Genomic DNA, 111630 nt, shown 5'->3' on the forward strand with positions numbered 1-111630 from the left:
CTCGTTATGACCTTCGAACTTCTTGCTGCTGCCGGTGAAGCGGCTCCGCAGAACTCCTTCGGCTTTGTTGAAGCCATGGAACAGGGCGGCATCATTGCCTGGTCGATTCTGGCCGTGCTGGTGATCATGTCGGTCGGCTCTTTCTACATCCTGTTCACCAAGCTGTTCGAACAGCGCAAGGTGCTCGCCCAGTACAAGGCCGTTCGCACCCAGTTCTGGAAGACCGGTTCGCTCCGTGACGGTGCTTCCAAGCTCGAAAAGAACAGCGCCTGGCGCCAGCTCGTCGACGACGCGATCCTCGCCGAAGACCAGCACGCCAAGATGACCGACAAGCTCGAAGCACATGACTGGATGCATGGTTCGCTGCAGCGTTCGGAAGACACCATCAACTCGAAGCTTGCGGGCGGCCTGCCGTTCCTCGCGACGGTCGGTGCAACCGCACCCTTCGTCGGCCTGCTCGGTACGGTTATCGGTATCTACCGCGCGCTGATCAACATCGGCATCGCCGGTTCGGCTTCGATCGACAAGGTCGCGGGCCCGGTTGGTGAAGCACTGATCATGACCGCCATCGGCCTGCTGGTCGCGGTTCCGGCCGTGTTCGCCTACAACTGGCTCCAGGGCCGCAACAAGCGGATCGCCGAGCTGCTCCACGCATTCTCGACCGACCTGCTGGCGAACATCAACTCGAACGGCGTCGTCAAGCCGACCTACATGACCGCGACGACCGCCTCGACGGCTCGCACCGCAACGGCTGCCAAGCCTGCTGCGGCGACCACCACGGTCAAGAAGTAATCGATCGGATACGGGGGCGGCACACAGCCGTCCCCGCACCCTCCGCATCGAACCCAAGAATTTCGAACGTTAGGAACTGAACCATGGCGATTTCGACAGGAGGTGGCGGCGATACGCCCATGTCGGACATCAACACCACGCCGCTCGTGGACGTGATGCTGGTGCTTCTGATCATCTTCCTCATCGCGGTTCCGGTCGCGATCCAGACCATCGAGAAGCTGGAAATCCCGGTCTTTGAATCGGTCGAATCCAAGGACAAGGTCGAAAACCTTCTCCTGACCGTCAGCACCACCGACGATAACGGTGTGAGCGCCGGCGAGCCGGGCTTTGCAGGTGCATCGCGCAGCGGTGAATGCCGCGTCTATTTCGGCAATGTAGCGCCGGTGAGTTCGGAAGAACTGTACGACCAGGCTTTCGAACGCCTCGATGCCATCGTGCAGCGTGCGGGCGGACCGGACGCGATCATGGAGGATCCGGAGAAGATCCCGCAGGTTCACATCCGCGGCGACGTCAATGCTCCGTGGTCGTGTGTGGCCGGTGCGATCTACAACGTCCAGGCGGCGGGCTATCCCACCGTTGGCTTCATCTCGAACCCGGTCGACCCCAACGGTTGATCGCGCGGTTCGGCAAAGCAGATTAGGGAGTAACCCACTATGGCAATGTCAGGCGGCTCAGATGATGGCGCGCCGATGATGGAAATGAACATGACGCCGTTGATCGACGTCCTGCTCGTTCTCCTCATCATGTTCATCATCACCATTCCGGTCGCGACCCACTCGGTCGATATCGACCTGCCGGCACCCAGCGACGTTCCACAAGACATCACCGTCGAGCCGGAGAAGAACAAGCTGGTCCTCACGGCCAACAACGAGATCCTGTGGAACGGCAATGCGATCGACGAGGGCCAGCTGCGCACGCTGCTCGAGGAATCGAAGGCGATCAATCCGGAACCCGAACTCCAGTTCGAACCGGAAGCACAGGCCAGCTACGATCTCGCAGCGAAGGTCCTGCAGCTGATCAAGGCTAGCGGCGTGACCAAGTTCGGCTTCGTCGGCAACGAACGGTACCGGACTTTCGGCAAGGCCGGTTGATCGCGGCAACGCAGATACATGAACACGGGAAAGGGGCGGAGCGATCCGCCCCTTTCTTTTTGTCTGCTGCGAATGTGGCGGGCAGCAGCTGGGCCGCCCTCCCTGCCGCCTAATCGTCCTCGCCTGCGGGCAGGTCCACGCGCATCGCCGCACCCGCCAGGCTCTCCGCCTCGAGCAGCAATTCGTCATCGACCGAGCCCTGCGGGGTGGCCTCGCGCCCTATCATCACCATGACCGGGACCGCGAGCGGGCTGACCCGGTCGAGTTCGACATGGACCAATTGCTCGGCCGAACGATCGAGCAGATCGCCCAGCCGCCCGACATCAGTCAGCCGCGTGCGCGCATCGGCCCAGGCCGCTTCGAGCAGGACATGGTCGGGTTCGTATTTCCGCAGCACGTCATAGATCAGGTCGGTCGAGAAGGTGACCTGCTTGCCGGTCTTGCGCTTGCCCGGATGCTGCCGCTCGACCAGGCCGCCGATCACGGCGACCTCGCGAAAGGCGCGCCGCAGCAGATGCGAATTCTGCACCCATTCGATGAATTCATCCTGCAGGATGTCGGGCGACAATAGCGGTGCAGGATCCTCGACCGGCTTGAGCCCCCAGACCGCCAGCGAATAGTCATTGGCGACGAAACCGCCCGGCATCAGCCCGCGGTCTTCCATGCGCCGGGTAATCAGCATCCCGAGGCTCTGGTTCGCGTTCCAGCCTTCGAAGGTATAATAGACGCTGTAATGGCGCTTGGCGTGCGGGAAGCTTTCGACCAGCAATTGTCCCGGCCCCGGCATCCGGCTGCGCCAGTCCTGCACCTCGAGCCATTCGCGCACATCATCGGGGAAGCGTGCCCAGCCCGCGCGGTCGACCAGCATTTCGCGCACCCGATCGGCCAGGTGCGTGGTCAGCGGTAGCCGCGCCCCGCCATAGCTCGGGATCATGGCGGAAGCCTTGGCGGCCTTCACCAGCACTTCCATGTCCTGCAGCTTGACGACTTCGAGGCTCATCCCCGCGAAGGCGAAAGTATCGCCGGGGCTGAGCGACGCCGCAAAGCGCTCCTCGACCTTGCCGAGGCTGCGGCCACCGCGCCCGCGCCCCGCACTGATCCGGACGTCGAGCATTTCGGAATCGATGATGATCCCGGCGTTCATCCGGTGGCGCTGCGCCTGTTCGGGATGCGACAGCCGCCACACGCCCTCGGCATCGCGCACGATGCGCTTGAACTTGTCATAGGCCTTGAGCGCATAGCCGCCGGTTTCGACGAAGGAGAGCACGCGCTGCCACACCGCGTCATCGACCCAGGCATAGGACAGGCTCGCACGCAATTCGGCGAGCAGTTCACCCTCCTGGAACGGCGCGGCGCAGGCACAGGCCATGACATGCTGCGCGAGCACGTCGAGCCCGCCGGGGCGAAACTCCTCGCCGTCACGCTTGCCCTCGTCGACCGCTTCCTTCGCCGCGGTGGCTTCGAGGAATTCGAAGCGATTGCCGGGAACCAGCAGCGCCCGGCTGGGCTGGTCGAGCCGGTGGTTGGCGCGCCCGATGCGTTGCAGTAGCCGCGACGAGCCCTTGGGCGCCCCCATCTGGACCACCAGGTCGATATCCCCCCAGTCGACGCCAAGGTCGAGGCTGGCTGTCGCCACGAGCGCACGCAATTCGCCCCGCGCCATCGCCCCTTCGACCTTGCGCCGCGCCTCCTTGCTCAGCGACCCGTGGTGGACGCCGATGGGGAGCGTATCCTCGTTCACATCCCACAGGTTCTGGAAGATATACTCGGCGAGGAAGCGCGTGTTGGTGAAGATCAGCGTGGTGCGGTTCTGGCGGATCTGCGCGTAGAGCTGTGGTATCGCCCAGGTCGCCGCATGGCCGCCCCAGGGTACGCGCTCGGCATCGGGCAGCAGGATTTCGACCTCGGCGGGCGCGCCCGCCTCGCCGGTGACCAGTTCGACCGTATCGATCTCGCCCCATGGCGCGAGCCATTCGCGAAAGCCCTCCGGATTGGCGAGCGTCGCGGAGAGGGCCACACGCTGCATCGCCGGAGCGATCGCCTGCAGTCGGGTCAGCGCCAGTGCCAGCAGGTCGCCGCGCTTGCCGGTGGCGAAGGCGTGCACCTCGTCGATCACGATCCGTTTCAGCCCCCGAAACAGCTCGAAACTGTCGGGATAGGACAGCAGCAGCGACAGGCTTTCCGGCGTGGTCAGCAGCACATGCGGCGGGCGCGTACGCTGGCGCTTCTTACGGTCCGACGGGGTGTCCCCGCTGCGTGTCTCGACCCGGACCGGCAGGCCAATCTCGTCGATCGGTGTCAGCAGATTGCGCTGCACGTCATGCGCCAGTGCCTTCAGCGGCGAGACGTAGAGCGTGTGTAGGCCCTCGGGCGGGGGCGCACCGGCCAGCCGCGAGGGGGTAAAGTCAGCAAGCGTCGGCAGGAAGCCCGCCAGCGTCTTGCCCGCGCCAGTATCGGCCACCAGCAGCGCGTGGCGCCCGGCGTCACTCGCCGCCAGCATTTCCGACTGGTGTCGCCGGACACGCCAGCCGCGCCCGGTGAACCAATCGTCCAGTTCGGGCGGAATGGCGGTCTGCATCAGTTCAACAGCGAAGCAGCCATGCCTTCGGTTCCGCAGCGCCGCATCCCGCCGGTCCGAGCTACATCGCGTCGGCGCTGGCCGGGCCGTCCATCGTCTCCGGCGGCTTGACCAGATCGGGCAGGCTCTCGGCTTGCACGTCCAGCAATTCGGCCAGGCGTGCGCGCTCCGCTGCGCTCAGATCGTCATAGCCGCGTTGCGCGGGCAGCGCCGCCATCGCTTCGATCATCGCCGCATTCAGATCGCCGAGCCCGCTCATCATGGCGGGCATCGCCTGCATCATGGCCTGCATCACCTGCGGATCGGCGAACAGCGCCATCGATTCCTCCGCATAAACGGTCCCGGTGGGCGTCGCGAAGAAAGCGGCGATGTCGGCCAATTGCGTGGCTTCGAAGCGAACGGCATAGGCTCTGGAAAGGCCATCGCGCATGGGGCCTTCCATGGCGGTGAAAACTCCGCTCATCCGCGAGGTAAGCACATTGACCACGGCATTGGCGCGGCGGTCGTGGGCGGGATCGAGCATGGCCATGATTTCCGCCTGCTGCGCCTCCCCAAGCGTACCGACATCGTCTTCTGCGATCTCCAGCCGCGACATGAGCACGAATTCCGGCGCCGAGAACATCGTCATCATGGGACGCATGATCTGATCCATCATGTCGCCCATCATGCGGCCGTAGAAACCTTCGGGCATCATCTTCCCGACGACCTGCTGGGCAGCGGGCAGCCGCGCCTGTTGCTCTTCGGTCAGCGGTTCGGTCTGGAACATCCCCGCGATCATGCCGGCAATCTCGTCGACCTGCTCGCGCGACATATCGGCGGCAGGATCTTCCGCCGCGTCCTGTGCCATGACCGGGCTGGTCATGGTCAGCGCCATGGCCGCCAGCGACGCACTCAACAGCTTACGCATATTCTTCCTCCCGCTTGTCCCAGACCCTCAGTGCCCGGCCTGCGGGCCGCGCTCCAGCCCCGAAGCAGCCAGTTGCTCGTCGATCTGCGCGACCAGGCGGTCGAGGCCGGCCTGGTCTTCGCTTTCCGCGCGCGCGACGAGCACATCCTGCGTGTTCGAGGCGCGCAGCAGCCACCAGCCGTCGGCGGTGGTCACGCGAACCCCGTCGGTGGTGTCGGCGACGGCATCGCTCGCGGCAATGCGTTCGGCGATCTCGCCAATCGCGGCAAACTTGCGGCTTTCATCGACCTGGAAGCGCATTTCGGGCGTATTGACCATCGGCCGCATTGCACCGCGCAATTCGGTCACCGAACGGCCCAGCCGCGCCGATGCGGCAATCAGCCGGATCCCGGCATAGAGCGCATCGTCATAGCCGTAATATTCGTCGGCGAAGAACACGTGGCCGCTCATCTCGCCCGCCAGCGGCGAGCCGGTTTCCTTCATCTTGGATTTGATCAGCGAATGGCCGGTCTTCCACATCAGCGGCTTTCCGCCGTGATCCGCCACATGGTCGAACAGCGCGCGGCTGGCCTTCACATCGGCGATGATGGTCACGCCCTTGGTCCGCGCCAGCAGGTCCTCGGCATAGATCATCAGCAACTGGTCGCCCCAGATTACCCGGCCTTCGCCGTCGATCGCCCCGATGCGGTCGCCATCGCCATCGAAAGCTATTCCGAAATCGAGCGATTTCTCCGCAACGAGCGCGCGCAAATCCTCGAGATTTGCCTCGACAGTGGGATCGGGGTGGTGGTTGGGGAAATTGCCGTCCACTTCGGTGTAAAGCAGGTGATGTTCGCCCGGCAGGCGCGCGGCGAGTTTCTCGAGCGCGGGCCCGGCGGCGCCATTGCCCGCGTCCCAGCCGACCTTCAGCTCGGCGAGCGCGGCAGGATCGAGCCCGTCGAGCGCTTCGAGCATCCGGTCGATATAGGCATCGATCACGTCGCGCTCCTCGACCGCGCCCGCACCGTCGACCCATTCGCCCGCCGCCCCGCGCCGGCCAAGCTCCTGAATGTCAGCGCCAAAGAACGGACGGCCCTGGAACACCATCTTGAAGCCGTTGTAATTGGCCGGATTGTGGCTGCCGGTTATCTGGATGCCGCCATCGACATCTGCCGCCGATGCTTCGGCATAATAGAGCATCGGAGTAGCGCTCATGCCGATCCGCACCACATCCATGCCCGAAGCGGTCAGACCTTCGACGAGGGCGTGTTCGAGCATGGGCGAGCTGACCCGGCCATCGTATCCAACCGCCACTTTCGTGCCCCCGGCTTCGGCCAGCATCGACCCGAAACCGCGCCCGATTGCGCGCGCATCTTCTGCCCCCAGCGTTTCGCCGATAATCCCGCGGATGTCGTATTCGCGCAGCACGGTGGGATGGAAATCGTGGGTCATTGCGGGGGCTCCGTTGGGGTCCGGGAAATGTGATTGAGCAAGAGGTCGCGCGCGGCATTGGCCTCCTGCAAGGTGGCTGCGCTACCCCCTTTGTCCGGGTGATTTATTGTAGCAATGCGACGGTGAGCGAGACGGATTTCATCTTCGCTGGCATGCCGCGGCACGTCGAGTGTGGCCCGCGCCTGGGCCAGCGCCCGGTCCGTCGCGCTCTGCGCGGTCAGATATTCCCACGGCCATTTGCCGAATATCCAGCGACACGCCACCGCGAGCAGCAGCGCAAGCGCGAGGAAGCGGATCACTGGACCGCCTCCGCGAGAGTTTCCGTGTCGTTCGCGGGAAGACGCAGATTGGCGACGAGGCCGCGCAATTCCTGCCGGGCGACAAGATGGCTGGTGCCGAGATCGCCCAACTGCCCCTTGTCGAGCAGCGTCAGGCCCGAGGGGAAGAGTTCGCGATAGACCACGCGTTCGGACAGGCCCTTGGCAACGCGGAAGCCGACGCGCTTCGACATTTCGGTCAGCGCCTGTTCGATACGCGCCATATTGCGTGCTTCGGTATAGCCGGTGCGGTTGCGCACCACGACCCAGTCCATCTGCCCGCGGTTCTGCTCGATCTGCGTCCGGCTGCGCTTGATCCGCGCTTCCCAGATCAGCTCGGCATAGAAGGACAGCTTGCGGACCTTGAAGCTCTCGCCCTCGACCTGGCCGATGAGGTCGAAGTCGACAAAGCTGTCGTTCATCGGCGTGACCAGCGTATCGGCGGTGGTGGCGGCGTGGCGCGCAAGCGGGTCGTCACGGCCGGGCGTATCGATGACCACGAAGTCCGCGCCTGCGGACCGGGTTTCGATAAATTCCTCCATCGCCGCCTCATCCATGCCCTCGACGACATGGCAGATGGCGGTGGGCAAATCGACGCCGCGCCGCTGGCTGGTCTCGGCACGGTTCTCGAAATAGCGGCACATCGTACGCTGGCGATGGTCGAGATCGAAGGCGACAACCCGCGCGCCGCGAAACGCGAGCGCGACCGCAATGTGCACGGCGGTGGTCGATTTGCCGGTGCCGCCCTTCTCATTGGCGAAGACGATGCGGTGGGGATGCGACGTCATCAGGGGTGGGCCGTAAAGTTCATGCTGGCGACGTCCCTATCCAACCCGCCGTCCGGCGGCAACGCACCGTGCTGATGGCGAGCATGGTTTTTCCCACAATGGGAACCGGGTTTGTCCGGTGGGGCGCGCGCGAAAAGGTCCCGGCGCGCGCGATCTTGCCACATGCCGCGCGGGGCGGCACAGGTGCCCCCTTCAGTTTACGGGAGTTGGACCGCTGCAAACCGCCACCACCCTCGCCGCGCTTCGCACGGCCAGTTCGGCCCTGCGATCGAGCGGGAGCCTGGCGCTGGTGCCGACCATGGGCGCCTTGCACGAAGGCCATCTGACGCTGGTGCGCGAGGCGCGGGCGGCGGCCGAGCATGTCGCCGTGTCGATATTCGTCAACCCGCGCCAGTTCGGGGAGAATGAGGATCTCGATGCCTATCCGCGGCAGATGGAGCGCGATTCGGCACTGCTCGAAGCCGAGGGAGTCGCGCTGCTCTGGGCTCCGGCGCCGGAGGAGGTCTACCCCCCGGGCTATGCGACGAACATCTCGGTTTCGGGGATCAGCGATGGCCTGTGCGGTGCCGACCGACCGGGCCATTTCGATGGCGTCGCAACGGTCGTGTGCAAGCTGTTCAACCAGGTGCAGCCCGACCTGGCCTTCTTCGGCGAGAAGGACTGGCAGCAGCTGGCGGTCATCCGCCGCATGGCACGCGATCTCGACCTCACGCTGCCGCATGTCGATGCAATCCGCGGCGTGCCGATCGTGCGTGAAGCTGATGGCCTCGCGCGGTCGAGCCGCAATGCCTATTTGACGTCAAGTCAGCGCGCCGCCGCAGCGGCACTGCCCCGGCAGATGGAAACCGCAATCGCGCGCCTGGTCGCAGGCGAACACGCGGATGCCGTGCTGTCGGACCTCGCGGGTGGGTTGCTCGAGGCCGGGTTCGATTCGGTCGACTATGCCGATCTGCGCCGCGGCAGCGATCTGGTACCCGCCAGCGACGCGGCACCGGGCAACCGGCTGTTCGTGGCGGCGCGGATCGGGGGCACCCGCCTGATCGACAATATGCCGGTCGGCTAAAGGCGTATCCGTTCGAAGGATGGCGGGAAGTCTGGAGCGGGTAAGGGGAATCGAACCCCTCTAGCCAGCTTGGAAGGCTGGAGCATTACCACTATGCTATACCCGCTCAGGTGACGCGCCAATGCCACCGAAGCCGCGCTGGCGTCAACACGCTATTGCGCGCGGTCGCTGCTTTCGGTCCGGGCTTCCTCGGCTGACGAAGCGAGGCTTTCGGCGAGGGTCGGTTCCTTTGTCGCAGTCGGCTGCGCCGTGACGCTGACTTCGATTTCGACGCGGCGATTGGTGGCCCGTCCCGCCTCGTTCGGCGTCCCGTCGGGCAGCGCATTGGGCGCAACCGGGTTCTGCTCGCCGAACGCGATGATGACGATCCGTTCCTGTGCGACACCGTTTTCGATCAACCATTCGGCCACCGCATCTGCGCGCGCCTGCGACGCGCGCAGATTGGCTTCGTCGTCGCCGCCGCTGTCGCTGTGACCGCGCAGGGTCACCGTCCCTCCCTCGCCCATCTGCGGCGAGGCGAGGACGGTGGCAAGGTCGGCGCGCGCCTCTTCGGTCAATTCCGCGCCTTCGGGGAAAGCGATCCGCGTTTCCAGCGCACCGCGCGGTTCGAGCGCCTCGATCGGCTCGACCTGGAATTCGGGCCGGAAGATCGAGCGCTTGTCGCCGCCCTCCTCTTCCTCGGGCGGCGGCGCGCCGCGCTGGTCGCCGCATGCGGCCAGCATGAGCGTGGCCGCAGCGGCAATGAGGGAAAATTGGCGCGTGTGCTTCATGTCATGCCCCCTGTTCGGTGGTCTTGTTGCGCTTGCGGTCGCGCTTGGCTGCGGCGTCCTGCGCGGTGCGTTCCTGCGGCGGCGCGAAGCTGACGATGACGTCACCGGCGCGCGGTTCGGGCCGCGCCGCATGGGTGAAGAAGCGGAGCGTTCCGCTGTCGCGCACGAGCAGCAGCATCGAGGCCGCATCGGGCAGCCGCTGCTGCGCCGCCTCGAAGTCGAATTCTTCCGACAGCTTGGTCTTGCGGAACACCCAGCCCCGCGCGAGCCGTTCGTTGACGTCCTCGACGCCAAAGCCGGTTTCGAACAATGCGCGTCCGCGGATGCCGCTGGGCAGCGCGTGGCGATCGTCGTCGTCGACGGCATCGCCCAGCTGGAAGACCGTGTCGCGCCCGATTTCATAGGCGAATTCATTGCAGACGAGCGCGTTATAGGCCTCGTTCTCGGTCGCCGCGACCAGCACCGCATAGGGAGCGAGGTCGAGATTGTGCTCGGTCGCCTCGTTGAGGATTTCGCCGTGGTAGAAGGGCAGCCCCTTTTGGCGCGCCAGCGCGAGGCGCTGCCAGCTGGAATCGACCACCATCACCGGCGATTTGAGCTCCTGCATCATCAGCGCGAGGGAAATGGTCCATGGCGTGCTGCCGACGATCAGGATTCCCGGCCGGTTGCTGCCTTTGAGATTGAGCAGCCGCGCAACGAGATCGATGGTGAAGCCATGTGCGATGATCGTCACCACGACCACCGCGAAGCTCAGCCCGATCAGCGCGGTGCCATCATAGCCGATATCCTCGAGCCGCAGCGCGAACAGGCCGGAAATGGCCACCAGCACGATCCCGCGCGGAGCGATCCAGGCGAGGAACAGCCGCTCGTCCCACGGCACCGAGCTGCCCAGCAGGCTGAGCAGGATTGTGGCCGGTCGGACGAGGAACAGCAGTGCCAGCAGGAACAGCCCGAAATTCCAGTTGAGATAGGCCAACTCTTCGAACTCGAGACTGGCGGAGAGCAGGATGAAGATGCCCGCGATGAGAATGACCGCGACGTTCTGTTTGAAGGGATGGATGCTCCTCAGCGAGGAAACGTTCATATTGGCCAGCGCGATACCCATCACCGTCACGGCAACCAGACCCGCCTCGTGCTCGATCTGGTTCGAGAGCACGAAGACCACGATCACCGAGGTGAGCAGGACCGGCACCTTGAGGAATTCGGGCACCGCGCCGCGCGGGAACGCCCAGGCGATCGCGGCCGCCGCCACATAGCCGATCAGGCCGGCGATGATCGCGGCGATAACCAGCGGCGGGACAACTTCGATCAGCCCCGAACCCGGCGATTCGGCCACCTTGCGGAAATATTCATAGGCAACGACCGCACACAATGCGCCGATCGGATCGTTGACGATCGCTTCCCATTTGAGGATCGCCGCGGGTCTGGGCTTGACCGAAGATTGGCGTAGCAGCGGCATGACCACCGTTGGTCCGGTGACCACGAGGATACCCGCGAACAGGATCGCGACGGGCCATTCCAGGCCGCCGATCGAATGGGCCGAGACCGCGCCCAGCACCCAGGCGATGGGCACGCCGAAGATCACCAGGCGCCAGACCCCGTCGCCGGCATGGCGCAATTCGCGGAAGTCGAGGCTCAGCCCGCCTTCGAACAGGATCAGCGCGACGCCGATGGCGATCATCGGGTCGAGCAAGTCGCCAAAGGCGTGTTCGGGGTCGAACAGGCCGAGGATCGGGCCCGCAAGGAAACCTGCAGCCAGCATCAGCACGATGGCCGGCCAACCCGTGCGCCAGGCCAGCCACTGGGCACCGATGCCCAGCATACCAACCATCGCGATGACTAAAGACTGTTCCATGCCCCTCCCTGACTACGCGAGAATTCGCGAGCAGCGCGCCAGCACGGCGCGAGTCTTATGAATGTCCGAAGCGGCGAATATATCCTGCATCGCCGCGCGCTCAATCGCCCTCGAAGCCCATCAGCGTCCGCACGTCCACTGCCTGGCTAGCAAGTTTGGCGCTGCCGCCCAAATCAGGCAGGTCGATGACAAAGGCCGCACGGCGCACTTCGGCCCCCGCCAGCCGCAGCAGTTCGGTCGCCGCCAGCGCGGTCCCGCCGGTGGCGAGCAGATCGTCGACGATCGCCACCTGCTGCCCGGGCGCCACCGCGCTGGGATCCATTTCGAGCCGGTCGAGCCCATATTCGAGCTCGTAATCCACCCCGATCACGGCGCACGGCAGCTTGCCCGCCTTGCGGATCGGCAGGAACGGACGGCGCAGCCGCGCCGCGACCGCGGCCCCGAAGATGAACCCGCGCGCTTCCATTCCGGCAATCGCCTCGGCGCCTTCGACCGCCTCCGCCAGCCATTCGACCGAGGCGGCGAAGCCCGGCCCATGACCGAGCAGCGTGGTGATGTCGCGAAACTGGATCCCCGTCTTGGGAAAGTCCGGGATCGTACGGACCAGGGCCTTGAGTTCATCGGGCGTCATCATCTTTTCCCCGGAAAGCAAAACGCCCCTCGCATCGCGCGGATGCAAGGGGCGTCATACGTTGGTCTGGAAATGCCGATCAGTCGGCTTTGCGCTTTGCCGCAGCCCAGATCTGGTTCTTCGACAGAAAGGCAAGGATCGTCGCGAAGAGCAGGAAGACCAGCACCGGCCAGCCCGTCTGCTTGCGCTCGACCAGCGTCGGTTCCGCGGTCCAGGTCAGGAAGGCGGCAACGTCTTCCGACATCTGCTGCACCGTCGCCTCGGTCCCGTCGTCATAGGTCACCTGACCGGTCGTGGTCAGCGGCGGCGCCATGGCGAGGTTGAGGTTCGGGAAATAGGGGTTGTGATACAGGCCCGGTCCGGGTGCCGCTTCGGGATGATGCTCGAGCAGCTCTTCGGTCGGTTCGGCATAGCCCGCGAGCAGCGAAGCGACATAATTCGTGCCGTCACCGCGTGCCTTGGTCATCAGCGACAAATCGGGCGGAATGGCGTTGTTGTTCGCTGCCGCCGCGGCAACATTGTTCGGATAGGGCGACGGGAAATAGTCGGTCGGCAGGCCCGGACGCGAGGTCGCTTCGCCGGTGTTCGGATCGATGCCCGGCACCTGCTTGGAGGCGGCGAACGCCTTCACCTGGCCTTCGTCATAGCCCAGCTGTTCGAGATCGCGGAAAGCGACGAACTTGAGGCTGTGGCAGGCCGAGCAGACTTCGTCATAGACCTTGAAGCCGCGCTGCAGCTGCTGGATATCCCATTTGCCGAAAGCGCCGTCGAAGGAATAGGCGATATCGCGCGGTTCCTCGTAGGGAAGATGCCCGGCGGGCTCTTCGGTCATCCAGGCATAGGCACCGATGACGAAGGAATAGAGCGCGATAAGCGCGAAGCCGAGGCCGACGAGAATGGCGACGAGGCGGATGCTGAGAAGCTTGGTCATGTCTTTTCTCGTAACTCGCTTAGACGCCCGGCGTCGTGTTTTCGCCCAGCACTGCCTTCTTGTCCGAGCCGAGAACGGCTTCGGTGATCGAATAGGGCAGCGGGGCGGGCTTCTCGATCTGGCTGACGATCGGCAGGATCACCAGGAAGTGCAGGAAGTAGTAAGCCGTCGCCACCTGGCTGAGCATCACATAGGGCTCTTCCGCCGGGGCGCCGCCACAGACGAACAGCACGCCCATCGTGGGGATCAGACCGAACCAGAAGAACTTGCGGAACAGCGGACGGTAATGGCCGCTGCGCACCGGCGACTTGTCGAGCCAGGGCAGGAAGAACCAGATCAGGATCGACCCGAACATCGCGATCACACCCAGCAGCTTGGCCGGCAGGATGAAGTCGACGGTGAAGGCACGCAGGATCGCGTAGAACGGCCAGAAATACCATTCGGGCACGATATGCGCCGGCGTCGAAAGCGGGTTGGCTTCGATATAGTTGTCGGGGTGTCCCAGCGCGTTGGGCAGGAAGAACACCATCGTGAAGAACAGCAGCAGCGCGACGCCCAGGCCGAACCCGTCCTTGGCCGTGTAATACGGGTGGAACGGCAGCGTATCGCTTTCGCTTTTCACTTCGACCCCGGTCGGGTTGGACGAACCCGGGATATGCAGCGCCCAGATGTGCAGGATGACGACACCCGCAATCACGAAGGGCAGCAGGAAGTGCAGCGAGAAGAAGCGGTTGAGCGCGGCATTGTCGGGCGCGAAACCGCCAAGCAGCCAGATCTGGATCGGCTCGCCGACCAGCGGGATGGCGCCGAACAGGCCGGTAATGACCTTGGCACCCCAGAAGCTCATCTGGCCCCAGGGCAGGACGTAACCCATGAACGCGGTCGCCATCATGAGCAGGAAGATCACCACGCCGAGCAGCCAGATCATCTCGCGCGGGGCCTTGTAGGACGAATAGAACAGGCCGCGAAAGATGTGCAGGTAGACGACGATGAAGAAGAAGCTGGCGCCGTTGGCGTGCGCATAGCGCATCAGCCAGCCCCAGTTGACGTCGCGCATGATGTGTTCGGTGGTCGCGAAGGCGACCTGCGCATTCGCCGCATAATGCATTGCCAGCACCACGCCGGTAACGATCTGCACGACGAGGAAGAAGCCCGCGAGGACACCGAAGTTCCAGAAATACGACAGGTTGCGCGGCACCGGATAGCCCGCGCCCACAGCATTATAGACGAGGCGCGGCAGCGGCAGTTTCTCGTCGAGGAACTTGGTGACCCCATTGGTCGGGGTATATTCCTTGGCCCAGGGAAAGCTCATGGTTTCGTCTCTTCTCTCTAAGCTCAGCCGACCTGGATGACGGTGTCCGAGGTGAACTCGTATTCCGGCACTTCGAGATTGGTCGGCGCCGGGCCTTTGCGGATACGGCCGGCGGTGTCGTAGTGCGAACCGTGGCAAGGGCAGAAATAGCCGCCGAACTCACCCTTCACTTCGCCTTCGGCAGCGCCCAGCGGGACGCAGCCGAGGTGGGTGCAAACGCCCATGGTGACGAGCATGTCGCCGTGCCCTTCCTTGGTCCGTTCGGCCAGCGACTGCGGGTCGCGCAGCGAATCCGTGGGCGTGGCATTGGCAGCCGCGACCTCGTCGGGCGTCAGCCGGCGGATAAACAGCGGCTGCTTGCGGAACACCGCCTTGATCGCCTGGCCCGGTTCGATCGCCGAGACATCGACTTCGGTCGAGCTCGCGGCGAGCACGTCCTTCGACGGGGCCATCTGGCTCACCAGCGGATAGACCACCGCGAGGCCACCGATACCGGCGGCGCTGACGGCCGCGATGTCGAGGAAATCGCGGCGCCGAATACCGTCGCCGGTTTCGCCTGCCGTTGCGGGAGTTGCGGTTGCAGCGGTCTCTGCCATCAGCGCTTGCCTTGCCTGCCTTGTACCTGCGCCTGGCCCGGGGGCATTGCGGCGCGATGTGCGAATCCAATGACCGGACGTTCAGGAAAGCCGGTGCGCCCGATCGACGATGCGTGCGCGAAAGCCCCCGGTATGCCCGGTTTGGTCGCGCCTCTAGCCGCTATGCGACAGGTTGCCAACCGCCATTTTGGCAAGCTTTGTGCACTCCCGCGCAATGGCACACAAAGGTGCGCGCAATCGTATGCGATTGGATTCCGTTAGGTCGCGCGGTTCAGGCAGGCAGCCCGATAATGCTGATCTGGCGTCCGTTTGTCGGCTGCGAACGGTGGGTCGCGCGGCGATAGGAGAAGAAGCCACCTGGCTGCGCGTAGGTGTCTTCGCCCAGATCCTCGACCAGCCCCACACCTGCGGCTTGCAAGCGGTGTGCGACATAGGCTGGGAGATCGAACTGGCAGTGCCCGGGGCGGCCGGACACAAAGAACCGCGCATCTTCCTCTTCGAAGGCATTTCGGAATCCTTCGTCGACCTCGTAGCTTGCCTGCGCAATGGTCGGGCCGATCGCGGCAACGATATTCGCAGGCTCCGCGCCGAGCGATACCATCGCCGCGACAGTGTTCTCCAGCACCCCGCCCAGTGCTCCGCGCCACCCGGCATGCGCCGCGCCGATTACCCCCGCAGCCGGATCGGCAAGCAACACCGGGGCGCAATCGGCAGTGACGATGCCCAATGCCAGGGCGGGTCGGTCGGTCACCAATGCATCGCCCTCGGGCAAGGGCTTGTCCGCATGGGTTACCGCGAAGACTGCGCTCGAATGCACCTGCTTGAGACGAACCAGCGGCGCGCCAGGAAGGATCTCGACAACATCGAGCCCCGCCGAGGTCGAGAACCCGTGCGGGATGCTGCCCAGCGACGCCGCCTTGAGAGAGGTGCTCACGAAGTGCCTAGCCCAGCGAGCGGGTCACTTGCTCGTACGTATCACGCGACAGCTTGGGCGCCTTGGCGATCCGTTCGAGCGCCTCGCGCATCAGTTTCGCACGGCCTTCCTCGATCCGCTGCCAGCGGCCCAGCGGCGGGACGAAGCGCGCAGCGGTCTGCGCATTGATCGGATCGAGTTCGAGAATGAGATCGGAAAGCATGCGGTACCCTTCGCCATCGGCAGTATGGAAGGCCTGCGGATTGGCGGCGAAGGCCATATAGAGCGAGCGTACGCGATTGGGATTCTTGAGCGTGAAATCGGGATGTTCGCGCAGCGCCTTCACATGTTCGATGGCGCTCGGATGAAGCGAGCTGGCCTGTAGCGCGAACCATTTGTCGATCACCAGCGCATTGCCTGCATAGCGGTTGTAGAAGTCGAGCAGCTTGCCCGTACGCGCCGCGCTGTCGAGCCCCGCCAGCACCATCAACGCGCCCTGCCGGTCGGTCATGTTGTCGGCGCCGTCATATTGATGCGCCGCGAGTTCGGCAGCCTTGGCCGGATCGCTGGCGGCGGCATAGGCAAGCACCAGTGTCTTGACCTTGCGCGCGCCCTTGCCCTGCGCATCGAGCGAGAACGGCACCTTTGCGGTGCGCTTGTAAAGCGCATCGAACTGCGCCGCGAGACGCGTCCCGAGATCGGCTTTCAGCGCCTCGCGTTCGGCATGGATGCGGCCCGGATCGGCGACCAGCAGCTGCTCGGCGATATAGGTCTGGCCGGGCATCACCATGAGTTCGCCACGCATGAGATCGTCGAGCTGGTCGTCCTCGATCACCGCGCGCATCGCCTGGGCGATATCGGTCCGCGCCGCCTCGCGTTCGCCATCATCCATCTCGCCCGACACGGCGGCGACGAGATGGCCGGTCATCAGTTCCTGCATCGCTTCGTAGCGGGCGAAGGGATCGTCATCTTTCGCGGCGAGGAAGACGAGGTCTTCGCGCGACACGTCCCGATCGATCGAGACGGGGGCGGAGAAGGTGCGGTTGATCGACAGGATCGGTCGCTGGGCAAATCCCGCGAAGGTGAACTCGGCGCTGTCCTTGTCCAGCACCACCAATTGCTCGCCCGAATGCGTCCCGCTGGCGCGATCGAACAGCGCCAGCTTGAGCGGGATCGGCATCGGCTGCTTGTCGCCCTGGCCGGGGGTCGCGGGCACCGTCTGCGTCAGCTTGACCCGCGCAGTGTCGCCTTCATGTGCAAGTGTGACCGCTACCTTGGGCGTGCCGGCCTGCGCATACCACAGGCGGAACTGCGTCAGGTCGAGACCCGTCCCCGCCTCGATCGCGGCGACAAAATCCTCGCAGGTCGCGGCCTCGCCGTCGTGGCGGTCGAAATAGAGATCGGTGCCGCGGCGGAACCGCTCCGCGCCCGCCATGGTGCGCATCATGCGGATCACCTCGGCCCCCTTGTTATAGACTGTCGAGGTGTAGAAATTGCTGATTTCGCGATAGGAATCGGGCCGGATCGGATGCGCGAGCGGGCCCGAATCCTCGGGAAACTGGACCCCGCGCAACACGCGGACATCCTCGATCCGTTTAACCGGCTCGCTGCCCATATCGGCGCTGAACAACTGGTCGCGCAGGACGGTGAAACCTTCCTTCAGGCTCAGCTGGAACCAGTCGCGGCAGGTCACGCGGTTGCCCGACCAATTGTGGAAATATTCGTGGCCGATCACCCCCTCGACCCCGTCGTAATCGCCATCGGTTGCGGTCTCGGGGTCGGCGAGGACGTATTTGGTGTTGAAGACGTTGAGGCCCTTGTTCTCCATCGCGCCCATGTTGAAGTCGCTGACCGCGACGATGTTGAACAGGTCGAGGTCGTATTCGCGCCCGAACACCTCCTCGTCCCACTGCATCGAGCGCTTGAGGCTCTCCATCGCGTGTTCGGTGCGGTCGAGATCGCCTTCGCGCACATAGACGTTCAGCTCGACCTCGCGCCCGCCCATGGTCGTGAAGTGATCGGTCCGCGCGACCAGATCGCCTGCGACCAGCGCGAAGAGGTAGGACGGCTTGGGCCAAGGATCGTGCCATTCGGCCCAATGTGTGTCGCCGTCGGTGCCCTCACCCGTGCGGTTGCCATTGCACAGCAGTACGGGGAACTGCGCCCGCGGCCCGCTCATCCGCACGGTATAGGTGCTCAGCACATCGGGCCGGTCGGGGAAGAAGGTGATCCGGCGAAACCCTTCGGCTTCGCATTGCGTGCAGAGCATGCCGTTCGAGGCATAGAGCCCCATCAGCTGCGAATTGTCCGAGGGGGCGAGCTCGGTAACGATGGTCAGCACATGGCGATCGCCCGGCAGCGTAACGACCAGATCGTCGCCGTCGATCATGTGCCCGTCGCACGACCCGCCGTCGCATGCGAGCGAGACCAGCGCGAGCCCGTCGCCATTCAGGCGAATGGTCGGCGAAGCGGCAGCGTCGGGATTGCGCTCGACATTCAGCGTGGTGGTGATCCGCGTCTTCTCCAGGCCCAGCTCGAATTCCATCCGGGTCGTCGGGATCAGCCACGGGAAGGGCGTGTAATCCTCGCGCCGGATGACCGGTGGTGCCTTGGGTTCGATGGCGGCATCGGCCATTACGGGATTGCCGTCGGGCGTGGCGGGAGTGCGCGCAATATCCATGGAATTCCTGTCGAATGCGGGGTCGAAAACGTAGTGTCATTCCTTGCAACGCCCGTCGAGACTTTGCGTTCACTGGTCGGCTCGCGCGGGTCGGGTGATTGACAGCACTGCACCCGTGCCGCAGCGAAGCGCAACGGAGGGAATGACATGCTGGACCTGCTTGCCGCCACATCGGACGGCTTCGATGTCGCAAGTGCGACACGCGCCTATCTCGACACGCTTCAGGGCCCTGCGCGTGCGCAGTCGGATGCCTATTTCGAAGGCGGCTACTGGTTGCCGCTTTGGGGCACCGCGATCGGCGTGCTGGTCGACTGGCTGTTCCTGCGCTTCCGCATCGCGCATGCCCTGCGCGCCTTCGGCGAGCGGGTGAGCAAACGGGCCTGGATCGTCACCGCGATCACCGCCTTTTTCTACACGCTGATCGGGACGCTGGTGACGCTCCCGTGGACGATCTACACCGGCTACACCCGCGAAAAGCGCTACGATTTGCTCGACCAGACATTCGGCGCCTGGGCGGGCGAGCAGGCGATCGGTATCGCCATGGCGCTGGTCCTCATGCCGCTGGCGGTGGTCGCGATCTATGCGCTGATCCGCCGCGCGCCGCACAGCTGGTGGCTCTGGAGCACCGGCGTGATCGGCCTGTTCATGCTCTTCGCCATGGTGCTGGGTCCGGTATTCATCGCGCCGCTGTTCAACGAGTATACCGAGCTCGAAGACGGCCCGCTGCGCGACCGGATCGAGGCGGTGGCGGCGCAATACGAAATTCCGGCCGAGCACATCTACGTGTTCGACCAGTCGAAGCAGCACAAGCGTATCTCGGCCAATGTCTCGGGCCTCGGCCCGACGATCCGTATCTCGCTCAACGACAATTTGCTCGAGCGGACCAGCGAAGAGGAAATCCTCGCGGTGATGGGGCACGAGATGGGCCACTATAAATTGCACCACACGTGGTGGATCGTGGGGATCCTGCTGTCGCTCTTCGCGCTGGGGCTGTTCGTCACCAGCCGCGTCGCCCCCGCGCTGATCCGCCGCTATGGCGAGCGGTGGGGGGTGCGCGACATGGGCGACCCCGCTTCGCTCCCCGTGCTGGCGATCTGCCTGGGCATCTGGATGTTCCTGATGACCCCGGCGACCAATTCGCTGATCCGCTGGGCGGAAAGCAAGGCCGATGCGTTCGGACTCGATGCCGCGCGGGAACCCGACGGCTTTGCCAAGGTCGCGATGCGCCTGTCCGAATATCGCAAGATCGAACCCGGCCCGCTCGAGGAATTCGTGTTCTTCGACCATCCCAGCGGCGCGACCCGCGTGCGCATGGCGATGCGGTGGAAGGCGGATAACGTCGAGAACCCGCAGGTGGTCGTCCCCGAAGAAGGCTATCTCGACGCCAAATGAGCCGCCTGCTGATCTTCGGCCTCGGCTATACCGCCACGCGAATCGCCGACGCCCTGCGCGGCCGCGGCTGGCAGGTCGATGCCACGGGCAGCGCGGGCAATCTCGCATTCGGCGATGACGAGGCCGTGCGCGGGGCCTTGGCGCGCGCAACCCATGTGCTGAGTTCGGTCCCGCCAGCGGAGGACAGCGATCCGGTGCTCGAACGGTACGGCAGCGCGCTGTCGGGAAAATGGCTCGGCTATCTCTCGTCAACGGGCGTCTATGGTGACGCAGCGGGTGCCTGGGTCGATGAAGCATCGCCAACCGGTAGCGGGCGGCGGCAGGCCCGCGCCGAATGCGATGCGCGCTGGCTCGAAGCGGGTGCGCGGGTATTCCGGCTTCCCGGGATCTACGGCCCGGGTCGCAGCGCGTTCGACCGTGTGGAAGCGGGCAAGGCGCATCGCATCGACGTGCCGGGCCAGGTGTTCAGCCGTGTGCATGTCGCGGATATCGTTGCTGGCGTGGTCGCTGCAATGGCAACCGATGCACCGGCGGGGGCCTACAATCTCTCCGACGATTTGCCGACCAGCCAGAATGCCGTGATCGAGGAAGCCTGCCGCCTGCTGGGCCGCGAGGCGCCCCCGCTGCAATCGATCGACGCAGCCGGATTGTCGCCCATGGCCCGCGGTTTCTATGCCGAAAACCGCCGGGTCGCGAACGGCAAGGCGAAGCGTGTGTTCGGCTGGCAGCCGCGCTTTGCCACCTATCGCGAAGGTCTGGCGGCGATCAGGGCTCGGGCGTAGCGCGCCGCGGCGGGGCATTGGCGCGCCCGCGCATCGCGACCACCATCCCGACCAGCGTGATCACCGCCCCGGTGGCCGGCAAGAGGCCCCATTCGAAGCCCTCGAACAGCGTCGACAGCACCATCGCCACGATCGGCACGATAACCGAGCTGTAGGCCGCGCGCCCCGCCCCGACCTTGCGCACCAGCCCGTAATAGAGCGGGAAGGTGACCACCGATCCGGCAAGCCCAAGATAAAGGATCCCGAGCGTATAGGAGGCGCGCGGATCGAATTGCGGCGGGCCATCTGCAACCAGCGCATAGATGGTGTTGATGACCGCGCCAGCCGTCATCGACCAGGCAAGCAGCGCGAGGAAGGGTTGCCGCTTCGCCCCCTCCATCGCCTGGGTGATGTTCGCCGCGCTCGCCGAAAGGATACCGCCCACGGTCAGCGCCGCGCCCAGCAAAACATCGCTCAGCGTTGCCGGGGAGGACCGCCACTCATGCGCGAACAGTAGCGAGACGCCGAGCGCGGCGATCGCCGAGCCGAGCACGAAGGCTCCGGTGATCGGCTGGCCGAGGAAGATGCGCCCGAAGATGGCATTGGGCACCACCAGCAGCGCGAACATGACCGCCACGAGGCCCGAGGTGATGTAGCTTTCGGCATTGTAGACGAAGCCGAAATTGAGCGTGAACTGGAACAGACCCAACAGCAGCGCCCAGCGCAATCCTCCCGCCACCAGCCGGAGCGGTTCGCGGCGCATGGCGGCGAGCGCGAACATGGCGGAAGCGGCAATCATGAAGCGGTAGGAGATCGACCAGCTGGCGGGGACGCTGGCGATCTGGTCGCGGATGACCAGCCAGGTCCCGCCCCAGATCAGGCTGACCAGCAGGAATGCAGCGAAATTGCGCGGGGTGAGGAGGCTTTCCGCCTCGGGTGCCGCGCTCATAGACTAGCCACGGCCTTGGCCAGCGCTGTCGCGTCTTGTTCGCGGGTATTCCATGCGGTGACTAAGCGCGCCGCATCATCGCCCCAATCGTAGAACCCGAAACCCTGGTCACGCAGCGCTGCGCGCTCCGCCGGGGTGCAGCGCACGAACAGCTCATTGGCTTCGACGGGGTGCATCAGGCGGCCGGCGCAGGCCGTGCCGATTTCCGCCGCGGCGGCATTGGCATGACGCGCATTGGCGAGCCAGATATCGCCTTCGAGCATGGCCTGGAGCTGCGTGGCAAGGAAGCGGCCCTTCGACTGGAGATGGCCCGCACGTTTGCGGCGGTAACGCGCGACATCGGCCAGCGCCAGATCAAAGAACACGATTGCTTCCGCGCTCATGCCGCCGTTCTTGATGAAGCCGAAGCTTAGCGCATCGACCGGGCCAGCCGCCGCGGAGGGTGCACAGTCCAGGAAAGCCACCGCATTGGCAAAACGCGCGCCATCCATGTGAAGACCGAGCTCTCGCTCGCGCGCGAGTTCGGCAATCGCGGCAATTTCCTCGGGGCGATAGCTGCGACCATATTCGCTCGCCTGCGTGATGGAGATCGCATGCGGCTGGACCTGATGCACATCGTCGCGGATCGGATCGAGAACCGCAGCGATGGTTTGCGGCGTGAGTTTCGCACCCTCGCCCTGAGCCAGCATGAGCTTGGCGCCGTGGAGATAGAAACCGGGGGCCCCGCCCTCGTCCATCTCGATATGCGCTTCCTCGTGGCACACGAGGCCGCCGTGCGGCGGCACCATCGTTGCCAGTGCGAGGCAGTTTGCCGCGGTGCCCGTGGCGACCCACAGCACGGTGCAGGGCCGCTGGAATACTTGCGCGAAACTGTCGTCCAGAGCGGCGCTCAGTGCATCGCCATCATAAGGCGTATCGGGGGTATCTGCGGCCTTGAGAGCATCCCATACGGCAGGGTGGACCGAGGCGGCATTATCGGAGAGAAACTGCATCGGAACGCCATAGCCATGTGTGCGTTGGTTGCCCAGAAAGGAAACTTTCGACAATGAAAACGGACGAAATTGTAATCGAACGTCGTAACCGGGTAACTCACGGAGAATATTTGGTTAGTATCGGCGACAATCCGGCTTCTGGCCGGCTGACATGGACCTTGCGCAACGATGCGCGCGATGCCGAGCATACGGTGGTCCCCGCCGCGCTGCGCGGCCAGGGCATTGCCGCTCGTCTGGTCGAGGCGCTGATCGAGGATGCGCGTAGCGAAGGCTTCAAGATCATCCCGACCTGTTCCTATGTCGCGGCGCAATTCGATCGCCATCCCGAATGGGCAGATCTGCGCGCCTAGGCTTCGCGCGGCGCCCCGTCGACGATTTCGGAGAAGTCCTGCTCGGCCATGCTGTCGAGCACACTATCGCGGATGCGCCGGGCATCTGCCAGCGCCAGTCCGCGCATGCACAAGCGACCACCCGCCAGTCCGAAGTGAAGATCCGCATAGCCGCGCAGGCGCGCTAGCGGGTGGCGAACGATATCGGCCGATTGCAGCTTGCGCCGTGAGCCGATCGCGAGGTTTGGCGCAAACCAGCCGCGCCGCGAGTACAGCTGGCGTGCGTCGAGCGCGTGGCGGCTCCAGCGCCAGGACAGATATTCGTGCAACCCGATCCAGACGCCCCCGATGATCGGCGGAAGCAGCGCCAGTTCCCAGCGGCCCAGCGCCGCCGCGACACCCGCGATCACGAGGAGGATTGCAAAACCCAGGAGGAAGTTGTCGATCCGGTAAGCCGGTGCCGCGCGGGTCCATGCGATATCGGTGCCCGGCAGCGCGAACCCGGTTTCGGCGACAACCGGCGCAATCTCGTCCATCTGCGCAAAGGGCACCGCTTCGTGATTGGCGGAGCCGCTGTCGCTTGCGAGGCTGACGACCTTGAGCGTGTGCCAGCCGAACAGGCGGCGCAGGAAACCGGTCTTGATCCGTAGCGCCTGAACCCGGTGCACGGGCATGACGAGGTCGGTCCGCGTAAGCAGCCCGCGCCGGCGCCGAAGGCCCTTGTCGGTACGTTCGAGCCGGAAATTCCATTCGCGCAGCACGGTCCGGATCACACCGGTCAGAACACCGATCAGCGCCAGCGACCCGACCGCGATGATGGCCCCGACAAATTGGGCGAGGAAACCCAGTCCCGCCAGCCATTGCCCCGGTCCGGCCAGTTGTTCGCGCCAGGCGCGCCAGTCCCAGACTTCGAACGGCAGGATGAAATCGAACTGCTGCGCGAGGCCGGCGGCCACCGCCACGACCGCGAGCGAAAACTCGAACAGACCGAAGGTGACCACACGCCTGGGCGACATGGCGAAGAGCAATCGGGCGCTCTCATCGGGCGGAAGTGTGGCCGCGCCATTGACGGGTGCGGCACCAATTCCTTCGCGGCGGCTCCGCGCCAGCTCGCGCAGCCGCTCGCCCTCGCTCTCGGGCACATAGGCCAGCTTGAGGTCGTCACCGCCGCCCGCACCGGTTTCGAACTTGACCTCGACCAGCCCGAACAATCGCGGCAAGAGCTTCTGCTCGAGGCTCACGTCCTGGATCCGCTCATAGGGCACCGAGCGCGCGGAACGCGAGAGCACGCCGCTATCGACGCGGATATCCGCGGCTCCGACAGTATAGGTCAGGCGGCTCCAGCGCAGATAGGCGAACAGCAGGTTGAGTCCGATCGCAACAATCACCAGCGGGAGGAAGTAGACGATGACATCGTCGAAATCGCCCCTGTCGAGAATCGCGAACCCGCCGACGATGATCGGGAAGACCAGCTGCCCGACCAGCGAGGCCGCACGCACTGCGAATGTGCGCGGGTCGGTCCGGAGCGGGGCTGCGACGGGTTCCTCGCTCACCGCGTATCGCGCCTGATGGCGGTACGAATATCCTCACGCATGGCGGTGGCATCCGCATGCTTCAGCCCGGGCAGCGATACCGAGGCGTTATGCGTGCCTGCGGTATGCACGGTGAGCGTGGCGAGACCGAAGGCGCGCTCGAGCGGTCCCTGACCGACATCGATATGCTGCACCCGGCCAAAGGGGACCACCGTATCGGCACGAAAGAACACTCCGCGCACCACCCGCAACCGTTCCCCGGCCAGCGAATAACCGCGCGCATTGTAACGCCGCAGCGGCACACGGATCAGCGCATAGGCGACCACTGCCAGCGCCGGGATCCACACGGCTCCGGTCCAGCCCGGGATCGCGATCTCGGCAATCGTCGCCGCAACCAGCAAGACCAGCGCCGCGATCGCCAGCTGGACACGCAGAAGCGATTTATAGGCCGGGTCGAGCGGGGTCAGGTCGTCGGATTGGTCCATACCGTTATAGCTAGGCAATACAGCGCCGCGATTCAATCTAGTTTCGCCGCCGACCTGCGCTATGCCTCACGCCAACAGGGGAGAGGGTGATGGATATTTCGCAATTGATGTTTCGCGACGGGCTGATGGAGGGCGAGCGCATTCTCGTCACCGGGGGCGGGACCGGGCTGGGCCGCGTCATGGCCGAGGCCTTCCTCAAGCTGGGCGCCGAGGTGCACATCTGCGGACGCCGCCAGGGCAAGCTCGATGAAACCGCGGCGGAGCTGACCGGGCGCCACGGCGGCACGCTGGTCGGCCATGCCTGCGATATCCGCGATCCCGACGCGATCCATGCCATGGTCGATGCGATCTGGGAGCACGGACCGCTGACCGGCGTGGTCAACAATGCCGCGGGCAATTTCATCAGCCGGACCGAAGACCTCTCGGTGAACGGTTTCAATGCGATCAGCGATATCGTCTTTCGCGGCAGCTTCTATGTCACGCTCGATATCGGCAAGCGGCTGATCGAGGAGGGACGCCGGGCGAACTTCCTCTCCATCCTCACCACCTGGGTATGGAATGGCGGCCCGTTCGTGGTGCCGAGCGCGATGAGCAAGGCGGGGCTCAATGTGATGACGCAGAGCCTCGCGGTCGAATGGGGCCGCCATGGCCTGCGCTTCAATGCCATCGCGCCGGGGCTGTTCCCCACCGATGGGATGAGCGCGCGGCTGTCGCCCGGTGGTCGCGGCGGTAATTCGCAGGACGATATGAACCCGATGGGCCGCCATGGCGAAATGCACGAACTGGCCAATCTCGCGGTGTTCCTGATGGGGCCCGGTGCGGAATGGATCAATGGCGAGACGATTGCCATCGACGGTGCCGGCTACAAGGCGCACGGCGGCAGTTTCTACGGCGCGCTCAAGGACATGGGCGACGAGCAATGGAGCGCGATGCGCGAGATGATCAAGGGGACCAATGCGCAGGACAAGTCCGAACGCACGACCTAGCGCGCTCCGCTTTCCAAGCGGGGCGAACAGCCCGCAACCGGGAAACCATTTCTCTGTGAAAAATGGTGCTGCTGGGGAGGATTGAACTCCCGGCCTCACCCTTACCAAGGGTGCGCTCTACCACTGAGCTACAGCAGCACATGGTGCCCGCGAACGGCGTCGCGGAGTGGAGGCGCGCGCTATTGGCAGAGACGCGGGAGAAGTCAACCTTAGGTTGCTTATCGCGCGCGTTTTGCCGAAGAGTTGCGCCATGGCCGCTGAAAAAGACGAAATGACCCGCGAGGAGCGCCTTGCCGCGAAACTTCGCGAGAACCTGCGCCGCCGCAAAGCGCAGGGCCGCGAAATGCGCGAATCGGACGCGCACCCCCTTTCCAAGGACGATGCGGGCAGCTAACGCGCCTTGCTCCTAGGGGAATTACGGGAGCCTCCCAGTGTCCAAGCTGATCCTCGTCCGTCACGGGCAAAGCGAGTGGAACCTCGCCAACCGTTTCACCGGCTGGTGGGATGTCGATCTGACCGAAAAGGGCGAGGTCGAGGCGCGCGAAGCGGGTGAACTGATGAAGGCTAGAGGCGTCCTGCCCACACTTGCCTTCACCAGCGTCCAGAAGCGCGCGATCAAGACGCTCAATATCGCGCTCGAAGCCTGCGACCGACTGTGGATCCCGGTGACGCGCGACTGGCATCTTAACGAGCGCCATTATGGCGGGCTGACCGGCCTCAACAAGCAGGAAACCCGCGAGCGTCATGGCGACGAGCAGGTGCATATCTGGCGCCGCAGCTTCGACGTGCCGCCGCCCGAGCTCGAGCCGGGGAGCACCTTCGACCTGGCGGACGACCCGCGCTACGCCGGGATCGACGTGCCGCGCACCGAGAGCCTCAAGCTCACCATCGAACGCGTCCTGCCCTATTGGGAAGAAGCGATCCTGCCGCAGCTCGGCAAGGGCGAGACGGTGATCATTTCCGCACATGGCAATTCGCTGCGCGCGCTGGTCAAGCACCTGTCGAACATCTCGGATGACGAGATTACCGGGCTCGAGATTCCTACCGGCCAGCCGATCATCTACGAATTCGACGGCACGCAGGTGACGGGCGAACGCTATTATCTGAAGGATAGCTGAGATGACGGCTGCGGGAAACGCCAAGGTCGCGGTCGTGATGGGCAGCCAGTCGGATTGGGAGACCATGACCTGCGCCGCCGAAGTGCTCGACGAGCTGGGGGTCGCCGCCGATGTGCGTATCGTCTCCGCGCATCGCACGCCCGACCGGATGTATGATTTCGCCAAGGGCGCGGCTGCGGCAGGCTTCGAAGTGATTATCGCGGGGGCCGGCGGTGCGGCGCACCTTCCCGGCATGATCGCGGCACTCACGCATGTGCCCGTGCTCGGCGTACCGGTGAAGTCTAAGGCGCTGTCGGGCGAGGACAGCCTGCTGTCGATCGTCCAGATGCCCGCCGGGGTTCCGGTCGGCACGCTCGCCATCGGTAAGGCGGGGGCGACCAATGCCGGCCTGCTCGCCGCGGCGATCCTTGCCACGCACGATACCGCGCTGGCGCAGCGGCTGCAGGACTGGCGCGCTGCACGCAGCGCCGCCGTGACCGAACGTCCCGTCGATTGATGCTGGGGCGCGGCGGTACGATCGGGATCCTCGGGGGCGGCCAGCTTGGCCGGATGATGGCCATGAGCGCGGCGCAGCTAGGCTATCGCTGCATTGCTTACGCTCCCGAAGGCGACAATGTGGTCAGCCAGGTGTGCGACGATGTGTTTCACAACAAGTGGGACGACACCGCGGCGCTCGCCGCCTTTGCCGCACAATGCGATGTGGTGACCTGGGAATTCGAGAACGTCCCCGTGGCGACCGCACAGGCCATGCCCGCCGGCCGCATCTTCCCCCATCCCCGCGCGCTCGAGACCGCGCAGGACCGGCTCGCGGAAAAGCGCTTCGTCGAGGACCTCGGCGGACGGCCCGCGGCGTATGCGCGGGTCGATTCGCGCGCCGACCTCGAAGCCGCGGTCGACCGGCTGGGCGTGCCCGGCATCCTCAAGACGCGGCGTGACGGCTATGACGGCAAGGGCCAGTGGCGGATCGGTTCGGACCGCGATGTCGCCGGGCTGAGCCTGCCCGAGACGCCGCTGGTGTACGAAGCCTTCGTCGAGTTCGAAGCCGAGTTCTCGGTGATCCTCGTGCGCGCGCAGGATGGCGCGATCCGCTTCTGGGATTCGCCGCGCAACAGCCACGAAAACGGGGTGCTCGCCACCTCGACGCTGCCCGCGGGCGAACCGATCGAGGCGCAGGTCGAAGCGGCGCGCGACCTCGCCCGGCAGGTCGCCGATGCGCTTGACTATGTCGGCGTGCTGACGCTCGAATTCTTCGCCACGCGCGATGGACCGGTGTTCAACGAAATGGCCCCGCGGGTCCACAATTCGGGGCACTGGACGATCGAGGGCGCGGTCACCAGCCAGTTCGAGAACCATGTCCGCGTGGTCGCGGGCCTCCCGCTGGGCGACACTGCGACGGCCGCGAAATCGGTCACCATGACCAATGTCGTGGGCAAGGACATAAAGGGGGCACACGGCCACCTGGACACCCCCGACACGCACCTGCACGATTATGGCAAGGCCCAGGTGCGCGCCGGGCGCAAGATGGGCCATGTGACCCGGCTCGAACGGTGAGCCTGTTCCTGATCTATGCCCGCGCCGCCAATGGCTGCATCGGCCGCGACGGCGCGCTGCCGTGGCACCTGCCCGCCGACCTCAAGCGCTTCAAGGCGCTGACCATGGGCAAGCCGATGATCATGGGCCGCAAGACCTTCGAAAGCCTGCCCGGCCTGCTGCCGGGCCGCCGCCATATCGTGCTGACCCGGCGCGAGCGCTGGGATTCGACCGGCGCCGAGGTCGTGCGTTCGGTCGAGGAGGCGCTGGCGCTGGCGGACAGCGACGACGTCGCGGTGATCGGCGGGGCAGCGATCTTCGATGTGTTCGCCGCGCATGCCGACCGGATCGAATTGACCGAAATCCACGCCGATTTCGCAGGTGACACTTTCATGCCTGAGCCCGGCCCGGGATGGGAAGTGGTTGGCCGCGAGGACTTCGCGGGCACGGACGAACATCCCGCCTACAGCTTCGTTACGCTGGAACGCGCGGCATGAAGCGCAAGCTGTTCCTCGGCCTGGCCGGCGTGGTTGCCCTCGCACTGGCAGCCTTCTTCACCTTCGCCCCCGGCGTGGTCGAGCGGGGGATGAACCAGGTCGACGGCGAGCCGCTGATCGAAGTGTCGGAGGAGGCCAAGGCTCTCCACGCGACGCTCGATATCGTCGATCTGCATTCGGATACGCTCCTGTGGAAGCGCGACCTGCTCGAACGCGCGGGCCGCGGGCATGTCGACGTGCCTCGTTTACGCGAAGGCAATGTCGCGCTGCAGGTCTTCTCGAGCGTGACCAAGACCCCCAAGGACCAGAATTACGACGCCAATAGTGCCGATAGCGACAACATCACCCTGCTCGCCATCGCGCAGCTCCAGCCGGTGCGCACATGGGGAAGCCTGCTCGAACGCTCGCTTTGGCATGCGCAGAAGCTGGAGACGGCGATCGAGACCGGCCGCGACGAACTCTACCAGATATGGACGCCCGGCGATGTCCGGCGGTTGACGGTCGCCCGCGAAGGCAAGGGAGGACCCAGGCCGGTCGGCGCGCTGTTCAGCGCCGAAGGGCTGCAAAGCCTCGAGGGCGATCCCGACAATCTCGATACGCTCTACGCCGCGGGGATGCGCATGGCGGGGCTCACCCATTTCTTCGACAACGAACTCGCCGGATCGATGCACGGGCTCGACAAGGGCGGCCTCACGCCGATGGGCCGCGAGGTGATCGACCGGATGGAGCGCATGGGGATGATCGTCGACATCGCGCATTGCAGCCACGAATGCGTTGCCGAGGTCCTGGCGATGGCAAAGCGCCCGGTCGTGTCGAGCCATGGCGGGGTGCAGGCAACCTGCCGGGTCAACCGCAATTTGACCGATGCGGAGCTCCGCGGCGTCGCGAAGACCGGCGGCGTGGTGGGGATCGGCTATTGGGACGGGGCGGTCTGCGACACCAGCCCGCGCTCGGCGGCGCAAGCGATGAAACATGTCCGTGACCTCGTCGGGATCGAGCATGTCGCGCTGGGAAGCGATTACGACGGGGCCACGACAGTGCGTTTCGACACCGCGCACTTGCTTCAGGTGACGCAGGCGCTGCTTGACGAAGGTTTTAGCGAAGACGAAATCCGCGCCGCAATGGGCGGCAATGCACTGCGGGTCATCCGCGCCGGGCTGGTCCCACTGGAGAGTGCGGGATGAGGTTTCTCGACCATCGGGAACAGCTGCCCGAAAGCCTGCGCGGCGCGATCGTCGCGCTGGGCAATTTCGACGGTTTCCACCTCGGCCACCAGGCGGTGGCGGGCGAGGCGATTCGCTGGGCGCGCGAAGAAGGCCGCCCCTCGATCATCGCCACCTTCGACCCGCATCCGGTGCGCCATTTCAAGCCCGATGCCGAACCCTTCCGCCTGACCACGCTCGAACAGCGGCAGGAACTTTATCTCGCCGCCGGCGCCACCGCGATGCTGGTGTTCCATTTCGACGGCGAACTGGCGGGCACGACTGCGGAGGATTTCGTCCATAAGCTGCTTGGCGAGCATCTCGGCGTTGCGGGCGTGGTGACCGGCGAGGATTTCACTTTCGGCAAGGCGCGCGGCGGCAATTTCGACAGGCTCGTCAGCCTCGGCAAGGACAGCGGGATCGAAGCGCGCGCAGTGCCCCCGGTGGTGGATGAAGGTGCGCCTGTATCCTCAAGCCGCGTACGCGATGCCCTGCGCAATGGCGACCCGCAGGAAGCCGCGCGGCTGCTGACCCGCCCCTTCGCGATCCGCGGCGTGGTGCAGCATGGCGACAAGCGCGGGCGCGAGATCGGCTATCCCACCGCCAACCTGCCGGTCGAACACTATCTGCGCCCCCGGTACGGCATCTATGCGGTGACAGGCCGCGTGCTCGCCACCGGGCAGGAGCTGAAGGGCGCGGCCAATATCGGCGTGCGCCCGCAATTCGATCCGCCCAAGGAATTGCTCGAGCCCTATTTCTTCGACTTCTCCGGCGATCTCTACGGGCAGGAGATCGAGGTGGCCTTCCACCATTTCCTGCGCGGCGAGGGCAAGTTCGACAGCCTTGATGCGCTGATCGCGCAGATGGAGAAGGATTGCGAAGAGGCTAGGCGCCTCCTCTCCTGAACCGTCACCCCTGCGCAGGCAGGAGTCCAGCCGATGTCACCCTTACACACTCCGCAAGCTTATCTGGGCCCCTGCCTGCGCAGGGGCGACGAAAGTCTTTATTGCGGAGCGGGTTTGGCCTAACGGCTCGCCTCTATGTCCGAAAAGCGCGATTACAGAGACACGGTCTTCCTGCCCAAGACCGATTTTCCCATGAAGGCCGGCCTCCCCGCAAAGGAGCCGAAGATTGCCGCGCGCTGGGAGGAAGAGGGACTCTACCAGCAGCTGCGCGAGGCGCGCGCCGGGCGCGAGACCTTCGTGCTGCACGACGGCCCGCCTTACGCCAATGGCGACATGCATATCGGCCACGCGCTCAACCACACGCTCAAGGACATGGTCTGCCGCACGCAGAACCTGCTGGGCAAGGACGCGCCCTACGTGCCCGGCTGGGATTGCCACGGTCTGCCGATCGAATGGAAGGTCGAGGAACAGTACCGCAAGAAGAAGCTCGACAAGAAGGCGGTCCCGCCAGCCGAGTTCCGCGCCGAATGTCGTGCCTATGCCCAGAAATGGGTCGATGTGCAGCGCGAGCAATTGAAGCGGCTCGGTATCATGGGCGACTGGGACAATCCCTATCTGACCATGCAGTTCGACAGCGAGGCGACCATTGTCGCCGAACTGATGAAATTCGCCGAGGCGGGCAATCTCTATCGCGGCTCGAAGCCGGTGATGTGGAGCCCGGTCGAGGAAACCGCGCTGGCCGAGGCCGAGGTCGAGTACGAGGACATCACCTCGACCCAGATCGACGTGGCGTTCAAGATCACCGAAAGCCCGAACGAAGATCTGGTCGGCGCACATGCGGTGATCTGGACCACCACGCCGTGGACGATCCCGGTGAACCAGGCTTTGGCCTATGGGCCGGAGATTGAATATGCGCTTATCACTTGGCCGAACGCCAAATACCTTTTGGCTCGCGATCTTGCGGCCGAATTCATCAAGCGCGTTACAACGGTTCCGAGTGGTCAACCCATAGAGCCGTGGCCTGAGGCCGACCAATGGGATGAGCGAGTAACGCTCGTCCAAAGCTCCGACCTCGCCGGGACGAAGGCTCGCCACCCGATGCACCACCTCGGCGGGTTCTACGCCAAGCCGCGCCCATTTCTGCCGGGCGATTTCGTCACCACCGACAGCGGTACGGGCCTCGTCCACATGTCGCCCGACCATGGCGAAGACGATTTCCTGCTGTGCCGCGCCAACGGGCTCGAGCCGGTCTTCGCGGTCATGGCCGACGGGCGCTATCGCGACGATTGGGAATGGCTCGGCGCCGGCGATCTGGACGAGAACGGCAAGGAACGCCGCCGCAGCGTCATCAACAAGCCGTTCAATTCGCCCGAAGGTCCGATCTGCAGCGATTTGCGCGAAGCGGGCGCGCTGCTGTCCGCCAGCGACGACTACCAGCATTCCTACCCGCATTCGTGGCGTTCGAAAGCCAAGGTCATCTATCGCTGCACCCCGCAATGGTTCGTGCCGATGGACAAGGAACTGGGCGGCGGCACGCTGCGCGAACGTGCCATGTCCGAAATCGAACGCGTCCGCTTTATCCCCGAAAAGGGCCGCCGCCGGATCGGTTCGATGGTCGAAGGCCGTCCCGACTGGGTGCTGTCGCGCCAGCGCGCCTGGGGCGTGCCGATCACGCTGTTCGTAAAGAACGGCACGGGCGAATATCTGCAGGACTCCGAAGTGAACGCGCGCGTCATCGCCGCAGTGCGCGAAGACGGCGTCGATGCCTGGGACGAAAGCCGCAAGGCCGAATTCCTCGGCGAGGCCTACAATCCCGACGATTACGAAATGGTCGCCGACATTCTCGATGTCTGGTTCGATTCGGGCTGTACGCATGCCTTCACGCTCGAAAGCGGGCGCTGGCCGGCGCTCAAATGGCCCGCCGACCTTTATCTGGAGGGCAGCGACCAGCATCGCGGGTGGTTCCAGTCCTCGCTGCTCGAAAGCTGCGCCACGCGCGGCCGCGCGCCCTATGACCAGGTGCTGACACATGGCTTCACCATGGCCAGCGACGGGCGCAAGATGTCCAAGAGCCTCGGCAATACGATCGATCCGCTCAAGGTCATGGAACAATACGGCGCGGACATCATCCGGCTGTGGGCGCTCAGCGTCGATTCGACCGAGGACCACCGCATCGGTGACGAAATCCTCAAGGGCGCGGGCGACCAGTACCGCAAACTGCGCAACACCTTCCGCTATCTGCTCGGCGCGCTCGACGGGTTCGTCGGCGATATGGGCGATGTCGGCGAAGTGCCCGAACTCGAGGTCTATATCCTCGCGCTGCTGGCCGATCTTGATGGCAAGCTGCGCCACGCGGCGGAGAATTACGACTTCAACGCCTACACCCGCCTGCTGGTTGATTTCTGCAACGAGGACCTGTCGGCCTTCTACTTCGATATCCGCAAGGACGTGCTCTATTGCGACGGGCCGGGCAGCGTGAAGCGCAACGCCTATCGCACTGTGCTCGACCTGCTGTTCCACGCGCTGGTCCGCTATGCCGCGCCGGTGCTGGTGTTCACTTCCGAGGAGGTCTGGTCGACCCGCTACCCCGACGGCGGCAGCGTCCACCTCCTCGAATGGCCGCAGGTGCCGGGTGTGACCGCCGAAGGCGCACGCTGGGAGAAGCTGCGCGAACTGCGCGAGAACGTGATGGAGGCGATCGAGCCGCTGCGGCGCGACAAGGTCATCCGCTCGGGCCTCGAAGCCGATGTGGTGGTTCCCGCCGCGGCGGTGCCCGAAGGCTTCAGCGATGCCGACCTCGCCGAATTGTTCATCACCGCGTCAGTCACGCGCGGCGATAGCGACGGCGTGACGGTCACGCGGACAGATGAAAACAAGTGCGGGCGCTGCTGGCGCCTGCTGCCCAGCGTCGGGGAAGACGGCGATTTGTGCGACCGCTGCGAAAGCGCGGTCGCCGAGCTGGATGCCGTGCAATGACCCCGGTGCTGAAGAACCGCCTGATCGGCTGTGTGATCGCGCTGCTGATCTTCGCTTCCGACCAGTGGAGCAAGAATTTCGTCACCAAAACGCTCGGCATCGACCGGGTCGGCGAGGCGATGGAACTGCTGCCCATTTTCGACCTGCGCTTCACGCGCAATTTCGGTGTCTCGCTCGGCATGTTCGAGGCGACCTCGCCCGAAATGCGCTGGGGGCTGGTGCTGGTGACCGCAGTGATCGCGCTGGTGGTGACCGTGTGGATGCTGCGCGAGAAACTGCTCGGCGATATCTTCGCGCTGTCACTGATCCTCGGCGGCGCGCTGGGCAACATCAAGGACCGCTACGAACTGGGCTATGTCGTCGATTTCGCCGATCTGCATTTCGGCGATTTCCGCCCCTTCCTGATTTTCAATGTCGCCGATGCGGCTATCACCATCGGCGTGGTCATCGTCCTTGCACGCGCCTTCCTCATGCGCGACAAGGACGACCAAGAGGTCGATGGCCTCATGAACACCAAGGCGGCCGACGCCGCGGAGAGCAAGTGATGAGTAAATTCGCCCGTATCGCCCTGATCGCCGGCCTCGGTGCCATGACCGCAGCGTGCGGTGGTGGCGGCCTGCTCAACCGCGACCGGCCCGACGAGTTTGCCGTGCAGCGCCAGGCACCGCTGGTGGTGCCGCCCGATTTCAACCTTGTGCCGCCGCAGCCCGGCGCCCCGCGCCCGTCCGAAGGCAGCGCCGCATCGCAGACGCTCGAAGCGCTGTTCGGTGGCCCGCAGGCACGCAGCAGCGTCGAAACCAGCATGCTCGAACGCGCCGGAGCGGCGGCTCCGGGCATCCGCAGTGCGGTGGGCGATCCCGGCACGGCAACGGTCGCCAAGGGCAGCGTGACCCGCGACATCATCGCCGCGCCCGAAGGCGACGGCGCCAGCGCCGCGGCGGTTATCCCGGGTTAGGTTTGATTATATTGGTTTAGCCTCAAGCGCCGGCGGCCGCGTCCGCGGCCTTAGGCTGTCCTCGCTCATGCGACCTGAAGGTCGCGTCGCTGCGGGCGGCCGGTCGGCCTTGCCGTCCGCTCGTCGCGGACGGGACTTGAGCTGCTTCAGCATGGTAGTGCTTTTGTCCAAGCCGAAGGCGAAGCAAGGGCGGAAGCGAAGTCGAAGACGCAGCTGGCCAAAGGCCACCTGCAAGCCCGCCCGCAGGGGGCCGTCGCGAAGCGGAGGAACAGCCCCGGGGACGCACCGAGAGATGTCGGTGCGAACAGCAAAAACTAAACTTCGCTCGCTTCGCTGCTCACCAGCAATTTGTCGATCCGCCGGCCATCCATGTCGATCACTTCGAAACGCCAGCTCTGGTCGGTGAAATAGTCGCCTTCGCCCGGCAACCGCTTAAGCACGTGCAGCGCATAGCCTGCCGCAGTGCCGAATTCGCGATCGTCGCCATATTCGATGCCTAGCCGGTCGGCGAGCACATCGGCCGAGAGCGAGCCCGATACCAGCAGGCTTCCATCGGAGCGTTCGGTAATGCCCGGCGAATCGCCAGGGTCCTGGTCGCTGGCGAAATCGCCCACCAGCGCAGTGAGCAGATCGACCGGCGTTATGATCCCGTCGAGATGGCCGTATTCGTCATGCACCATCGCCAGCGCGACTTCGGCCTGCTGCAACACGCGCAAGGCATCGACCGCATCGAGCTGGTCGGGCACGACCTCGGCCTTGATCATCAGATCGGCAATTTTGACTGGCTGGTTGGCGATGAGCCGCGACAGGATATCGCGCACCTTGACCACGCCCAGCACCCGGTCGGGCGACCCTTCGGCCACGGGCAGCAGCGAGTGCGGGCTGGCCTCGAGCACCGCGCGCACTGCCGCCTCGTCCGCAGCGATATCGATCCAGTCGACCTCGGTGCGCGGCGTCATCAGTTCACGTACCGGGCGCTGGGCCAGCCGGACTACGCCCTGCAGCATCTGGTGCTGTTCATGCTCGATCACCCCGCTGCGCGTGGCCTCGGCAAACAGCATGTGCAGTTCTTCGGCGGTAACCGCGCTCTGGCCCGCGGGCCGCACGCCAAGCAGGCGGATAAGCAGGCCCGACGATGCATCGAGCAGCCACACAAGCGGCGCAGCGACCTTGGCCAGCACCGCCATCGGCCGCGCCATATAGATTGCGATGGGCACAGCTGCGCGCAGCGCGACCTGCTTGGGCACCAGCTCGCCGACTACCAGACTGAGATAGGTGGTGAGGGCGATGACGGTCGCGAACCCCGCCTGGGGCGCCCAACTGGCGGGCACGCCGAGCAGCACCAGCCGCTCGCCCACCGGTCCCCCGAGGCTGGCCCCCGAATAGGCACCGGCAATGATCCCGATAAGCGTAATCCCGATCTGTACGGTCGAGAGGAACTTGCCCGGCTCCGCCGCCAGCGTCAGCGCGATCTGCGCCCCGCGTGTGCCCTGATGCGCGGCGGACCGCAGGCGCGCGGTGCGCGCCGAGACGATGGCGAGTTCGCTCATGGCGAAAACGCCATTGAGCACGATCAGCCCCGCGATGATCAGCAGGTCGGTCCAGGGAAAAGGTGTCACCCGCGCGTCGCTAGCACAAAAGCCCCGCGCTGCCAGCCTCGGATGACTTATCTGCCCCGCGGATGGAACTGGCGGGTCGCTGGAAGGTTGGATGAACAGTGACGCGGGTTGGGCGCGTCCGGTATCACTCGCCCGGCAGCGATCCCGGACAGGGCCACCTGCCACCTCAGAGGAGGAGAATTACATGAACAAATCGCGCATTCTTACCGCCAGCCTGGCCGCCGTGTCCCTGATGACCGTGTCGGCCTGTGTCACCGATCCCAATACCGGCGAGCAGAAAATCTCGCGCACCGTGCTCGGCACGGCCGGCGGTGCTGTCGTCGGCGGATTGCTCGGCGGCGTCATCGGCGGCAAGACCGGACGCATTGTCGGCGCAGCAGCGGGCGGTGTCGCCGGCGGCGTGGTCGGCTACAAGATGGACCAGCAGATCAAGGAACTCGAAGAGCAGACGGCCGGTTCGGGCGTCGACGTCAGCGAAACCGATGGCGGCGAAGCGATCCTCGTCAACCTGCCCGACGGCGTGACCTTCGCCACCGGCAGCTACACCATCTCGCCGGGCTTCCGCGATCTGCTCGACCGCGTGGCCAGCAGTCTGACGCAATATCCCAACAGCCTGGTCGACGTTTACGGTCACACCGATACCGTCGGTTCGGCCGAATCGAACCAGCGCCTGTCCGAACAGCGCGCGCAGGCCGTCGCCAATTACCTCACCTCGCGCGGGGTCAGCTCCTCGCGCCTGCGCTGGATGGGCTTTGGCGAAACCCGGCTGAAGGTGGCAACCGCCGACAACGTCAACCAGCCGCTCAACCGCCGCGTTGAAATCAAGATCATCCCCTTCGACCAGCAGGACGTCGAAGCCGCCCAGTCCCAGGGGATGTAAGGCCCCCGGGCCCTTTGGAAGATCGCACGAACTGGGGGCCGGTTTCTGACCGGCCCCTTTTTCATGTCTGCGTATCGAGTCGCTGTGCCAGCCGCGCGACCGCTGCGGTGTGGATGTCGGGCGCGCTGACCAGCACGCCGAAGGCGCGCGGGTCGCGTTTGTTGTAATCGAGCTTGTTGCCATAGGCATCGCTCACCGCCGCGCCCGCTTCGCGCGCGATCATGCCCGCTGCGGCGATATCCCATTCGAATCCCCAGCGCACCGTCGCCACCAGATCGGCCTCGTCGGCAGCGACCATGGCAATGCGCAGCGCGATCGAATTGGGCTGGTCGACGGTGACCAGATCGGTGTCGGTCTTGGGCAAGGCATGCGCCGGAACCCGCGACCCCGCGAATTCGCGCCGCATCGAAGCCGAGAGCGGCTGCCCGTTGCGGAACGCGCCCTGCCCCGCGACTGCCTGCCAGGTTTCGCCGCGTGCAGGGGCGCAGAGCGTCCCGATCAGCGGGCGCCCGCCGCTGATAAGTGCGACCGATACCGCCCAGCCGGGGCGTCCGCGGATGAAGTCGCGCGTCCCGTCGACCGGATCGACCAGCCAGATCAGATCGTGCTCGAGACGCGCAGGATCGTCGGCCGTTTCCTCCGACAGCCAGCCCGCCGACGGCAACAGCGCGCCAAGTTCGCGTTTGAGAAAGGCATCGACCGCAAGATCGGCCTCGCACACCGGATCGCCGGGCTTTTTCTCCCATGCGTCGAGTGCGTTACCCGCACCCGGCCACAGGTCGTAGGCGATCCTCCCGGCTTCGGAGACGATGGATTCGAGGCGTTGGCTGTCGATCATGTGCGTGTGACGCGGCCCTGCACCCGAATGCGGGCCTTTTCAAGCGCGCCCAGACATGCTTATGGCCGCTGCGACTCCCATTACCCCACGCGCATCACGCGAAGGACGACGCACTCCATGAACATTCACGAATACCAGGCCAAGGAACTGCTCGCTAAATACGGGATCGGCATCCCCGCCGGCCATGCCGCGCTGACCGTCGAGGAAGCGGTTGCTGGTGCCAAGCAGCTGCCCGGACCGCTTTATGTCGTGAAGGCGCAGATCCATGCCGGTGGTCGCGGCAAGGGCAAGTTCAAGGAACTCGGCCCCGATGCCAAGGGCGGTGTCCGCCTGTCGACCAGCATCGAGGATGTCGAAGCCAACGCCAGGGACATGCTCGGCAATACGCTGGTGACCGTGCAGACCGGTGATGCGGGCAAGCAGGTCAACCGCCTCTATGTCACCGACGGCGTCGACATTGCCGAAGAGTACTATCTGTCGATGCTGGTCGATCGCGCCACTGGCCGCGTTGCCATGATCGTGTCGACCGAAGGCGGGATGGACATCGAGGAAGTCGCGCATTCGACGCCCGAGAAGATCACCACCATCACCATCGACCCGGCACAGGGCTTCATGCCGCATCACGGCCGCGCAGTGGCCTTCGCGCTCAAGCTGACGGGCGATCTGAACAAGCAGGCGCAGAAGCTGTCCAAGCAGCTTTACACTGCCTTCATGGATCTCGATTGCGAAATGCTCGAGATCAATCCGCTGGTCGAGACCAAGGACGGCAATCTCCTCGTGCTCGACACCAAGATGAGCTTCGACGGCAATGCGCTGTTCCGGCACAAGGACGTCGAAGCGCTGCGCGACGAGACCGAGGAAGACCCGGCCGAAGTCGAAGCGAGCGAATACGATCTCGCCTACATCAAGCTCGACGGCAACATTGGCTGCATGGTTAATGGCGCGGGTCTTGCCATGGCGACGATGGACATCATCAAGCTCAACGGCGCCTTCCCCGCCAACTTCCTCGACGTGGGCGGCGGCGCCACCACCGAGAAGGTCACCGCAGCGTTCAAGATCATCCTCAAGGACCCGGCGGTCGAGGGTATCCTCGTCAACATCTTCGGCGGCATCATGAAGTGCGACGTCATCGCCAATGGCATCGTGCAGGCGGCGAAGGACGTGAACCTCTCGGTTCCGCTGGTCGTGCGTCTCGAAGGCACCAATGTCGCGGAAGGCAAGTCCATCCTCGAGAATTCGGGCCTGCCGATCGTCAGCGCCGACGATCTGGGCGATGCCGCAAAGAAGATCGTGGCCGAGGTCAAGAAGGCGGCCTGATCGCTTCGGCCGCTGCCGCGTAAGGTTTAGAAGGGCGGGCCCGGCAGGGTCCGCCCTTCGCATTTCCGGCGTCAGCGGTTGCGCCGGAAGCGGAACACCAGCTCTTCGACCGCGTCGTCCTCGCTCTTCATGCGGACGGCGACCACCAACCCGTCGTCGCCATCGCAGCGATAGGTCAGCGCGCTGAAAAAGGCGGCGCAATCCTCCACGGCCACCAGGCGGAAGCGCAGCATATCGTCCTTTTCCTCCCATCCGGTGAGGTCGGGATTGAAATGCTTGAGCCTGACGACCAGCGAGCCATCCTCCTCGGCCAGATACATGTGCTCGGTGAACATGATCTCGCCCTCGCCGGTTTCCTGGACGAAGGTCCCGACCATGGTTCCGCCGCTCGGCGGTAGCCAGCTTTCATGCGCGGCGGCGCCGGCGATACCCTCGCCCGACCAGTGACCGATCAGCCAATCGAGCTGTTCGATCGCTGCGGGTGGGGGGACATGGTCCGCCGGGGCCAGCCGGGTTTCCTCGGCGGCGAGGGGTGCTGCGGCCAGCCCCGCCACGGCCGCGAAAATCGTCCAGACGTGCATTGCCTTCCTCCCGTCGAGAGCGGCGAAACTAATCCCGCCGCCACCCATAGTAAAGATGAAGGTCGGCGCCGCTTGACCCACCCCGCGCATAGGGCGAGGGATTACGGTAAGCGTCGCATTCACCGCGTCCAGCTTACTTGACGTTTACGTAAACGCGAGATAGGCGGGCGCCACAGATTCTATCGAGAGGAAGGTATCGCATGAAAATCCTCGTCCCCGTGAAACGGGTGATCGATTACAACGTCAAGCCGCGCGTCAAGGCCGACGGCTCGGGCGTCGACCTCGCCAACGTCAAGATGAGCATGAACCCCTTCGACGAAATCGCCGTCGAGGAAGCCATCCGCATCAAGGAAGCGGGCAAGGCCGAAGAAATCGTCGTCGTCAGCGTCGGTCCTGCCAAGGCGCAGGAAACGCTGCGCACCGCGCTCGCCATGGGCGCCGACCGCGCGATCCTGGTCGAAACCGACGACCAGGTCGAACCGCTCGCCGTCGCCAAGATCCTCCAGGCCATCGCCAAGGAAGAAGAACCCGGCATCGTGATGCTCGGCAAGCAGGCGATCGATGACGATTCGAACCAGACCGGCCAGATGCTCGCCGCGCTGATGGGCCGTCCGCAGGGCACCTTCGCCAATACGGTCGAGGTCGAGGGCGACAGCGTCACGGTAAAGCGTGAAGTCGATGGCGGTCTGCAGACGGTCAAGCTGACCATGCCCGCGATCGTCACCACCGACCTGCGTCTCAACGAGCCGCGCTATGCTTCGCTGCCCAACATCATGAAGGCGAAGAAGAAGCCGCTCGATACCAAGAGCCCGGCGGATTACGGCGTCGATACCGCGCCGCGCCTGACGACGACCAATGTTTCCGAACCGCCGGTCCGCCAGGCGGGCGAAAAGGTCGAGGACGTCGATGCACTCGTCGCCAAGATCAAGGCCCTCGGGATCGCCTGAGCCCGCCCGGACACGAAAGGAATAGACACATGAAAACTCTCGTCTGGGTCGAACACGATAACGCCCATGTCGCAGACGCCACGCTGGCCGCGGTAACCGCCGCGGGCAAGCTCGGCGAAGTCCACCTGCTGGTTGCCGGTGCGGGTTGCCGCGCGGTGGCCGAAGAAGCTGCCAAGATCGCCGGCGTGGGCAAAGTCCACCTGGCGGACGACGCGGCTTACGAACATGCGCTGGCCGAGAACGTGGCCCCGCTGGTCGCCGATCTCATGGGCCATCACGACGCCTTTGTTGCGCCTTCCACCACCACCGGCAAGAATGTCGCTCCGCGCGTCGCCGCGCTGCTCGACGTGATGCAGATTTCGGACATTCTCTCGGTCGAAGGCGACAAGACCTTCACCCGCCCGATCTACGCCGGCAACGCGATTGCGACGGTCGAATCGTCCGACGCCAAGCTGGTCGTCACCGTGCGCGGTACGGCCTTCGAGAAGGCCGCTGCCGAAGGCGGCTCTGCCGAGATCGAAGACGTCTCGGGCCCGACCGATGCGGGCATTTCGACCTTCGTCAGCGAGGAAATCGCCGAAAGCGATCGCCCCGAACTGACCAGCGCCAAAGTGATCGTCTCGGGCGGCCGGGCGCTGAAGGATTCGGAAACCTTCGAACAGGTCATCACCCCGCTCGCCGACAAGCTCGGCGCCGGGATCGGCGCGAGCCGCGCAGCGGTCGATGCGGGCTATGTCCCCAACGACTACCAGGTCGGCCAGACCGGCAAGATCGTCGCCCCGGAAGTCTATATCGCCATCGGCATTTCGGGTGCGATCCAGCACCTTGCGGGCATGAAGGATTCCAAGACCATCATCGCCATCAACAAGGACGAGGATGCCCCGATCTTCCAGGTCGCGGACATCGGCCTCGTCGGTGATCTGTTCAAGATCGTCCCGGAGCTGACCGAAAAGCTCTGATTGCCTGGCTAAGCCCAAGGTTTGACCCTCTCGCCGAGCGTTCGGCGGGAGGGTTTTTCATTTTCCGGTCGCCGTGCTGGCCGCGCGGCATATCCGCCAGCTAGATCACGTAAATGTCGAGCGCGTGGATCGTCAGCCCCACCAATCCGCCCACTAGTGTCCCGTTGATGCGGATGAACTGGAGGTCGCGGCCCACCGCGCTTTCGACGCGGTCGGTAATCGTCTGGGCATCCCAGCGGCGCACGGTTTCCGAAACAAGCTGCACGATCTGATCGCCATAGCGCGTCGCAACACCCACCGCCGTGCGGCGTGCGAAGCGGTTGACCTGGCGTTGCAGCCGCGCGTCGTCGCGTAGCGCGGAGCCGAGTTCGGCAAGCGTTTCACCCAGATAACCAGTGCCGCCGCCGTCGTTGCTGCGGATCGACTGGATGAGGTTCGCGCGCAGCCGTTCCCAGACGCCCTGCCACCAATCGCCAATCGCCGGATTGTCGAGCAGCTCGCGCTTCATCCGCTCGACCCGCTGCTGCATTTCGGGATCCTCGCGCAGGCCGAGGGCAAGCTCCTGCAGCCCCTCTTCGATCTTCGCCCGCAGCGGATGGTCGGGGTCGACCAGCACTTCGGCGAGCAGCTTGTACAGCCCGTCGAGCACCGAATTGGCGAGGCGTTCGTCGAGACCCGTAAAGCGCAGCACCGCATTGGCGCGCTTGTGGACCATGTCGCGCACCATCGCTTCATTGTCTTCGAGGACCAGCCCCGCCCAGCGGATGATCTTGTCGATCAGCGGCTTATGGCGGCTATCGGCAATCATCGCATCGAGCATGCCGCCGAGCAGCGGGGCGATTTCCAGCTTGCCCAGCTGGGTCTTGATCCCGCTGCGCACCTGCGTGCCCAGCCGGTCGGGATCGAGCGATTCGAGCACTTCGATCGCCAGCTCGGCTGCGCCCGCGCGGATCCGCGAATCCTTGGTCACCTTGGGATCGGCTAGATAGCTGCCGACCGCATGCGCGAGGTTCATCGCGCCCATTCGCCGCCCGACCACTGCCGGGGTGAGGAAATTCTCACGCAGGAAGCCCGCCATCGTGTCGGCGATGCGGTCCTTGTTCTCGGGAATGATCGCCGTGTGCGGGATCGGCAGGCCGAGCGGATGGCGGAACAGCGCGGTGACCGCGAACCAATCGGCCAGCCCGCCGACCATCGCCGCCTCGGCGAAGGCATGCAGATAGCCCCAGGCGGGATGAAACTCGAGATAGCGCCCCGACCACAGGAACAGTGCCGCCATCAGCACGATCAACCCGGTCGCCGTCCGCCGCATCATGCGCGCGCGGTCGGGCGGTATCGGGGGACCGGCCTTGCGCAGCCCCGCAGGCACGGCGTCGCTCACTCCGCGGGTTCGACCCCCGGCTCGGGCGAACCGTCGCCGATGATACCGCGCGTGTCGTCGCCTTCATTATAGGTCAGCAGGCGGCGGCGCATCCACGGCCCCACGCGCTTTTCGAAGCCATCGGCCAGGCTGAAGCCGGCGGGCACGATCAGCAGCGTCAGCACGGTCGACAGCAGCAGGCCGCCGATCACCACCGTGCCCATTGGCGCGCGCCAGGCACCATCGCCCGAGCCAAGTACGCCCGACAGCGCGGTCGGGACCATGCCCGCGGTCATCGCGACGGTGGTCATGACAATCGGCTGCGCGCGCTTGTGGCCCGCATCGATGATCGCGTGAAGCTTGCGCGTCCCCTTGTCCATCTCCTCGATCGCGAAGTCGATCAGCAGGATCGAGTTCTTCGAGACGATGCCCAACAGCAGCAGGATGCCGATATAGACGGGCATCGATTGCGGCTGGCCGAACAGCCAGACGAGCAGGATGCCGCCCAGCGGTGCGAGCGCGAGACTGGTCATGTTGACCAGCGGACTCATCAGCCGCTTGTAGAGCAGCACGAGCACCGCGAAGACCAGCAGCACGCCCGAGACGATGGCGATCATCAGGCTGGTAACCAGTTCCTGCTGCCATTCCTCTTCACCCACTACATCGCGGATTACGCCTTGCGGCAGGTCCTGCAGGACCGGGAGCGCGTCGATCTCGACCTGCGCTTCGCCCTTGATCACACCCTGCGCAAGGTCGGCGCCGACGAGTACGCGGCGGTTCTGATTGTAGCGCTGGATAGTCGTCGGACCCGAACCGAAGGAGACATCGGCAACCCGCGACAGCGGCACCGAGCCGCCATTGGCGGTCTGGACCGGAAGACTCTTGATCGTCTCGAGGTCTTCGCGCGAGCGCTCTGGCAGTTTGACCCGGATCGGGATCTGGCGATCCGAGAGCGAGAACTTGGCCGCGTTCTGCTCGATCTCGCCCATCGTCGCGATACGGATGGTCTGGCTGATCGCGACGGTGGTGACACCAAGCTCGGCGGCGAGGTCTTCGCGCGGTTCGATGATCAGCTCGGGCCGGTTGATATCGGCGCTGATGCGCGGGGCGACAAGCATGTCGATCCCCTTCATCTGCTCGACCAGCGTAGCGGCGGTCTGGTTGAGCTGTTCGGGATCCGACCCGGCCAGCATCACGGTCATGTCGCGGCCCGAACCGAAGCCCCCCGATTGCGAGGCGAACCGTACCCGCGCATCGGCAATCTGCGCGAAGGTCGGCGCCAAGGCGCGTTCGAACTCGATCGAGGTGCGTTCGCGATCGGGCTTGAGCGTCACATAAAGCGTCGCCTGCCCTTCGCGGACCCGTTCGAGAGCGAGTTCGACTTCGGGCTGCTCATAGAGAATATCGGCGACCTGATCGGTCACCCGCTCGGTGGTCTCCAGCGTCGTGCCGGGGACCATTTCGATTTCGACACGGCTGTTCTCGTCATCGATGTTCGGCTGGAACTGCGCCGGCACGATACCGAACAGCAGGATCGTCAGCAGCAGTGCGAAATAGCCGACGCCGAGCATCCACACACGGTGGTCGAGGAAGCGCGCATAGAGATACTGCCATGCCTGCGCCAGGTGGCCGCCCAAACGGCGGAGGATGAAACCGGTCACGCGGAAGAAGGCGAGCGCTGCGAACAGGCCGATCGCCAGCGCCAAGGCCAACTGGACGACCCCGACAAGCGTGGCGATGAAGTTTGCAAAGCCGCCCGCGTCGGGATTGCCGCCGGTTATGAGGTCGGTCAGCTCGAGACTCTGGATAAGGTCCGATGCCGTGAACGTGGCCATTGCAGAAATGCCCAGCGCTGCGAGCACGACGACCAGCAGCGACAGGATATAGAGCCAACGCCTGCGCGGCCCCTCGATATTCTCCCGCGCAGCGTACATCTTGCCGCGGTCGAGCGACCAGCGCAGCACATTCATGTAGCGGTCCATCATCGGACCTTCGCCATGCGCGGCCTGACCCTTCGCTTTCAGGAAATAGGCCGCCAGCATCGGCGTGATCATGCGCGCGACCGCAAGCGACATCAGCACTGCGACCACCACGGTGAAACCGAAGTTCTTGAAGAACTGCCCCGAAATTCCGGGCATGGCACCGACCGGGAAGAACACGGCGACGATACAGAAGCTGGTTGCAACCACTGGCAGCCCGATCTCGTCGGCTGCATCGATCGACGCCTGATAGGCGGTCTTGCCCATGCGCATGTGTCTGACGATGTTCTCGATCTCGACGATTGCGTCATCGACCAGCACCCCGGCAACCAGCGCCAGCGCCAGCAGCGAAAGCTGGTTCAAGTTGAAGCCCAGCAGATCCATGAACCAGAAGGTCGGGATCGCCGACAGCGGGATGGCGACCGCGGAAATCGCGGTTGCGCGCCAGTCGCGCAGGAAGAAGAACACCACGACCACCGCGAGGATCGCGCCTTCGATCATCGCGGCCATGGCGCTTTCGTACTGGTCTTCGGTGTATTTGACCGTGTTGAACAGCGGGATGAACTTCACCCCGGGGTTTGCCGCTTCGATCTCGGCGATCTTTTCCAGCGCCTCGTCGAAGACGGTAACGTCGGAAGCACCCTTGGCGCGGCTCATCGCGAAATTGACGACTTCCTTGTCGCGCACCTTGCTGATCGAAGTGCGTTCCGAATAGCCGTCGCGGACCGTGGCGACATCGGCGAGCTTGACCGTACGCCCGCCGCCGAGCTGGATCTGGCGCTGGCTGAGCGCATAGGCATCGTCGCTGTTGCCAAGGACACGGACCGACTGGCGCGTCCCGCCAACCTCCGCCATCCCGCCAGCAGCATCGACATTGCTCTGGCGGAGCAGCCCATTGATCTGACTGGCGGTGACACCCAGCGCCTGCATTCGCGCAAGGTCGAGGATCACTTCGATCTCGCGATCGACACCGCCGAAGCGGTTGACCTCGGCCATGCCCTCGATGCCGAGCAATTGCTTGGCCACCGAATCGTCGATGAACCAGCTGAGCCCTTCGATCGTCATGTCGTCGGCTTCGACCGCGTAAATCGCGAGGAAGCCGCCGGAGATTTCTTCCTTGGTCACACGCGGTTCGAGAATTCCGTCGGGCAGCGATCCGCGGACCGTGTCGACCGCATTCTTGACCTCGGCCACCGCATCGTTGGGATCGGTACCGATCTCGAATTCGATAAAAGTGTTCGAGCTGCCTTCGCGCGCGGTCGAATTGATCGAATTGACGCCATTGATCGAACGCACGGCGGATTCGACGCGTTGGGTAATCTGGTTCTCGATCTCGGTCGGCGCGGCGCCGGGCTGCGAGATCGACACGTTGACCGCGGGGAACTCGATGTCCGGATTGTTGACCACGTCCATCCGGGCGAAGCTGATCAGGCCCGCAAGCAGCAGCGCGGTGAAGGCGACCAGCGGGATGACCGGGTTGCGTATCGACCAGGCGGAGATGTTGCGGAAGTTCATCGAGTTACCCCTGCTTAGTCGGCTTCGGCCATTTGCGTCTTGACCGTCTCACCCTCGGTGAGGAAGCCGCCGGCGCGCAGTACGACGCGCTCCGAACCGGTCAGGCCCTCGGCGATGACGATACCCTGCGAGGTGACCGTGCCCGTGACAACCGGTCGCCGTTCGGCCTTGTCTTCGCCGTTGACGATCAGGACATAGGCGCCTTCACGATCCGACAGCACCGCGCTTTCGGGCAGGATCGGGGCAACGACCGTGCCGCTGGCGATGGTCGCGGTGGCGAAACCGCCCGGACGCAGGCCCTCGGCGTAGGAGAGCGCGATACGCGCCGTGCCCTGACGGTCCTGCTCGTCGATGGTCGGCGAGATTTGCCAGACCTGCCCGGTAAAGAGCTTGTCGGTGCCGACGGGACGAATCTTTGCACTGGTTCCGACCGAAATCGAACTCAGCGAATCCTCATTGAGGCGCGCGAGCAGTTCCATCTCGCCGCCGCGGGCAATGCGGAACAGCGCCGGCGACCCTGCGCTGACCGTCTGGCCGGGCTCGACATTGCGCTCGAGCACATAACCCGATGCCGGGGCGAGGATATTGAGGCGGGCGTTGCGTGCGCGCAATTCGCCAAGCTGGGCCTGCGCCACGCGGACGCGGGCGACGGCGGCATCGCGGGTCGCGGTCAGGCGATCGACATCGGCAGTGGAGACAAAGCCGCGCTCGACTAGCTGCAGCGCGCGATCGAGATTGGCCTGCGCCAGATCGGCATCGGCCTGGGCGACCTGAATCTGCGCGCCGGCGCTCTGGACCTGCTGCGACTGGACCGACTGGTCGATGCTCGCCAGCACCTGGCCCTGGCGCACCCAGTCGCCCGCATCGACCGGAACCGAAACGACGCGGCCGCCTTCGCCGACAACGCCGACGGGCATTTCGCGGCGCGCGGACAACGTGCCGGTGGCGGTGATCTGTCCCTCGACCGTGGTCCGGCCGGGGGTGATGACAGTGACAGTCGGCGCCTGGGCGTTTTCGTCACCCGCGGGCGTGGCCGTGCCATTGCTGCGCATGACGAAGAAAGCGGCGATGGCGAGACCTAGCACGAGAAGGCCGGCGATGATCAGCACCTTGCGGCGGTCCGAGCGGCGCTTGGACTCGTACTCCTCCGCGTCGGGGTCGAAACCGACCGCGATCGGATCGCCCTTTTCGGCCGTCACTCTAGTCTCGTAATTCATGTCGTACCCTGCCCCAGATGCGCTGCGAACAAGCAGTGTGTTACATTGCTATATCACTTAGCGCAAGAATTTCGAACTGAGGCGATAGACCGCGGCCCGCGTTAGGGCAATTGAGGGTTCGACCGGGAGCACCCACCGGTGGACGAATGTCGCCCTGACACCACAGCCCGTATGGTGGCCGGAACCCGGACAAACGAAGGGCGGAGCGTCCTGCGACGCCCCGCCCAACGAAATCAGATGTTCGGTCGCTTAGCGAACGCGGCCGCGCTGGACCATGTTGGCGATACCGAGCAGCACGATGGCGCCAAGCAGCGACATCAGCAGACCCGGGACGCTGAATTCGGTCAGCGTCGAGCCGACGCCGATCAGCGAACCGATGAACTTGCCGATGAACGAGCCGACGATACCGACAATGATATTCCAGAAGATGCCCATCGAGGCATCGCGGTTCATGACCAGGCTGGCGAGCCAGCCGATGATCCCGCCGACGATAATAGCGATAATCCAAGCCATTCTAATTCCTCCTGCTTTACTCTCACATTGCGTCTTCTAACGGACCAGTGCGACGAGCGGTTCCCCGAAATTGCTGTCGAGGATGAACTTGGAGCGTAAGGCTTGTCAAATTGTTGCCCCGCCGCGGCGGGGAGAGGATCAGTATTTGAGCTGGCGTTCGTAGAGGTCGCGATAGTGCTGGATACGCGTGACGCGCAGGCCCTGCATGCCCGAGCGGTCGACCGCGCGCTGCCACGAGGCGAACTCCTCGAGGCTCAGCGAATAGCGCTCGAGCACTTCGTCGATCGTCAGCAGACCGCCATTGACCGCCGCCACGACCTCGGCCTTGCGGCGAACCACCCAGCGCTTCGTTTTGGGCGAAGGCAGGTCGTCAATGGTCAGCGGCTCCCCGAGGGGGCCGATCACCTGTGCAGGGCGGATATCCTGGTTTTCGATCATTCTTTCTCTCTATCGCCATGCACCGCGTCGTTTGCGGCGTCGCCACGACTTAAACGCGCGGCTTTGCCATCGCTTAAAGCAGCATGGTTAACGATCCGTTTACTTTCGTCGCTGTTTTCCCGGCGCGCTTCGCCAAAGGCGTTGAAGCCGCCATCGACCTTGCCGAGTTCGTCTCGCATATCGCGAGTCGCGGCGAGCTTGGCGACCAGATCGGTCCAGCGAAACTGGTGCAGATCCGTGCTTTCACGCTGTTGGTGAACGGGTTTTTCGTTGGTGCGGCCCTCGAACATGAGCTTGTGGATAACGGCCCATAGTAAACGTTCGGTGAAACATCGCCTGCGGCCCCTGCGCCGGGCTACTGGTGGCCAGCCCCCAAGGCGTGTATGGGGCGCGCCATGCTTGCTACCGAAACCCTATCGCCGGAACAGGCTGCCGCATTGTTCGACCTGCCGCGACCGGCAGCCGAATGCCGCATCGTCGTCGCCATGTCGGGCGGCGTCGACAGCTCGGTCGTCGCCGCGCTGGCTGCACGCACGGGCGCCGAAGTGATCGGCATCACGCTGCAGCTCTATGATTATGGCGCCGCCACCGGACGCAAGGGCGCATGCTGCGCCGGCGACGATATCCAGGATGCGCGCGCGGTCGCCGAACGGCTGGGCATCGCGCATTACGTTCACGACCATGAAAGCGCGTTTCGCGAGGAAGTGGTCGAAACCTTTGCCGACGATTACCTCGCCGGGCGCACGCCGGTGCCCTGCATCCGCTGCAACATGGGTCCCAAGTTCACCGATCTGCTGGACATGGCGCGCGAGCTGGGCGCGGATTGCCTTGCCACCGGCCATTATGTCCGCCGCGTCGAAGGGCCTGCGGGCGCGGAACTGCACCGCGCCGCCGACCCCGCGCGCGACCAGTCCTATTTCCTCTACGCCACGACCGAGGACCAACTCGACTTCCTGCGCTTCCCGCTGGGGGGCATGCCCAAGGCCGATGTCCGCGTGCTTGCCGAAGGCGCGGGACTGCGCAATGCCGCCAAGCCCGACAGCCAGGACATCTGCTTCGTGCCCGATGGCGATTACGCAGGCATCGTACGCAAGCTCCGCCCCGAAGGCGCGCGGCCCGGGGCCATCGTCCATGCGGCGACCGGCGAAACGCTCGGCGAGCACAAGGGCGTGATCCACTTCACCGTGGGCCAGCGCCGCGGCCTCGATATCGGCGGGCAGCCCGAACCGCTCTATGTCGTAGGCATCGATGCCGACGGCGCGCGCGTACTGGTGGGGCCCAAGCGGATGCTCGCCGTTTCCGCCGCAACGATCATCGAGACGAACCGTATCGGCCCGCTGCCCGACGTACCGCTTTCGGCCAAGGTCCGCAGCCTTGCGAAGCCGGTGCCGATCACGCTCGAGGGGCCGCTTGGCGAGGGCGCAACGACCACGATCCGCTTCGCTGCGCCAGAGTTCGGCGTCGCGCCAGGACAGGCGGCGGTCATCTATGCCGGCGAACGGGTCGTCGGCGGCGGCTGGATCGAAGCGACCGAGCGGGTAGCCGCCTAGCCTTCCCACTCCTGCAGCACGCAGCCATAGCCTTCGCGAAAGCTGGCGGTGTCAGACGCGACGAAGGGGATCGAGGCGGTTACGCTTTTCGCCGCCACATTCTCGCTGAGCGAAATAAGCTCCATCCCTTCCAGCTTGTCCTTGGCGCAATCGTCGAGGCTACGCCCGGCGACGAAGCGACAGGAACAGCCGACCCGCGCTGCATAGGCGGAGCCGACGCCGCCGGTTTTGCGCAGGCCATCGCCCCAGGCGAACCAGGCGACGCCGAGCAGGATGGCGACCAGCGGGATCAGCCACAACCAGCGGCGCGAAAAGCGGGAGCGTGTTTTGGCCGTTGCCAAGCGGGATTCCTTCGTGCGAGTGACGCCGCATGATCATGCGGCCCGCCTCCCTTATCGCGCTTGCCCTCGCCACCTCAAGCCTTGCGTCCTGCGGCTCCCCCGGTCCGGCGGAGGAGCCTCCGCTGAGCGAGGAAGCGCTCGCCGCGGTAACCGAGGACCCGGGCGCGCCTACCCGGGCACTGGCGCGCGCAGCAGACGAATTGTTCATGCTCGACGGGCTGGGCGAGACCCGCGCGCTAGTGGTCTATCACGGCGGCGCATTGGCGGTGGAACGCTATGCCCCCGGCTATGACAAGGACACGCGCTTCGTCAGCTGGTCGATGGCCAAGACGGTTACTGCGGTGATGATCGGCATGCTGGTCGCCGACGGACAATTGCGGCTCGACGCGCCCGCCCCCGTGCCGCGCTGGGAGCGGACGGGCGATCCGCGCGCCGAGATCACGCTGCGCCACCTGCTACAGATGCGCAGCGGGCTCGAACATTCCGAAGCGAGCGACCCGCCCTATGAAAGCGGCGAGGTCCGCATGCTTTTCCTCGACGGGCGCGACGACATGGCCGATTACGCCACCGCGCAGCCGCTCGAGGCGGAGCCGGGCGCGCAGTTCGAATATTCCTCCAACACCACCGTGATCCTCGCCGATATTGCCGCGCGCGCGCTGACCGACAGCAGGGATCCCGATGTCCGGCGCAAGGCGGTGGCAGATTATCTCGATGCGCGCCTGTTCGCGCCGCTCGGGATGACCTCGGTGGTGCCCGAATTCGACCGCGCAGGCACATTGATCGGCGGGAGCCTGATCCACGCCACCGCGCGCGACTGGGCAAAGCTCGGCGAATTGCTGCGCAACAAGGGCTCCTATCGCGGCGAACAGTTGGTTCCGCGCGCATGGGTCGAAGAGATGGTCGAACCCAGCCCCCAGAGCCCGCATTACGGACTGCAGACCTGGCTCAACCGCCCCACGGGGGAAGACCAGCACCCGCTGTTTCCCGACCGGGCACCCGAGAGCGCGTTCTCGATGATCGGACACATGGGCCAATATGTCTTCGTCTCGCCGACACAGAAGCTGACCGTGGTCCGGCTGGGCCATTCCAATGCCGACGAACGCCGCGCCATGCTCCAGCAACTGGCCGACGTGGTCGAGCTTTACCCCGAAACCTAGGGCAGGAAGAACCGGCCCTCGACCACCGTCACGCAGTGGCCCGACAAGACCGCTCGCTCGCCATCGCGGCGGCAAATCGCCTGCCCGCCGCGCCGCGACGCCTGGCAGGCGGTGAAGCTGCCGCGTCCGAGCCGCTCGGTCCAGAAATGCGTCAGCACGGCATGAGCCGAGCCGGTGAAGCTGTCTTCATCGACGCTCGCGCCGGGCACGAACACGCGGCTGACCACATCGGTATCGCTGCCGGGTGCGGTGCAGATGTACTGGTCGTTCCCTAGCGCCCCCAGCGCGCGCAGATCGGGATCGAGCGCACGCACAGCATCCTCGCTGGCGAACAGATAGACCCCGTAGCCATCGGGATGGAGCCAGACCTCCTGCGGCTGCGCACCGAGCAGTTGGACCGCTTCGACCCACTCGCCCCGCTCGGTCCGGATCAGCGGCAAAGCAAGCTCGTACCCCGCCCCAGCCCGCGCCACTTCGAGCGTGCCTGCCCGCCGCGTGCGAAAACGCACCCGCTCGCCGCCATCGCGCGCCAGCAGCACATGGCCACTGGCGAGCGTTGCGTGGCCGCATAACCTTACTTCCTCGGCCGGCGTGAACCAGCGCAGCTCCCAGTCGGCTTCGCCGCTGGCATCGCGAACGCAGAAGGCGGTTTCGGCGAAATTGTTTTCGGCCGCGATCGCGAGCAGCAGATCGTCTTCGAACCAGTCGTCGAGCGGCATCACCGCGGCCTGGTTGCCGCCGAAAGCGCGGTCGGTGAAGGCATCGACATGCCAATAGGGCAGCGCGCGGCTCATGCGTCCTTGTCGAGCTTGGCGAACTCATTGTCCTCGACCAGCGGATTATCGGGTTCGTCGACATGGCCTTCGGGGTCGATGTGGATGAGCAATTCGGTTCCGGGGAACTGGCGTCTCAGATCGTCCTCGACCCGATCGGTGATCGCATGCGCTTCCTCGATCGTCATCCTTGGCGGCAGATCGACATGGAACTGCACGAAATCGCGATTGCCGCTGGTGCGCGTGCGCAGATCGTGGAGGTTCGAAAGCTCGGGATGGCGCGCGGCCGCCTCGACGAAGGCCAGCCGCCTGTCTTCGGGCCATTCGCGGTCCATCAGGTCATCGACCGCGTCACTTGCCCCGCGCCAGGCTCCCCAGCCGAGCCAGGCCGCAATGCCGAGTCCGAACAGCGGATCGGCCATGCCAATACCCGCATATTGATCGAGCACCAGCGCGAGGATCACTGCCAGGTTGAGCAACAGGTCGGATTTGTAATGCAAGTGATCGGTCTGGATCGCGAGGCTGCGTGTCCGGCGCATCACGTAGCTTTGCCAGCCGAGCAGCGCGAAGGTCAGCACGATGGCGACAAGCGACACCCCGATGCCTTCCGCCGCCGCAGCAGTCTCGCCCCCGCCCGCCAGCTGCGTCACCGCGCGCGCCGCGATGCCGAAGGCCGACAGGACGATGAGCATGATCTGGAAGATCGCCGCCAGCGCCTCTGCCTTGCCGTGCCCGAAGCGGTGGTCCTCGTCGGCGGGCATCGACGCGATCCACACACCGGTCAGCGTGGCGAGGCTGGCGATCAGGTCGAGCGCCGAATCGGCAAGGCTGCCGAGCATGGCGGTCGAACCGGTGCGCCAGCTCGCCCAGCTCTTGAGCGCGACCAGCACCAGCGCGACCGTAATCGACGCCATCGCCGCCGAGCGGGCCAGCCGGGCGCTTCTGTCACTCATGGGTAGAGCAGCGTGTTCGACCACGCATCCTCAGCGCTCTCGCGCGCAAACAGCCGGCGGTCGTGAAGGCGGTATTCGCGGTCGCGCCAGAATTCGATCCGGCGCGGGCTCAGGCGAAACCCCGTCCAATGCGGCGGACGCGGGATGTCGCCTTCGGGATAGCGCTCCTCGAGCGCGGCGACCCGGTCGAGATAGAGCTGGCGGTCGAGCAGTGGACGCGACTGGTCGCTTGCCGCCGAGCCGATCTGCGACACGCGCGGGCGCGAATGGAAATAGGCATCTGCCTCTTCCTCGCCGACTTCTTCGAGCGGGCCTTCGATGCGTATCTGGCGGCGCAGGCTTTTCCAGTGGAACAGCAGCGCCGCACGCATGTTGGCGCGGATCTGCTCGCCCTTGTGGCTTTCGGCATTGGTGTAGAACACGAAGCCATCGGCGCTATGGCCCTTGAGCAGCACCATGCGGACCGACGGGAAGCCATCGGGCGACGCCGTCGCCAGCGCCATCGCATTGGCATCGTTGGGCTCGCTCTCGCGTGCCTCGGCGAACCACACTTCGAACAGCGCGAAAGGATCGCTGGGCGGAATCGCGCTCTGGTCGGTTTCCATCGGGGCTTTCCTACAATCTGGAACACATGGAACAGGGTTCAGGAGCAAAACGCGGCGCGGCCCGTTTTTGCCCGGAAACGACTGCAAGGAGGACCGAATTGCCATTCATCAGCCGTCCCCTATCGCCAATGCGCGCGGTAGGAAACCGCCCGCGCTTGCACCACGCCGCTGTTGTGCCTAGCTAACACGCCATGGCCGATCCCTATTCCATCCTTGGCGTCCCGCGCAATGCGTCCGAAAAGGACATCAAGAGCGCCTATCGCACGCTCGCCAAGGAACTGCATCCCGACCGTAACAAGGACAACCCCAACGCTTCGGAGCGCTTCAGCCAGGCAACCAATGCCTATGACCTGCTGTCCGACAAGGACAAGCGCGCGCAATTCGACCGCGGCGAGATCGATGCCGACGGCAATCCCGCCAATCCCTTTGCAGGCATGGGCGGCGGCGGAGGTTTCCGCCCCAATGGCGGGCAGCGCGGGTTTCGCACCGAGGACATGCAGGGCTTCGGCGGCGAAGAAGTCGATCTGGGTGATATCTTCGAGGGCCTGTTTGGTGGCCGCGGGTCGCAGGCGCGCTCCGGCGGCAGCCCGTTCGGCGGTACGCAGCATCGCCGCCCGCCCCAGAAAGGCGCAGACATCGCCTACAAGCTGCGCGTTCCCTTTATCGATGCGGCCACGCTCAAGGACCAGCGAATCACGCTGTCCGACGGCAAGACGATCGACCTCAAGCTGCCCAAGGGGGTCGAGGACGGGACGCAGATGCGGCTCAAGGGCAAGGGCGAGCGGGGCCCCGGCGGCGCCGGCGACGGGCTCGTCACCATCGCGATCGACCGGCACGCGCTCTACCGCCGCGAAGGCGACGATGTGCGCTTCGACCTGCCGATCACGCTCGACGAGGCCGTGAACGGCGGCAAGGTCCGCGTCCCCACGGTCGACGGACCGGTGATGATGACCATCAAGCCCGGCACGCATGGCGGCACCGTCCTGCGCCTCAAAGGCAAAGGCTTTTCACGCAAGAACGGCACCCGCGGCGACCAATTGGTGACGCTTGAAATCCAGCTGCCCGACGATCTCGACGAGCTTGCCAAGCGGCTCGATGGGTGGAAGGACGAGAGCGATCCGCGGAGCAAGCTCGGGGTTTAGTCCTTGTCGCCACAACCCATGCCGGAAGGCCAGGAACGCGAGATCCACTCGCTCTCCCCCGAACAGCGGCGGAAGGAGGCACGCGATCTGCGCGGCCGTATCCAGCGGCACATGGGCCCCGGCACACGGGGCTGGGAAATCACCAAGCGGACCATTGTCGGCACTTATAACGACGGCTTCATCCACGCAGGCAACCTTGCCTATCTGTCGATGCTGGCGATCTTCCCCTTCTTCATCCTCGGCGCGGCGGTTTTCTCCGCGATTGGCGAAGAGGCCGAACGCGCGGCGACGATCAATGCAGTGCTCTATGCGCTGCCGCCGATGGTCGGCAATGTCATCGAACCCGTCGCGCGCGATGTGATCGAGGCGCGCAGCGGCTGGCTGCTGTGGGTCGGTGCGCTGATCGGGCTATGGACGGTGGGCAGCCTGGTCGAAACCATCCGCGACATCCTGCGCCGCGCCTATGGCACGCATGCCACGCAGGCTTTCTGGAAATACCGCCTGCTGTCGTCGGGGGTGATCCTCGCCGCGGTCTTCCTGCTGTTGCTGAGCCTGATCGCGCAATTCCTGATCGGTACGGCGCAGGAGGTTATCGAGGCCTATTTCCCGCAGCTGATCGACCGGGTATCCGACCTGCGCCTGACACGGATCGTCCCTGCGCTGGGCCTGTTCGGCTCGCTCTACCTGATCTTCTATTCGCTTACCCCGTCGAAATACCGCCGCCAGCGCTATCCCAAATGGCCGGGCGTATTGCTGACGACGCTGTGGTGGATCGCGGTGACCACGATCATGCCGGCGGTGCTGCGCAATTTCTTCTCCTACGATCTTACCTATGGCGGGCTTGCGGGCGTGATGATCGTATTGTTCTTTTTCTGGCTTGTCGGGCTCGGGGTGGTTATCGGCGCAGAGCTGAACGCGGCGCTGGCCGAAACGCCTGAAGAGGAATTGTGCCAGGTGAGCGAGGCCGACGATGCGCGTCGGGCAGCGCTGGCGCGGGAAATGGCAGAAGAGGAGCACGCTGCATGAGCGGGTTGATGGCAGGTAAACGTGGGCTGATCATGGGGCTCGCCAACGACAAGTCGCTGGCCTGGGGAATCGCCAAGCAACTCGGCGCGCATGGGGCCGAACTGGCCTTTTCCTATCAGGGCGAGGCGCTCAAGAAGCGGGTCGGCCCGCTGGCGCAGCAGCTCGGCAGCGATTTCCTCATCGAATGCGATGTGTCGGACATGGACGCGCTCGACCGCGCCTTCGACACGCTCAAATCGCGCTGGGAGACGATCGACTTCGTCGTCCATGCGATCGGCTTCTCGGACAAGAACGAGCTGCGCGGCAAATATGTCGACACCAGCCTCGACAATTTCCTGATGACGATGAACATCTCCGCCTATTCGCTGGTCGCGGTGGCCAGGCGCGCGCGCGCGATGATGCCCGAGGGCGGATCGATCCTGACACTGACCTATTACGGCGCCGAGAAGGTGATCCCGCATTACAACGTGATGGGCGTGGCCAAGGCGGCGTTGGAAACCAGCGTCAAATATCTCGCCAACGACCTCGGCCCCGAGAACATCCGCGTCAACGCGCTCAGCGCGGGTCCGGTCAAGACGCTCGCGGCGAGCGGGATCGGCGATTTCCGCTATATCCTCAAGTGGAACGAGCTCAATTCGCCGCTGCGGCGCAATATCACCATCGACGATGTCGGCGGCTCGGGCCTCTATCTGCTGTCCGACCTGTCATCGGGCGTGACGGGTGAAACGCATCATGTCGACGGCGGTTATCACGTTGTCGGGATGAAGCAGGAAGACGCCCCCGACATCGCGCTCGACAAGGCCTGAGTTAGAGACCGATCTCAGGGGGCCTGATCAGGCAACGTCGGGCCAGATGCCCCGAGTGTCATAGACAGCCTTGCCGGCGCGTTCCTCGGGCGGGATGACCTTGAACACATCGTGATCGACCAGCGTAACCAGCACGCCGCATTCTTCCAGCGCAATGTCGATATCGACCAGTTCGGCGCCCGTGCCCGCGAACTCGGGCGGCAGTTCGCCCGCATAGGGTTCTACCACCTGCACACGCTCGCCGAACTCGCGCGCAAGCGAGGCGGCGACATAGCGCGCCGGGCTTTCGCGGAAATCATCGATATTCGCCTTGAAGGCAAGGCCGAGGCAGGCGATCTTGGCCCCCGGATTGGCCTGCGCCAGCGCCTTCGCGCGGGTAAGCACATGGTGCATCTTGGCATCGTTGGTCTCGCGTGCCTGGCGGATGATCTTCGCCTCGTCGGGCGCGCCATGGACGATGAACCACGGGTCGACCGCGATGCAATGCCCGCCCACGCCGGGGCCGGGGGTGAGGATATTGACGCGCGGGTGACGGTTGGCCAGCCGGATCACTTCCCACACATCGAGCCCCTGCCGGTCGGCGATCATCGAAAGCTCGTTGGCGAAGGCGATATTGACGTCGCGGAAGGCGTTCTCGACCAGCTTGGTCATTTCGGCGCTGCGCACATCGGTGGTGACGCATTCGCCCTTCACGAAGCGCTTGTAGAAGGCGAGCGCCTTGCGCGCGCAGCGCGGGGTGATGCCCCCGATCGAGCGGTCGTTATGCGTGAGTTCCTCGAGAATCTTGCCCGGCAGCACGCGCTCGGGACAATAGGCGATGCTCACATCGGGCTGCCCATCGGTCAGGCCCGGCATGGCAAGATCGGGTCGCTTGGCGGCGATGGCATCGCGCATCGCCTCGGTGGTGCCGACCGGTGAGGTCGATTCGAGAATGACCGTGTCACCCTTCTTGAGCACCTCGGCGACCTGCTCGGCGGCGGCCATGACATAGGATGTATCGGGCGTATGCTGCCCGTCTTTCGCGAAAGGTGTAGGCACCGCAATCACGAAGACATCGGCGGGCGCGACCTGCGTCGAGGCCTTGAGCAGCCCGCGCTGGACCACTGCCTGCACCAACCCGTCGAGATCGACCTCCTCGATATGGATTTCGCCGCGGTTGATCGTGTCGACGACGCTTTGCGCCACATCGACACCATGCACCGGGCAGCCCGCGCGCGCGATAATCGCGGCCGTTGGCAGACCGATATAGCCGAGACCGATGACGCAGACGTCGGGCTTGGTGTCACCACGCATGAATGTGTTTCCCTGAACCTTTGGGCTACGAAGCTAGCGGCGGTCGGTAAATTTTACAGTAACGATAAAGCGCGCGCTGGCAGCGGGACGGATCACGCCTCGGCGAGCAGATCGGCGATCCGCGCCGCCGAATGCCCGTCACCGAAGGGGTTATGCGCGCGCGCCATTGCGGCATAGGCGGCCTCGTCGTCGAGCAGGCGGGTGGCTTCGCGCACGATCGCATCGGCATCGGTGCCGACCAGCTTCGCAGTGCCTGCCGCGATGCCTTCCGGGCGCTCGGTCGTCTCGCGCATGACCAGCACCGGCTTGCCCAGTGCGGGCGCCTCTTCCTGCACTCCGCCGCTGTCAGTGAGCATCAAATGGCTGATATCGAGCAGCCGGGCGAAATGCGGATAGTCGAGCGGCTCGATCAGCGCGACATTGTCCAGCCCGGCCAGCCGCGCGTTCATCACCGCGCGGACGTTGGGGTTGAGGTGGACCGGAAAGATGATCGCGACATCGTCGCGCGCGGCCAGCCGCTGCACGGCGGCGGCGATATTCTCCATCCCCTCGCCGAAGTTCTCGCGCCGGTGGCTGGTCATGCCGATGATGCGCTTGCCTGCAAAGCGCGCTTCGAGCTCGGCCAGACCAGCCGCCAGCGCCGGCTCCTCGCTCACCCGCCGCGTCACCCAGCGCAGGGCATCGATCACGGTGTTGCCGGTGACATGCACGGTTGCGGCTTCGACATTCTCACGCAGCAGCGCATCGCGCGCGGTTTGGGTCGGGGCGCAATGCAGCGCGGCGAAGCTGCCGACGACGCGGCGGTTCACCTCTTCGGGCCAGGGATGATGGATGTCGCCGCTGCGCAGCCCGGCCTCGACATGGCACACGGGTATCTTGCGGTAATAGGCCGCGATCGCCCCCGCCATCACGGTGGTCGTATCGCCCTGCACCACGACCCAGTCGGGCCGTTCCGCATCCAGCACCCTGCCGATTTCGACCAACGCGCGCGCAGTCAGCGCATCGAGCGTCTGGCCGGGAGTCATCAGGTCGAGATCGTGATCGGGCACGATCCCGGCGATGTCGAGCACCTGGTCGAGCATTTCGCGATGCTGCGCCGAGATACACACGCGGCTGTCGAACCGCTCGTCCTCCGCCAGCGCATGCACCAGCGGGAACAGCTTGATCGCTTCGGGACGGGTCCCGAACACGGTGAGGATCTTGCGGCGCGAACTCATACCCGCCTGCCTAGCGACAAATCGCCGACCGGCGCCAGAGCTTAGCGCGGTTCGGCAGCGCTTTCGGGCTGCGGCAGCGCCTCTTCACCCGGGACCTCGGCCGCGCGTTCGCGCTCGAGCCGTTCCATATATTCGCGCTCGATCATCTCGACCCGCTCCTGCTCGGCGGCGGCGTCCTCGTCGATGGTCGCCAGGCGCTTGGCGCGCTCGGCGGCGATGATCTCGCCGAAGCGGATGCCCGCGTCATTGGCCTTGTCGGCATAGGCGGCGTTGATCATTTCCTGCGTACAGCCGGTAAAGCCGCCTGCACCGGTGGGCGAGCAAGACATGGTACCGAAAGCGCCCGCCATCTCGAAGCGTTCGACGCGTTCGGCCCATGACTGGTTCTCAGGGCTGTCGGAAAAGCGCAGGTTCTCGGGAATGCGATAGCGCTCGTTCTCGGCCTTGCGGGCGCAGACGACGATCTGGTCGTCCGTGCTTTCGGGGCATTCGTCGTCGCCATAGATGATCACCATGTTGTAATTGTCTTCGGCCGTATCGACGCTGTCCTGCGCCTGCGCGCCCATGGGGACGGCAAGTGCCAGGCTGGCGATGGCAAGCAACGGTTTCGACATGATGGTCCTCTCGGCGAATGGGTGCGGGGCCACTAGGCGCCCCGTGGGGTGAACTTTTGCTGAAGCGCGTGGGCGGGCCTCCCGGCGCGCGTCACACACGCTCCGAAATACGGATCGCCGCGCGGCAGCCCAGGCGAATGACGCCCGAAAGCAGCGGATAGGCGGGCGCACGCTCGGCCCCGGCGGCCAGCGCGGCGTCGCGGTGCTCCCGCTCGTCCTCGCGGAATTCCTCGATCATCGCGGCGAGCTCGGGATCCTCGCCGCTGTCCTGCAGCTGGTCGAGCTGACGCGAATAGTGATCGTCGATCTCGGTCTCGACCGCGGCGGTGCAGGCCATGGCCGCTTCGGGCCCGATCAGCGCGGTCACCGCGCCAAGCGCGAACCCCGCACGATCCCAGAACGGTTGCAGCGCGGTCGGACGCACGCTGCGGCGCGCCATCAGCGCGTCGAACTTTGCGCGGTGGCCGGCTTCCTGCTCCGCCATGCCCGCGATTTCCGCCGAATGCGGGCCGCGGTCGCCCATGACGGCGAGCTGACCGGCATAGATCCGCGTCGCACCGAATTCGCCTGCCTGGTCGACGCGGATCATCCGCGCAATATGATCGGGTACCTTGGTCATGCCCGGCGATCCTTCACCAACAGCGCGAAGATTGCCAGCCCCGTGGCGGTCGAAATCAGGAAATTGAAGCCTGCCAGGCTGATCCCGAGCAGCGTCCAAGCGGGTTCGTCGCAGCGCACCAGCGGGGTGTTCATGATGTCTTCGAGCGCATTGCCGCTGCTGCCCGAGGTGATCGCGGCGCAGGAGGTGATCCCCTCCCACCAGCCATATTCGACCCCGGCATGAAACAGGCCGATCGCGCCCGAGACCAGGATCGCCAGCGCGGCGGCACCGGTCCACAAGCGCTGCGGCGGGGTCACGTATGCGAGCAGGGCAAGGCCCACGGCAGCGAAATGCGGCCAGCGCTGCCACCAGCACATTTCGCACGGGTAAAGCCCGAAGCCATATTGCGAGACATAGGCCCCGCCCAGCAGCAGGGCCGGCACGGCGAGCGCCAGGACGCGGGCGAGGCGGGCGTGCTGCGTAAGGCTCATGGCGCGGCGCTCTACCCTATTTCGCGCGAGCGGCAATGCTCTTGGGGCTCGTCCGGCGCAGCGTTTCAAGCGCGTAATAGAGCTGGAAATCCTCGATGCCCTTGTCCTTCAGCTCTTCCGCCGTCTGCAGGAAGCGCGGATCGGCGCGCGAATCCTTCTCGACCGCATCGTCATCGAGCCCGATCTCGTTGATCAGATGGCCGCGCAGATCCGATTCGCGCATCTGGAACTTGGCCCGCTTGGCCAGGTCCGGGTCGGAGAGCTGCGGCACCGCGATGTCGGGAGTGATCCCGCCTTCCTGCACCGAATGGCCCGAGGGGGTGTAATAGCGCGCGGTGGTCAGCTTGAGCGCGGCGTCGCGGCCGAGCGGCAGCAGCGACTGGACGCTGCCCTTGCCGAAGCTGCGCTCGCCCATGACCACGCCGCGGCGATGGTCCTGGATTGCCCCGGCCACGATTTCGGAGGCCGAGGCGGAGCCTGCATCGATCAGCACGACGATCGGCAGCCCGGCGGCAATATCCCCGCGGAACACGGTCTCGGCGTCATAGGCGATGTTCTCGCCCCGCGCGCGGCCGCGCTGCGACACGATACGGCCTTCAGTGAGGAACAGGTCGGACAATGCCACCGCCTCGTCGAGCGAGCCGCCGGGGTTCGAGCGCAAGTCGAGCACCAGCCCGCTGAGGCGGCCGGTGGCCTGGCTCTTGAGGTCTTCCCACGCGGCGAAGACATCGCTGCCGACATCGCGCGAGAACTCGTTGATCATGATGTGGCCGACATTGCCGTCGTGCAGTTCCCAGGTGACCGGTTCGAGCTCGATCACGCCGCGAGTCACGCTCACATCGAAGGGTTCGTCGCGGCCGGGGCGGAAGATCGTCAGTTCGATCGCAGTGCCTTCGCGTCCGCGCATCTGCGCCACCGATTCGTCGAGCGTCTGGCCCACGATCAGGCGGCCATCGAGGTGGGTGATGAAGTCGCCCGCCTTGATGCCCATCTTGTCCGCCGGGCTGCCGCGGAAGGGCGAAATGACCTTCACCGCGCCGTCTTCGGCCACGACCGAGAGGCCGAGACCCGAATAATTCCCGTCGATCATCGTCTCGAGCCGCTGCAGGTCGCTGCCGTCGAGATAGCCCGAATGCGGATCGAGCGCGGTCAGCATGCCATCGATCATGCCGCGCATCAGCGTCTCGTCATCGACCGGCTCGACATAGCTCGCCTTGATCCGCTGGTAGACCGCAAGGACCTTGGCGAATTCGGGGCCCGCGCGGCCATCGACCTGCGCCATGGTGGCGGTGGTCGCGGGGATCAGCGCGACAGCGGTCACGAGAGCGGCCGAACGGGCAAGGGCGGCGAATTTCATCGGCAAGAAGACTCCTTTGCGGGCGCATAACCTATGGTGTGCGACCGCTTAATGCTAGCTGAGCATGGTTGGTGCCCGTCAGGAAAGCGGTTTTCGACCGGCGGCCTAGCGCAAGTGGTCGAGCGGGTTCACCGGTTCGCCGCCCTGCCGCAGCTCGAGCGTGACCTCGCCGCGCTGTCCCGGCGCGACCCCGAGCGGCGAGCCCGCGTCAACCGCCTGCCCGACCGCGACATCGAGCGTGCCGAGCCCGGTAACGAGGCTGGTCCAGCCATTGGCATGTTCGACGATCACGATCCGGCCATAGCCGCGATAAGGCCCGGCAAAGGCGATCCGTCCCGCACCGGGAGCGACGACCTGCGCGCGCGGGCGCGCGGCGAGCGCGATTCCCGCCTGCCGCTGGCCGCTGGTGCCCGCTTCGCCGAAACCCGCGGTAATCTCGCCCGCGACCGGCAGTTGGTACTGCCGCGGCGGCTGGGTGGCGCTGGGGATCGGGCTCGGGGTCGCGGCGAGGCTCGCGGAAGCGGGATCGGCCGGGCGCGGCAAGGGGCCGGGCAAGGCCGCCAGCTGCGCGCGCAGCGATCCTGCCGCTTCGAGCCGCCCGACGAGCTGATCGAGATCGATCGCCTGTTCGGCGAGCACCAGCGCGCGTTGCGCCTCGCGATCGGCCCCGCCCGCCGCCTGGCGCGCCTTGAGCCGCTCCTGCTCGGCAAGCGCGACCAATTGCTTGCGCCGTCCGACGAGGACCGTTTCGCTTTCCCGCCGATCGGAGACCGCGGCGCGCGCTTCGGTTTCGAGCGTCCTGGCGCGGTCGAGATCGCCGCGCAGCGCGCTGGTCCGCTCGCGCACCAGCGGGATCGTGCTGGCGAGGACCGCGCGGGTATAGACGAGATCGCGGAGCGACCCGGGTTGCAGCGCCGACAGTGCGAGCGGGCGGCGCGACATCGACTGCAAAGCGCCGGTCAGCCGGACCAGCGGGGTCCGGCGCGCCGCCAATCGGCGGTCGAGCATGCGCCGCTCGCGATTGGCCAGCGCCAGCCGGGCTTCGGCCGCGGCGATACCGGCCTCGGCCTGCTGCACGCGTGCCGCGAGCGCCGCCGCCGCGCTACGCGCCTTTTCCGAAGCTTCGCGCGAGCGCGCGGCCTGCTGCTCGAGCCGTTCCCCGCGGGCCCGCGCATTGCGTTGCTGCACGCGCGCGGCATCGAGCTGGGCACGGGCATCCTCGGCACTTTCGAGCGGGGTCGGCGCCTGCGCGATCGCCGGCAGCCACAGCAGGCCTGCGGAAAGCGTAACGGCAAGGGCGGCGAGACGGCGGCTCATCGCGGCATTTCTGCCCGATCAATTGCTCCGATGATAGGGGTGGCCCGCGATAATCGTCGTCGCGCGATAGAGTTGTTCGGCCAGCATCGCGCGTGCCAGCAGGTGCGGCCAGGTCGCCGAGCCGAACGCAAGCAGCAGATCGGCTTCGGCGCGTTCTTCCGCCGTATGTCCGTCCGCCGCGCCAAGCACGAAGCGGCATTCGCGCATGCCATCGTCGCGCCACCGTCCAAGGATCGCGGCAAGCTTTTCGGAGGAGAGGTCCTTGCCGCGCTCGTCGAGGAGCACGGTTTTGACCGGTGTCAGCGGATCGGGAATGCGCCCGCCGGTTTCGGGCAGTTCGGTGAATTTGACCGGCCAGGTCAGCCGCTTCTCATACCGCGCGACCAGATCCGTCTCCGGCGAGCGGCCGATCTTTCCGCGGGCGATGATGTGGAGGAGCATGGCGTGGTCGTAGCCGGATTGTTTGTGTTTCGCACCCACCTGCATGGGTGCGTCCTCTGGACGGTTCTTCCGCTACGCCACGGGTCCCTGTAGGCGCGCGGTCGCGCTTGCCGTTCGCCACGGCGAACGGGGACTTTGGCTGACCGAATCGAAATGCCGCGCCGTTTTCCGAGCCGCAGGCGAGGCGAGCGCGACTGCGCGCCCGAGGCCCTGCGAGCAAGCCAAGCCGAGCTCAGCTTCGGCGCCCCGCGCCCGAGGCGCTAGAGGGTCACGCCGTGCCGGCGACCGGCGGGGCATCTCCGAACGCCCACATGCGCTCGAGGTTGTAGAAGCTGCGCACTTCGGGGCGGAACAGGTGGACGACGACGTCGCCCGCATCGAGCAGCACCCAATCGGCTGCGGGAAGCCCTTCGAGCTTCACCGGGCCAAAGCCGGCCTGCTTGACCTTCTCGGCCAGTTTCTGCGCCATTGCGGCGACCTGGCGAGTCGAGCGGCCCGAGGCGATCACCATGTGATCGGCAATCGAGCTCTTGCCCTCGAGATCGATGGTCACGACCTCCTGTGCCTGGTCGTCGTCAAGCTGCTGCAGCACCAGCTTGAGCAGTGGATCGGTGGTCGCGTCAGCCAAGTCGATGACCTGTGCCGATGCGGGTCCGGACGAAGCCGGATGGGTTTGCGCCTGAGTCATAGGCGGATGCGTTACTCCTGAATTGAGAGGCTTGGGCCATGGAAGGGACAACGCGCGTCATGGCGCGGTGGTTTCCTCCCCCGACGGTATCAAGCGATGCGTCAACTGGTCCCTCGGAGGCGGTCCGGCGAAGCGTAAGGCCCAGTCGGGATCACCGCGGCGGATTGCCGTGGCCGATCGTTCGTCGGGATCGAAACGCAATGTCACCAGTGCCGGTGCGCTCCATTCGCCCCTGTTCACAAAGCTGGACAATGGCACCGAAAAGCGCCGCAGCCAGGCCATCGCGGGGCTCGCGAGGGCAGCAGCATCATAGCCGGGCCGCGCGATGACTGCAATCGGCATCCTGCGCGCGATGTCGCGCCAGGCTTTCCAGCGGTGGAATTGCGCCAGATTGTCCGCTCCCATCAGCCACACGAAGTCGTGCTTGGAATAGCGTCGGGTAAGCGCGCCGAGCGTATCGACCGTGTAGCGCGTGCCGAGCTCGCGCTCGATCGCGGTTACGCGGATCGGGGCGCGCCGTGCCTGCACCATCGCCGAACGCACACGCGCGGTGAGCGGCGCCATCCCCGCCTGCGGCTTGAGCGGGTTCCCCGGCGACACCATCCACCAGACCTCGTCGAGCTCGAGCGCGCGCCGAACGAACAGCGAAATTCGCCGATGGCCGCCATGCGCCGGGTTGAAGCTGCCGCCGAGCAGACCGATTCGCCGCTTTCCGCGCATCAGATTCGGGCCTCGGGAAATTTGTCGCATTTATACAATGACTTGCTGGGCCCAGCCGAGGGAAATCGTAAGCCATTGGTAAACCACACTTTAATCTCTTACCCCCGGCCCGAGCCAAAATTTAGCGCGCGCTCAAACGACTCGTCCCACCGATGCTTCGACTCGTAGATTCTACGGGAACCGCGATTCGATTTCACAAGCAACCTTTGTTAGCTGTCTCAATGGGACATAAGAGACCATAAGGGACGGGTCGTTTTGAGCAATAACAATGCCAGCATTGGCTTGGGGGATCGCTTACGCAGCTGGTTTCCCGATCGCGAATTTTTCATGCGGTCGGAAGGCCAGGTTCGCTTCATCACCATTTCATCGAAGGTCCAGATGACCGCCGCGGCGGTGTCGCTAACGGCGCTGATCGTCTGGGCGGCATCGATGGCGGGCGCGGGATGGTCGCAATATCGCGCCACCGCCGACCGCCTGTCGCTGCTCGACCGCGAGGCGAAGGTCGCCACCGCGACCGAACGGGTGAACGCCTATCGCAGCGATATCGATGCAGTCGCCACCGATCTGGCCAAGCGCCAGGAGTTCATCGAGGACATGGTCGCTTCGCTGCCCGAAGACGTGAAGACCGCGGCCAGCACGAGCGATTCCGCTGGCGAGGCAAGCGAGACGATCAGCAAGGTCAGCCTATCGATCCCCGAAGCCAGCGCGCTGGCGAAGATCGAAGCACGCCAGCTGGTGTTCGTCGAGGGCCTGACCCGCTATGCCGACGCGCGCGCCCAGCGTGCCACCGTGGCGCTCAAGACGCTCGGCCTCGACCCCGCCAGCATGATGCGCAATGCCGACCACAGCGCGATGGGTGGTCCGCTCGAGAATCTCGTCACCGATGCCGATGGCGGGATCGATCCGCGCTTCGAGCGGCTTGGCCTGTCGATTGCCCGCATGGCCGCGCTCGAACGGGGTCTCGAAGGGGTCCCGCAAGTGGCGCCCGCACGCACCGACATGATTTCGAGCGGCTTCGGCTATCGCCGCGACCCGTTCACCCGCCGCGGCGCGATGCACAAGGGTCTCGATTTCCGGGGTGCCGTCGGCACGCCGATCCAGGCCGCATCGGCCGGCCGCGTCAGCTTCGTCGGCTGGAAGGGTGGTTATGGCAAGACGGTCGAGATCTCGCATGGCAACGGGCTGATGACGCGCTATGCGCATATGTCGCGGTTCGACGCCAAGCCCGGCCAGCGTGTCGCGGCGGGCGAGACAATCGGCGCGATCGGCAATACGGGTCGCTCGACCGGCGCGCACCTCCATTTCGAGGTGCGGATCAACAATCGCGCGGTGAACCCGCGTACCTTCCTGGAGACGGCTCCCAATGTTCTCGAAGAAATCCGGCGAGCTCCCCAGCTCGCCTCAGGCCAGTAATTCGGGACGCGAGCGTATGGCCAGCAAAAGCAATTCCACCTTCTCGGTCCTGGGATCGGACCTCACGATCACCGGCGACATCGAGGCGTCGGCCGATCTTCATATCGACGGGTCGGTCGAAGGTGACATCGCCTGTTCCTCGCTCGTGCAGGGCGAGGAAAGCCGCGTCAAAGGCGCGATCAAGGCCGAAACCGCTCGGCTAGCCGGAACGGTCGACGGCTCGATTACTGCGCGCGAGCTGGTCATTCTCAAGACCGCGCGAATCACCGGTGATGTCTTTTACGACGCGCTGACCATCGAACAGGGCGCGCAGGTCGAAGGCCGCTTCGCGCATCGCGACGCCAAGGCCAAGGCGCCCGGGCTGACGCAGCCGGCGACCAAGCCGGAGCTCGCCGTAGCCGGCTGAGCCAAGCCATTTCGGAGGGGAGGAGGGCCGCTTGCGCATGACGTATGCGGCCTTCTCTTTTGGGCTAGTCGAGCACTTCGGCGCGCAGCGCCTTGCGGTCGAGCTTGCCGATCATCGTCTTGGGCAGATCCTCACGGATGACTACCGCATCGGCACGCTCGTGCTTGCCCACGCGCGTATTGAGCCATTGCTTGAGCTGTTCGCCGCTCGCTTCATGGCCGGCTTTGAGCGTCACATAGGCCACCGGCATTTCGCCGTGATAGGCATCGGGACGGCCGATCACCAGCGCCTCCTTCACCGCCTCATGCTCAAGCAGGACGTCCTCGACTTGGCTCGGGAAGACCTTGAAGCCGCCGACCGCGATCATGTCCTTGATCCGGTCGACGATCTCAAGAAATCCATCGGAATCCACGGTCGCCACATCGCCCGTGCGCAGCCAAGTCTTGCCGAGATGTTCGACGAAAATGTCCTTGGACGCCTCGGGACGGTTCCAATAGCCCCGCATGACCTGCGGACCATGGAGCGCGAGTTCGCCCGGTTCGCCGTCGGGCGCGATGACTGCCGGGTCTTCCTTGTCGAGCAGCAGCACTTCGGTCTGCATGATGACCTGGCCGATGGTGCCGGGCTTGCGCATCCCTTCATAGGGATTGGCCGAGACCACCCCCGCACTCTCGGTCAGGCCATAGCCTTCGACCAGCCGGACGCCGGTGTCCGCCTCGAATTGCTCGCGCAGCGGGCCGGGCAGCGGCGCGCCACCCGAAATGCACACTTTGAGCGTCGATAAATCGGTCTTGGCGAGATCGGGATGGTCGAGCAACGCCTGGAACATCGTCGGCACGCCGGGGAATCCCGTCGCGCCATATCGCGCGATCGTCTGCAGCACCTGTCCTGCCTCGAACCGCGGGACCATGGCGATCGACGCGCCGGTCAGCACCGCGTGGTTGAGCAGCGCGGTATTGGCGAAGACATGGAAGAACGGCAGCGCGCCGAGAAAGACCTCGCCCGCCGGATTGCCGAAGGGGTTGAGCCCTGCAGTCTGCTGCGCATTGATCGACAGATTCGCATGGGTGAGCATCGCCCCCTTGGGCGTGCCGGTCGTCCCCCCGGTATATTGCAGCAGCGCGAGCCCCTGCGGATCGATTTCGGGAAGTTCGCCCGTGTTCCGTTCGCCGCTCTCCAAGAAGGCGCGCCACGGCAGGATCGATGGGCCGTAGGCTACCTGGGCGATCTTGCTGCGCGCGAGCACGCGCATCGCCAGCCCCTTGAGCGTGGGCAGCATCTGTCCCAGCGAGCTGACGACCAGCGTTTCGAGCGCGGAGCCATGCAGCACCTTTTCCGCGGTGGCGTAAAGCTCGGGCACATCGACCGTGACCAGCAGCCGCGTACCCGAATCGGCGACCTGCTGCTCGAGCTCCTCGACCGAATAGAGCGGCGAGAAATTAACCACCACGGCCCCCGCCATCATCGCCCCGTAATAGGCAGCGACATAGCTCGGGACATTGGGCAGGAAGAGCCCGACCCGGTCGCCCTCGGCAATTCCCCGCGCCCGGAGGGCATGGGCAAAGGCCTGCGCATCGCCGAGCAGCTCGCGATAGGGATAGGTGCGACCGAGGAAATGCAGCAGCGGCGCATCGGGCGAGGCCTGCGCCGTCCGCGCGAACATGGCGGGCAGCGCCAGCGCTTCGAAATGCGTATCCCATGGCACCGGGTGGTGGTTCGGCAGCTTGCTTACATCCATGTCAGTAGCATGACCTCTCTCGCTTCAAAGGCAAGCAAAAAGGCGGGAAAAGCCATAGCCTTCCCCGCCTTCCGGAATTTCATGCGCCGACAGGATCAGGCCTGGTCGGGTTCCGCAGTCTCGCCCGCGTCTTCGGCTGCGCGCTTGGCTTCGAGCCAGGCGGCGGCTTCGGCTTCCTGCACGGCTTCTGCAGCAGCCTTTTCATTGGCCTGGCGCTCGGCCCGCAGTTCCTCGATCAGCTTCTCGCGATCGCTGCCACCGGTGGTTTCGACCGGTGCGGCTTCGTCTTCGATGCCGGCCTTCTTCGCTGCCTTGGCGACGACCGCGTCGAGTTCGCGCTGCGAACACAGACCGAGCGTCACCGGGTCCTTGGGCTGGATGTTCTGGATGTTCCAGTGGCTGCGTTCACGGATCGCGGTGATCGTGTTGCGCGTGGTGCCGATCAGCTTGCCGATCTGCGCATCCGAAATCTCCGGATGGTTGCGCAGGATCCAGGCGATGCCATCGGGCTTGTCCTGGCGCTTCGAGACCGGCGTGTAGCGCGGCCCCTTGGTGCGGCTGACCGCCACCGGCGCGCGCTGCATCTTGAGCCGATAATCGTTGTCCGCCTGTCCCTTTTCGATCTCGTCCTGCGTCAACTCGCCCGAGTGGACGGGGTCGCGGCCGGTATATTTGCTGCCCGTGAGATCGTCCGCCATGGCCTGCACTTCGAGGATATGAAGGCCGCAAAACTCGGCGATCTGTTCGAACGACAGGCCGGTGTTGTCGACCAGCCAGGTGGCAGTCGCATGCGGCATCAGCGGTTTGGGTTGGTCGGCCATTGAAATGCCTTTTCTCGTCTTACGAAAATAGAAGGCCGCCCCTCGCGGGACGGCCGTTATCGTGCCGATGTAGGGGAGAGCGCCGGATTCGGCAAGCGAAAGCCTCAGGCCGCGGGAAGCTGCTCCGCCTCGAAAGCCGCGAGCCCGCTGAGGAACTGTCCCGTCGCGGCGGCCCAGCTGAAGCTTGCGCCATACCGGGCACAGGCTGCGCGGTCGCAGAAAAGTGCCGCACCGATCGCACGGGCGAGTTCCTCACCCAATGCGCCGACCGCGCTGGTCACGATATCGCGCGGTCCGGCAACCGGATAGGCGGCGACCGGAGTACCGCAGGCCAGTGCCTCGATCATGACCAGTCCGAAAGTGTCGGTCCTGCTCGGGAAGACGAAGACATCCGCCCCGGCATAGCACCCCGCCAGATCGCGCCCCGAACGCCGCCCCAGAAAGTGCGCTTGGGGATATTTCGCGCGCAGTGATGCCAGCGACGGTCCGTCGCCGACCACGACCTTGCTGCCGGGATAGTCGGCGTCGAGGAATGCCTCGACGTTCTTTTCAACCGCGACCCGACCGACATAGAGCTGGATCGGGCGCGGCAGATCGGCAAATTCGGGCGGCGGCGGCGCATCGGGCGTAAAGCAGGCGAGATCGACCCCGCGGCTCCAGCGGTGCAGCTGGGTCAGCCCATGCGCGCGCAATTCCTCGCTGATGCTCTCGGTCGCCACCAGCACGCGTTTGGCGGGACGGTGGAACCACTGGATATACCGCCAGAACCATGCGGCGGGCAGATGCGTGCGCTTGGCGAGATAGTCCGGAAACTGTGTGTGATAGGCGGTGGTGAAGCGGATATCGTGTTTTGCACAATAGCGGCGTGCCGTCATGCCGAGCGGACCCTCGGTAGCGATATGGATCGCCTCGGGCGAAAAGGCGCGCAGGCGGTTCGCCACCGCGCCCGGGACGGCCAGCGCCAGCCGGATTTCGGGATAGGTCGGACAGGGCACGCTGGCGAATTCGTCGGGCGAGACGACCAGCACATCGTGCCCCTGTTCGCGCAAGTGATCGCAAGTCGTGGTGAGCGTGCGGACGACGCCATTCATCTGTGGCAGCCATGCGTCGGTGACGATCGCAATCCGGTGCGGCGCGCTCGGCTGAACCTCGCGGATCTGGGCGCGCGCGCCGGACATCGAACTCACGCGGCCTCCGGGACCGATGGCGCGACCACCCGCTGCTCGGCTTCGCGCCGGGCAATCTCATCGGGCCAGTGGAGGATTTCCATGGTCCCGTCGAAATGCTCGACCAGCGCGTTGCAACCCTCGACCCAGTCGCCGTCGTTCCAATATTCGATCTGCTTGCCATCATGGTCGAAGGTGCGGAATTCGGCGGTATGGATATGGCCGCAGACCACGCCATCGACACCCCGTTCGGCCGCGGCACGGGCGACGACTTCCTCGTATTTCGAAATGAACTCGACCGCGTTCTTGACCTTGTGCTTGGCGGCCTTCGAGATCGACCAATAGGGCAGGCCCAGCCGCTTGCGCGCGCCGGCCACCCAATTGTTGAGCTTCATCATCACATGGTAGAGCGCGTCGCCGACGAAGGCGAGCCAGCGGTGCGCCAGCATGATGGTGTCGAATTCGTCGCCATGCAGCACCATCAGGCGGCGCCCGTCGGCAGTATCGTGGAATGCCGCGCGCATGATCTCGACTCCGCCCAGGTTCATCCCGCTGAACGGGCGGACCATTTCGTCGTGATTGCCGGGAATATAGACGATCCGCGTACCGCGCTTGGCACGCTTGAGGATGCGCCAGACGATATCGTTGTGTTCCGGGGGCCAGTAGACCTTCTTCTTCAACCGCCAGCCATCGATGATGTCGCCGACGAGATACATCGTCTCGCTATCGGTGTGGTCGAGGAAATCGATCAGCAGTTCGTGATTGCAACCCCTGGTGCCGAGATGGACGTCGCTGATCCAGATCGTGCGAAACTCGCGCCGCTTGCCGATCGTGCGTTCGGGCACGCTCGGTTTGATCGACGGAAAACTGGCGACCTTGTGGACGGCATCGAAGTCGGTGGGCAGATCATTCATGGGCCGGGCTCCCCTGATGAGTATCAGGGCCAGCCATGGCGATGGATTGTTACGAGCGATTCACATTGCCGTTACGGATCGGCGACATTGCGACACTTTGGGTTCACCCCATGGGGATGAAATCGGGAAGCTGCGACACCCGTTCGATCCAGCGTTCGACCGCCGGATAGTCGCCCAGCCCGAAGCCGCCTTCGTCCGCCACATGGGTATAGGCGAACAGCGCGATATCGGCGAGCGAGACGCTATCGCCCACAAACCAGTCGTGCCCGGCAAGATGGCCGTCCATCAGCGACAGCGCCTCGCAACCGGCGATCCGCTTGGCCATCATCTGCGCCTTCTGCTGCGGCGAAAGCTGCGCGCTCCCGATGAAATGCAGCCAGAAACGCATGGTCGCGATGTTGGGTTCGTGGCTGTATTGTTCGAAGAACATCCATCGCAGCATATCCGCCTGGTCGAAGCTGTCCTGCGGGATCAGTGCGCTGCCCGAGGCGAGATACCAGCAGGCGGCATTGCTTTCGGGCAGGAAGCGGTTGCCGATCTGCAGCACGGGGATGCGCCCGTTCGGATTGACCCGCTCGAGGAACTCGGGCGTGCGCGTTTCCCCGGCAATGATATCGTATTGCCGGGTTGCCAGCGGCAGGCCGAGCAGCGCGGCGGTGAGCTTGATCTTGTAGCAATTGCCGCTGCGCGGATCCTCGTGGAGCGTGACCTCAGTCACCGGCTACCTCGAGCACGATCTTGCCGATATGATCGCCCGCCTCCATCCGCGCATGCGCGGCACTCGCATCGGCAAGCGCGAAGGTCTGGTCCATCACCGGTGCGATCGTGCCGTCCTCGAACAGGGGCCAGGCATGGTTGTAGATCTCGTCGGCGAGCAGCGCCTTGAAATCGTCCGAGCGCGGCCGCAGCGTCGAGCCGGTCAGCGCCAGCCGCTTGCGCATGACCGTGGCCATGTTGATCTCGGCCTTGAGCCCGCCAAGCACGGCGATGGTTACATGCCGCCCGTCATCGGCCAGACATTCGATATTGCGCGCGACGTAATCGCCCGAAACCATGTCGAGCACGACGTTGACACCCTGACCGCCGGTGAAGGTCTTTACCTCCTCGACGAAGTCCTGCGTCTTGTAATTGATCGCCAGATCCGCCCCCAGATCGCGGATCGCCTGACATTTCTCTTCGCTTCCCGCGGTCGCGATCACGGTGATGTCGAAGGCCTTGGCCAGCTGGATCGCCATGGTTCCGATTCCGCTGGTGCCGCCATGGACCAGCAGCGTGTCGCCGTTCCCGGCCCAGCCGCGCTCGAACACATTGTGCCACACGGTGAACAGCGTTTCGGGGACTGCCGCGGCGGCTTCCATCGTCATCGCCTTGGGCACGCGCAAGCAATGCGCCGAATGTGCCAAGCAGTATTCCGCGTAGCCCCCGCCCGACACGAGTGCGCAGACGCGCCTGCCCAGCATTTCGGGCGGCGCGCCCTTGCCGATCGCCACGACGGTGCCCGATACTTCGAGGCCCGGGACTGGCGAGGCACCGGGCGGCGGCGGGTAATAGCCCTGCCGCTGGATCACATCGGGCCGGTTGACCCCGGCGTAAGCGACACGGATCAGCACCTGGTTCTCGCCCGGTTGGGGCACGGGCAACTGCTCGGACCGCAATACCTCGGGTCCGCCGGGCTTGTCGAAACCCGTCGCTGACATCGTTTTCGGCAAATCTGCTGCCACTCGCGCCCCCATCGCCATTGTTCCCTGCGTGTCGTCCCTGCCACGCTTGGCCGTGCAATACCGCGCTGCCCCGTTGACAGCAACCACACAGAATTGCGACATTGGTCCCAATGGATGACGATGCCCGTCCGCGCCCCCGAGGCGACGCCGCGAGCCTGCTTATGACCGAGGACCTCGGCCCCTATTCGCAGGACGAACTGGCGGTGCGGATCGCATTGCTCGAAGCCGAGATCGACCGGGTCGAGAACCACCGGAGCTCGGCCGCCGCGCATCGCAATGCCGCAGAGGCATTGTTCGGGCGAAAGGAATAGTTGGTGATGCGGGGGCTGAAAATATTGCCCTGCGCACCCATATCCGGCGAGCATACAGCATTGGCTAACCTTCGGCCCATAGGCTGTCCCGTATTCGCCCCGTGCGAATCCCATGAGAAAGACATCTGATGCCCAGCTTTGCCGCCAATCTCGAAAAGACCCTCCACGCCGCGCTTACCGATGCGGGCGAGCGCCGGCACGAATACGCGACGCTCGAGCACCTGTTGCTCGCGCTGATCGACGACGAGGATGGCGCGCAGGTCATGTCCGCCTGCGGGGTCGACCTTGGTGAGCTGACCGCGGTGGTGAAGCAGTATCTCGAACAGGAATACCAGTCGCTGCAATCGGACGAGACCGCCGACCCGCAGCCGACCGCGGGGTTCCAGCGGGTGATCCAGCGCGCAATCCTGCATGTCCAGTCGAGTGGCAAGGATACGGTGACCGGCGCCAATGTGCTGGTCGCACTGTTTTCCGAACGCGACAGCTATGCGGTCTATTTCCTCCAGCAGCAGGACATGAGCCGGCTCGATGCGGTGAGCTTCATCAGCCACGGCATCGGCAAGGGCGGCAAGCAGGTCGAAAGCCGTCCTTCGCAGGGCGCCGAAGAAGGCGAGGCTCAGAGCGAGGACAAGGCAGCCGAGAAGGGCAAGAAGGAAACCGCGCTCGACCAGTTCACCGTCAATCTCAACAAGAAGGCCGAAGATGGCCGGATCGATCCGCTGATCGGCCGCGGGCCCGAGGTCGACCGGACGGTCCAGATCCTGTGCCGTCGGAGCAAGAACAACCCGCTTTATGTCGGTGACCCCGGCGTCGGTAAAACCGCGATCGCCGAAGGTCTTGCGCGCAAGATCGTCGAAGGCGAAGTGCCCGAAGTGCTGCAGGACGCGGTGATCTATTCGCTCGACATGGGCGCGCTGCTCGCCGGGACACGCTATCGCGGCGATTTCGAGGAGCGACTGAAGCAGGTCGTGAACGAGCTCGAAGGCATGCCCGATGCAATCCTGTTCATCGACGAAATTCACACGGTCATCGGCGCGGGCGCGACCAGTGGCGGGGCAATGGACGCATCGAACCTGCTCAAGCCGGCGCTGAGCTCGGGTGCGATCCGCTGCATCGGCTCGACCACCTACAAGGAATTCCGCAACCACTTCGAAAAGGACCGCGCGCTGCTGCGCCGCTTCCAGAAGATCGATGTGAACGAGCCCACGATCGAGGACACGATCAAAATCCTCAAGGGGTTGAAGACCGCGTTCCAGGACCACCACAAGGTGACCTATACGGTCGACGCGCTCAAGACCGCGGTCGAGCTTTCGGCGCGCTACATCAATGATCGCAAGCTGCCCGACAAGGCGATCGACGTGATCGACGAGGTCGGCGCGATGCAGATGCTGGTCCCGCCCAGCCGGCGCAAGAAGAAGATCACCGCGCGCGAGATCGAGGCGGTAATCGCGACCATGGCGCGTATCCCGCCCAAATCGGTATCGAAGGACGACAAGAGGGCGCTCGAAAATCTCGACCGCGACCTGCGACGGGTCGTCTTCGGGCAGGATGCGGCGGTCAAGAAGCTATCGACCGCGATGAAGCTGTCGCGCGCGGGTCTGCGCGATCCGGACAAGCCGATCGGCTCGTTCCTGTTCAGCGGCCCGACCGGTGTCGGCAAGACCGAGGTCGCGCGCCAGCTCGCCAGCATCATGGGGATCGAGCTCAAGCGCTTCGACATGTCCGAATACATGGAACGCCACAGCGTTTCACGGCTGATCGGCGCGCCTCCGGGCTATGTCGGTTACGACCAGGGCGGCCTGCTGACCGACGCAGTCGACCAGAACCCGCACTGCGTGTTGCTGCTCGATGAGATCGAGAAAGCGCATCCCGACCTGTTCAACATCCTGCTGCAGGTCATGGATAACGGCCGGTTAACCGACCATCACGGCAAGACGGTCGATTTCCGCAACGTGGTGCTGATCATGACCACCAATGCAGGCGCGGCCGACATGGCGAGCCAGGGAATCGGCTTTGGCGACGTGTCGAAGGAAGATGCGAGCGAGGAAGCGGTGAAACGCATGTTCACCCCCGAGTTCCGCAACCGTCTCGATGCGGTGGTGCCCTTCGCCTATCTGGGCCGGGATACCGTTGCGCGCGTGGTCGACAAGTTCATTCTCCAGCTCGAACTGCAGCTGGCCGAACAGAATGTCGACATCCAGTTCGACCAGGACGCCCGCGCATGGCTGGCGGACAAGGGCTACGACCGGCTTTACGGCGCACGTCCGATGGGCCGCCTGATCCAGGAAAAGATCAAGCAGCCGCTCGCCGAGGAACTGTTGTTCGGCAAGCTGGCCGATGGCGGCGAGGTTTCGGTGACGATGAAGGACGGCAAGCCGAGCTTCGAGCTGACCCCTGCTCCGCCCAAGGCCAAGCGCAAGGCGCCGCCGCGCAAGAAAGCCGCGGAAAAGAAGGCACCGGCGAGCAAGAAACCGGCGGCCGATGCCAGCGAAAGCACCGACGAGAGCGAAGGCTGAGCGGCAGAGAAAACCACTTCGAGGGGGCGCCACCGGGAACGGTTGGCGCCCCTTTCGTTTGAATCGGGGATGGCTGCAGCCCCCTTCTCCTGGATCAAACCCGAACCGCACGGTATCCATGTCGTCCCCGCCGACTGCTGGATCGACCCAAGCCGCGCGGTCGACCGCGCCCTGGTCACGCATGGCCATGCCGATCATGCGCGCGGTGGCCATGGCCAGACCGTGGCCACCCCCACCACGCTGGCGATCATGGAGTTGCGCTACGCAACTAGGGAGGGCGCGACGCCGGTCGAATATGGTGAGACGATCAGCCTGCCCGGCGGGGTGGATGCGACCTATATCCCCGCCGGTCATGTGCTCGGCAGCGCGCAGATCCTGCTCGAGCATGCGGGCGAGCGCGTGGTGGTAACCGGCGATTACAAACGCCGATCCGATCCGACCTGCCCCCCGTTCCAGGTCACCCCGTGCGATATCTTCATCACCGAGGCGACCTTCGGGTTGCCGGTGTTTTGCCACCCGCCGATCGAGGAGGAAATGGCCAAGCTGCTCGAACGGCTCGCCGCGCATCCCGATCGCTGCGTGCTGGTTGGCGCCTATGCGCTGGGCAAGGCGCAGCGGGTAATCGCCGAACTACGCCGCGCGGGCCATATGGACCCGATCTACCTGCATGGCGCAATGGACAAGATGTGCCGGCTCTATGAAGAGCACGGGGTGGATCTGGGCGAACTGCGGCTGGTCGCGGATTACACGAAGGACGACATGCGCGGCGCGGTGGTGGTGAGCCCGCCATCGGCGCTCAACGACCGCTGGAGCCGCCGCCTGCCCGACCCGATTACGGCGATGGCGAGCGGCTGGATGCGCGTGCGCCAGCGCGCCCGGCAGCGCAATGTCGAGCTGCCGCTGGTGATTTCGGACCACGCCGACTGGGGCGAACTGACGCGCACGATCAAGGAAGTCGATGCGGCGGAAAACTGGATCACTCACGGGCGCGAAGATGCTCTGCTGCGCTGGTGCCAGCTCAACCAGCGCCGTGCACGGGCACTGGCGATGGTGGGATATGAGGATGAGGACGACTAGCGGTGGAGGAGTTTGCCGCCCTGATCGATGCTCTGGTCTACACCCGCAGCCGCAACGAGAAGCTGCGGCTGATCGCGGAATATCTGCGCGCGACGCCCGATCCGGATCGCGGCTGGGCGCTGGCTGCGCTGGCCGACGGGCTCGATTTTCCTGCAGTCAAAAGCTCCACCATCCGCAATCTGCTCAAGGACCGGGTCGATCCGGTGCTCTGGACGCTGAGCCGCGACTTCGTCGGGGATACGGCCGAAACCGCGAGCCTGCTGTGGCCCGCACCCGACCAGTCACCTTCGCCGCCCACGGTAAGCGAAGCGGTCGAACAGCTCGCCGCAATGAACCGCAAGAGCGTGCTCACCGAATTGCCCCGGCTGCTTGATCGGCTCGATCCATCGGGCCGCTATGCGCTGCTCAAACTGGCGACCGGGGGAATGCGCATCGGAGTGTCCAGCCGCCTCGCCAAGACGGCGTTTGCGCAGGCTTTCGACGTCTCGGTCGACGAGGTGGAGGAATATTGGCACGGGCTCGACGCGCCCTATGACGCTCTGTTCGGATGGGCCGCCCGCGGCGAGGCGCCGCCCGATATCGCCAATTTGCCGACCTTCCGCCCCTTCATGCTCGCACATCCGCTCGAGGAGACCACGGTTGATCTGGCGGACTATGCCGCCGAGTGGAAGTGGGACGGCATTCGCGTGCAACTGGTCCGCGCGGGCGAGGAAACCCGTGTCTACTCGCGTTCGGGCGACGACATCTCCGCGACCTTTCCCGAGCTGCTCGACGCGCTGCCCTTCCCCGCAGTGCTCGACGGCGAACTGCTGGTGCGCGGTTCGGCGCAGGGCGGCGAGGAAGGCGGAGCGGCAAGTTTCAACGCGCTGCAGCAGCGGCTGGGGCGCAAGACCGTCAGCAAGAAGATGCTGCAGGACTATCCGGCGTTCGTGCGACTCTATGACACGCTGCTGATCGAGGGCGAGGATGTGCGCACCCTCGCATGGAGCGAGCGCCGCGACCGACTCGAAGCGCTGATGACGCGGCTGCCCGACAGCCATTTCGATATCAGCAAGGTGGTGCAGGCGAGCGATTTCGAGCACCTCGCGCAGATCCGCGAAGGCAGCCGCGACGATGCGATCGAAGGCCTGATGCTCAAGCGCAAGGACAGCCCCTATATCGCCGGGCGGCGAGTCGGCTATTGGTACAAGTGGAAGCGCGACCCGCTGCTGGTCGATTGCGTGCTGATGTATGCGCAGCGCGGTTCGGGAAAAAGGTCTAGCTTCTTTTCCGATTACACCTTCGGTTGCTGGGATGGCGATCCCGACCAGGGCGCCGATCTGCTGCCCGTGGGCAAGGCCTATTCGGGCTTTACCGACGAGGAGCTGAAAAAGATCGACCGCCACGTGCGGCAGAATACGATCAACCGTTTCGGACCGGTGCGCGAAACCGAGAAGACACTGGTGTTCGAAGTCGCATTCGACAGCGTGCACGAAAGCAAACGGCACAAATCGGGCCTCGCAATGCGGTTTCCGCGCATCCACCGCATCCGTTGGGACAAGCCGCCGCATGAAGCGGATCGTATCGAGGCCCTGCGAGTGCTTATCCGGGATTGAATTCTGCGCAACAGTCCGCATGGTGCTGCGATGCAACGCTACGATCGCAGCCGCCAGAAACTCGCCGTAGGGCTGGCATTCCTCGCCGGCCAGGTCGATGCCATCGGCTTCGTCGTTGCAGGCGGCTATTTCACCTCTTTCATGTCGGGCAACACGACGCGGCTTGGCGTCGAGCTGATCGCCGATCGCGCGCTGGCGTGGATCCCGATCCTCGTCATCGCCTGCTTTATCGGGGGCGTGATCGCCGGTGCGCTGGTCGCGTTTGGCCGACAGGGACAGCACAAGCGCATTCTGCTCGCCATGGTCACCGCGGTGCTTGGAACAGCCACGCTGGCACTGGGGAATGCCCACGACATGGTCTTCCTCGCGCTCGCCGCCGCGGCGATGGGAGTCGCCAACAACGTCTTCTCGCGCGAGGGCGAGGTGACCGTCGGGGTGACTTATATGACGGGGGCGCTGGTGCGCTCAGGCCAGGGGGTGGCAGCGCGCATTCTCGGACGTCCGAGTGAAGCCATGCGCGGCTATCCCACGCTGTGGCTGGCGCTGGCGGTGGGCGCGGTATGCGGTGCCTGCCTCTATGCAGTGCACCCCCTTGTCGCCGCAGCAGCAGCGGCGGGCCTCGCGCTGCTGCTGTTCGCCTTCGCGGTCAGGATCGAGACACGCGCTGCCTAAGGATCGAGCTGGAGCACCTTTTCACGCGAAGTCGCGCCGCGCACAATCCGACAGCGTGACGTCGCGACCCCAAGAGCGCGCGCCACCAGTTTCACGACTGCGGTATTGGCAGCCCCATCGCTGGGCTTGGCGCGTACCTTTACCAGCACCCGGCCCTCTTCCACGCTGATCGCTTCGGTCCGGGCGCCGGGCGTCACACGGAGGCGTAGCTGGTCGCCGGCCACCAGGTCCCATAGCGCTGCGGGGTCGGGCAGGTCAGCCTTGGGCCGCGGCATCGACGACCGCGGCGGCGTGATGTTTGGCATTCTCGGCATAATGCGCGACGCCCATCCGCATACCGGCGATGGCGGCATCGTCGAGATCGCGCATCTTGCGCGCCGGGCGGCCGCCCCACAATTCGCGCGCGGCCATCACCTTGCCTTCGGTCAGCATGGCACCGGCGGCGAGCATTGCATCCGAACCGATCACCGCCTTGTTCATCGCAATGGCGCCCAGGCCGACGAAGCCGCGATCCTCGATGGTGCAGCCATGGACCATCGCCATATGGCCGACCAATACGTCGTCACCGATGATGAGCGGCGAACCGCCCGGGTCGCCAGGGCGCTCGGGGTCGCAATGGCATACGCTACCATCCTGGATGTTCGACCGTTCGCCGATCACGATCCGGCTGACGTCGGCGCGCAGGACGCAATTGTACCACACTGAACTGTCTGCCCCGATCTCGACATTGCCGATGATCGTGCAGCCGGGCGCGATGAAGGCGCTATCGTGGATGCGCGGCGTGTGGCCGTGGATCGGGATGATGGTGACACCAGGGCGGCTCGCGGTCATTGGCTGCTCTCCCATTGCTCTTGCGTGAGCGAATACTGGATTGTCGGATTGCCTTCAGGCGGGAAGCCCGGGTCGGTGAAGTCGAGATCCTCGCGGCGGACCATGCCGAGCTTCTGCATCAGTTTCCAGCTTCCGGCATTGGCCTCGCTGGTCAGCGCGACGACATGCGGCGCATGAATGCGGGTAAAGGCCCAGTCGAGTACCGCGCGCATCGCCTCTTCGGCATAGCCGCGCCGCCAGCGGTCCTCGCGCACCAGCCAGCCGATTTCGTGATCGCCGACATTGGGCGCCAGCGGGTTGTCGACACGCTTGATCCCGCAATGGCCGACCATTTCGCCGCTCGCCTTTTCGATCATGAACAGGAAGCTGAAGCCCTCGCGGGCATACATCGCCATCGCCTTGGCGTGCTTGGCCTCGATCTCGTGCAATTCCTTGACGCCGCCAAGCCGCGCCATCACCGACGGCGTATTGAGCAGACGATCCTGTTCGATAGCGTCGCCTTCCTCGATCGTGCGCAGGATCAACCGGTCGGTTTCGGCGATGATATCAGTCACGATGGGCTGTCCAGGATGCGCGATCGGCCGAATAGACGATGATGACCGGGTCCTCCTTGTCGAACTCCGCATTGTCGAAATCGAGATCGTCGCGGCGGCGCATTCCCAGCCGCTGCATCAACCCCCAGCTGGCCGTGTTGCGCTGAACCGTCATGGCGATCACCTCTTCCGCATCGAACCGGTCGAAGGCAAGATCGAGCGAGGCGGTAGCCGCCTCTTTCGCATAGCCCCTGCCCCAGGCGTCTTCGCGCAGCCGCCAGCCCACTTCCATCATGCCGAGCGGGCCGCCCGCCTGATTGGAACGCTTGAGACCGCAGAAACCGAGGATCGCGCCATCGCTGCGGCGCTCGACGCACCAGAAGGTGTGGCCGAGTTCGCGTTCGTAGGAGAGCAGGCGCTGCTGCGCCGCATCGCGCTTCGCACCATCGCAAACCCCTCCCAGCCAGCGCATTACGCCGGGCGTATTGGTCCCGTCCCAGAAGAGCGGCCAGTCTTCCTCACGCCAGTCGCGCAGGATCAACCGGTCGGTCTCGTGGCGGAAGTCAGCCATTGAGCAATTGGGCGGCGCGCGGCGCGTGATAGGTCAGCACGCCGCTGCATCCGGCGCGCTTGAAGGCAAGCAGCTTCTCCATCAGCAACGCATCACGGTCGCCCACCCCGGCGGCGGCGCCGACCTCGATCAGCGCATATTCCCCGCTGACCTGATAGGCGAACACCGGCACGCCGAATTCCTGCTTGGCGCGCCAGATGATGTCGAGATAGGCGAGGCCCGGCTTGACCATCACGCTGTCGGCGCCCTCGGCGATGTCGAAGGCGATTTCGCGCAGCGCCTCGTCGCCATTGGCGGGGTCCATCTGGTAGCTTTTCTTGTCGCCCTTGAGCAGGCCGCCCGAGCCCACCGCGTCGCGGAACGGACCGTAGAAGGCCGAGGCGTATTTGGCGGCATAGGCCATGATCTGGACGTTGGGATGCTGGTTCATTTCCAGCGCCATGCGGATCGCCTTCACGCGGCCATCCATCATGTCGGACGGGGCGATGATATCGGCCCCCGCAGCGGCCTGGTTGACCGCCTGATCGACCAGCACCGCTACCGTATCGTCATTGACGACATAGCCGGCCTCGTCGAGCAGCCCGTCCTGGCCGTGGCTGGTATAGGGATCGAGCGCGACATCGGTGAGGATGCCGATATCGTTGCCGCAGGCATCGCGGACCGCCTTGATCGCGCGGCACATCAGATTGTCGGGATTGAGCGCCTCGGCCCCGTCATCGCTGCGCCGATCGGGCTGCGTGTTGGGGAACAGCGCGATGCAGGGGATGCCCAGATCGACCGCCTCCTTCGCGCGTTTGGCGATGTGGTCGACCGACCAGCGCGACACGCCCGGCAGGCTGGTAACGGGTTCCTCGACCCCGGAACCATCGGTGACGAACAGCGGCCAGATCAGATCGGCGGGCGTCAGCACGGTTTCGCGGTGCATGGCGCGGCTCCACCCGCTCGAACGGGTACGGCGTAGGCGCGTGGCGGGATAGTGGGCATTGGTCATTGCAGCGCAATGCCGCAAGCGCGCGCGGGGCGCAATCTCAGCTCCGCTTGGGCGGGGCCAGCTTGTCGATTTCGCGGACCGGTTCCGTAGCGGCGACTTCGGCCGCTGTCTGTTCGAGTTCGGACAATGCCGCGCCCGGTTCGACCGTTTTGATCCGCGCCAGCGCGTCCTTGAAGCGCCGCAGTTCGACACCGGCGAGCTGCGCGCGGGTGACATACTGGACCGAGGAGGGATCGATCGCGCGCCCGTTGCGGTACATTTCGTAATGCAGATGCGGGCCGGTGGAGAGGCCGGTCGAACCAACATAGCCGATGACCTGCCCGCGCCGAACGCTCTGACCGCGATTCACCGCGACCCGGCTCATGTGGCAATAGCGCGTGTCGAGCGAGGCATCGTGACGCAGGCGCACGGCGTTACCGCAGCCGCCCATCCGCCCGGCGCCGATCACGCGTCCATCGGTGACCGCCACGATCGGGGTGCCATAGCGCGCCTTGAAATCGAGGCCCGAATGCATCCGGCGATAGCCGAGGATTGGATGGCGCCGCATGCCGAAGCGCGAGGTGGTGCGCCCCGGAACGGGGGCCATCAGCCCGCCGCGCTGTTCGCCGACACCCGAGGCTTCGTAGAATTCGCCGTCGGAGCCCCAGCGCATCAGCTGCACGCGTGGCTGTTCGCCCCGGTCGAGCCCGGCATAGAGCAATTGCCCCGCCTGCCGTTCGCCCGTGGCGGCGCGGCGATGCGCCACGACGAAATCGAACGTGTCGCCCGCGCGTATATCGCGGTCGAGATTCACATATTGGCCGAGCGTCTTGAGATAGGCCTGCACTGCACTCGCCGGGGCGCCTGCAGCGCGTGCCGAGCGATAGAGGCTGTCGCCCACCGTACCGCGAATACGCAAAGGGGTATCGTCGACACGGATGACCTTTTTGGTCAGTGACAGGTCGGCCCCTTCGTCGAACCGGCCAATATCGAGTTCGAGATCGAACCGGGCGCGGAAGGCGATCGATTCGAGCGGACGGGGGGCGCCTGGGGCAGGGCGGCGGCCGAGCACGATGTCGAACGTCGTGCCAGGCTCGAGGTCGCTCAGCGCAGTCGCGCCCGCGACCAGTTCCGCCACGCGCAGGCTGTCGTCGCGGCCCACGCCCGCACGGCGCAACATGCGTTCGAAGCTGTCGCCCTTGGCGAGTGTCGCAACCATGTCGAGCGTCGGCCGCTCGGGCGCGCCAGCGAGCGGTTCGACCAGCGCGGTCGCCCCCATATGGCGGCCGCTGTCCGCACCAAGGGCGAGCGGCAGGATCATCTGGCTGCGATATTCATCACGCACGGCATCGTCGATATGTGCGGGAGCGGCGGCTTCCAGCGGGGCGAAGCTTGGCCAGAAGGCGAGCGCCGCAGCCGTCAGGCCGACGAAGGTGCCCAGCCCGCGCAGCCATCGCTTGCTGCCGATCTCGCTACCGAGGTCGGGCGCGAGATCGAGCTTTGCAATGCGGTGCGACAGGCGTTCGCGTGCATCGGTCCAGGAAAAGGCAGGCACGGAGACGGCGGAAAGGATCTGGTCATGCGCAAGCGCGGCAGCGAGCTGGCCCGGTCCGCCAGTTGTCTGCGGCCGGTCACTCTCTTCCGAATCTGCATGGGACGTATACACGTCGCGTGTCCCTTCTATCTGGCCGCCCCGGCGGGGAAGCGAGCGGCCCGACCCGTGATGGTGGTCGTCTGCCCGCTTTGCCTGCCGAAACAAAGTAAAGAGCCGCTTAATTTGCGGCCATGCGAGTCCGGAACGGGATGAATTGAATCCTCGGCGCGGCGAGTGGTTGCCCTTGCGTTCGCGCGCTGCCACCTAGGGCGCGTGCAGGATAGCGCGATCAAGGCGGTCCTCGGACCCACCAATACCGGCAAGACGCATCTGGCGATCGAGCGCATGGTCGCGCATTCGAGCGGATGCATGGGCTTTCCGCTGCGGTTGCTCGCGCGCGAAGTCTACGACCGGGTACGTGCGATCAAGGGCGATGCGGCAGTCGCGCTGATTACCGGCGAGGAACGCGTCGAGCCCAAGGGCGCACGCTATATGTGCTGCACAGCCGAAGCCATGCCGCGCGACGGTGCGGGGGCCGCGTTCGTGGCCCTCGACGAAGCGCAGATCGGTGCCGACCGCGAGCGCGGCCATATCTTCACCGACCGGCTGCTCAACACGCGCGGCCGCGAGGAAACCATGCTGCTGGGCGCCGCCACGCTTGAGCCGCTGGTGCGGCAACTGATCCCCGAGGCCGAGATCTCCGATCGCCCCCGGTTCTCGACGCTCACGCATATCGGACCGCGCAAGCTGTCGCGGCTGCCGCCGCGCAGCGCCATCGTCGCCTTCAGCGCGGAGCAGGTTTACGCCGTGGCCGAGATGCTGCGGCGATTCCGCGGCGGCGCGGCGGTGGTGATGGGCGCACTGAGCCCCGAAACGCGCAACAAGCAGGTCGCATTGTTCCAGAATGGCGAGGTCGATTACATCGTCGCCACCGACGCCATCGGGATGGGGCTTAATCTCGATGTGAACCATGTCGCCTTCGCCGGGCTGAGCAAGTTCGACGGCGTGCGGATGCGGCGCCTGCTGCCAGCCGAAATGGCGCAGATCGCCGGGCGTGCGGGACGCCACCAGCGTGACGGGACCTTCGGCACATTGGCGGGTACGACCAAGCACGGTGCCGCGCCCGAGTTCACCGAGGAAGAGATCTACGCGATCGAGGAGCATCGTTTCGCGCCGCTCACGCATCTGTACTGGCGCGAGCCCGAGCCGCGCTTTGCCTCGCTCGCCGCACTGATCGCCGATCTCGAGGCCCCGCCCGAAGACCCCGCGCTACGGCTCGCACCGCAGGCGATCGATCTCGCCACGCTCAAGCGCCTGGCCGAAGAACCCGTGGCCGCCAATGTGCGCGGCGCCGGAATGGTGCGGCGGTTCTGGGAAGCCTGCTCGCTGCCCGACTTCCGCCAGCGCGGGCCCGATGTCCATGCGCGCTTCGTCGCGCGGCTGTGGCAGGATCTTGGCGAAGGCTATCTGGGGGCGGATTATGTCGCCGCGCGGATCAGCGAACTCGACAATATGGCCGGGGACATCGATACGCTGCAGGGGCGGATCGCGGCGATTCGCAGCTGGGCCTATATCTGCCAGCGGCCCGACTGGGTGCTGGCGCGTGACGAAATGGCGTCCCGTGCGCGGGGCGTAGAGGCCAAACTGTCGGACGCGCTCCATGCGCGGCTGACCGAGAGATTCGTAAACCGGAGGACAGCAATCCTGATGAAGTCGTTAGGGCAGGATGCAGGCATGTTGCCGATCGAGATGAGTGACGATGGCGCGGTGACGGTCGAGGGCGAGGTGCTCGGCCATGTCGCCGGGCTGCGCTTTACCGTCGATCCTTCCGCGCGGCAGGAAGACCGCCGGATGCTGCTGGCCGCAGCGGAGAAAGCGCTGCCGCGGCTGCTGGGCGAGAAAGCCGTGGCGCTGGCCGAATCGGATTTCGGCGAGGTCGAACTGACGCGCGGGGCAATCCGCTGGCGCGGACAGGAGCTGGCGAAGCTCGAGCACCGCGATGGCAGCGTGACGCCGCTGCTGGTGCCGTCACGCGAAGTGGCCGCGCTGCCCGACGCAGCGCGGGCCACGCTGCTCGCCGCGCTCGAAGGATGGCTCGCGCAGAAGCTAAGCCCGCTCGAGCCGCTCGATAAATTGCATCATGCCGCGAGCAATCCCGACGCCGGATCGCAGGCACGTGCGCTGCTGCTCAATCTCATCGCCGGGCATGGCTATGTCACCCGCGAGCAGGCGGGGATCGAGCACCTGCCCAAGGAGATGCGCCCCTTCCTGCGCAAGATCGGGGTCACTTTCGGCGCGCTCGATATTTTTGCCCCGGCACTGCTCAAGCCCGCGCCGCGCCAATTGCTCCATGCGCTCGGCCTCGACCGCCGCCCGGTGCAGGACGCGATGCTGCCAGTCATTCCCGACACGAAAAAGCTCCCTTCGGGCTACCGCCATGCCGGGAGCCAGGCGATCCGGATCGATCTGGTCGAGAAGATTCTACGCGCCGCTCACGAAACGCGCGCGAAAGCGCAAGCCAAGGATCGCAAGCGCAAATTCGTGCTCGATCTGGCATTGCCGATCTCGATTGGCCTCGAAGAAGGAAATATTTCCCGCTTGCTCGGTACTGCCGGGTTCCGGGTGCAAAAGGCCCGCCCGCTGGCCGAGGGGCAATTCGGCCCGCCGCGGCCCGACCGGTGGGAATGGCGTCCCTCGCGCCGCAAGCAGGAACGGCAGAAACCCGCGCAGCCGCGCGAAGGCAGCGCCTTCGCCGCGCTTGCAGATCTGGTCCGTTAATGGCGCGCTGCGAGTGAGGATCGACCGGCTGCTGTGCTATTTGCGCTTCGTGCGCACACGCAGTGCCGCACATCGACTCGTCGAGGAAGGCCACATCCGGCGCAATGGCGAGCGGGTCACCCGCTGTTCGCGCGACATTGCCGAGGGCGATATTCTCACGCTGCCACTTGGCGACAGGGTCCGCCTGATCGAAATCCGCACGCTGCCCGAGCGGCGTGGCCCCCCGCGTGAAGCCGAAGCCTGTTATCGGGACCTTGACCCGCAAGGATAATCCGCCCTAGCAGCGCGGGAAAGAGTATCACTTCGAGGGAATACGCTACCCATGACCTATGTCGTCACCGATGACTGCATCAAGTGCAAGTACACCGACTGCGTCGAGGTCTGCCCGGTCGACTGCTTCTACGAGGGCGAGAACATGCTCGTCATCAATCCCAGCGAATGCATCGATTGCGGCGTGTGCGAACCCGAATGTCCGGCCGAGGCGATTCTGCCCGATACCGAGGATGGGCTTGAGAAATGGCTCGAACTGAACACCAAGTTCAGCGCCGAATGGCCGAACATCACCCAGTCGAAGGAACCGCCCGCCGAGGCCGACGAGCACAAGGGCGAAGAAGGCAAGTTCGACAAGTACTTCTCGCCCGAGCCCGGCGAAGGCGATTGATCGCGCCGACGCGTGCTCGCTGATTTGAAGGCGGCCTGGCAGGCCGGCGACACCGACAATATCGGCATACTGGCAGCGGGAATCGCGCATTATGCGCTGCTCGCGCTGGTGCCTACGCTAGGCGCCATCGTCCTCGGATATGGCCTGTTCGCCGATCCGAAAACGGTGGCTGCGCATGTCGACTTGCTCGCGGGGAGGCTTCCCGCCGCTGCCGCCGAACTGATCGGCGGTCAGCTGGAAAGCGTTGCCCAAGGCGCGTCCGGAGCCAAGGGCCTCGGCCTGCTCGCTTCACTTGCGATCGCGCTGTTCGGTGCCCGCAATGGCGCGCGCTCCCTAATGACCGGGATCAATATTGCTAACGGCACCGATGGCACGCGCGGCTTCGTGAAGGGAAATCTGGTCGCGCTGGCGCTCACTGCAGCGGGCCTTTGCGGCTTTATCCTGGCGGCTGTCGGTAGCGCGGCGCTGGCTGGGATCGGCGGATTTTTCGGCGGTCTTGTCAGCCTTGCTTTTCTGTTGGCGATCGCAATTCTCGGCGCGGGCCTGTTGTACCGCTTTGCCCCGAACGGCCCCGCCCCGGCATGGTCAGCCATCTGGCCCGGCGCGATGACATTCGCATTCCTCTGGCTAATCGCAACCGCGGCGTTCGGTTTCTATGCGGCGAATTTCGGCAGCTATAACGCCACTTACGGCGCGCTGGGTGCGGTTCTCGCGTTGATCACCTGGTTCTGGGCCACCGGTTTCCTGCTGCTCTTCGGGGCCGAACTGACCGCACTCCGCAACCGCCGCCCCTAGGTGCCGACGGAACCTTTTACCGCAGACTCGCAATATTGCGCCGGCTGTGCTATATAATGCAACAACTGAGCCGGTTTGCTCCCGGCCAGGTGTGCGAATTGAAAGGGCAGGCCACCAGCAACGTCAGCTTCGGTCCCAGACCGCACTCCCTTATGCGGGGCTGCGGCCAAGGGGTTCCTTGACGCTGCTGTTTCCTAACGGCCAAGCCCGACGAAAGGAAAGATTGCATGGCAAGCAAGGCTGATGCCTTCGACGTTGGCGATTACGTTGTTTACCCCAAGCACGGCGTTGGCCGTGTGATCGAACTGCAGAGCGAGGAAATCGCCGGTATGCAGCTCGATCTCTATGTCCTCCGCTTCGAGAAGGAGCGCATGACGCTCCGCGTTCCGGTGAACAAAGTCGAATCGATCGGCATGCGCAAGCTGTCGAGCGACAAGACGCTCAAGGAAGCGATGGAAACGCTCAAGGGCAAGCCCAAGGTCAAGCGGACCATGTGGAGCCGCCGTGCCCAGGAATACGAAGCGAAGATCAATTCGGGCGAGATCGTCCTGATCGCCGAGGTCACGCGTGACCTGTTCCGCCCGGACGACCAGCCCGAGCAGAGCTATTCGGAGCGCCAGATCTTCGAAGCCGCCTCGAGCCGCCTCGCGCGCGAACTCGCCGCGATGGAGAAGACCGACGAGCCGACCGCGCTCGAGAAGATCCTCGACGTGCTGCGCGAGCATGCACCGCAATATTACGAGAACACCGAAGACGCGTAAGCGCGACGCTTCACGAACATGCAAAAGGGGGTGCCGCCGGGCGCCCCCTTTTTCGTTTCAGCGGTAATCCATCAAGCGACTACAACTGTCGACGAACGCGGTCGACATGGCAGGGCGAAGGTGGGAGCGTGGCGTCCAGCAATTCGGAGAACCGCCATGTTTCGTATCATCGCCGCCTGCACGCTCGGCCTCGCGGCCGTCACCGCCCTTCCCGCCAGCCCGGCCATGGCCGATAAGTCGTGGCGCTCCAGCCTGGACGATGCCGAACCGATACCGACCTCATGGGCCGCGACCGGTCGGTTTGCGCAAATCACGCTCGCAGGGAGCGACGAAGTTATCGTCACCCGCGGCGACCGCTGGCAGATTCGCGCAAGTGGGAGCCCGGCCGTGATCGCCGACCTGCGTTTCGAGGTCGAGGATGGCAATCTGCTGATCGGTCGTCGCTGGCGCCGTACGCCGGTCGCAGGTGTGGCCCGGATCGAGGTGGTCGCCCCCGATGTGGAAGCGGTCACACTGGCCGGATCGGGCATGCTGCGGGTCGACGCAATGAAGGGCGATGAGGTCGATGTCACCGTGGCCGGATCGGGTACGCTCGATATCGGACGGGTCGACGCCACCCGCTTGTCCGCGACGATCGCGGGGTCGGGTGATCTCGAAGTGGCGGGCCGCGCCGATCGCGGCCGGATCACCATCGCCGGTAGCGGCGGGATCGATGGCCGCCAGCTACAGGTAGGCGGTGCGAGCGTTTCGATCGCCGGGACGGGCAATGCCCGTTTCCGCGCCAACGGCCGCGTTTCCGCCAGTATCCTCGGCAGCGGTCATGCGCTGGTTACCGGTACCACCGACTGCACCCAGAGCCGCATGGGAACGGGCCATTTGACCTGCACACGCTGATCCCCCCGCGGAGGAGGCGATGGCTGGCGCGCCCGCCGCGCCTCCGCAACCCTTTCCCTTGATGAAGAGGTGTCACTGTATTATATGAGCAATACGGACTGCCACAGGAAAGGACATTACCGTGACGATCCATCGAATTCTCAAGGGCTTCGCCCCGCTTGCCGCGCTCGCCGGAGCAGCCCTTCTCGCCGGCTGCGATGGCATGAATATCAAGATTGGCGACAGCGAGGGCGTGCCGCTCGCCGAACTCGACATGAGTGGCCCCGCGCCGACCGAACTGGTTCTGGCCGGCCCCGATCGGGTCATCGTCACCGAAGGCGATGAGCTCGACATCACCGTCTCGGGCGACGATGGCGCAATCGAAGCGCTGCGGTTCTCGCTCGACGACGATTCGCTCGGTATCAGCCGCGAAAGCGATAGCTGGCGCGACAGGGGCGTCGCCACCGTCCGCGTGACCATGCCCAGCCTTACCGCGATGGTTCTGGCCGGGTCGGGTGATATCGAGGCAGCCTCGATGAGCGATGAGGCCGATGTCACCATCGCCGGTTCGGGCACCGCCAAGGTCGTACGGATGGACGCACGCTCGCTTGATCTTACCATTGCCGGATCGGGTGATTTCGAAGCCGCCGGCAGCGTCGGTGAGCTCGACATGACGATCGCCGGTTCGGGCCGAGCGCGCATGGCGGACCTCCAGGTCGGCAATGCCGAGATTTCGGTCGCCGGTTCGGGCGATGCCGAATTCTCCTCCGACGGGGCGGTCGAGGCCAATATCATGGGCTCGGGCACGATTACCGTGAATGGCCGCGCCGACTGTACCGTCAGTGCGATGGGCTCGGGCAAACTCAATTGCCGCGAAGTCCGCGCCGCGGACAGTGCTCCCGAGGCACCGCGCGCTCCCGACGGACCGGAAGCGCCCGAGGCACCCGAGGCGTAGTTCATCGACGGGTTAGCGATTATGGGCTAGGCGGCGCGGCGAAAGGAATTTCCATGCACCGCCTAGCCCTTCTTATCCTCCTGCCCGCCAGCGTGATGCTACCCGGCTGTCTTGCCAAGGCCGTGGTCGACGTCGCGACGGCGCCGGTAAAGGCGGTGAGCAAGGGCGTCGACCTTGCCACCACCAGCCAGTCCGAAGCCGACGAGAAGCGTGGCCGCGAGATCCGGCGGCGCGAGCAGCGCCTCGCCAAGCTTGAGCGCGACTATGAAAAGCAGCTCGACCAGTGCGAGGACGGCATTCGCCGCGCCTGCGACGAGGCGCGCGACACCTATGCCGAGATGCAGCAGATCATCCCGACGCTCCCCTACGAACCTGAAGACGATTAATCGGGCGGCGTCGCCGCGCGGCGCAGCCGGTCGTTGATCGCGATGCCGATCCCTGTTTGGGGGACCGGGGCAATGGCAATGCGCGGCTTGCCCGAGCGGGCGCCTTCGTGCAGGCAGGCGTAGAGACGCGCTGCCGCCTGCGTGAGATCGGCGCTGTCCGAAAGCGTGCAGTCGCCGCCAATCGCGCCGAAACCAATCCAGAACTCGTCTGGCGCAACTTCTGAGGCCATCAGACGCACCGGCTTTCCCGGTGCGTAATGGCTCGCGAGCTGGCCCGGCGCTTCGATCGAGCCTGCGTTCGCAGCCGCTAGCCCGAGATCGATCGGACCCGGGCGCAGAATTTCCACCGAGCCATCGCTGCGCACCGCTGCGATGGTGGACTCCAGCCCCCTGTCACAGTCCCCCCCGTCGAGGACCGCATCGATCCGGCCTTCGAGCGAGGCCAGGACATGCGTCGGCGAGGTAGGACTGATGAAACCGCTGCGATTCGCAGAAGGAGCCGCGAGCGGAAGACCGACCGCATCGAGCAGGCCGCGCATGACCGGGTGCGAGGGCATCCGCAGCGCCAGCGTATCGAGACCTGCCGTCACCGCATCGGACAGGTCGGCAGCACGGCGGCGCGGCAGCACCAGCGTGAGCGGGCCGGGCCAGTGCTGCTCTGCCATGCGTTCGGCGACGGGCGAGAATTCGGCCAGGGCACGCGCTTGCGCCAGCGATGCCACATGGACGATCAGGGGATTGTAGCTCGGCCGCCCCTTGGCCCCGTAGATCTTGGCGACCGCATCGTCGCTATCGGCGCGGGCAGCGAGACCATAGACCGTCTCGGTCGGCACGGCGACAAGCCCGCCATCACGCAGGATTTTCGCGGCGCGCGCGATGCCACCTTCCTCGACGTGAAGCGTTTCCGTAGCGTATTTGCCGCTCATGCCCACGCGCTATATCTGCCTGCGCACAAAGCCAAGAGGATACCACCGTGACCTATACCCCCGCCACGCAGGACCAGCTGCTTGCCATCCGCGTCAATGCCGGCATCGAGGAGCTTGCCCAGTCCGAAAGGTTTGCTGCCGCCGAGCCCGATATGGTCGAGGCGATCGTCGGCGGAATCGGCGAATTCGCGGCCGGCGAATGGGCCCCGCTCAACCGCGTGGGCGACCTCGAAGGCGCCAAGCTCGAGAACGGCGTGGTGCGCCTGCCCGGGGGCTTCGCCGAGGCCTATGAACATTATGTCGAGCAGGGCTGGAATGCGATCTCGGGGCCGGTCGAGTTTGGGGGTCAGGGTCTGCCCTTCACGCTCTCGTGCAATGTGCTCGAAAACCTCGGCACCGCTAACATGGCCTTCAACCTGCTTCCCATGCTCAGTGTCGGGTCGATCGAATCGCTCGAACATCACGGCTCGAAGGAGTTGCAGGAGAAATATCTGCCCAAGCTGGTCAGCGGCGAATGGTCCGGCACAATGAATCTGACCGAACCGCAGGCGGGCTCGGATGTCGGCGCGCTGCGGACGACGGCCCAGCCGATTACCGAGGGTGAGCATGCGGGCAAATACCGCATCAAGGGCCAGAAGATCTACATCACCTGGGGCGAGCACGAGCTGGCGAAGAACATCATCCACCTGGTCCTTGCGCGGCTGCCCGATGCGCCCGAGGGAACACGCGGCATTTCGCTGTTCATCGTCCCCAAATATCATGTGAAGGACGATGGCACCCCCGGGGAGCGCAACGATCTGCGCTGCGTCAGCATCGAACACAAGCTGGGCATCAATGCCTCGCCCACCTGCGTGATGAGCTATGGTGACAACAGTGAGTGTATCGGCGAACTGGTCGGCGCGGAGAACCGCGGGTTGATGGCGATGTTCACGATGATGAACAATGCCCGCATCAATGTCGGCAACCAGGGCGTCCAGATCGGCGAGAGAGCGACCCAGCAGGCGCTGAACTTTGCCAGGGAGCGCATCCAATCCGCGCGCGCCGGCTCACCCAACAAGGCGCCCGTATCGATCATCGAGCACCCCGATGTGCGGCGTATGTTGCTACGGATGAAGGCGCTGACCGAAGGCGCGCGGGCGCTGCTCTATTATACTGCGGGCCAGGTCGACCGGGGCACGCTGGGCGACGCGGCTGCGGGGGCGCGCGGCGAAGTGCTGACTCCGCTGATCAAGGCCTGGGGCACCGATATCGGGATCGAAGTCGCCAGCCTCGGCGTGCAGGTCCATGGCGGCATGGGCTTCGTCGAGGAAACCGGCGCCGCGCAGCATTGGCGCGATTCGCGCATCGCGCCGATCTATGAAGGCACCAATGGCATCCAGGCCGCCGATCTCGTCACCCGCAAACTCGGGCTCGAAGGGGGCGAAGCGCTTACCGGCGTGATCGCCGATGTGGCGCGCGACGCCGCGGACGAACCCGCGCTTGCCGCGCTCGCGGCCGATTGCGCGGCAGTGGCGCAATGGATGCGCGAGGATGCCAGCCTCGATGATCGTCTGGCGGGTTCGGTGCCGTTCTGCACCATGTTCGCCGTGGCGGTGGCCGGGGCGCAGCTTCTGCGACAGTTGCGCGCGGTCGAAGACGGCGCTGCCCCCGGAATTGCTGCCACCAAGGCGGCCAGCGTGCGCTTTTTCCTCGACCGCATCGTCCCCGAAGCCGCGGGCCTCAAGAGCGCCGCGATGGCCGGCGGAGAGGCGCTCTACGCGCTCTCGGCCGACCAGCTCGTGGGCTGACTTATTCCGCGGTTACCCGCCGCGCATAGTCATCCTCGCCGAAGGTCGCCTGCTGCCCGCGCAATTCGCGCTGCGGGGGCAGGCGGTCGCCGGTCACCCGTTCGATGCCCTGCTGCGCATCGGCACCGGGAGCGAAGACGCGCCAGATAATCCCGGCGGTGTCGTCCGATACGAGCAGCGATCCGTCGCCCGCCCATTCGACCCAGGTCGGGCGTCCGCGCGTCGTGCCGTCGTCCTGCAGGAAGCCCGTGAGCACGGGTACCGGCTTACCAACCGGATTGCCGCGCTCGTCAAAGGCGACATAGACCACGTCGTAGCCCGAGGGCGGCTTGCGGTTCCACGAGCCATGACGGGCGATCAATGCGCCACTGGCGAAGTTCTCACCCAATTTGGCGCCTTCGCGGCTGAAAACGAAGCCCAATGCAGCGACATGCGGTCCAAGCGCATATTCTGGCGTGCGCACATAGCTGATGGCCTGCGGGATCGGGTATTTGACCCGGCGATCGAAATTGTCGCCGTAATAGACCCAGGGCCAGCCATAATGCGCGCCCACGGGGACGTTGGTCAGGTAATCGGGTACCAGATCCGAACCGAGCATGTCGCGTTCGTTGACGGTGGTCCACAATTCCCCCGACCAGGGGCTGAAATCGAGGCCATTGGCGTTGCGCAGGCCCGCAGCGAAGACGCGCTGGCGGCCGGTTTCGAGATTGATTTCCCAGATCAGCGCGCGGCCTTCTTCGATCTCGAGCCCGTCCTCGCCGATATTCGACTTGGAGCCGACCGCCGCATAGAGGCGGTTGCCATCGGGATGGAGCGCGAGGTTGCGCATCCAGTGGCCGGTGCCCTCGGCGAGATCGGCGATCTTGCGGCCTTCGCCGGTCACCTGGGTCGCGCCGAGTTCGTAATCGAATGCCAGCACTTCGTCGTGATTGGCGACATAGAGCGTGTCGTCGCCCCAGGCGAGGCCCGAGGGCGAATCGAGATCGTCGCGCAGGACGAACCGGCCTTCGGCCACCCCGTCGCCGTCGCCATCGCGCAGCAGGACCAGCTGGTTGGCGCTATCGCCGCCCGCGCCCGCCTTGCGGAACAGGAAGCCGGCGATGAGGTCGCGCAGCCAATTGCTCTCGCCGCCGCCGAGTTTGGGCGATTGGGTCAGCGAGACCAGGATATCGCCATTGGGCAGCGCCTGCAGCGTGCGCGGATGGTCGAGACCATCGGCGAACCGCGTGACCGCAAGGCCTTCGGCAGCGGTCGGGACTTCATCCTCGGCCCATCCCACCGGTTCGGCGATGGCAACGGTCGGGAAGCTTTCGGCTTCAGGCTCATCGAGCGTGGGATCGGTGCCCACGGTCTCCTCGAAAGCGACATCGGCGGTATCGCCCCGGGTGAAGAAATAACCGGTGACCAAAACCACCAGCAGGATGACGAGGAGCGCGATGCCCAGCTTCTTGAGAATTCCCATGGCGCGGGGATAAGCGAGCCTTGCTGCGGGAGCAATGGCCCTTGCAGCGCGGCGCGCGCACGCTACATCGCGCGCCATGTTCGATTTCCGCCCCGATCCAGCGACGCCCAAGCCCGAAGCCTATAGCCAGCTGCTCGATGCGGCCGAAGCGCTGACTGCGGGCGAGCCCGATGCAGTCGCCAATATGGCCAATATCGCCGCGCTGCTGTGGGATTTCCTGCCCGATTTGAACTGGTCCGGCTTCTACCGCGTCATCGGCGACGAGCTGGTGCTTGGCCCCTTCATGGGACGCCCCGCCTGCATCCGTATTCCGATGGGCCAAGGGGTCTGCGGGGCAGCGGCGCGCGACGGTAGAACACAGCTCGTCGAAGACGTGCATGCATTCCCCGGCCATATCGCCTGCGATTCGGTCACCAATTCCGAACTGGTGGTCCCGGTGCTGCGGGACGGGGCAACCGTCGCGGTGATCGATCTCGACAGCCCCGCCAAGGCCCGGTTCGACCGCGACGATGCCAATGGTGTCGAGGCGTTGGCCCGCATGCTCGCAGACCGTATCTAAACTCCGCCGCCCCATTGCGGCACAGACGCAGGGGCAGCTTTTGCGCTCCGCAGGAGGGATGCTAAACAGGGCGTTAACGAAAGCGGCGCGGCGTGATCCCGAGTCGCCTGAAGGAGCCCCTGCTATGATCGCCCGCACTGCCCTTGCCCTGACTGCTTCCTGCTTGGCGTTTACGTCAGGTGCAGCCCTGGCGCAGGAAACCATGTCCTATGAGACCGGTCAGTACGAATATGCGCAGGCGCTGCCTGAGCTCGACGACGATGTGGTGACAGAAACCGTCACGAGCGAGCCGACCGGTGCGGCGCGCGTCATTCCTGCGCGGCAGACACCCCCGGTGTTCGTCAGCAAGCCGACGATCCAATCGATCGATCCCTCGGCCCCGGTCTACTACACCTACGAAGCGCCGAGCAGCGAAGCAGTCCCCGCCGCGCGGACGATCGCTGCACGGGGAACCGCCGCTACCGTGTTGCCGGTCCAGCCGACCTATATCTACGTCCAGCAAATGCCGCAGGTGGTCTATAGTTACCCGGCACCGGTCAGCTATGCCCCGCCGATTACGGGCGGCGCAGCGCGGGTGATTTATCCCGCCGGCACTCCGGCCCAGGCTGTTCCCGCCGAGTATGGTTATGGCGCCGCGCCAGCGCAGCTTCCCTTCGGGTCGCAAGTCGTTGCCTTCGATCGCAATGCATGGCTCGAGGAATGCCGTGCCCGGCTCGACACTTATGAGACGGACAGCGACCGCGGTGAAATTATCGGCGCGCTGGTGGGCGGCGCGGCGGGCGGTTTGCTGGGTAACCGGATCGCAGGACCCGGGAATCGCATGGCGGGTACCCTGATCGGTGCGGGCGCCGGCGCACTGGCCGGGATGGCCGCGGGTGACGCGATCGAGGACGGCAGTCGCCGCCGGACGAACAGCCAGGGCCAGTGTCAGGCCTATCTCGACGATTACATGCAGCAGGCGATGGCTAGCGCGGGAACTGTCCAGTACAATCAGGCGGGGCAGTATATGCTGATGCCGGTGACGGTCACCGTGCCGCAACGCGCGGTCTATCCCGACGGCACCCCCGCCAACTAGGCTCTTGCCGGTATCCGTCCGGGCAAGGCTTCATACCATACGGGGCTTACCCCACTAGATGTCGCCGCCCGTAAGCCTCTGACAAATAAGGTCTAATTGGTCGAGTGTGCGGAACCGGATAGTCACGCTTCCGGTATTGGGCGTCGCGTCGGTAGAGATCTTTACCGGCATCCCGAGAAATTCCTCGAGATGGCTCTGGACCGCGGCGATATCGGAATTGCCCCCTGTCTCGGGCCTGTCTCCCGATCCGCTCTCGGCGGTCTGCCGGGCGCGCGGCTTGCGGGTGAGCGCTTCCATCTCGCGAACCGAAAGACCTTCGGAAACCGCTTTCCTCGCCAGTTCGGTCGCCTCTTCGCGGCCGATCAAAGCGCGCGCGTGGCCCATCGACAACGAACCCTCGGCCAAAAATGCCAGGATCGTATCGGGTAGTGCGAGGAGGCGCTGGAAATTGGCCACGTGGCTGCGCGATTTGTCGACCAGCTTGGCGATCTCGGCCTGTGTCATACCCTCGTCATCGGAGAGTTTCTGATAAGCACGCGCTTCCTCGACAGGGTTGAGGTCCTCGCGCTGGAGGTTCTCGATGAGTGCGAGCGCCATCACCTCGCGCTGGTCCAGTTCACGCACCAGCGCCGGAATTTCGTGCAATCGCGCCTTCTGCGCCGCCCGCCAGCGCCGTTCACCCGCGACCAGACGGTAACGTCCCCCGCCCAGCGGAGAAACAATGATGGGCTGGATCACGCCGCGCGACGCGATCGACGACGCGAGCGATTCGAGCGCGTCTTCGTCAAAGCGGCTACGCGGCTGACCCGGCAATGGCTCGATATCGGCCACGGGGATCGAGGCAAGGCCCTCGGTCGGCGCGGTACGCGACTCGGAATGGTCCGCCGGCAAACTGCCGCCGGAGCCGCTATCCTGCCGTACGAGCGGTTCTTCGCGGCGCGTCTCTCCCAGCAAGGCACCAAGTCCCTTGCCGAGCTTCTTCTTGCGGTCGATCGTTTTTGCTCCGGTATTCGATGCGGTTTCGCTCATGCCGCCTTCCTCTTTTCGGGTAGTCGTCCGATCAGCTCGCGCGCGAGACCGATATAGGCGCGGCTGCCCGAGCAGTTGTGGTCATAGACCAGCGCGGGCATGCCGTGACTGGGCGCCTCGGAAAGCCGTACATTGCGCGGAATCACGCTGTCGAAGACGAGCTTGCCCAGGCAATCGCGCACATCGTCTGCGACCTGGTCGGTCAGCCGATTGCGCCGGTCGAACATGGTCAGAACGACGCCTACGATACCCAGATCGGTGTTGAACCCCTGCTGCACGCGCTCAACCGTCTGGAGTAGCTGGCTGAGGCCTTCCAGTGCGAAAAACTCGCATTGCAGCGGTACCAGAAGCGTGTCGGCTGCGCAGAGCGCGTTGAGCGTCAGCAGTCCGAGCGACGGCGGGCAATCGATGAAGCAGACTTCGTATCCGGCGAAACTACCCCGCTCCTGCGCCGACAGCGCTTTGCGGAGGCGTGCAGTGCGATCGACCACCGACACTAGCTCGACTTCGGCGCCTGATAGATCCTGCGTCGCGGGCACGATATCGAGACCCGGAATGTCGGTCGGCTGTGCACATTCAGCCAAAGTGGCCTGATCGAGCAGCAAATCGTAGCTGGTGTTTTCACGGTTGGCAGCCGCGATACCCAAGCCGGTGGATGCGTTTCCCTGCGGATCGAGGTCGATCAGCAGCGTCTTCCAACCCGTGGCAGCCATCGCCGTGGCAATGTTGATCGCGGTGGTGGTCTTGCCCACCCCGCCCTTCTGGTTGGCAATTGCGATCGTGATCATGCTTTGGCGCTCCACTTGCCGCGTCCGACGATGATTCCCGCTTCGGAATCGGTGTGCGATTGTTCCACGTGAAACATCGCGCGGCGATTCTTGGGCAGTTCGCTGACTTCTTGCGCTGCCGAACGCCCTTTGGGCAACACCCAGCAGGTGCTCCTTGTGGAGAAGCGCGCCGATAATGTGAGCAAGCGGTCGAGCGGTGCAAAGGCGCGCGCGGATATCACGCCGGCATCGAATGCTTTGACATTCTCCAGCCTGGTGCCCTCTATCCGGCAGTTTTCAAGGCCCATCAGGCTCACAGCCCGCGAAAGCCAGTCGACCCGGCGCTTGCGGGATTCCACCAGAACCACCAGCATGTCGGGTTTCATCGCGGCGATAACGAGCCCGGGGAAACCCGCCCCGCTCCCGAGATCGAGCCATGGCTGTGAGGCTGAGGGGGTGTCACACAGTCCCAGCAATTGCGCCGAATCGGCAATATGCCGCTGCCAGATCTTCGAAAGCGTGGGTTTGGCGACCAGATTCTGCAGCTGGTTCTCGACCGGAAGCGCCTGTGCGAGGCGGTCGAGGCGATCCATGGCCTCCTCGTCGCACATACCGGCGACAAAAGCGCGCGCATCGCTCTCCGAGGAAATCATGCGGCGCGGTCCAGCTTACGCGCATGCACCAGCAGCGCAGCCAGCGCCGCCGGGGTGATCCCGCGGATGCGCCCCGCCGCTGCCAGCGATTCAGGGCGGGCAAGCGACAGTCGCTCGATCATCTCGTTGGAAAGGCCCGGGACCTCGTCGAAGGGGAAGTCGCGCGGCAGGTGCTGCGCCTCGCTGCTGCGCAGATCGGCGAGCTCGGCGCGCTGACGGGCAAGATAGGGGGCGTAAAACGCATCCTCGGCCATCTCGACCGCGAGCTGATCGGACGGATCGACACCCTCCATCCACGGCGCGAGCGTTTCGAGAGTGGCATGACCGCCTCCCAGCCATTCGGCGGCCGGGCGCGGACCCGCGTCACGTTTCACGTGAAACCCCGCGTCGGACAGGACCTTGGAATGGATCGGCGTCGCAAAGCGCTCGGCGTAACGGTCCCGCCGGTCCTCGCGCCAGGCATACCATTCCCGCCGCTCTTCCCCGACCAGGCCACAAGCAACACCCAGCGGCGTGAGCCTGGTGTCGGCATTGCTTGCGCGCAGGCGCAGGCGGTATTCGGCCCGCGAGGTCAGCATGCGATAGGGCTCGGTGATCCCCTGCAGCGTGAGATCGTCGAGCATGACGGCGATGTAGGAATTGGCCCGATCGAGCGGTGCGGGGGCAACGCCCAGCACTGTTGATGCGGCATGCATTCCCGCCATCAGTCCCTGCGCTGCGGCCTCTTCGTACCCCGTCGTGCCATTGATCTGCCCGGCGCAATACAGGCCCGGGATAGCCCCAAGTTCCAGCCCCGAACTGAGCGCGCGCGGATCGATATGATCGTACTCCACCGCATAGCCGGGTACCGCCATCTCGACCCGGCCCAAGCCGTCCATCTCGCGCAGCATGGCGAGCTGGACATCGACCGGGAGCGAGGTGGAAATCCCGTTGGGATAAACCAGCGCGGTGTCCAGCCCTTCGGGTTCGAGGAAGACCTGATGCCCTTCGCGGTCGCCGAAGCGATGAATCTTGTCTTCGATCGACGGGCAATACCGCGGACCGGCGGCGCCGATTGCGCCGGAGAATAACGGCGACCGGTCGAGATTGGCGCGGATGATATCGTGCGCGCGCTCGTTGGTCCGCGTGATCGCGCAGAACACCTGCGGATTGCTACGCTCGGTAGTGAGCGAACTCATCGTCCAGGCTTCGCCATCGGACGGCTGTTCATCGAGCGAGGCCCAGTCGATGGTGCGCCCGTCGAGACGCGGCGGCGTGCCGGTCTTGAGCCGCCCCATCGGCAAATCCGCCTCGCGCAATTGGGCGGCAAGCCGATGCGCTGCCCCCTCGCCGATCCGGCCACCATCGAAACGCTCTTCGCCCCGGTAGAGAATACCGCCGAGAAATGTCCCGGTGCACAGGACAACAGCCTTCGCACCAAGAGCAGTGCCGTCCGCCAGTTCCAGCCCCGCGACACGATTTCCGTCGAACCGGAGCGCTGCCACCTCGCCTGCAATCAGATCAAGCTGCGGCTGCGATTTTACAATCGACTGGACCGCATCATGGAACAGCCGGCGATCCGCCTGCACACGCGGACCCCAAACGGCGCTCCCCTTCGAGCGGTTGAGCATCCGGTAGTGGATTGCGGCGGCGTCTGCCGCGCGGCCGATGACTCCATCGAGCGCGTCGACCTCACGCACGAGATGGCCCTTACCCAGCCCACCGATCGCGGGGTTGCAGCTCATTGCGCCGATCTTATCGAGGTCGAGGCTGACCATACCCGTGCGCGCGCCCATGCGGGCGGCCGCGCAGGCCGCCTCGACACCGGCGTGACCGCCGCCGACTACAAGGACATCGAGGGTTTGCATTGGAGGCGCGCCTTAGCCTTCGCCCAGACTCGCGTCAAAGTGCATGTTTCACGTGAAACACTACTTGCCGATGCAAAAGCGGCCGAACAGCGCGTCGAGCATCTCTTCGGTCGAATCGCGACCCACCAACCGATCGAGCGCGCGTCTTGCGCTGCGCAGGTTCTCTGCCGCCACGAGTAGGTCACCCGCGACCTCCACTGCTTCCAGATGTTCGGCTGCGGCGAGGGCCCATTGCTTCTGCCGACGATTGAACCCGACCTGGTCGACGGGCGGAAGCGCCTCCTTGCCCAAGGCCACCAGAAGGTCCAGCAACTCGCCAATTCCGGCACCGGTTACGGCCGATACTTTCAGACCCTCCGCGCCGGGGCAGCTCTCAAGGTCGCTTTTCGAATTGATCTGGATCGACCCGGCGGGCGCCTGCCCGGGCTCGCCTAGCCACAGGACGATCTGTCCCTCGCCTACAGCACGGCGTGCGCGGGCGATGCCGATCTCCTCAATCATACCCGCCCCTTCCTCGCGCATACCCGCCGTATCCACGAGGACGAATGGCACCCCGCCGATCGCAATTGGCCGTTCCAGCACATCGCGTGTTGTCCCCGCCTCTGCAGTTACGATAGCAGCTTCGTCAGCAAGCAACGCATTGAAAAGTGATGATTTACCCGCATTCGGTGGTCCGGCGAGGACGACTCGAATGCCGTCGCGCAGGCGTTCAGCCGCGGGCTGCCCGGCGATCCGCCTCATCTCTACTGCGAGATCGCCAATTTCGCCTTCAAAAGATGCCGGCAAACCCGCCACATCATCCTCGTCGGCGAAATCGATCACCGCTTCCACCGAGGCGGCGAGACCAAGTATCTGCTCGCGCCAGCTCTCGATCTGCCGGGATAGCGCGCCGCCCGCCGAAAGCAGCGCCCCCTTGCGCTGCAAGTCGGTTTCAGCTGCAAGCAAATCCGCAAGCCCCTCGGCCTCGGCGAGATCGATCCGGCCGTTGCTGAAAGCCCGGCGGGTAAATTCGCCCGGCTCCGCTTCGCGCAGGCCTTCCATGCGCCCGAGAGCAGCCGCGATCGCGGCTACGACCGCGCGGCCGCCATGGCAGTGAATTTCGGCCAGATCCTCGCCCGTGGCGGTAGCAGGTCCGGGAAACCACAGTACCAGGGCGACATCGAGCGGCTCGCCCGCACAATTGCGCAAGGTCCGCACGCGCGGCGAGCGCGCCGGGGGGAGATCGCCCGCCAGCGCGGCCAGCGCATCGCCCGCCTTCGGTCCGCTTATCCGGATGACACCGATCGCCGCCGGCGGTGCCCCGCTCGACAGGGCGAAAATCGTATCTTCCATCGCGCGCAGGCGCTCCTAGTCGTCGGCGGGAGTCTTGTCCTGCGAAGACGAGCGCGAGGCATTGGTGCCTTCCATGAAACTCTGGAACAGCTTGAACCCAGCCTGCCCCATCGGCGCAAGCTGCTTGGCGTATTCCTGCAGCTGCTCGTTGTTGTTCACGCCCTTCATCGCCTTGGACATCATGTCGACATAGACCGCATTCGCCTTGCCGACATCGGGAAGGCCCATGAAGGTCCGCGCCTCATCGGGCGTGCAATCGATTTCGATATGGACCTTCATCGCGCTTCCTCCGTTATGGCTTGCAAGACCCTATCTGGGTCCGCATCACGCGTCATGCAAGCATAAGACACCAATCGAAGCGAGGGAGCCCCGTCCATGAGCGAAACCGTCACCATCTCCACCCTGTCCGGCAACGAGACGTTCGCCGCCTACGTCGCGCGTCCGGCGAAGACGCCCAAGGCCGCCATTCTCGTGATTCAGGAGATCTTCGGCGTGAATGCGGGCATCCGTCGCAAATGCGACAAGCTGGCCGAGGAAGGCTATCTCGCGGTCGCGCCCGACCTGTTCTGGCGGCTCGAGCCCGGGGTCGAACTCGACCCCGATGTCGAACCCGAATTCCAGCGCGCGCTCGACCTCATGGGCAAGTTCAACCAGGATCAGGGCATCCGCGATATCGAGGCCACGATCCACCATATCCGCCGCGAGGAGGGTGTGCCCAAGGTCGGCTGTGTCGGATACTGCCTCGGCGGCCGCCTCGCCTATATGACCGCCGCGCGCACCGATGTGGACGCCAGCGTAGGCTATTACGGCGTGGGAATCGACGGCCTGCTCGACGAGAAGCACGCCATCGCACATCCGCTGATGCTGCATATCCCGACCGAAGACGGTTTCGTCGGCAAGGATACGCAAAAGGCCATGCATGCCGGGCTGGACGACCATCCAAAGGTCACGCTCCACGATTACGAGGGGCTCGATCACGGCTTCGCCACCGAATTCGGCAAGCGGCGGTCGGACGAGGCCGCACAATTGGCCGATAGCCGCAGTGCGGAGTTCTTCGCCAAGCACCTCGGCTGATGCAGAACAAGGCGCATATCCGCAGTTCCTCCGAACTGTTCATGCGGTTCGGGCCCACGCTGGTGGTGGCGCTGCTGACCGCGCTGTTTATTACGGTCGACTGGCTGCGCTGGGGGCTGGTTTTCACCGTGCCGCTGCTGCTGCTGGCGGTCTATGATTTCTTCCAGCGGCGGCATACGCTGTGGCGCAATTATCCGCTGCTCGCGCATGTCCGCTGGATCATGGAGGATTTGCGCCCCTATGCGCGTGCCTATCTGGTCGAGGGCGATCTGGAAGGGCGCCCCTTCAACCACCAGCAGCGCGCGCTGGTCTATGCCAGGGCCAAGGGCCAGCTCGACTCGCATCCATTCGGGACCGAGCTGGACGTCTATTCGGACGAATATGAGTGGCTGGCCCATTCGATGGCGCCCAATGCCCAGGCACCCTCCGAATGGCGCGTGGATGTCGGCAGCAGGCAATGCACCCGGCCCTATTCCGCATCCCTGCTCAATATCTCGGCGATGAGCTTCGGCTCTCTGTCGGCCAATGCGATCATGGCGCTCAACAAGGGAGCGGCCGCAGGGAATTTCTACCACGATACCGGCGAAGGCGGCATCTCGCGCTATCACCGCTCGCATGGCGGCGACCTCGTCTGGGAAATCGGCAGCGGTTATTTTGGCTGCCGGACCGAGGATGGCGCGTTCGATCCCGAGCGCTTTGCCCAAAGCGCCCGCGGCGAACAGGTCAAGATGGTCGAGATCAAGCTCAGCCAGGGCGCCAAGCCCGGCCATGGCGGGGTCCTGCCCGGCAGCAAGGTGACCGAAGAGATCGCCGCAGCGCGCGGGGTTCCGGTGGGGAGCGATTGCATCTCGCCCCCCGCGCATTCCACCTTCTCGACCCCGATCCAGATGCTCGAATGGGCCGCACAGCTGCGTGAACTGTCGGGCGGCAAGCCGGTGGGGATCAAATTATGCGTCGGCAAGCCGCATGAGGTCTTCGCGCTGATGAAGGCCATGCGCGAGACGGGGATCACGCTTGATTACATCGTCGTCGACGGTGCCGAAGGGGGCACTGGCGCCGCTCCGGTGGAATTCTCCAACCGCGTCGGAATGCCGCTGCGCGAGGGGCTTATCCTCATGCGCAATGCGCTGGTCGGCAGCGGTCTGAAGCCCGAGGTCAAATTGGTTGCTGCGGGCATGGTGCATTCGGGTGCGGGAATGGCAATGAATTTCGGACTGGGCGCCGACTGGTGCAACGCCGGGCGCGCCTTCATGTTCGCGCTGGGCTGCGTCCAGTCGATGAAATGCCATAACGACATGTGTCCGACCGGCGTGGCGACGCAGGACGCGACGCGGCAACGGGGCCTGGTACCGATGGAAAAGGCCGAACGTGTCGCGCGTTTCCAGCGTCATACGCTGCATTCCTTCCGGGAAATGATCGTTGCGATGGGGCTCGACAATCCGTGGCAGATCACGCCGGCGCATATTTCCGAACGCCAGAACAGTGCCCAATCGGACAGCCTCGACCACATCCATCGCTTCCTCGAGCCCGGCCGGTTGCTCGACTCCCCCGAAAGCACGCCCTATGCCACCGCCTGGGCCGCCGCACGGGCGGATACATTTGCGGAGGCAATATGACGGCGGAACAGGGCTTGAAGCGCTGGCACGAGGTGGTCGAAAACGGCAATTCGCCCGAAGCGCTGGCGGCGATCATCTACGAGGACGCGGTATTTCATTCGCCGGTCGTCCACACGCCGCAGCGCGGCCGCCCGATCGTGGTGGCCTATCTGTCCGCTGCAGGGCAGACGCTCGGCAACGACAGCTTCGAATATGTCCGCGAACTGGTCGATGGCGAGAATGCGATGATCGAGTTCAGGACCGAGATGGACGGTATCGAAGTCAATGGCATCGACCTCATCCGCTTCGATGAAGACGGGATGATCGTCGACTTCAAGGTCATGGTGCGGCCACTAAAGGCCGTGAACAAGGTCTGGGAGCAGATGGGCGCCATGCTGGAGCGCATGAAGGCGTCATAGGCGCGCAAGAATGAAAGACGCGCGCTCCTCGGCGGGGACCAAGGGCAGGTCGATCAACGCATAGCCATGGTCGCGCCAGGCCCCGCACACGGCCCGGTCGCTGGCAATGGCTTCCTGCCAATCCTGGATTCGCTCGTCGTCGGGCGTGTAGATCGCGCGCCACGGCGGCGCGCGAAAGATCGGCCCGTCGAAACGATATTCCTCGCAGGCCCGCGCAATCGCGTCGGAGACGGGGAGTCCCTCGACCCGCAGGAAACCGGCAATATCGGGGAAGCCGCGGTCGAACACGACCGGTCCGTCGACCCGCGTCTCGTCCCACGCCGCCAGTTGCGCCGAGAGCATTGCATCGGCGAAGGCGAGCGGATCCTCTTCGCGCAGCGCCATGCCGCCTGCAGATCTGAGGATCGTCCGCGCGACTTCCTCGACCGTAGTCACGCCGCGGCGCGAAAGCTCGGCCAGCAGCGTCGACTTGCCCGCCCCGGGAGCCCCTGTAATGGCGGCTCTCTGGACGGGCATCGCGTGCGAACCCTTACTGGTTCATCGTCGCGAAGAAGTCTTCGTTGGTCTTGGAATCCTTCATCTTGTCGAGCAGGAATTCCATCGCGTCGATCGTGCCCATCTGCATGAGGATACGGCGCAGGACCCACATTTTCGAGAGCTTGTCCTTCTCGACCAGCAGCTCTTCCTTGCGGGTACCGCTCTTGCCCACGTCGAGCGCGGGGAAGATGCGCTTGTCGGCGACCTTGCGGTCGAGCACGATTTCGCTGTTGCCGGTGCCCTTGAACTCTTCGAAAATCACTTCGTCCATGCGGCTGCCGGTATCGATCAGCGCGGTGGCAATGATCGACAGCGAGCCGCCCTCCTCGATGTTACGCGCCGCGCCGAAGAAGCGCTTGGGACGCTGCAGCGCATTGGCATCGACACCACCGGTCAGCACCTTGCCCGAGCTGGGCACCACGGTGTTGTAGGCGCGGCCGAGGCGGGTGATCGAATCGAGCAGGATCACGACGTCCCGCTTGTGCTCGACCAGGCGCTTGGCCTTCTCGATCACCATTTCGGCGACCTGCACATGGCGGTTGGCAGGCTCGTCGAAGGTCGAGGAGATAACCTCGCCCTTCACGCTGCGCTGCATGTCAGTGACTTCCTCCGGGCGCTCGTCGACGAGCAGCACCAGCAGGAAGACCTCGGGATGGTTGTCGGTGATCGCCTTGGCGATATTCTGCAGCAGCACGGTCTTACCCGTGCGCGGCGGGGCGACGATCAGCGCGCGTTGGCCCTTGCCCTGCGGACTGATGATGTCGATCACCCGTGCCGACTTGTCCTTGACGGTCGGGTCGAGCGTGTCGAGCGACAGCTTCTCGTCGGGATACAGCGGCGTGAGATTGTCGAAATTGGTCCGGTGGCGAACCGCGTCGGGATCGTCGAAATTGACCTTGTAGAGCGTCGTCAGCGCGAAATAGCGCTCGCCCTCACGCGGGGCGCGGATCTCGCCCTCGACCGTGTCGCCGGTACGCAGGCCCCATTTGCGGACCTGGTTGGGCGAGACGTAGATATCGTCGGGGCCGGCAAGATAATTCGCCTCGGGGCTGCGCAGGAAGCCGAAACCGTCCTGCAGCACTTCGATGGTGCCGATCCCCATGATCTTTTCTTCGTATTCTTCGTCTTCGGCGAGCTCGCGCAAAATGCAGAACATCAGGTCCTGCCGCCGCATGGTCGAGGCACCCTCGACCCCCAGTTCTTCGGCCATCGCGACCAGGTCTGCCGGGGTTTTCTCTTTCAAATCCTTGAGATGCATAACTTTTACTCGGTAATCGGTTGGATGGCCGGCAGGTCGGTGGGTCCTTCGACGGGCGCAGGACTGGGCTTGGGGAAAGCAGACCCGGTCCCGTCTGTGCGCGGGACCTGTAGCCGGTAGGTGGGATGCAATTACGGCGGCGCTGCGGGGCCGTCAATCGGCAATGCGACGGGCCGATCGCTCAGAAGGGTTTGACGATCACCAGCACGACGATGATCGCCAGCGCGATCCCGGGAAATTCGCCCCAGATGCGCAGCTGCTTCTCGGTCATCGGACGTTCGCCCGCGACCATCTTTTTCGACCGCGCAACCATGATCCCGTGAAACGCGGTCAGCAGCAGGACGAACAGCAGCTTGGCATGGAACCAGCCCTGGTCCCATGCGCCGATGGTCATCGCCAGCAACAGCCCGAGCACCCACACGACGATCAGGCTGGGGGTCAGGATGACCTTGCGCAGCAGGCCCATCCGCTTGCCCCACAGACCCGCTTCCGCGGAACCTTCGGTCGCCGGGTGCAGGTAGATCATCTGCCGCGGCAGCATGAACAGCCCCGCCATCCAGAACACCATGAAAATGATGTGCCCGGCCTTGAGCCACAGATAGGTCATCGCCAATACGTCCTGCATCGCCGGGTTATGTAGGCTGCGCGCACGCCTGCGTCACCCCTTGAAACCGCGCACGGTCGCGAGCAGCCGCTCGACATGCGCGATTGGCGTCCGGCGGTCGATCCCGTGACCGAGATTGAAGACATGCGGGCGGTCGGCGAAACACTCGAGGATGAAACGTACGCGCCGTTCCAGCCGATCGCTTCCCGCAAGCAGCAGCAGGGGATCGAAATTCCCCTGGACCGGCATGTCGCGGGGCAGTTCGCGGGCCGCCCATGCGGGATCGACCGTCTCGTCCACACCGACAGCCTGCACACCCGTCTCGCGGGCATAGGCGGGCAGTTTCTCCCCTGCACCCTTGGGAAATCCGATGATCGGGGTCGCGGGGTGGCGTTCGCGCAGGGCCGCGACGATCCGCGCATTGGGGGCGATCACCAGACGCTCGAATTCATCGGGGGCCAGGCTTCCTGCCCAGCTGTCGAACAACTGGACCGCTTCCGCACCCGCCTCGATCTGGCCGGAGAGATAGCTGATCGTCTCGATGGTGATGGCTTCGAGAATGGCGTCGAGCTTGGCCGGATCGCGATAAGCCATCGCGCGCGCCTCGTGCTGGTCGCGGCTGCCTTCGCCCGCCACCATGTAGGTCGCCACCGTCCACGGGCTTCCCGCAAAGCCAAGCATGGTCACCTCATCGGACAACCGCTCGCGGCATAGCCGCACGGTCTGGTAGATCGGCTCGTAGCGACTTTTGTCAGGCGTCAGCCCCGCCAGAGCGGCATCGACCAGCGGCGGTGACAGCTTCGGCCCCTCGCCTGCGAGAAACTCGAGATGCTGCCCCAGCGCATGCGGGACGATCAGGATATCGGAAAACAGGATCGCCCCGTCGAAACCGAAGCGGTCGATCGGCTGCAAGGTGATCTCGCAAGCCGCTTCGCTGTCATAGGCCAGCGCGAGGAATCCGCCCTTTTCGGCGCGTAACGCCCGGTATTCGGGCAGATAGCGACCCGCCTGCCGCATGAGCCAGAGGGGCACGCGATCGGCACGTTTGCCGTTCAGCGTATCGAGCAGGAGACCGGGCATCTCTGAGTCCAATCTAATAAATAATAGTATTTATAAAGAGGTTGTAGGTGTCTGTTGGCCCTGTGGATTTCAGGGATAAGTGGCCCCTGCCCGATTTCTCCCCCTCTGCAAAGGGTCGAGGCCGGTTGCCGACTCGCCGCCGGCTGTGAGTCGAGTCAAACTTATCCCTGCTATGCCCACCCCTGCGCAAAACTCGGATTTGGTGTGCGGGAATCGGCCCGTGAAGGACTCGTTCCGGGGAGGGTTTTTGCTCCCGAACTTGTCGCCAGCTTTCTCCCGTGGTTTATGCCCCCGTTCTCCACAGGCCGCAGGACCTCGCCATCGCCAACCGCGTCCATCTCCATCTGTTGTCCGATTCCACCGGCGAAACGCTCGAAATGCTCGCCAAGGCGGCGCTTGCGCAATTCGAGGATGCCGATGTCATACGGCATTTCTGGCCGATGGTCCGCAGCCGCCAGCATCTCGAGCGGATCCTGCCCGAACTCAAGGACAATCCGGGCCTCGTCCTGTTCACGCTGGTCAATCCGGATACGCGCAACCGGCTGGAGGAAGCCTGCACCCAGCTGGGCTTGCCAGCGGTACCCATTCTCGACCGGGTGACCGAAGCGCTCGAAAAAGCGCTGGGCCAGGAAGCGCATGGCCGGCCGGGGCGCCAGCACGCAATGGACCAGGCCTATTTCAACCGGGTCGAGGCGATTCAGTTCACCATCGCGCATGACGACGGGATCGGCTGGGAAGAATGGGAAGAGGCCGATATCCTGCTGGCGGGCGTGTCGCGCAGTTCGAAAACCCCGACGAGCATCTATCTTGCCAATCGCGGTTACAAGGTCGCCAATATCCCGCTGGTGGTCGAAAGCCCGCCGCCGCCCAAGCTGTTCGAACTCAAGCATCCGATGATCGTGGGGCTAACCACCGCGCCCGAACGGCTGGTGCAGATCCGCCGCAACCGCCTGCTTACGCTCAATGAGGAACGCGAGACCGACTATGTCGATGGCGAGCGGGTCAAGGGCGAGGTCAAGTTCGCCCGGCGGATGTTCGCCGACAATGGC

General features: G+C 64.9%; 113 protein-coding genes and 2 tRNA genes (1 of these 115 cut by a window edge). 49 read left to right on the forward strand and 66 right to left on the reverse strand.

Annotated elements, in window-relative coordinates:
* Positions 1–6: 6 nt before the first annotated feature.
* From J2S32_RS09970 to J2S32_RS09980, 3 genes are all read left to right on the forward strand, one after another.
* Positions 7–792 carry a MotA/TolQ/ExbB proton channel family protein gene (locus tag J2S32_RS09970; protein ID WP_253520689.1) on the forward strand — a complete coding sequence of 262 codons (786 nt, stop codon included), beginning with the start codon at positions 7–9 and terminating at the stop codon, positions 790–792.
* An 83-nt stretch (positions 793–875) separates the two neighbouring features.
* Positions 876–1406, forward strand: coding sequence for an ExbD/TolR family protein (locus J2S32_RS09975; protein ID WP_253520692.1), 531 nt, complete (start codon positions 876–878; stop codon positions 1404–1406).
* Positions 1407–1445: 39 nt separating this feature from the next.
* Entirely contained in the window at positions 1446–1883 is a 438-nt protein-coding gene (locus J2S32_RS09980) for an ExbD/TolR family protein (protein ID WP_253520694.1), read from the forward strand.
* 109 nt (positions 1884–1992) lie between these two features.
* Here the strand turns inward: J2S32_RS09980 and J2S32_RS09985 are convergent, their stop codons facing one another.
* The 5 genes from J2S32_RS09985 to J2S32_RS10005 form a co-directional block, all read right to left on the reverse strand.
* A complete protein-coding gene (locus tag J2S32_RS09985; RefSeq protein WP_253520696.1) occupies positions 1993–4461 on the reverse strand; it encodes a ligase-associated DNA damage response DEXH box helicase in 2469 nt (822 codons plus the stop codon).
* A gap of 61 nt (positions 4462–4522) precedes the next feature.
* Entirely contained in the window at positions 4523–5368 is an 846-nt protein-coding gene (locus J2S32_RS09990) for a DUF2059 domain-containing protein (RefSeq protein ID WP_253520698.1), read from the reverse strand.
* A 27-nt stretch (positions 5369–5395) separates the two neighbouring features.
* Positions 5396–6799 carry a phosphoglucomutase/phosphomannomutase PgmG gene (pgmG, locus tag J2S32_RS09995; protein WP_253520700.1) on the reverse strand — a complete coding sequence of 468 codons (1404 nt, stop codon included), beginning with the start codon at positions 6797–6799 and terminating at the stop codon, positions 5396–5398.
* On the reverse strand, positions 6796–7098 hold the full coding sequence (locus tag J2S32_RS10000; protein WP_253520703.1) for a DnaJ domain-containing protein: 303 nt from the start codon (positions 7096–7098) through the stop codon (positions 6796–6798). Before J2S32_RS10000 ends, pgmG begins: the two co-directional genes overlap by 4 nt.
* A complete protein-coding gene (locus J2S32_RS10005) occupies positions 7095–7904 on the reverse strand; it encodes a division plane positioning ATPase MipZ (protein WP_253520705.1) in 810 nt (269 codons plus the stop codon). The genes J2S32_RS10000 and J2S32_RS10005 overlap by 4 nt, the downstream gene beginning before the upstream one ends.
* A 214-nt stretch (positions 7905–8118) precedes the next feature.
* On the opposite strand from J2S32_RS10005, the gene panC reads away from it, so the two are divergent.
* Positions 8119–8967, forward strand: a complete 849-nt coding sequence (gene panC, locus J2S32_RS10010) for a pantoate--beta-alanine ligase (RefSeq protein WP_253523050.1) — start codon at positions 8119–8121, stop codon at positions 8965–8967.
* Positions 8968–8999: 32 nt separating this feature from the next.
* On the opposite strand, the gene J2S32_RS10015 is transcribed toward panC, so the two are convergent.
* From J2S32_RS10015 to pepN, 9 genes are all read right to left on the reverse strand, one after another.
* A tRNA-Gly gene (locus J2S32_RS10015) sits at positions 9000–9073 on the reverse strand.
* A gap of 46 nt (positions 9074–9119) precedes the next feature.
* Positions 9120–9737 carry an OmpA family protein gene (locus J2S32_RS10020; protein ID WP_253520707.1) on the reverse strand — a complete coding sequence of 206 codons (618 nt, stop codon included), beginning with the start codon at positions 9735–9737 and terminating at the stop codon, positions 9120–9122.
* A 1-nt stretch (position 9738) separates the two neighbouring features.
* Positions 9739–11592, reverse strand: a complete 1854-nt coding sequence (locus J2S32_RS10025; RefSeq protein WP_253520709.1) for a cation:proton antiporter — start codon at positions 11590–11592, stop codon at positions 9739–9741.
* A 100-nt stretch (positions 11593–11692) separates the two neighbouring features.
* The gene (locus J2S32_RS10030; protein ID WP_253523052.1) at positions 11693–12223 is read right to left on the reverse strand and encodes an adenine phosphoribosyltransferase; all 531 of its coding nucleotides are present in this window, start codon (positions 12221–12223) and stop codon (positions 11693–11695) included.
* Positions 12224–12302: 79 nt separating this feature from the next.
* A complete protein-coding gene (locus tag J2S32_RS10035; RefSeq protein ID WP_253520712.1) occupies positions 12303–13154 on the reverse strand; it encodes a cytochrome c1 in 852 nt (283 codons plus the stop codon).
* 19 nt (positions 13155–13173) lie between these two features.
* A complete protein-coding gene (locus tag J2S32_RS10040; protein WP_253520714.1) occupies positions 13174–14466 on the reverse strand; it encodes a cytochrome b in 1293 nt (430 codons plus the stop codon).
* 23 nt (positions 14467–14489) lie between these two features.
* Positions 14490–15062, reverse strand: a complete 573-nt coding sequence (gene petA / locus J2S32_RS10045) for a ubiquinol-cytochrome c reductase iron-sulfur subunit (protein ID WP_253520716.1) — start codon at positions 15060–15062, stop codon at positions 14490–14492.
* Between the two features lie 271 nt (positions 15063–15333).
* Positions 15334–15996: a peptidoglycan editing factor PgeF gene (pgeF, locus tag J2S32_RS10050; RefSeq protein WP_253520718.1), complete on the reverse strand. Its 663-nt coding sequence runs from the start codon at positions 15994–15996 to the stop codon at positions 15334–15336.
* Between the two features lie 7 nt (positions 15997–16003).
* Entirely contained in the window at positions 16004–18655 is a 2652-nt protein-coding gene (gene pepN, locus J2S32_RS10055) for an aminopeptidase N (protein ID WP_253520720.1), read from the reverse strand.
* Positions 18656–18802: 147 nt separating this feature from the next.
* Here pepN and J2S32_RS10060 point away from each other — a divergent pair, with 147 nt between their 5' ends.
* Together J2S32_RS10060 and J2S32_RS10065 are read left to right on the forward strand one after the other, a co-directional pair.
* Entirely contained in the window at positions 18803–20047 is a 1245-nt protein-coding gene (locus tag J2S32_RS10060) for a M48 family metallopeptidase (protein ID WP_253520722.1), read from the forward strand.
* Positions 20044–20829: an SDR family NAD(P)-dependent oxidoreductase gene (locus tag J2S32_RS10065; protein ID WP_253520724.1), complete on the forward strand. Its 786-nt coding sequence runs from the start codon at positions 20044–20046 to the stop codon at positions 20827–20829. Before J2S32_RS10060 ends, J2S32_RS10065 begins: the two co-directional genes overlap by 4 nt.
* On the opposite strand, the gene J2S32_RS10070 is transcribed toward J2S32_RS10065, so the two are convergent.
* Together J2S32_RS10070 and J2S32_RS10075 are read right to left on the reverse strand one after the other, a co-directional pair.
* Entirely contained in the window at positions 20813–21757 is a 945-nt protein-coding gene (locus tag J2S32_RS10070; protein WP_253520726.1) for a DMT family transporter, read from the reverse strand. The two genes, J2S32_RS10065 and J2S32_RS10070, sit on opposite strands and share 17 nt — an antisense overlap.
* Entirely contained in the window at positions 21754–22749 is a 996-nt protein-coding gene (locus tag J2S32_RS10075; protein ID WP_253520728.1) for a threonine aldolase family protein, read from the reverse strand. Before J2S32_RS10075 ends, J2S32_RS10070 begins: the two co-directional genes overlap by 4 nt.
* A gap of 53 nt (positions 22750–22802) precedes the next feature.
* Here J2S32_RS10075 and J2S32_RS10080 point away from each other — a divergent pair, with 53 nt between their 5' ends.
* Positions 22803–23099 carry a GNAT family N-acetyltransferase gene (locus tag J2S32_RS10080; protein WP_253520731.1) on the forward strand — a complete coding sequence of 99 codons (297 nt, stop codon included), beginning with the start codon at positions 22803–22805 and terminating at the stop codon, positions 23097–23099.
* Here the strand turns inward: J2S32_RS10080 and J2S32_RS10085 are convergent.
* Both J2S32_RS10085 and J2S32_RS10090 read right to left on the reverse strand, forming a co-directional pair.
* Positions 23096–24631 (reverse strand): PH domain-containing protein, encoded by a 1536-nt coding sequence (locus J2S32_RS10085; RefSeq protein WP_253520733.1) that lies wholly within the window; start codon positions 24629–24631, stop codon positions 23096–23098. The two genes, J2S32_RS10080 and J2S32_RS10085, sit on opposite strands and share 4 nt — an antisense overlap.
* Positions 24628–25095, reverse strand: coding sequence for a PH domain-containing protein (locus J2S32_RS10090; RefSeq protein WP_253520735.1), 468 nt, complete (start codon positions 25093–25095; stop codon positions 24628–24630). The genes J2S32_RS10085 and J2S32_RS10090 overlap by 4 nt, the downstream gene beginning before the upstream one ends.
* A gap of 89 nt (positions 25096–25184) precedes the next feature.
* On the opposite strand from J2S32_RS10090, the gene J2S32_RS10095 reads away from it, so the two are divergent.
* The gene (locus tag J2S32_RS10095) at positions 25185–26081 is read left to right on the forward strand and encodes an SDR family oxidoreductase (RefSeq protein ID WP_253520738.1); all 897 of its coding nucleotides are present in this window, start codon (positions 25185–25187) and stop codon (positions 26079–26081) included.
* 63 nt (positions 26082–26144) lie between these two features.
* Here the strand turns inward: J2S32_RS10095 and J2S32_RS10100 are convergent.
* Positions 26145–26219 (reverse strand) — tRNA-Thr (locus J2S32_RS10100).
* A gap of 112 nt (positions 26220–26331) precedes the next feature.
* Here J2S32_RS10100 and J2S32_RS10105 point away from each other — a divergent pair.
* The 10 genes from J2S32_RS10105 to J2S32_RS10150 all read left to right on the forward strand — a co-directional run bounded on the left by J2S32_RS10105 (position 26332) and on the right by J2S32_RS10150 (position 35264).
* The gene (locus J2S32_RS10105) at positions 26332–26475 is read left to right on the forward strand and encodes a hypothetical protein (protein ID WP_253520741.1); all 144 of its coding nucleotides are present in this window, start codon (positions 26332–26334) and stop codon (positions 26473–26475) included.
* 37 nt (positions 26476–26512) lie between these two features.
* Complete coding sequence (gene gpmA, locus J2S32_RS10110; RefSeq protein ID WP_253520743.1) at positions 26513–27199, forward strand: 2,3-diphosphoglycerate-dependent phosphoglycerate mutase; 687 nt, start codon at positions 26513–26515, stop codon at positions 27197–27199.
* Between the two features lies 1 nt (position 27200).
* Positions 27201–27695 (forward strand): 5-(carboxyamino)imidazole ribonucleotide mutase, encoded by a 495-nt coding sequence (gene purE, locus J2S32_RS10115; protein WP_253520746.1) that lies wholly within the window; start codon positions 27201–27203, stop codon positions 27693–27695.
* On the forward strand, positions 27695–28750 hold the full coding sequence (locus J2S32_RS10120) for a 5-(carboxyamino)imidazole ribonucleotide synthase (RefSeq protein ID WP_253520748.1): 1056 nt from the start codon (positions 27695–27697) through the stop codon (positions 28748–28750). The genes purE and J2S32_RS10120 overlap by 1 nt, the downstream gene beginning before the upstream one ends.
* Positions 28747–29226, forward strand: coding sequence for a dihydrofolate reductase (locus J2S32_RS10125; protein ID WP_253520751.1), 480 nt, complete (start codon positions 28747–28749; stop codon positions 29224–29226). The genes J2S32_RS10120 and J2S32_RS10125 overlap by 4 nt, the downstream gene beginning before the upstream one ends.
* Positions 29223–30410: a dipeptidase gene (locus J2S32_RS10130; protein WP_253520754.1), complete on the forward strand. Its 1188-nt coding sequence runs from the start codon at positions 29223–29225 to the stop codon at positions 30408–30410. Before J2S32_RS10125 ends, J2S32_RS10130 begins: the two co-directional genes overlap by 4 nt.
* Positions 30407–31333, forward strand: a complete 927-nt coding sequence (locus tag J2S32_RS10135) for a bifunctional riboflavin kinase/FAD synthetase (protein ID WP_253520756.1) — start codon at positions 30407–30409, stop codon at positions 31331–31333. Before J2S32_RS10130 ends, J2S32_RS10135 begins: the two co-directional genes overlap by 4 nt.
* 135 nt (positions 31334–31468) lie before the next feature.
* The gene (gene ileS / locus J2S32_RS10140; RefSeq protein ID WP_253520758.1) at positions 31469–34309 is read left to right on the forward strand and encodes an isoleucine--tRNA ligase; all 2841 of its coding nucleotides are present in this window, start codon (positions 31469–31471) and stop codon (positions 34307–34309) included.
* On the forward strand, positions 34306–34854 hold the full coding sequence (gene lspA, locus J2S32_RS10145) for a signal peptidase II (protein ID WP_253520761.1): 549 nt from the start codon (positions 34306–34308) through the stop codon (positions 34852–34854). Before ileS ends, lspA begins: the two co-directional genes overlap by 4 nt.
* Complete coding sequence (locus J2S32_RS10150; RefSeq protein ID WP_253520765.1) at positions 34854–35264, forward strand: DUF3035 domain-containing protein; 411 nt, start codon at positions 34854–34856, stop codon at positions 35262–35264. The genes lspA and J2S32_RS10150 overlap by 1 nt, the downstream gene beginning before the upstream one ends.
* A 314-nt stretch (positions 35265–35578) precedes the next feature.
* Here the strand turns inward: J2S32_RS10150 and J2S32_RS10155 are convergent, their stop codons facing one another.
* Positions 35579–36883 carry a hemolysin family protein gene (locus tag J2S32_RS10155; RefSeq protein ID WP_253520769.1) on the reverse strand — a complete coding sequence of 435 codons (1305 nt, stop codon included), beginning with the start codon at positions 36881–36883 and terminating at the stop codon, positions 35579–35581.
* A 184-nt stretch (positions 36884–37067) separates the two neighbouring features.
* Between J2S32_RS10155 and J2S32_RS10160 the strand changes: the two genes are divergently transcribed.
* Positions 37068–37763: an OmpA family protein gene (locus J2S32_RS10160; RefSeq protein WP_253520772.1), complete on the forward strand. Its 696-nt coding sequence runs from the start codon at positions 37068–37070 to the stop codon at positions 37761–37763.
* Positions 37764–37824: 61 nt separating this feature from the next.
* On the opposite strand, the gene J2S32_RS10165 is transcribed toward J2S32_RS10160, so the two are convergent.
* Entirely contained in the window at positions 37825–38601 is a 777-nt protein-coding gene (locus J2S32_RS10165; protein ID WP_253520775.1) for a 3'(2'),5'-bisphosphate nucleotidase CysQ, read from the reverse strand.
* 117 nt (positions 38602–38718) lie between these two features.
* Here J2S32_RS10165 and sucC point away from each other — a divergent pair, with 117 nt between their 5' ends.
* A complete protein-coding gene (sucC, locus tag J2S32_RS10170) occupies positions 38719–39918 on the forward strand; it encodes an ADP-forming succinate--CoA ligase subunit beta (RefSeq protein ID WP_253520778.1) in 1200 nt (399 codons plus the stop codon).
* A gap of 71 nt (positions 39919–39989) precedes the next feature.
* Here sucC and J2S32_RS10175 read toward each other — a convergent pair whose 3' ends face one another.
* A complete protein-coding gene (locus J2S32_RS10175; protein WP_253520781.1) occupies positions 39990–40499 on the reverse strand; it encodes a DUF6265 family protein in 510 nt (169 codons plus the stop codon).
* Between the two features lie 200 nt (positions 40500–40699).
* Between J2S32_RS10175 and J2S32_RS10180 the strand changes: the two genes are divergently transcribed.
* A complete protein-coding gene (locus tag J2S32_RS10180; RefSeq protein WP_253520784.1) occupies positions 40700–41446 on the forward strand; it encodes an electron transfer flavoprotein subunit beta/FixA family protein in 747 nt (248 codons plus the stop codon).
* 29 nt (positions 41447–41475) lie between these two features.
* Entirely contained in the window at positions 41476–42405 is a 930-nt protein-coding gene (locus J2S32_RS10185; RefSeq protein WP_253520787.1) for an electron transfer flavoprotein subunit alpha/FixB family protein, read from the forward strand.
* A 100-nt stretch (positions 42406–42505) separates the two neighbouring features.
* Here J2S32_RS10185 and J2S32_RS10190 read toward each other — a convergent pair whose 3' ends face one another.
* From J2S32_RS10190 to J2S32_RS10215, 6 genes are all read right to left on the reverse strand, one after another.
* Entirely contained in the window at positions 42506–43717 is a 1212-nt protein-coding gene (locus tag J2S32_RS10190) for a DUF445 domain-containing protein (protein WP_253523054.1), read from the reverse strand.
* Between the two features lie 65 nt (positions 43718–43782).
* On the reverse strand, positions 43783–47259 hold the full coding sequence (locus J2S32_RS10195) for an efflux RND transporter permease subunit (protein WP_253520791.1): 3477 nt from the start codon (positions 47257–47259) through the stop codon (positions 43783–43785).
* Between the two features lie 14 nt (positions 47260–47273).
* Complete coding sequence (locus J2S32_RS10200) at positions 47274–48476, reverse strand: efflux RND transporter periplasmic adaptor subunit (protein WP_253520794.1); 1203 nt, start codon at positions 48474–48476, stop codon at positions 47274–47276.
* A 249-nt stretch (positions 48477–48725) separates the two neighbouring features.
* On the reverse strand, positions 48726–48989 hold the full coding sequence (locus tag J2S32_RS10205; protein ID WP_253520796.1) for a GlsB/YeaQ/YmgE family stress response membrane protein: 264 nt from the start codon (positions 48987–48989) through the stop codon (positions 48726–48728).
* A gap of 138 nt (positions 48990–49127) precedes the next feature.
* Positions 49128–49427 (reverse strand): CtrA inhibitor SciP, encoded by a 300-nt coding sequence (gene sciP / locus J2S32_RS10210; protein WP_253520798.1) that lies wholly within the window; start codon positions 49425–49427, stop codon positions 49128–49130.
* Entirely contained in the window at positions 49424–49717 is a 294-nt protein-coding gene (locus J2S32_RS10215; protein ID WP_253520800.1) for a hypothetical protein, read from the reverse strand. The genes sciP and J2S32_RS10215 overlap by 4 nt, the downstream gene beginning before the upstream one ends.
* A gap of 105 nt (positions 49718–49822) precedes the next feature.
* On the opposite strand from J2S32_RS10215, the gene mnmA reads away from it, so the two are divergent.
* Positions 49823–50977 carry a tRNA 2-thiouridine(34) synthase MnmA gene (gene mnmA, locus J2S32_RS10220; protein ID WP_253520802.1) on the forward strand — a complete coding sequence of 385 codons (1155 nt, stop codon included), beginning with the start codon at positions 49823–49825 and terminating at the stop codon, positions 50975–50977.
* Here the strand turns inward: mnmA and J2S32_RS10225 are convergent.
* Entirely contained in the window at positions 50974–51318 is a 345-nt protein-coding gene (locus tag J2S32_RS10225; protein WP_253520804.1) for a hypothetical protein, read from the reverse strand. The genes mnmA and J2S32_RS10225 overlap by 4 nt on opposite strands.
* Positions 51319–51347: 29 nt before the next feature.
* On the opposite strand from J2S32_RS10225, the gene J2S32_RS10230 reads away from it, so the two are divergent.
* Positions 51348–52475, forward strand: a complete 1128-nt coding sequence (locus J2S32_RS10230) for a serine hydrolase domain-containing protein (RefSeq protein ID WP_253520806.1) — start codon at positions 51348–51350, stop codon at positions 52473–52475.
* On the opposite strand, the gene J2S32_RS10235 is transcribed toward J2S32_RS10230, so the two are convergent.
* The 3 genes from J2S32_RS10235 to pdxH are packed head-to-tail and all read right to left on the reverse strand — an operon-like array spanning position 52472 to position 54806.
* The gene (locus J2S32_RS10235) at positions 52472–53269 is read right to left on the reverse strand and encodes a PhzF family phenazine biosynthesis protein (protein ID WP_253520809.1); all 798 of its coding nucleotides are present in this window, start codon (positions 53267–53269) and stop codon (positions 52472–52474) included. The two genes, J2S32_RS10230 and J2S32_RS10235, sit on opposite strands and share 4 nt — an antisense overlap.
* Positions 53266–54201: a cation diffusion facilitator family transporter gene (locus J2S32_RS10240; protein WP_253520812.1), complete on the reverse strand. Its 936-nt coding sequence runs from the start codon at positions 54199–54201 to the stop codon at positions 53266–53268. The genes J2S32_RS10235 and J2S32_RS10240 overlap by 4 nt, the downstream gene beginning before the upstream one ends.
* Positions 54198–54806, reverse strand: a complete 609-nt coding sequence (gene pdxH, locus J2S32_RS10245) for a pyridoxamine 5'-phosphate oxidase (RefSeq protein WP_253520815.1) — start codon at positions 54804–54806, stop codon at positions 54198–54200. Before pdxH ends, J2S32_RS10240 begins: the two co-directional genes overlap by 4 nt.
* A gap of 191 nt (positions 54807–54997) precedes the next feature.
* Here pdxH and J2S32_RS10250 point away from each other — a divergent pair, with 191 nt between their 5' ends.
* Genes J2S32_RS10250 through fabI form a run of 3 tightly spaced genes read left to right on the forward strand, consistent with a single transcriptional unit; the run spans position 54998 to position 57780 of the window.
* Positions 54998–55948, forward strand: a complete 951-nt coding sequence (locus tag J2S32_RS10250) for a DnaJ C-terminal domain-containing protein (RefSeq protein WP_253520821.1) — start codon at positions 54998–55000, stop codon at positions 55946–55948.
* Positions 55949–55966: 18 nt separating this feature from the next.
* Positions 55967–56974 carry a YihY/virulence factor BrkB family protein gene (locus J2S32_RS10255; protein WP_253520824.1) on the forward strand — a complete coding sequence of 336 codons (1008 nt, stop codon included), beginning with the start codon at positions 55967–55969 and terminating at the stop codon, positions 56972–56974.
* Positions 56971–57780, forward strand: coding sequence for an enoyl-ACP reductase FabI (fabI, locus tag J2S32_RS10260; RefSeq protein WP_253520828.1), 810 nt, complete (start codon positions 56971–56973; stop codon positions 57778–57780). Before J2S32_RS10255 ends, fabI begins: the two co-directional genes overlap by 4 nt.
* A gap of 27 nt (positions 57781–57807) precedes the next feature.
* Here the strand turns inward: fabI and wecC are convergent, their stop codons facing one another.
* The 10 genes from wecC to J2S32_RS10310 all read right to left on the reverse strand — a co-directional run bounded on the left by wecC (position 57808) and on the right by J2S32_RS10310 (position 66519).
* On the reverse strand, positions 57808–59073 hold the full coding sequence (gene wecC, locus J2S32_RS10265; RefSeq protein ID WP_253520831.1) for a UDP-N-acetyl-D-mannosamine dehydrogenase: 1266 nt from the start codon (positions 59071–59073) through the stop codon (positions 57808–57810).
* Positions 59074–59165: 92 nt separating this feature from the next.
* Entirely contained in the window at positions 59166–60290 is a 1125-nt protein-coding gene (gene wecB / locus J2S32_RS10270; protein ID WP_253520833.1) for a non-hydrolyzing UDP-N-acetylglucosamine 2-epimerase, read from the reverse strand.
* Between the two features lie 41 nt (positions 60291–60331).
* A complete protein-coding gene (locus tag J2S32_RS10275; RefSeq protein WP_253520835.1) occupies positions 60332–60904 on the reverse strand; it encodes a hypothetical protein in 573 nt (190 codons plus the stop codon).
* 91 nt (positions 60905–60995) lie between these two features.
* Positions 60996–61523 carry a demethoxyubiquinone hydroxylase family protein gene (locus tag J2S32_RS10280; RefSeq protein WP_253520838.1) on the reverse strand — a complete coding sequence of 176 codons (528 nt, stop codon included), beginning with the start codon at positions 61521–61523 and terminating at the stop codon, positions 60996–60998.
* Positions 61520–61996: a disulfide bond formation protein B gene (locus J2S32_RS10285; RefSeq protein ID WP_253520840.1), complete on the reverse strand. Its 477-nt coding sequence runs from the start codon at positions 61994–61996 to the stop codon at positions 61520–61522. Before J2S32_RS10285 ends, J2S32_RS10280 begins: the two co-directional genes overlap by 4 nt.
* Positions 61997–62012: 16 nt before the next feature.
* Positions 62013–63353 (reverse strand): S41 family peptidase, encoded by a 1341-nt coding sequence (locus tag J2S32_RS10290; RefSeq protein ID WP_253520842.1) that lies wholly within the window; start codon positions 63351–63353, stop codon positions 62013–62015.
* Between the two features lie 105 nt (positions 63354–63458).
* Entirely contained in the window at positions 63459–64670 is a 1212-nt protein-coding gene (locus J2S32_RS10295; RefSeq protein ID WP_253520845.1) for a murein hydrolase activator EnvC family protein, read from the reverse strand.
* 18 nt (positions 64671–64688) lie between these two features.
* Positions 64689–65111 (reverse strand): 23S rRNA (pseudouridine(1915)-N(3))-methyltransferase RlmH, encoded by a 423-nt coding sequence (locus J2S32_RS10300; protein WP_253523056.1) that lies wholly within the window; start codon positions 65109–65111, stop codon positions 64689–64691.
* A 268-nt stretch (positions 65112–65379) separates the two neighbouring features.
* The gene (rsfS, locus tag J2S32_RS10305; RefSeq protein ID WP_253520848.1) at positions 65380–65799 is read right to left on the reverse strand and encodes a ribosome silencing factor; all 420 of its coding nucleotides are present in this window, start codon (positions 65797–65799) and stop codon (positions 65380–65382) included.
* A gap of 57 nt (positions 65800–65856) precedes the next feature.
* Positions 65857–66519 carry a nicotinate-nucleotide adenylyltransferase gene (locus J2S32_RS10310; protein ID WP_253520852.1) on the reverse strand — a complete coding sequence of 221 codons (663 nt, stop codon included), beginning with the start codon at positions 66517–66519 and terminating at the stop codon, positions 65857–65859.
* Between the two features lie 327 nt (positions 66520–66846).
* Here J2S32_RS10310 and J2S32_RS10315 point away from each other — a divergent pair, with 327 nt between their 5' ends.
* Both J2S32_RS10315 and J2S32_RS10320 read left to right on the forward strand, forming a co-directional pair.
* Entirely contained in the window at positions 66847–67932 is a 1086-nt protein-coding gene (locus J2S32_RS10315; RefSeq protein WP_253520856.1) for a M23 family metallopeptidase, read from the forward strand.
* Between the two features lie 16 nt (positions 67933–67948).
* A complete protein-coding gene (locus tag J2S32_RS10320) occupies positions 67949–68338 on the forward strand; it encodes a bactofilin family protein (RefSeq protein ID WP_253520860.1) in 390 nt (129 codons plus the stop codon).
* Positions 68339–68402: 64 nt separating this feature from the next.
* Here J2S32_RS10320 and J2S32_RS10325 read toward each other — a convergent pair whose 3' ends face one another.
* The 6 genes from J2S32_RS10325 to J2S32_RS10350 form a co-directional block, all read right to left on the reverse strand.
* The gene (locus J2S32_RS10325) at positions 68403–70076 is read right to left on the reverse strand and encodes a long-chain-fatty-acid--CoA ligase (protein WP_253520863.1); all 1674 of its coding nucleotides are present in this window, start codon (positions 70074–70076) and stop codon (positions 68403–68405) included.
* Between the two features lie 95 nt (positions 70077–70171).
* Positions 70172–70897, reverse strand: coding sequence for a DUF1013 domain-containing protein (locus J2S32_RS10330; protein WP_253520866.1), 726 nt, complete (start codon positions 70895–70897; stop codon positions 70172–70174).
* A gap of 104 nt (positions 70898–71001) precedes the next feature.
* Positions 71002–72075, reverse strand: coding sequence for a glycosyltransferase family 4 protein (locus J2S32_RS10335; RefSeq protein ID WP_253523058.1), 1074 nt, complete (start codon positions 72073–72075; stop codon positions 71002–71004).
* Between the two features lie 5 nt (positions 72076–72080).
* On the reverse strand, positions 72081–72977 hold the full coding sequence (locus J2S32_RS10340) for a UDP-2,3-diacylglucosamine diphosphatase (RefSeq protein ID WP_253520869.1): 897 nt from the start codon (positions 72975–72977) through the stop codon (positions 72081–72083).
* Positions 72978–73080: 103 nt separating this feature from the next.
* Entirely contained in the window at positions 73081–73695 is a 615-nt protein-coding gene (locus tag J2S32_RS10345) for a glutathione S-transferase family protein (RefSeq protein WP_253520873.1), read from the reverse strand.
* Complete coding sequence (locus J2S32_RS10350; protein WP_253520876.1) at positions 73688–74674, reverse strand: NAD(P)H-quinone oxidoreductase; 987 nt, start codon at positions 74672–74674, stop codon at positions 73688–73690. Before J2S32_RS10350 ends, J2S32_RS10345 begins: the two co-directional genes overlap by 8 nt.
* A gap of 134 nt (positions 74675–74808) precedes the next feature.
* Between J2S32_RS10350 and J2S32_RS10355 the strand changes: the two genes are divergently transcribed.
* The 5 genes from J2S32_RS10355 to J2S32_RS10375 all read left to right on the forward strand — a co-directional run bounded on the left by J2S32_RS10355 (position 74809) and on the right by J2S32_RS10375 (position 80869).
* On the forward strand, positions 74809–75009 hold the full coding sequence (locus J2S32_RS10355; RefSeq protein ID WP_253520881.1) for a DUF1192 domain-containing protein: 201 nt from the start codon (positions 74809–74811) through the stop codon (positions 75007–75009).
* Positions 75010–75137: 128 nt separating this feature from the next.
* Positions 75138–77525 carry an ATP-dependent Clp protease ATP-binding subunit ClpA gene (gene clpA, locus J2S32_RS10360; protein ID WP_253520885.1) on the forward strand — a complete coding sequence of 796 codons (2388 nt, stop codon included), beginning with the start codon at positions 75138–75140 and terminating at the stop codon, positions 77523–77525.
* A 69-nt stretch (positions 77526–77594) separates the two neighbouring features.
* Positions 77595–78602 carry a ligase-associated DNA damage response exonuclease gene (locus J2S32_RS10365; RefSeq protein ID WP_253520888.1) on the forward strand — a complete coding sequence of 336 codons (1008 nt, stop codon included), beginning with the start codon at positions 77595–77597 and terminating at the stop codon, positions 78600–78602.
* Positions 78603–78604: 2 nt separating this feature from the next.
* Positions 78605–80197: a cisplatin damage response ATP-dependent DNA ligase gene (locus J2S32_RS10370; protein ID WP_253520891.1), complete on the forward strand. Its 1593-nt coding sequence runs from the start codon at positions 78605–78607 to the stop codon at positions 80195–80197.
* Positions 80198–80227: 30 nt separating this feature from the next.
* Positions 80228–80869, forward strand: a complete 642-nt coding sequence (locus J2S32_RS10375; RefSeq protein WP_253520895.1) for a YoaK family protein — start codon at positions 80228–80230, stop codon at positions 80867–80869.
* Here J2S32_RS10375 and J2S32_RS10380 read toward each other — a convergent pair.
* Genes J2S32_RS10380 through J2S32_RS10405 form a run of 6 tightly spaced genes read right to left on the reverse strand, consistent with a single transcriptional unit; the run spans position 80866 to position 85440 of the window.
* A complete protein-coding gene (locus J2S32_RS10380; RefSeq protein WP_253520898.1) occupies positions 80866–81144 on the reverse strand; it encodes a DUF167 domain-containing protein in 279 nt (92 codons plus the stop codon). The two genes, J2S32_RS10375 and J2S32_RS10380, sit on opposite strands and share 4 nt — an antisense overlap.
* Positions 81125–81700: a gamma carbonic anhydrase family protein gene (locus tag J2S32_RS10385; RefSeq protein ID WP_253520901.1), complete on the reverse strand. Its 576-nt coding sequence runs from the start codon at positions 81698–81700 to the stop codon at positions 81125–81127. Before J2S32_RS10385 ends, J2S32_RS10380 begins: the two co-directional genes overlap by 20 nt.
* On the reverse strand, positions 81697–82254 hold the full coding sequence (locus tag J2S32_RS10390) for a GNAT family N-acetyltransferase (RefSeq protein ID WP_253520904.1): 558 nt from the start codon (positions 82252–82254) through the stop codon (positions 81697–81699). Before J2S32_RS10390 ends, J2S32_RS10385 begins: the two co-directional genes overlap by 4 nt.
* Positions 82247–82804, reverse strand: a complete 558-nt coding sequence (locus J2S32_RS10395; protein ID WP_253520909.1) for a GNAT family N-acetyltransferase — start codon at positions 82802–82804, stop codon at positions 82247–82249. The genes J2S32_RS10390 and J2S32_RS10395 overlap by 8 nt, the downstream gene beginning before the upstream one ends.
* A complete protein-coding gene (hemB, locus tag J2S32_RS10400; protein WP_253520913.1) occupies positions 82797–83795 on the reverse strand; it encodes a porphobilinogen synthase in 999 nt (332 codons plus the stop codon). The genes J2S32_RS10395 and hemB overlap by 8 nt, the downstream gene beginning before the upstream one ends.
* Before the next feature lie 37 nt (positions 83796–83832).
* On the reverse strand, positions 83833–85440 hold the full coding sequence (locus J2S32_RS10405) for a peptidoglycan DD-metalloendopeptidase family protein (protein ID WP_253520916.1): 1608 nt from the start codon (positions 85438–85440) through the stop codon (positions 83833–83835).
* A gap of 201 nt (positions 85441–85641) precedes the next feature.
* Between J2S32_RS10405 and J2S32_RS10410 the strand changes: the two genes are divergently transcribed.
* The 8 genes from J2S32_RS10410 (at position 85642) to J2S32_RS10445 (ending at position 92577) form a co-directional block, all read left to right on the forward strand.
* A complete protein-coding gene (locus tag J2S32_RS10410; protein WP_253520920.1) occupies positions 85642–88146 on the forward strand; it encodes a helicase-related protein in 2505 nt (834 codons plus the stop codon).
* Positions 88147–88159: 13 nt separating this feature from the next.
* Entirely contained in the window at positions 88160–88417 is a 258-nt protein-coding gene (locus tag J2S32_RS10415; RefSeq protein WP_253520923.1) for an RNA-binding S4 domain-containing protein, read from the forward strand.
* A 51-nt stretch (positions 88418–88468) separates the two neighbouring features.
* The gene (gene fdxA, locus J2S32_RS10420; protein WP_253520928.1) at positions 88469–88807 is read left to right on the forward strand and encodes a ferredoxin FdxA; all 339 of its coding nucleotides are present in this window, start codon (positions 88469–88471) and stop codon (positions 88805–88807) included.
* A 12-nt stretch (positions 88808–88819) separates the two neighbouring features.
* On the forward strand, positions 88820–89602 hold the full coding sequence (locus J2S32_RS10425) for a YihY/virulence factor BrkB family protein (protein WP_253520931.1): 783 nt from the start codon (positions 88820–88822) through the stop codon (positions 89600–89602).
* A gap of 227 nt (positions 89603–89829) precedes the next feature.
* Entirely contained in the window at positions 89830–90363 is a 534-nt protein-coding gene (locus J2S32_RS10430; protein ID WP_050601467.1) for a CarD family transcriptional regulator, read from the forward strand.
* 156 nt (positions 90364–90519) lie between these two features.
* On the forward strand, positions 90520–91257 hold the full coding sequence (locus tag J2S32_RS10435) for a head GIN domain-containing protein (protein WP_253520936.1): 738 nt from the start codon (positions 90520–90522) through the stop codon (positions 91255–91257).
* A gap of 121 nt (positions 91258–91378) precedes the next feature.
* Positions 91379–92191, forward strand: a complete 813-nt coding sequence (locus J2S32_RS10440; protein WP_253520939.1) for a head GIN domain-containing protein — start codon at positions 91379–91381, stop codon at positions 92189–92191.
* Positions 92192–92244: 53 nt separating this feature from the next.
* Positions 92245–92577, forward strand: a complete 333-nt coding sequence (locus J2S32_RS10445; RefSeq protein WP_253520943.1) for a hypothetical protein — start codon at positions 92245–92247, stop codon at positions 92575–92577.
* Here the strand turns inward: J2S32_RS10445 and J2S32_RS10450 are convergent.
* Positions 92574–93503: an L-threonylcarbamoyladenylate synthase gene (locus tag J2S32_RS10450; RefSeq protein WP_253520946.1), complete on the reverse strand. Its 930-nt coding sequence runs from the start codon at positions 93501–93503 to the stop codon at positions 92574–92576. The two genes, J2S32_RS10445 and J2S32_RS10450, sit on opposite strands and share 4 nt — an antisense overlap.
* 47 nt (positions 93504–93550) lie before the next feature.
* Between J2S32_RS10450 and J2S32_RS10455 the strand changes: the two genes are divergently transcribed.
* Complete coding sequence (locus tag J2S32_RS10455; protein ID WP_253520949.1) at positions 93551–95290, forward strand: acyl-CoA dehydrogenase; 1740 nt, start codon at positions 93551–93553, stop codon at positions 95288–95290.
* A gap of 1 nt (position 95291) precedes the next feature.
* Here the strand turns inward: J2S32_RS10455 and J2S32_RS10460 are convergent, their stop codons facing one another.
* Positions 95292–96752 carry a PQQ-dependent sugar dehydrogenase gene (locus J2S32_RS10460; RefSeq protein ID WP_253520952.1) on the reverse strand — a complete coding sequence of 487 codons (1461 nt, stop codon included), beginning with the start codon at positions 96750–96752 and terminating at the stop codon, positions 95292–95294.
* 76 nt (positions 96753–96828) lie between these two features.
* On the opposite strand from J2S32_RS10460, the gene J2S32_RS10465 reads away from it, so the two are divergent.
* Positions 96829–97311 (forward strand): GAF domain-containing protein, encoded by a 483-nt coding sequence (locus J2S32_RS10465; RefSeq protein WP_253520955.1) that lies wholly within the window; start codon positions 96829–96831, stop codon positions 97309–97311.
* Between the two features lie 124 nt (positions 97312–97435).
* Positions 97436–98386, forward strand: a complete 951-nt coding sequence (locus J2S32_RS10470) for a glycine zipper 2TM domain-containing protein (RefSeq protein WP_253520959.1) — start codon at positions 97436–97438, stop codon at positions 98384–98386.
* Between the two features lie 54 nt (positions 98387–98440).
* On the opposite strand, the gene J2S32_RS10475 is transcribed toward J2S32_RS10470, so the two are convergent.
* From J2S32_RS10475 to J2S32_RS10500, 6 genes are read right to left on the reverse strand one after another with little or no spacing between them, the layout of a single operon-like run.
* The gene (locus tag J2S32_RS10475) at positions 98441–99415 is read right to left on the reverse strand and encodes a ParB/RepB/Spo0J family partition protein (protein ID WP_253520963.1); all 975 of its coding nucleotides are present in this window, start codon (positions 99413–99415) and stop codon (positions 98441–98443) included.
* On the reverse strand, positions 99412–100203 hold the full coding sequence (locus J2S32_RS10480; RefSeq protein ID WP_253520966.1) for a ParA family protein: 792 nt from the start codon (positions 100201–100203) through the stop codon (positions 99412–99414). The genes J2S32_RS10475 and J2S32_RS10480 overlap by 4 nt, the downstream gene beginning before the upstream one ends.
* Positions 100200–100835 (reverse strand): 16S rRNA (guanine(527)-N(7))-methyltransferase RsmG, encoded by a 636-nt coding sequence (rsmG, locus tag J2S32_RS10485; RefSeq protein WP_253520969.1) that lies wholly within the window; start codon positions 100833–100835, stop codon positions 100200–100202. Before rsmG ends, J2S32_RS10480 begins: the two co-directional genes overlap by 4 nt.
* Positions 100832–102682 (reverse strand): tRNA uridine-5-carboxymethylaminomethyl(34) synthesis enzyme MnmG, encoded by a 1851-nt coding sequence (gene mnmG, locus J2S32_RS10490; protein ID WP_253520971.1) that lies wholly within the window; start codon positions 102680–102682, stop codon positions 100832–100834. Before mnmG ends, rsmG begins: the two co-directional genes overlap by 4 nt.
* Positions 102683–102742: 60 nt before the next feature.
* Positions 102743–104014, reverse strand: a complete 1272-nt coding sequence (gene mnmE / locus J2S32_RS10495) for a tRNA uridine-5-carboxymethylaminomethyl(34) synthesis GTPase MnmE (RefSeq protein ID WP_253520973.1) — start codon at positions 104012–104014, stop codon at positions 102743–102745.
* A gap of 15 nt (positions 104015–104029) precedes the next feature.
* Entirely contained in the window at positions 104030–104293 is a 264-nt protein-coding gene (locus J2S32_RS10500) for a DUF6489 family protein (protein WP_253520976.1), read from the reverse strand.
* A gap of 96 nt (positions 104294–104389) precedes the next feature.
* On the opposite strand from J2S32_RS10500, the gene J2S32_RS10505 reads away from it, so the two are divergent.
* The 3 genes from J2S32_RS10505 to J2S32_RS10515 are packed head-to-tail and all read left to right on the forward strand — an operon-like array spanning position 104390 to position 107102.
* On the forward strand, positions 104390–105088 hold the full coding sequence (locus J2S32_RS10505) for a dienelactone hydrolase family protein (RefSeq protein ID WP_253520978.1): 699 nt from the start codon (positions 104390–104392) through the stop codon (positions 105086–105088).
* Positions 105088–106704 (forward strand): FMN-binding glutamate synthase family protein, encoded by a 1617-nt coding sequence (locus tag J2S32_RS10510; protein ID WP_253520980.1) that lies wholly within the window; start codon positions 105088–105090, stop codon positions 106702–106704. Before J2S32_RS10505 ends, J2S32_RS10510 begins: the two co-directional genes overlap by 1 nt.
* Positions 106701–107102: a nuclear transport factor 2 family protein gene (locus J2S32_RS10515; RefSeq protein ID WP_253520982.1), complete on the forward strand. Its 402-nt coding sequence runs from the start codon at positions 106701–106703 to the stop codon at positions 107100–107102. The genes J2S32_RS10510 and J2S32_RS10515 overlap by 4 nt, the downstream gene beginning before the upstream one ends.
* On the opposite strand, the gene J2S32_RS10520 is transcribed toward J2S32_RS10515, so the two are convergent.
* The 4 genes from J2S32_RS10520 to hemE form a co-directional block, all read right to left on the reverse strand.
* Positions 107097–107618: an AAA family ATPase gene (locus tag J2S32_RS10520; RefSeq protein WP_253520984.1), complete on the reverse strand. Its 522-nt coding sequence runs from the start codon at positions 107616–107618 to the stop codon at positions 107097–107099. The two genes, J2S32_RS10515 and J2S32_RS10520, sit on opposite strands and share 6 nt — an antisense overlap.
* A gap of 13 nt (positions 107619–107631) precedes the next feature.
* Positions 107632–108897: a transcription termination factor Rho gene (gene rho / locus J2S32_RS10525; RefSeq protein WP_253520987.1), complete on the reverse strand. Its 1266-nt coding sequence runs from the start codon at positions 108895–108897 to the stop codon at positions 107632–107634.
* A gap of 181 nt (positions 108898–109078) precedes the next feature.
* A complete protein-coding gene (locus tag J2S32_RS10530) occupies positions 109079–109522 on the reverse strand; it encodes a CopD family protein (RefSeq protein WP_253520990.1) in 444 nt (147 codons plus the stop codon).
* Between the two features lie 33 nt (positions 109523–109555).
* Complete coding sequence (gene hemE, locus J2S32_RS10535; RefSeq protein ID WP_253520993.1) at positions 109556–110581, reverse strand: uroporphyrinogen decarboxylase; 1026 nt, start codon at positions 110579–110581, stop codon at positions 109556–109558.
* 377 nt (positions 110582–110958) lie between these two features.
* Between hemE and J2S32_RS10540 the strand changes: the two genes are divergently transcribed.
* A protein-coding gene (locus J2S32_RS10540) for a pyruvate, water dikinase regulatory protein (protein ID WP_253523060.1) crosses the window boundary here: on the forward strand, positions 110959–111630 show its 5' portion. 114 nt of this gene lie beyond the right edge of the window; the window shows 672 of its 786 coding nt (coding positions 1–672); its start codon is at positions 110959–110961; its stop codon lies off the right edge, out of view.

Origin of the sequence: Qipengyuania citrea, from assembly GCF_024171405.1 — a bacterium.
Classification (GTDB): domain Bacteria; phylum Pseudomonadota; class Alphaproteobacteria; order Sphingomonadales; family Sphingomonadaceae; genus Qipengyuania; species Qipengyuania profunda.

Coding starts and splice junctions, on each gene's coding strand:
- J2S32_RS10255 (WP_253520824.1), top strand. CDS start 55,967: ATGCCGGAAGGCCAGGAACGCGAGATCCACTCGCTCTCCCCCGAACAG.
- J2S32_RS10275 (WP_253520835.1), bottom strand. CDS start 60,904: ATGTCGAAACCGTTGCTTGCCATCGCCAGCCTGGCACTTGCCGTCCCC.
- mnmE (WP_253520973.1), bottom strand. CDS start 104,014: ATGGAAGATACGATTTTCGCCCTGTCGAGCGGGGCACCGCCGGCGGCG.
- rho (WP_253520987.1), bottom strand. CDS start 108,897: ATGCATCTCAAGGATTTGAAAGAGAAAACCCCGGCAGACCTGGTCGCG.
- J2S32_RS10120 (WP_253520748.1), top strand. CDS start 27,695: ATGCTGGGGCGCGGCGGTACGATCGGGATCCTCGGGGGCGGCCAGCTT.
- J2S32_RS10230 (WP_253520806.1), top strand. CDS start 51,348: ATGATCATGCGGCCCGCCTCCCTTATCGCGCTTGCCCTCGCCACCTCA.
- J2S32_RS10135 (WP_253520756.1), top strand. CDS start 30,407: ATGAGGTTTCTCGACCATCGGGAACAGCTGCCCGAAAGCCTGCGCGGC.
- J2S32_RS10130 (WP_253520754.1), top strand. CDS start 29,223: ATGAAGCGCAAGCTGTTCCTCGGCCTGGCCGGCGTGGTTGCCCTCGCA.
- hemB (WP_253520913.1), bottom strand. CDS start 83,795: ATGACCAATGCCCACTATCCCGCCACGCGCCTACGCCGTACCCGTTCG.
- pepN (WP_253520720.1), bottom strand. CDS start 18,655: ATGGATATTGCGCGCACTCCCGCCACGCCCGACGGCAATCCCGTAATG.
- J2S32_RS10095 (WP_253520738.1), top strand. CDS start 25,185: ATGGATATTTCGCAATTGATGTTTCGCGACGGGCTGATGGAGGGCGAG.
- fdxA (WP_253520928.1), top strand. CDS start 88,469: ATGACCTATGTCGTCACCGATGACTGCATCAAGTGCAAGTACACCGAC.
- J2S32_RS09975 (WP_253520692.1), top strand. CDS start 876: ATGGCGATTTCGACAGGAGGTGGCGGCGATACGCCCATGTCGGACATC.
- J2S32_RS10375 (WP_253520895.1), top strand. CDS start 80,228: ATGCAACGCTACGATCGCAGCCGCCAGAAACTCGCCGTAGGGCTGGCA.
- hemE (WP_253520993.1), bottom strand. CDS start 110,581: ATGCCCGGTCTCCTGCTCGATACGCTGAACGGCAAACGTGCCGATCGC.
- lspA (WP_253520761.1), top strand. CDS start 34,306: ATGACCCCGGTGCTGAAGAACCGCCTGATCGGCTGTGTGATCGCGCTG.
- J2S32_RS10040 (WP_253520714.1), bottom strand. CDS start 14,466: ATGAGCTTTCCCTGGGCCAAGGAATATACCCCGACCAATGGGGTCACC.
- J2S32_RS10200 (WP_253520794.1), bottom strand. CDS start 48,476: ATGAATTACGAGACTAGAGTGACGGCCGAAAAGGGCGATCCGATCGCG.
- J2S32_RS10395 (WP_253520909.1), bottom strand. CDS start 82,804: ATGGCTGACTTCCGCCACGAGACCGACCGGTTGATCCTGCGCGACTGG.
- J2S32_RS10435 (WP_253520936.1), top strand. CDS start 90,520: ATGTTTCGTATCATCGCCGCCTGCACGCTCGGCCTCGCGGCCGTCACC.
- J2S32_RS10195 (WP_253520791.1), bottom strand. CDS start 47,259: ATGAACTTCCGCAACATCTCCGCCTGGTCGATACGCAACCCGGTCATC.
- J2S32_RS10505 (WP_253520978.1), top strand. CDS start 104,390: ATGAGCGAAACCGTCACCATCTCCACCCTGTCCGGCAACGAGACGTTC.
- J2S32_RS10070 (WP_253520726.1), bottom strand. CDS start 21,757: ATGAGCGCGGCACCCGAGGCGGAAAGCCTCCTCACCCCGCGCAATTTC.
- J2S32_RS10325 (WP_253520863.1), bottom strand. CDS start 70,076: ATGGATGTAAGCAAGCTGCCGAACCACCACCCGGTGCCATGGGATACG.
- J2S32_RS10180 (WP_253520784.1), top strand. CDS start 40,700: ATGAAAATCCTCGTCCCCGTGAAACGGGTGATCGATTACAACGTCAAG.
- J2S32_RS10320 (WP_253520860.1), top strand. CDS start 67,949: ATGGCCAGCAAAAGCAATTCCACCTTCTCGGTCCTGGGATCGGACCTC.
- fabI (WP_253520828.1), top strand. CDS start 56,971: ATGAGCGGGTTGATGGCAGGTAAACGTGGGCTGATCATGGGGCTCGCC.
- J2S32_RS10190 (WP_253523054.1), bottom strand. CDS start 43,717: ATGCGGCGGACGGCGACCGGGTTGATCGTGCTGATGGCGGCACTGTTC.
- J2S32_RS09985 (WP_253520696.1), bottom strand. CDS start 4,461: ATGCAGACCGCCATTCCGCCCGAACTGGACGATTGGTTCACCGGGCGC.
- J2S32_RS10075 (WP_253520728.1), bottom strand. CDS start 22,749: ATGCAGTTTCTCTCCGATAATGCCGCCTCGGTCCACCCTGCCGTATGG.
- J2S32_RS10520 (WP_253520984.1), bottom strand. CDS start 107,618: ATGCCCGTCCAGAGAGCCGCCATTACAGGGGCTCCCGGGGCGGGCAAG.
- J2S32_RS10185 (WP_253520787.1), top strand. CDS start 41,476: ATGAAAACTCTCGTCTGGGTCGAACACGATAACGCCCATGTCGCAGAC.
- J2S32_RS10020 (WP_253520707.1), bottom strand. CDS start 9,737: ATGAAGCACACGCGCCAATTTTCCCTCATTGCCGCTGCGGCCACGCTC.
- J2S32_RS10430 (WP_050601467.1), top strand. CDS start 89,830: ATGGCAAGCAAGGCTGATGCCTTCGACGTTGGCGATTACGTTGTTTAC.
- J2S32_RS10285 (WP_253520840.1), bottom strand. CDS start 61,996: ATGAGCCTTACGCAGCACGCCCGCCTCGCCCGCGTCCTGGCGCTCGCC.
- J2S32_RS10235 (WP_253520809.1), bottom strand. CDS start 53,269: ATGAGCCGCGCGCTGCCCTATTGGCATGTCGATGCCTTCACCGACCGC.
- J2S32_RS10310 (WP_253520852.1), bottom strand. CDS start 66,519: ATGCGCGGAAAGCGGCGAATCGGTCTGCTCGGCGGCAGCTTCAACCCG.
- ileS (WP_253520758.1), top strand. CDS start 31,469: ATGTCCGAAAAGCGCGATTACAGAGACACGGTCTTCCTGCCCAAGACC.
- J2S32_RS10330 (WP_253520866.1), bottom strand. CDS start 70,897: ATGGCCGACCAACCCAAACCGCTGATGCCGCATGCGACTGCCACCTGG.
- sucC (WP_253520778.1), top strand. CDS start 38,719: ATGAACATTCACGAATACCAGGCCAAGGAACTGCTCGCTAAATACGGG.
- J2S32_RS10350 (WP_253520876.1), bottom strand. CDS start 74,674: ATGTCAGCGACGGGTTTCGACAAGCCCGGCGGACCCGAGGTATTGCGG.
- J2S32_RS10315 (WP_253520856.1), top strand. CDS start 66,847: ATGCGGTCGGAAGGCCAGGTTCGCTTCATCACCATTTCATCGAAGGTC.
- rsfS (WP_253520848.1), bottom strand. CDS start 65,799: ATGACTCAGGCGCAAACCCATCCGGCTTCGTCCGGACCCGCATCGGCA.
- J2S32_RS10300 (WP_253523056.1), bottom strand. CDS start 65,111: ATGCTCCTCCACATCATCGCCCGCGGAAAGATCGGCCGCTCGCCGGAG.
- J2S32_RS10500 (WP_253520976.1), bottom strand. CDS start 104,293: ATGAAGGTCCATATCGAAATCGATTGCACGCCCGATGAGGCGCGGACC.
- J2S32_RS09980 (WP_253520694.1), top strand. CDS start 1,446: ATGGCAATGTCAGGCGGCTCAGATGATGGCGCGCCGATGATGGAAATG.
- pgmG (WP_253520700.1), bottom strand. CDS start 6,799: ATGACCCACGATTTCCATCCCACCGTGCTGCGCGAATACGACATCCGC.
- J2S32_RS10380 (WP_253520898.1), bottom strand. CDS start 81,144: ATGCCGCGGCCCAAGGCTGACCTGCCCGACCCCGCAGCGCTATGGGAC.
- wecB (WP_253520833.1), bottom strand. CDS start 60,290: ATGAGTTCGCGCCGCAAGATCCTCACCGTGTTCGGGACCCGTCCCGAA.
- J2S32_RS10060 (WP_253520722.1), top strand. CDS start 18,803: ATGCTGGACCTGCTTGCCGCCACATCGGACGGCTTCGATGTCGCAAGT.
- J2S32_RS10035 (WP_253520712.1), bottom strand. CDS start 13,154: ATGACCAAGCTTCTCAGCATCCGCCTCGTCGCCATTCTCGTCGGCCTC.
- J2S32_RS10105 (WP_253520741.1), top strand. CDS start 26,332: ATGGCCGCTGAAAAAGACGAAATGACCCGCGAGGAGCGCCTTGCCGCG.
- clpA (WP_253520885.1), top strand. CDS start 75,138: ATGCCCAGCTTTGCCGCCAATCTCGAAAAGACCCTCCACGCCGCGCTT.
- J2S32_RS10215 (WP_253520800.1), bottom strand. CDS start 49,717: ATGTTCGAGGGCCGCACCAACGAAAAACCCGTTCACCAACAGCGTGAA.
- J2S32_RS10450 (WP_253520946.1), bottom strand. CDS start 93,503: ATGAGCGGCAAATACGCTACGGAAACGCTTCACGTCGAGGAAGGTGGC.
- J2S32_RS10250 (WP_253520821.1), top strand. CDS start 54,998: ATGGCCGATCCCTATTCCATCCTTGGCGTCCCGCGCAATGCGTCCGAA.
- J2S32_RS10470 (WP_253520959.1), top strand. CDS start 97,436: ATGATCGCCCGCACTGCCCTTGCCCTGACTGCTTCCTGCTTGGCGTTT.
- J2S32_RS10205 (WP_253520796.1), bottom strand. CDS start 48,989: ATGGCTTGGATTATCGCTATTATCGTCGGCGGGATCATCGGCTGGCTC.
- mnmG (WP_253520971.1), bottom strand. CDS start 102,682: ATGCAAACCCTCGATGTCCTTGTAGTCGGCGGCGGTCACGCCGGTGTC.
- J2S32_RS10385 (WP_253520901.1), bottom strand. CDS start 81,700: ATGACCGCGAGCCGCCCTGGTGTCACCATCATCCCGATCCACGGCCAC.
- mnmA (WP_253520802.1), top strand. CDS start 49,823: ATGCTTGCTACCGAAACCCTATCGCCGGAACAGGCTGCCGCATTGTTC.
- J2S32_RS10530 (WP_253520990.1), bottom strand. CDS start 109,522: ATGCAGGACGTATTGGCGATGACCTATCTGTGGCTCAAGGCCGGGCAC.
- rsmG (WP_253520969.1), bottom strand. CDS start 100,835: ATGATTTCCTCGGAGAGCGATGCGCGCGCTTTTGTCGCCGGTATGTGC.
- J2S32_RS10240 (WP_253520812.1), bottom strand. CDS start 54,201: ATGAGTGACAGAAGCGCCCGGCTGGCCCGCTCGGCGGCGATGGCGTCG.
- J2S32_RS09990 (WP_253520698.1), bottom strand. CDS start 5,368: ATGCGTAAGCTGTTGAGTGCGTCGCTGGCGGCCATGGCGCTGACCATG.
- purE (WP_253520746.1), top strand. CDS start 27,201: ATGACGGCTGCGGGAAACGCCAAGGTCGCGGTCGTGATGGGCAGCCAG.
- J2S32_RS10510 (WP_253520980.1), top strand. CDS start 105,088: ATGCAGAACAAGGCGCATATCCGCAGTTCCTCCGAACTGTTCATGCGG.
- J2S32_RS10480 (WP_253520966.1), bottom strand. CDS start 100,203: ATGATCACGATCGCAATTGCCAACCAGAAGGGCGGGGTGGGCAAGACC.
- J2S32_RS10030 (WP_253523052.1), bottom strand. CDS start 12,223: ATGACGCCCGATGAACTCAAGGCCCTGGTCCGTACGATCCCGGACTTT.
- J2S32_RS10475 (WP_253520963.1), bottom strand. CDS start 99,415: ATGAGCGAAACCGCATCGAATACCGGAGCAAAAACGATCGACCGCAAG.
- J2S32_RS10460 (WP_253520952.1), bottom strand. CDS start 96,752: ATGGGAATTCTCAAGAAGCTGGGCATCGCGCTCCTCGTCATCCTGCTG.
- J2S32_RS10025 (WP_253520709.1), bottom strand. CDS start 11,592: ATGGAACAGTCTTTAGTCATCGCGATGGTTGGTATGCTGGGCATCGGT.
- J2S32_RS10295 (WP_253520845.1), bottom strand. CDS start 64,670: ATGAGCCGCCGTCTCGCCGCCCTTGCCGTTACGCTTTCCGCAGGCCTG.
- petA (WP_253520716.1), bottom strand. CDS start 15,062: ATGGCAGAGACCGCTGCAACCGCAACTCCCGCAACGGCAGGCGAAACC.
- J2S32_RS10365 (WP_253520888.1), top strand. CDS start 77,595: ATGGCTGCAGCCCCCTTCTCCTGGATCAAACCCGAACCGCACGGTATC.
- wecC (WP_253520831.1), bottom strand. CDS start 59,073: ATGCGTGGTGACACCAAGCCCGACGTCTGCGTCATCGGTCTCGGCTAT.
- J2S32_RS10515 (WP_253520982.1), top strand. CDS start 106,701: ATGACGGCGGAACAGGGCTTGAAGCGCTGGCACGAGGTGGTCGAAAAC.
- J2S32_RS10335 (WP_253523058.1), bottom strand. CDS start 72,075: ATGTCCGGCGCGCGCGCCCAGATCCGCGAGGTTCAGCCGAGCGCGCCG.
- J2S32_RS10445 (WP_253520943.1), top strand. CDS start 92,245: ATGCACCGCCTAGCCCTTCTTATCCTCCTGCCCGCCAGCGTGATGCTA.
- J2S32_RS10080 (WP_253520731.1), top strand. CDS start 22,803: ATGAAAACGGACGAAATTGTAATCGAACGTCGTAACCGGGTAACTCAC.
- J2S32_RS10065 (WP_253520724.1), top strand. CDS start 20,044: ATGAGCCGCCTGCTGATCTTCGGCCTCGGCTATACCGCCACGCGAATC.
- J2S32_RS10150 (WP_253520765.1), top strand. CDS start 34,854: ATGAGTAAATTCGCCCGTATCGCCCTGATCGCCGGCCTCGGTGCCATG.
- J2S32_RS10355 (WP_253520881.1), top strand. CDS start 74,809: ATGGATGACGATGCCCGTCCGCGCCCCCGAGGCGACGCCGCGAGCCTG.
- sciP (WP_253520798.1), bottom strand. CDS start 49,427: ATGATCGAAAACCAGGATATCCGCCCTGCACAGGTGATCGGCCCCCTC.
- J2S32_RS10160 (WP_253520772.1), top strand. CDS start 37,068: ATGAACAAATCGCGCATTCTTACCGCCAGCCTGGCCGCCGTGTCCCTG.
- J2S32_RS10090 (WP_253520735.1), bottom strand. CDS start 25,095: ATGGACCAATCCGACGACCTGACCCCGCTCGACCCGGCCTATAAATCG.
- J2S32_RS10165 (WP_253520775.1), bottom strand. CDS start 38,601: ATGATCGACAGCCAACGCCTCGAATCCATCGTCTCCGAAGCCGGGAGG.
- J2S32_RS09970 (WP_253520689.1), top strand. CDS start 7: ATGACCTTCGAACTTCTTGCTGCTGCCGGTGAAGCGGCTCCGCAGAAC.
- J2S32_RS10340 (WP_253520869.1), bottom strand. CDS start 72,977: ATGAATGATCTGCCCACCGACTTCGATGCCGTCCACAAGGTCGCCAGT.
- J2S32_RS10280 (WP_253520838.1), bottom strand. CDS start 61,523: ATGACCAAGGTACCCGATCATATTGCGCGGATGATCCGCGTCGACCAG.
- pdxH (WP_253520815.1), bottom strand. CDS start 54,806: ATGGAAACCGACCAGAGCGCGATTCCGCCCAGCGATCCTTTCGCGCTG.
- J2S32_RS10465 (WP_253520955.1), top strand. CDS start 96,829: ATGTTCGATTTCCGCCCCGATCCAGCGACGCCCAAGCCCGAAGCCTAT.
- J2S32_RS10175 (WP_253520781.1), bottom strand. CDS start 40,499: ATGCACGTCTGGACGATTTTCGCGGCCGTGGCGGGGCTGGCCGCAGCA.
- J2S32_RS10290 (WP_253520842.1), bottom strand. CDS start 63,353: ATGAAATTCGCCGCCCTTGCCCGTTCGGCCGCTCTCGTGACCGCTGTC.
- J2S32_RS10005 (WP_253520705.1), bottom strand. CDS start 7,904: ATGACGTCGCATCCCCACCGCATCGTCTTCGCCAATGAGAAGGGCGGC.